At 58.5% G+C, this 113,810-nt stretch carries 105 protein-coding genes, 2 tRNA genes, 1 rRNA gene, 1 other RNA gene, 4 pseudogenes and 1 other annotated feature (2 of these 114 only partly in view); of the genes and pseudogenes, 67 read left to right on the top strand and 46 right to left on the bottom strand.

Annotation, left to right across the window (positions count from 1 at the left end; genetic code table 11):
- From KEM63_RS14870 to KEM63_RS14835, 8 genes are all read right to left on the bottom strand, one after another.
- A protein-coding gene (locus KEM63_RS14870; RefSeq protein ID WP_223652965.1) for a hypothetical protein crosses the window boundary here: on the bottom strand, positions 1 to 318 show its 5' end (the start). The gene continues 432 nt to the left of window position 1, outside the view; the window shows 318 of its 750 coding nt (coding positions 1-318); the start codon lies at positions 316 to 318; its stop codon lies off the left edge, out of view.
- 75 nt (positions 319 to 393) lie between these two features.
- A complete protein-coding gene (locus KEM63_RS14865) occupies positions 394 to 1,122 on the bottom strand; it encodes a tyrosine-protein phosphatase (RefSeq protein WP_223652955.1) in 729 nt (242 codons plus the stop codon).
- Positions 1,123 to 1,157: 35 nt separating this feature from the next.
- A complete protein-coding gene (locus tag KEM63_RS14860) occupies positions 1,158 to 3,383 on the bottom strand; it encodes a GumC family protein (protein WP_223652954.1) in 2,226 nt (741 codons plus the stop codon).
- A 2-nt stretch (positions 3,384 to 3,385) separates the two neighbouring features.
- Positions 3,386 to 3,958: a polysaccharide biosynthesis/export family protein gene (locus KEM63_RS14855; protein ID WP_223652952.1), complete on the bottom strand. Its 573-nt coding sequence runs from the start codon at positions 3,956 to 3,958 to the stop codon at positions 3,386 to 3,388.
- A 120-nt stretch (positions 3,959 to 4,078) separates the two neighbouring features.
- Positions 4,079 to 5,269, bottom strand: a complete 1,191-nt coding sequence (locus KEM63_RS14850; protein ID WP_223652950.1) for an outer membrane beta-barrel protein — start codon at positions 5,267 to 5,269, stop codon at positions 4,079 to 4,081.
- Positions 5,270 to 5,326: 57 nt separating this feature from the next.
- Entirely contained in the window at positions 5,327 to 5,800 is a 474-nt protein-coding gene (locus KEM63_RS14845) for a hypothetical protein (RefSeq protein ID WP_223652948.1), read from the bottom strand.
- Between the two features lie 282 nt (positions 5,801 to 6,082).
- Entirely contained in the window at positions 6,083 to 6,586 is a 504-nt protein-coding gene (rfaH, locus tag KEM63_RS14840; protein WP_223652946.1) for a transcription/translation regulatory transformer protein RfaH, read from the bottom strand.
- 712 nt (positions 6,587 to 7,298) lie between these two features.
- Complete coding sequence (locus tag KEM63_RS14835; protein ID WP_123891035.1) at positions 7,299 to 7,964, bottom strand: hypothetical protein; 666 nt, start codon at positions 7,962 to 7,964, stop codon at positions 7,299 to 7,301.
- A gap of 162 nt (positions 7,965 to 8,126) precedes the next feature.
- Here KEM63_RS14835 and KEM63_RS14830 point away from each other — a divergent pair, with 162 nt between their 5' ends.
- From KEM63_RS14830 to KEM63_RS14820, 3 genes are all read left to right on the top strand, one after another.
- Complete coding sequence (locus KEM63_RS14830) at positions 8,127 to 9,458, top strand: hypothetical protein (protein WP_123891034.1); 1,332 nt, start codon at positions 8,127 to 8,129, stop codon at positions 9,456 to 9,458.
- A 61-nt stretch (positions 9,459 to 9,519) separates the two neighbouring features.
- Positions 9,520 to 9,747 (top strand): helix-turn-helix transcriptional regulator, encoded by a 228-nt coding sequence (locus tag KEM63_RS14825; protein WP_022964269.1) that lies wholly within the window; start codon positions 9,520 to 9,522, stop codon positions 9,745 to 9,747.
- 332 nt (positions 9,748 to 10,079) lie between these two features.
- Positions 10,080 to 11,051, top strand: a complete 972-nt coding sequence (locus KEM63_RS14820; protein WP_123891033.1) for a YagK/YfjJ domain-containing protein — start codon at positions 10,080 to 10,082, stop codon at positions 11,049 to 11,051.
- A 140-nt stretch (positions 11,052 to 11,191) separates the two neighbouring features.
- Here KEM63_RS14820 and umuC read toward each other — a convergent pair whose 3' ends face one another.
- On the bottom strand, positions 11,192 to 12,469 hold the full coding sequence (umuC, locus tag KEM63_RS14815; RefSeq protein ID WP_423747814.1) for a translesion error-prone DNA polymerase V subunit UmuC: 1,278 nt from the start codon (positions 12,467 to 12,469) through the stop codon (positions 11,192 to 11,194).
- Complete coding sequence (locus KEM63_RS14810; RefSeq protein ID WP_372237860.1) at positions 12,466 to 12,906, bottom strand: LexA family protein; 441 nt, start codon at positions 12,904 to 12,906, stop codon at positions 12,466 to 12,468. The genes umuC and KEM63_RS14810 overlap by 4 nt, the downstream gene beginning before the upstream one ends.
- A gap of 353 nt (positions 12,907 to 13,259) precedes the next feature.
- Between KEM63_RS14810 and KEM63_RS14805 the strand changes: the two genes are divergently transcribed.
- Entirely contained in the window at positions 13,260 to 14,090 is an 831-nt protein-coding gene (locus KEM63_RS14805; RefSeq protein ID WP_123891030.1) for a hypothetical protein, read from the top strand.
- A 109-nt stretch (positions 14,091 to 14,199) separates the two neighbouring features.
- A pseudogene (locus KEM63_RS14800) lies at positions 14,200 to 16,440 on the top strand (restriction endonuclease); the annotation flags it as partial.
- A 35-nt stretch (positions 16,441 to 16,475) separates the two neighbouring features.
- Here the strand turns inward: KEM63_RS14800 and KEM63_RS14795 are convergent.
- Positions 16,476 to 17,698 (bottom strand): IS3 family transposase gene (locus KEM63_RS14795; RefSeq protein ID WP_223652936.1). Its coding sequence is split into 2 segments (ribosomal slippage): positions 16,476 to 17,413 and positions 17,413 to 17,698, totalling 1,224 coding nucleotides; the frame shifts between segments, so codons are not numbered across the junction.
- Positions 17,304 to 17,420: a sequence feature (AL1L pseudoknot), on the bottom strand. (Overlaps the previous gene by 117 nt.)
- 47 nt (positions 17,699 to 17,745) lie before the next feature.
- Here KEM63_RS14795 and KEM63_RS14790 point away from each other — a divergent pair.
- From KEM63_RS14790 to KEM63_RS14780, 3 genes and pseudogenes are all read left to right on the top strand, one after another.
- Positions 17,746 to 20,385, top strand: a pseudogene (locus tag KEM63_RS14790) (type ISP restriction/modification enzyme); the annotation flags it as partial.
- A 25-nt stretch (positions 20,386 to 20,410) separates the two neighbouring features.
- The gene (locus KEM63_RS14785) at positions 20,411 to 21,511 is read left to right on the top strand and encodes a hypothetical protein (protein WP_223652934.1); all 1,101 of its coding nucleotides are present in this window, start codon (positions 20,411 to 20,413) and stop codon (positions 21,509 to 21,511) included.
- Between the two features lie 108 nt (positions 21,512 to 21,619).
- Positions 21,620 to 22,003, top strand: a complete 384-nt coding sequence (locus tag KEM63_RS14780) for a DUF2513 domain-containing protein (protein WP_123891027.1) — start codon at positions 21,620 to 21,622, stop codon at positions 22,001 to 22,003.
- A gap of 398 nt (positions 22,004 to 22,401) precedes the next feature.
- On the opposite strand, the gene KEM63_RS14775 is transcribed toward KEM63_RS14780, so the two are convergent.
- Both KEM63_RS14775 and KEM63_RS14770 read right to left on the bottom strand, forming a co-directional pair.
- The gene (locus tag KEM63_RS14775) at positions 22,402 to 22,794 is read right to left on the bottom strand and encodes a hypothetical protein (protein WP_223652932.1); all 393 of its coding nucleotides are present in this window, start codon (positions 22,792 to 22,794) and stop codon (positions 22,402 to 22,404) included.
- A 53-nt stretch (positions 22,795 to 22,847) separates the two neighbouring features.
- Positions 22,848 to 23,294, bottom strand: coding sequence for a hypothetical protein (locus KEM63_RS14770; protein WP_123891026.1), 447 nt, complete (start codon positions 23,292 to 23,294; stop codon positions 22,848 to 22,850).
- 296 nt (positions 23,295 to 23,590) lie between these two features.
- Between KEM63_RS14770 and KEM63_RS14765 the strand changes: the two genes are divergently transcribed.
- On the top strand, positions 23,591 to 23,935 hold the full coding sequence (locus tag KEM63_RS14765; protein ID WP_123891025.1) for a helix-turn-helix domain-containing protein: 345 nt from the start codon (positions 23,591 to 23,593) through the stop codon (positions 23,933 to 23,935).
- A gap of 22 nt (positions 23,936 to 23,957) precedes the next feature.
- On the opposite strand, the gene KEM63_RS14760 is transcribed toward KEM63_RS14765, so the two are convergent.
- From KEM63_RS14760 to KEM63_RS14740, 5 genes are all read right to left on the bottom strand, one after another.
- A complete protein-coding gene (locus KEM63_RS14760; RefSeq protein ID WP_123891024.1) occupies positions 23,958 to 24,284 on the bottom strand; it encodes a hypothetical protein in 327 nt (108 codons plus the stop codon).
- 28 nt (positions 24,285 to 24,312) lie between these two features.
- A complete protein-coding gene (gene radC, locus KEM63_RS14755) occupies positions 24,313 to 24,801 on the bottom strand; it encodes a RadC family protein (protein WP_123891023.1) in 489 nt (162 codons plus the stop codon).
- 17 nt (positions 24,802 to 24,818) lie between these two features.
- Positions 24,819 to 25,766: a recombination directionality factor gene (locus tag KEM63_RS14750; protein WP_220469418.1), complete on the bottom strand. Its 948-nt coding sequence runs from the start codon at positions 25,764 to 25,766 to the stop codon at positions 24,819 to 24,821.
- A gap of 70 nt (positions 25,767 to 25,836) precedes the next feature.
- Complete coding sequence (locus tag KEM63_RS14745; RefSeq protein ID WP_123891022.1) at positions 25,837 to 26,844, bottom strand: YqaJ viral recombinase family nuclease; 1,008 nt, start codon at positions 26,842 to 26,844, stop codon at positions 25,837 to 25,839.
- 102 nt (positions 26,845 to 26,946) lie between these two features.
- Entirely contained in the window at positions 26,947 to 27,915 is a 969-nt protein-coding gene (locus KEM63_RS14740; protein ID WP_022964304.1) for a DUF932 domain-containing protein, read from the bottom strand.
- A gap of 93 nt (positions 27,916 to 28,008) precedes the next feature.
- On the opposite strand from KEM63_RS14740, the gene KEM63_RS14735 reads away from it, so the two are divergent.
- The 3 genes from KEM63_RS14735 to KEM63_RS14725 all read left to right on the top strand — a co-directional run bounded on the left by KEM63_RS14735 (position 28,009) and on the right by KEM63_RS14725 (position 31,149).
- Positions 28,009 to 28,353: a hypothetical protein gene (locus KEM63_RS14735; RefSeq protein ID WP_223652930.1), complete on the top strand. Its 345-nt coding sequence runs from the start codon at positions 28,009 to 28,011 to the stop codon at positions 28,351 to 28,353.
- Positions 28,354 to 28,564: 211 nt separating this feature from the next.
- Positions 28,565 to 30,730, top strand: coding sequence for an ATP-binding protein (locus KEM63_RS14730; RefSeq protein WP_123891020.1), 2,166 nt, complete (start codon positions 28,565 to 28,567; stop codon positions 30,728 to 30,730).
- 86 nt (positions 30,731 to 30,816) lie between these two features.
- Complete coding sequence (locus KEM63_RS14725) at positions 30,817 to 31,149, top strand: hypothetical protein (protein WP_123891019.1); 333 nt, start codon at positions 30,817 to 30,819, stop codon at positions 31,147 to 31,149.
- 393 nt (positions 31,150 to 31,542) lie between these two features.
- Here KEM63_RS14725 and KEM63_RS14720 read toward each other — a convergent pair whose 3' ends face one another.
- Complete coding sequence (locus tag KEM63_RS14720; protein WP_123891018.1) at positions 31,543 to 32,514, bottom strand: chromate resistance protein ChrB domain-containing protein; 972 nt, start codon at positions 32,512 to 32,514, stop codon at positions 31,543 to 31,545.
- Between the two features lie 75 nt (positions 32,515 to 32,589).
- Between KEM63_RS14720 and chrA the strand changes: the two genes are divergently transcribed.
- Positions 32,590 to 33,966: a chromate efflux transporter gene (gene chrA, locus KEM63_RS14715; RefSeq protein WP_123891017.1), complete on the top strand. Its 1,377-nt coding sequence runs from the start codon at positions 32,590 to 32,592 to the stop codon at positions 33,964 to 33,966.
- A 181-nt stretch (positions 33,967 to 34,147) separates the two neighbouring features.
- Here chrA and KEM63_RS14710 read toward each other — a convergent pair whose 3' ends face one another.
- The 3 genes from KEM63_RS14710 to KEM63_RS14700 are packed head-to-tail and all read right to left on the bottom strand — an operon-like array spanning position 34,148 to position 35,748.
- A complete protein-coding gene (locus KEM63_RS14710; protein ID WP_036991748.1) occupies positions 34,148 to 34,600 on the bottom strand; it encodes a YqaA family protein in 453 nt (150 codons plus the stop codon).
- Positions 34,593 to 35,435, bottom strand: a complete 843-nt coding sequence (locus KEM63_RS14705) for a nickel/cobalt efflux transporter (protein ID WP_123891016.1) — start codon at positions 35,433 to 35,435, stop codon at positions 34,593 to 34,595. The genes KEM63_RS14710 and KEM63_RS14705 overlap by 8 nt, the downstream gene beginning before the upstream one ends.
- Before the next feature lie 25 nt (positions 35,436 to 35,460).
- Positions 35,461 to 35,748 (bottom strand): metal-sensing transcriptional repressor, encoded by a 288-nt coding sequence (locus KEM63_RS14700; protein WP_074778900.1) that lies wholly within the window; start codon positions 35,746 to 35,748, stop codon positions 35,461 to 35,463.
- A gap of 587 nt (positions 35,749 to 36,335) precedes the next feature.
- On the opposite strand from KEM63_RS14700, the gene KEM63_RS14695 reads away from it, so the two are divergent.
- The 4 genes from KEM63_RS14695 (at position 36,336) to KEM63_RS14680 (ending at position 39,786) form a co-directional block, all read left to right on the top strand.
- On the top strand, positions 36,336 to 36,983 hold the full coding sequence (locus KEM63_RS14695) for a HupE/UreJ family protein (protein WP_228744805.1): 648 nt from the start codon (positions 36,336 to 36,338) through the stop codon (positions 36,981 to 36,983).
- A 14-nt stretch (positions 36,984 to 36,997) separates the two neighbouring features.
- A complete protein-coding gene (locus KEM63_RS14690; protein WP_036991753.1) occupies positions 36,998 to 37,666 on the top strand; it encodes a hypothetical protein in 669 nt (222 codons plus the stop codon).
- A 703-nt stretch (positions 37,667 to 38,369) separates the two neighbouring features.
- A complete protein-coding gene (locus KEM63_RS14685; protein ID WP_223652929.1) occupies positions 38,370 to 38,849 on the top strand; it encodes a YqhA family protein in 480 nt (159 codons plus the stop codon).
- 100 nt (positions 38,850 to 38,949) lie between these two features.
- Entirely contained in the window at positions 38,950 to 39,786 is an 837-nt protein-coding gene (locus tag KEM63_RS14680) for a TetR/AcrR family transcriptional regulator (RefSeq protein WP_158611310.1), read from the top strand.
- Positions 39,787 to 39,972: 186 nt separating this feature from the next.
- Here KEM63_RS14680 and KEM63_RS14675 read toward each other — a convergent pair whose 3' ends face one another.
- From KEM63_RS14675 to smpB, 3 genes are all read right to left on the bottom strand, one after another.
- On the bottom strand, positions 39,973 to 41,229 hold the full coding sequence (locus KEM63_RS14675) for an integrase domain-containing protein (protein ID WP_123889908.1): 1,257 nt from the start codon (positions 41,227 to 41,229) through the stop codon (positions 39,973 to 39,975).
- A 185-nt stretch (positions 41,230 to 41,414) separates the two neighbouring features.
- Positions 41,415 to 41,801, bottom strand: a transfer-messenger RNA (tmRNA) gene (ssrA, locus tag KEM63_RS14670).
- 178 nt (positions 41,802 to 41,979) lie between these two features.
- Complete coding sequence (smpB, locus tag KEM63_RS14665) at positions 41,980 to 42,462, bottom strand: SsrA-binding protein SmpB (RefSeq protein WP_223652927.1); 483 nt, start codon at positions 42,460 to 42,462, stop codon at positions 41,980 to 41,982.
- 112 nt (positions 42,463 to 42,574) lie between these two features.
- On the opposite strand from smpB, the gene KEM63_RS14660 reads away from it, so the two are divergent.
- Genes KEM63_RS14660 through KEM63_RS14650 form a run of 3 tightly spaced genes read left to right on the top strand, consistent with a single transcriptional unit; the run spans position 42,575 to position 44,730 of the window.
- Positions 42,575 to 43,978 carry a sodium-dependent transporter gene (locus KEM63_RS14660; RefSeq protein WP_223652926.1) on the top strand — a complete coding sequence of 468 codons (1,404 nt, stop codon included), beginning with the start codon at positions 42,575 to 42,577 and terminating at the stop codon, positions 43,976 to 43,978.
- A 4-nt stretch (positions 43,979 to 43,982) separates the two neighbouring features.
- Positions 43,983 to 44,420 (top strand): type II toxin-antitoxin system RatA family toxin, encoded by a 438-nt coding sequence (locus tag KEM63_RS14655; RefSeq protein ID WP_223655893.1) that lies wholly within the window; start codon positions 43,983 to 43,985, stop codon positions 44,418 to 44,420.
- A complete protein-coding gene (locus tag KEM63_RS14650) occupies positions 44,410 to 44,730 on the top strand; it encodes an RnfH family protein (protein ID WP_423747813.1) in 321 nt (106 codons plus the stop codon). The genes KEM63_RS14655 and KEM63_RS14650 overlap by 11 nt, the downstream gene beginning before the upstream one ends.
- 71 nt (positions 44,731 to 44,801) lie before the next feature.
- On the opposite strand, the pseudogene KEM63_RS14645 reads toward KEM63_RS14650, so the two are convergent.
- Positions 44,802 to 45,209: pseudogene (locus KEM63_RS14645) on the bottom strand (outer membrane protein assembly factor BamE); the annotation flags it as partial.
- Between the two features lie 94 nt (positions 45,210 to 45,303).
- Here KEM63_RS14645 and fur point away from each other — a divergent pair.
- On the top strand, positions 45,304 to 45,708 hold the full coding sequence (fur, locus tag KEM63_RS14640; protein WP_223652924.1) for a ferric iron uptake transcriptional regulator: 405 nt from the start codon (positions 45,304 to 45,306) through the stop codon (positions 45,706 to 45,708).
- 106 nt (positions 45,709 to 45,814) lie between these two features.
- Here fur and recN read toward each other — a convergent pair whose 3' ends face one another.
- Entirely contained in the window at positions 45,815 to 47,482 is a 1,668-nt protein-coding gene (gene recN, locus KEM63_RS14635; protein ID WP_223652923.1) for a DNA repair protein RecN, read from the bottom strand.
- Positions 47,483 to 47,670: 188 nt separating this feature from the next.
- Between recN and grpE the strand changes: the two genes are divergently transcribed.
- The 4 genes from grpE to dapB all read left to right on the top strand — a co-directional run bounded on the left by grpE (position 47,671) and on the right by dapB (position 52,319).
- Positions 47,671 to 48,252: a nucleotide exchange factor GrpE gene (gene grpE, locus KEM63_RS14630; RefSeq protein WP_223652922.1), complete on the top strand. Its 582-nt coding sequence runs from the start codon at positions 47,671 to 47,673 to the stop codon at positions 48,250 to 48,252.
- An 86-nt stretch (positions 48,253 to 48,338) separates the two neighbouring features.
- Entirely contained in the window at positions 48,339 to 50,261 is a 1,923-nt protein-coding gene (dnaK, locus tag KEM63_RS14625) for a molecular chaperone DnaK (RefSeq protein ID WP_223652921.1), read from the top strand.
- A 103-nt stretch (positions 50,262 to 50,364) separates the two neighbouring features.
- On the top strand, positions 50,365 to 51,504 hold the full coding sequence (dnaJ, locus tag KEM63_RS14620; RefSeq protein WP_223652919.1) for a molecular chaperone DnaJ: 1,140 nt from the start codon (positions 50,365 to 50,367) through the stop codon (positions 51,502 to 51,504).
- An 11-nt stretch (positions 51,505 to 51,515) separates the two neighbouring features.
- Positions 51,516 to 52,319: a 4-hydroxy-tetrahydrodipicolinate reductase gene (gene dapB, locus KEM63_RS14615; protein WP_223652916.1), complete on the top strand. Its 804-nt coding sequence runs from the start codon at positions 51,516 to 51,518 to the stop codon at positions 52,317 to 52,319.
- 60 nt (positions 52,320 to 52,379) lie between these two features.
- Here dapB and KEM63_RS14610 read toward each other — a convergent pair whose 3' ends face one another.
- Positions 52,380 to 53,141 (bottom strand): hypothetical protein, encoded by a 762-nt coding sequence (locus tag KEM63_RS14610; protein ID WP_223652914.1) that lies wholly within the window; start codon positions 53,139 to 53,141, stop codon positions 52,380 to 52,382.
- 325 nt (positions 53,142 to 53,466) lie between these two features.
- Between KEM63_RS14610 and carA the strand changes: the two genes are divergently transcribed.
- Genes carA through KEM63_RS14590 form a run of 4 tightly spaced genes read left to right on the top strand, consistent with a single transcriptional unit; the run spans position 53,467 to position 58,738 of the window.
- Positions 53,467 to 54,603: a glutamine-hydrolyzing carbamoyl-phosphate synthase small subunit gene (carA, locus tag KEM63_RS14605; RefSeq protein WP_223652912.1), complete on the top strand. Its 1,137-nt coding sequence runs from the start codon at positions 53,467 to 53,469 to the stop codon at positions 54,601 to 54,603.
- A gap of 24 nt (positions 54,604 to 54,627) precedes the next feature.
- The gene (gene carB / locus KEM63_RS14600; RefSeq protein ID WP_223652910.1) at positions 54,628 to 57,843 is read left to right on the top strand and encodes a carbamoyl-phosphate synthase large subunit; all 3,216 of its coding nucleotides are present in this window, start codon (positions 54,628 to 54,630) and stop codon (positions 57,841 to 57,843) included.
- Positions 57,843 to 58,319: a transcription elongation factor GreA gene (greA, locus tag KEM63_RS14595; RefSeq protein ID WP_223652908.1), complete on the top strand. Its 477-nt coding sequence runs from the start codon at positions 57,843 to 57,845 to the stop codon at positions 58,317 to 58,319. Before carB ends, greA begins: the two co-directional genes overlap by 1 nt.
- Positions 58,316 to 58,738 (top strand): DUF4149 domain-containing protein, encoded by a 423-nt coding sequence (locus KEM63_RS14590; protein WP_341481922.1) that lies wholly within the window; start codon positions 58,316 to 58,318, stop codon positions 58,736 to 58,738. Before greA ends, KEM63_RS14590 begins: the two co-directional genes overlap by 4 nt.
- A gap of 21 nt (positions 58,739 to 58,759) precedes the next feature.
- Here the strand turns inward: KEM63_RS14590 and yhbY are convergent, their stop codons facing one another.
- Positions 58,760 to 59,074, bottom strand: a complete 315-nt coding sequence (gene yhbY, locus KEM63_RS14585) for a ribosome assembly RNA-binding protein YhbY (RefSeq protein ID WP_223652906.1) — start codon at positions 59,072 to 59,074, stop codon at positions 58,760 to 58,762.
- Positions 59,075 to 59,153: 79 nt separating this feature from the next.
- Between yhbY and rlmE the strand changes: the two genes are divergently transcribed.
- From rlmE to KEM63_RS14505, 16 genes are all read left to right on the top strand, one after another.
- A complete protein-coding gene (gene rlmE, locus KEM63_RS14580; protein WP_223652904.1) occupies positions 59,154 to 59,774 on the top strand; it encodes a 23S rRNA (uridine(2552)-2'-O)-methyltransferase RlmE in 621 nt (206 codons plus the stop codon).
- A 140-nt stretch (positions 59,775 to 59,914) separates the two neighbouring features.
- Positions 59,915 to 61,861 (top strand): ATP-dependent zinc metalloprotease FtsH, encoded by a 1,947-nt coding sequence (gene ftsH / locus KEM63_RS14575; protein ID WP_223655891.1) that lies wholly within the window; start codon positions 59,915 to 59,917, stop codon positions 61,859 to 61,861.
- 5 nt (positions 61,862 to 61,866) lie between these two features.
- On the top strand, positions 61,867 to 62,718 hold the full coding sequence (folP, locus tag KEM63_RS14570) for a dihydropteroate synthase (protein ID WP_223652902.1): 852 nt from the start codon (positions 61,867 to 61,869) through the stop codon (positions 62,716 to 62,718).
- A 32-nt stretch (positions 62,719 to 62,750) separates the two neighbouring features.
- Complete coding sequence (gene glmM / locus KEM63_RS14565; protein WP_223652900.1) at positions 62,751 to 64,097, top strand: phosphoglucosamine mutase; 1,347 nt, start codon at positions 62,751 to 62,753, stop codon at positions 64,095 to 64,097.
- A gap of 65 nt (positions 64,098 to 64,162) precedes the next feature.
- Positions 64,163 to 64,921 carry a triose-phosphate isomerase gene (gene tpiA / locus KEM63_RS14560; protein ID WP_223652898.1) on the top strand — a complete coding sequence of 253 codons (759 nt, stop codon included), beginning with the start codon at positions 64,163 to 64,165 and terminating at the stop codon, positions 64,919 to 64,921.
- Entirely contained in the window at positions 64,921 to 65,307 is a 387-nt protein-coding gene (secG, locus tag KEM63_RS14555; RefSeq protein WP_223652896.1) for a preprotein translocase subunit SecG, read from the top strand. The genes tpiA and secG overlap by 1 nt, the downstream gene beginning before the upstream one ends.
- 13 nt (positions 65,308 to 65,320) lie before the next feature.
- A tRNA-Leu gene (locus KEM63_RS14550) sits at positions 65,321 to 65,405 on the top strand.
- A 103-nt stretch (positions 65,406 to 65,508) separates the two neighbouring features.
- Positions 65,509 to 65,585, top strand: a tRNA-Met gene (locus KEM63_RS14545).
- Positions 65,586 to 65,700: 115 nt separating this feature from the next.
- Positions 65,701 to 66,156 carry a ribosome maturation factor RimP gene (rimP, locus tag KEM63_RS14540; protein ID WP_223652894.1) on the top strand — a complete coding sequence of 152 codons (456 nt, stop codon included), beginning with the start codon at positions 65,701 to 65,703 and terminating at the stop codon, positions 66,154 to 66,156.
- Positions 66,157 to 66,208: 52 nt separating this feature from the next.
- Positions 66,209 to 67,690 carry a transcription termination factor NusA gene (gene nusA, locus KEM63_RS14535; RefSeq protein WP_223652892.1) on the top strand — a complete coding sequence of 494 codons (1,482 nt, stop codon included), beginning with the start codon at positions 66,209 to 66,211 and terminating at the stop codon, positions 67,688 to 67,690.
- A 60-nt stretch (positions 67,691 to 67,750) separates the two neighbouring features.
- Positions 67,751 to 70,264 carry a translation initiation factor IF-2 gene (gene infB, locus KEM63_RS14530; RefSeq protein WP_223652891.1) on the top strand — a complete coding sequence of 838 codons (2,514 nt, stop codon included), beginning with the start codon at positions 67,751 to 67,753 and terminating at the stop codon, positions 70,262 to 70,264.
- Positions 70,265 to 70,410: 146 nt separating this feature from the next.
- On the top strand, positions 70,411 to 70,797 hold the full coding sequence (rbfA, locus tag KEM63_RS14525; RefSeq protein WP_223652889.1) for a 30S ribosome-binding factor RbfA: 387 nt from the start codon (positions 70,411 to 70,413) through the stop codon (positions 70,795 to 70,797).
- Positions 70,798 to 70,799: 2 nt separating this feature from the next.
- On the top strand, positions 70,800 to 71,720 hold the full coding sequence (gene truB / locus KEM63_RS14520) for a tRNA pseudouridine(55) synthase TruB (protein WP_223652887.1): 921 nt from the start codon (positions 70,800 to 70,802) through the stop codon (positions 71,718 to 71,720).
- Positions 71,721 to 71,843: 123 nt separating this feature from the next.
- Positions 71,844 to 72,113: a 30S ribosomal protein S15 gene (gene rpsO / locus KEM63_RS14515; protein WP_093395250.1), complete on the top strand. Its 270-nt coding sequence runs from the start codon at positions 71,844 to 71,846 to the stop codon at positions 72,111 to 72,113.
- A gap of 89 nt (positions 72,114 to 72,202) precedes the next feature.
- On the top strand, positions 72,203 to 74,311 hold the full coding sequence (gene pnp / locus KEM63_RS14510; protein ID WP_223652885.1) for a polyribonucleotide nucleotidyltransferase: 2,109 nt from the start codon (positions 72,203 to 72,205) through the stop codon (positions 74,309 to 74,311).
- 119 nt (positions 74,312 to 74,430) lie between these two features.
- The gene (locus KEM63_RS14505) at positions 74,431 to 75,114 is read left to right on the top strand and encodes a thiol:disulfide interchange protein DsbA/DsbL (protein WP_223652884.1); all 684 of its coding nucleotides are present in this window, start codon (positions 74,431 to 74,433) and stop codon (positions 75,112 to 75,114) included.
- Between the two features lie 39 nt (positions 75,115 to 75,153).
- On the opposite strand, the gene KEM63_RS14500 is transcribed toward KEM63_RS14505, so the two are convergent.
- Positions 75,154 to 75,744 (bottom strand): hypothetical protein, encoded by a 591-nt coding sequence (locus tag KEM63_RS14500; RefSeq protein WP_223652881.1) that lies wholly within the window; start codon positions 75,742 to 75,744, stop codon positions 75,154 to 75,156.
- Between the two features lie 292 nt (positions 75,745 to 76,036).
- On the opposite strand from KEM63_RS14500, the gene KEM63_RS14495 reads away from it, so the two are divergent.
- The 9 genes from KEM63_RS14495 (at position 76,037) to KEM63_RS14455 (ending at position 82,018) form a co-directional block, all read left to right on the top strand.
- Positions 76,037 to 76,306: a hypothetical protein gene (locus KEM63_RS14495; protein WP_223652879.1), complete on the top strand. Its 270-nt coding sequence runs from the start codon at positions 76,037 to 76,039 to the stop codon at positions 76,304 to 76,306.
- Positions 76,306 to 76,836 carry an RNA 2',3'-cyclic phosphodiesterase gene (gene thpR, locus KEM63_RS14490; protein ID WP_223652877.1) on the top strand — a complete coding sequence of 177 codons (531 nt, stop codon included), beginning with the start codon at positions 76,306 to 76,308 and terminating at the stop codon, positions 76,834 to 76,836. Before KEM63_RS14495 ends, thpR begins: the two co-directional genes overlap by 1 nt.
- A 66-nt stretch (positions 76,837 to 76,902) precedes the next feature.
- Positions 76,903 to 77,439, top strand: a complete 537-nt coding sequence (locus KEM63_RS14485; protein WP_223652875.1) for a DUF421 domain-containing protein — start codon at positions 76,903 to 76,905, stop codon at positions 77,437 to 77,439.
- 120 nt (positions 77,440 to 77,559) lie between these two features.
- A complete protein-coding gene (locus KEM63_RS14480) occupies positions 77,560 to 79,002 on the top strand; it encodes an iron-containing redox enzyme family protein (protein ID WP_223652873.1) in 1,443 nt (480 codons plus the stop codon).
- A 1-nt stretch (position 79,003) separates the two neighbouring features.
- Positions 79,004 to 79,993: a methyltransferase gene (locus KEM63_RS14475; protein ID WP_223652871.1), complete on the top strand. Its 990-nt coding sequence runs from the start codon at positions 79,004 to 79,006 to the stop codon at positions 79,991 to 79,993.
- 69 nt (positions 79,994 to 80,062) lie between these two features.
- On the top strand, positions 80,063 to 80,452 hold the full coding sequence (locus KEM63_RS14470) for a DUF1622 domain-containing protein (RefSeq protein WP_223652869.1): 390 nt from the start codon (positions 80,063 to 80,065) through the stop codon (positions 80,450 to 80,452).
- 27 nt (positions 80,453 to 80,479) lie between these two features.
- Positions 80,480 to 81,136, top strand: coding sequence for an MOSC domain-containing protein (locus KEM63_RS14465; RefSeq protein ID WP_223652868.1), 657 nt, complete (start codon positions 80,480 to 80,482; stop codon positions 81,134 to 81,136).
- Positions 81,137 to 81,184: 48 nt separating this feature from the next.
- Positions 81,185 to 81,601 carry a lysozyme inhibitor LprI family protein gene (locus KEM63_RS14460; protein ID WP_223652867.1) on the top strand — a complete coding sequence of 139 codons (417 nt, stop codon included), beginning with the start codon at positions 81,185 to 81,187 and terminating at the stop codon, positions 81,599 to 81,601.
- A gap of 9 nt (positions 81,602 to 81,610) precedes the next feature.
- Positions 81,611 to 82,018 carry a DUF2784 domain-containing protein gene (locus KEM63_RS14455; protein ID WP_223652866.1) on the top strand — a complete coding sequence of 136 codons (408 nt, stop codon included), beginning with the start codon at positions 81,611 to 81,613 and terminating at the stop codon, positions 82,016 to 82,018.
- A gap of 5 nt (positions 82,019 to 82,023) precedes the next feature.
- Here the strand turns inward: KEM63_RS14455 and KEM63_RS14450 are convergent, their stop codons facing one another.
- The 11 genes and pseudogenes from KEM63_RS14450 to dksA form a co-directional block, all read right to left on the bottom strand.
- A complete protein-coding gene (locus KEM63_RS14450) occupies positions 82,024 to 83,205 on the bottom strand; it encodes an acetyl-CoA C-acetyltransferase (RefSeq protein ID WP_223652865.1) in 1,182 nt (393 codons plus the stop codon).
- A gap of 100 nt (positions 83,206 to 83,305) precedes the next feature.
- Positions 83,306 to 85,246, bottom strand: coding sequence for an acetate--CoA ligase (acs, locus tag KEM63_RS14445; protein WP_223652864.1), 1,941 nt, complete (start codon positions 85,244 to 85,246; stop codon positions 83,306 to 83,308).
- Between the two features lie 199 nt (positions 85,247 to 85,445).
- Positions 85,446 to 86,297: a pantoate--beta-alanine ligase gene (panC, locus tag KEM63_RS14440; protein ID WP_223652860.1), complete on the bottom strand. Its 852-nt coding sequence runs from the start codon at positions 86,295 to 86,297 to the stop codon at positions 85,446 to 85,448.
- A 3-nt stretch (positions 86,298 to 86,300) separates the two neighbouring features.
- Positions 86,301 to 87,095 carry a 3-methyl-2-oxobutanoate hydroxymethyltransferase gene (gene panB / locus KEM63_RS14435; RefSeq protein ID WP_223652859.1) on the bottom strand — a complete coding sequence of 265 codons (795 nt, stop codon included), beginning with the start codon at positions 87,093 to 87,095 and terminating at the stop codon, positions 86,301 to 86,303.
- A gap of 97 nt (positions 87,096 to 87,192) precedes the next feature.
- Positions 87,193 to 87,696, bottom strand: coding sequence for a 2-amino-4-hydroxy-6-hydroxymethyldihydropteridine diphosphokinase (gene folK, locus KEM63_RS14430; protein ID WP_223652858.1), 504 nt, complete (start codon positions 87,694 to 87,696; stop codon positions 87,193 to 87,195).
- Positions 87,696 to 89,072: a polynucleotide adenylyltransferase PcnB gene (locus tag KEM63_RS14425; RefSeq protein ID WP_223652856.1), complete on the bottom strand. Its 1,377-nt coding sequence runs from the start codon at positions 89,070 to 89,072 to the stop codon at positions 87,696 to 87,698. The genes folK and KEM63_RS14425 overlap by 1 nt, the downstream gene beginning before the upstream one ends.
- Before the next feature lie 1,000 nt (positions 89,073 to 90,072).
- Positions 90,073 to 91,249 (bottom strand): annotated as a pseudogene (locus KEM63_RS14420) (sigma-54-dependent transcriptional regulator); the annotation flags it as partial.
- 26 nt (positions 91,250 to 91,275) lie between these two features.
- On the bottom strand, positions 91,276 to 94,218 hold the full coding sequence (locus KEM63_RS14415) for a sensor histidine kinase (RefSeq protein ID WP_223652838.1): 2,943 nt from the start codon (positions 94,216 to 94,218) through the stop codon (positions 91,276 to 91,278).
- Complete coding sequence (locus tag KEM63_RS14410) at positions 94,208 to 94,384, bottom strand: alkaline shock response membrane anchor protein AmaP (RefSeq protein WP_223652836.1); 177 nt, start codon at positions 94,382 to 94,384, stop codon at positions 94,208 to 94,210. The genes KEM63_RS14415 and KEM63_RS14410 overlap by 11 nt, the downstream gene beginning before the upstream one ends.
- A 101-nt stretch (positions 94,385 to 94,485) precedes the next feature.
- Positions 94,486 to 95,373: a tRNA glutamyl-Q(34) synthetase GluQRS gene (gene gluQRS, locus KEM63_RS14405; RefSeq protein ID WP_223652834.1), complete on the bottom strand. Its 888-nt coding sequence runs from the start codon at positions 95,371 to 95,373 to the stop codon at positions 94,486 to 94,488.
- A 61-nt stretch (positions 95,374 to 95,434) separates the two neighbouring features.
- The gene (gene dksA / locus KEM63_RS14400) at positions 95,435 to 95,875 is read right to left on the bottom strand and encodes an RNA polymerase-binding protein DksA (RefSeq protein ID WP_093395194.1); all 441 of its coding nucleotides are present in this window, start codon (positions 95,873 to 95,875) and stop codon (positions 95,435 to 95,437) included.
- Positions 95,876 to 96,099: 224 nt separating this feature from the next.
- Here dksA and KEM63_RS14395 point away from each other — a divergent pair, with 224 nt between their 5' ends.
- Together KEM63_RS14395 and sfsA are read left to right on the top strand one after the other, a co-directional pair.
- A complete protein-coding gene (locus tag KEM63_RS14395; protein WP_223652832.1) occupies positions 96,100 to 97,278 on the top strand; it encodes a pyridoxal phosphate-dependent aminotransferase in 1,179 nt (392 codons plus the stop codon).
- Positions 97,278 to 97,979, top strand: a complete 702-nt coding sequence (gene sfsA / locus KEM63_RS14390; RefSeq protein ID WP_223655890.1) for a DNA/RNA nuclease SfsA — start codon at positions 97,278 to 97,280, stop codon at positions 97,977 to 97,979. Before KEM63_RS14395 ends, sfsA begins: the two co-directional genes overlap by 1 nt.
- A gap of 5 nt (positions 97,980 to 97,984) precedes the next feature.
- On the opposite strand, the gene KEM63_RS14385 is transcribed toward sfsA, so the two are convergent.
- On the bottom strand, positions 97,985 to 98,323 hold the full coding sequence (locus KEM63_RS14385) for a Rieske (2Fe-2S) protein (RefSeq protein ID WP_223652830.1): 339 nt from the start codon (positions 98,321 to 98,323) through the stop codon (positions 97,985 to 97,987).
- A 95-nt stretch (positions 98,324 to 98,418) separates the two neighbouring features.
- Here KEM63_RS14385 and KEM63_RS14380 point away from each other — a divergent pair, with 95 nt between their 5' ends.
- Genes KEM63_RS14380 through KEM63_RS14370 form a run of 3 tightly spaced genes read left to right on the top strand, consistent with a single transcriptional unit; the run spans position 98,419 to position 101,068 of the window.
- Complete coding sequence (locus KEM63_RS14380) at positions 98,419 to 99,453, top strand: FecCD family ABC transporter permease (protein WP_223652828.1); 1,035 nt, start codon at positions 98,419 to 98,421, stop codon at positions 99,451 to 99,453.
- Positions 99,446 to 100,207: a heme ABC transporter ATP-binding protein gene (locus KEM63_RS14375; protein WP_223652826.1), complete on the top strand. Its 762-nt coding sequence runs from the start codon at positions 99,446 to 99,448 to the stop codon at positions 100,205 to 100,207. The genes KEM63_RS14380 and KEM63_RS14375 overlap by 8 nt, the downstream gene beginning before the upstream one ends.
- Before the next feature lie 6 nt (positions 100,208 to 100,213).
- Positions 100,214 to 101,068: a ChaN family lipoprotein gene (locus KEM63_RS14370; protein ID WP_223652824.1), complete on the top strand. Its 855-nt coding sequence runs from the start codon at positions 100,214 to 100,216 to the stop codon at positions 101,066 to 101,068.
- Between the two features lie 160 nt (positions 101,069 to 101,228).
- Here the strand turns inward: KEM63_RS14370 and KEM63_RS14365 are convergent, their stop codons facing one another.
- The 3 genes from KEM63_RS14365 to KEM63_RS14355 form a co-directional block, all read right to left on the bottom strand.
- Complete coding sequence (locus KEM63_RS14365; protein ID WP_223652822.1) at positions 101,229 to 102,026, bottom strand: cyclic nucleotide-binding domain-containing protein; 798 nt, start codon at positions 102,024 to 102,026, stop codon at positions 101,229 to 101,231.
- Between the two features lie 168 nt (positions 102,027 to 102,194).
- On the bottom strand, positions 102,195 to 102,470 hold the full coding sequence (locus tag KEM63_RS14360; RefSeq protein ID WP_223652821.1) for a TfoX/Sxy family protein: 276 nt from the start codon (positions 102,468 to 102,470) through the stop codon (positions 102,195 to 102,197).
- A gap of 175 nt (positions 102,471 to 102,645) precedes the next feature.
- Positions 102,646 to 104,193 carry a bifunctional aminoglycoside phosphotransferase/ATP-binding protein gene (locus KEM63_RS14355; protein ID WP_223652820.1) on the bottom strand — a complete coding sequence of 516 codons (1,548 nt, stop codon included), beginning with the start codon at positions 104,191 to 104,193 and terminating at the stop codon, positions 102,646 to 102,648.
- A 123-nt stretch (positions 104,194 to 104,316) separates the two neighbouring features.
- Here KEM63_RS14355 and mrcB point away from each other — a divergent pair, with 123 nt between their 5' ends.
- The 3 genes from mrcB to KEM63_RS14340 are packed head-to-tail and all read left to right on the top strand — an operon-like array spanning position 104,317 to position 107,661.
- Positions 104,317 to 106,644 carry a penicillin-binding protein 1B gene (gene mrcB, locus KEM63_RS14350; protein ID WP_223652819.1) on the top strand — a complete coding sequence of 776 codons (2,328 nt, stop codon included), beginning with the start codon at positions 104,317 to 104,319 and terminating at the stop codon, positions 106,642 to 106,644.
- A 19-nt stretch (positions 106,645 to 106,663) separates the two neighbouring features.
- Positions 106,664 to 107,332, top strand: coding sequence for a tetratricopeptide repeat protein (locus tag KEM63_RS14345; RefSeq protein WP_223652818.1), 669 nt, complete (start codon positions 106,664 to 106,666; stop codon positions 107,330 to 107,332).
- Complete coding sequence (locus KEM63_RS14340) at positions 107,329 to 107,661, top strand: YqcC family protein (RefSeq protein ID WP_223652817.1); 333 nt, start codon at positions 107,329 to 107,331, stop codon at positions 107,659 to 107,661. The genes KEM63_RS14345 and KEM63_RS14340 overlap by 4 nt, the downstream gene beginning before the upstream one ends.
- A 7-nt stretch (positions 107,662 to 107,668) precedes the next feature.
- Here the strand turns inward: KEM63_RS14340 and KEM63_RS14335 are convergent, their stop codons facing one another.
- A complete protein-coding gene (locus KEM63_RS14335; protein WP_223652816.1) occupies positions 107,669 to 108,106 on the bottom strand; it encodes a DUF4124 domain-containing protein in 438 nt (145 codons plus the stop codon).
- A 434-nt stretch (positions 108,107 to 108,540) separates the two neighbouring features.
- Between KEM63_RS14335 and KEM63_RS14330 the strand changes: the two genes are divergently transcribed.
- From KEM63_RS14330 to KEM63_RS14310, 5 genes are all read left to right on the top strand, one after another.
- A complete protein-coding gene (locus tag KEM63_RS14330) occupies positions 108,541 to 110,265 on the top strand; it encodes an acetolactate synthase 3 large subunit (protein WP_223652815.1) in 1,725 nt (574 codons plus the stop codon).
- Between the two features lies 1 nt (position 110,266).
- Complete coding sequence (ilvN, locus tag KEM63_RS14325; protein ID WP_223652813.1) at positions 110,267 to 110,758, top strand: acetolactate synthase small subunit; 492 nt, start codon at positions 110,267 to 110,269, stop codon at positions 110,756 to 110,758.
- A gap of 49 nt (positions 110,759 to 110,807) precedes the next feature.
- A complete protein-coding gene (gene ilvC, locus KEM63_RS14320) occupies positions 110,808 to 111,824 on the top strand; it encodes a ketol-acid reductoisomerase (protein WP_223652798.1) in 1,017 nt (338 codons plus the stop codon).
- Between the two features lie 126 nt (positions 111,825 to 111,950).
- Positions 111,951 to 112,811: a CDP-diacylglycerol--serine O-phosphatidyltransferase gene (gene pssA, locus KEM63_RS14315; RefSeq protein WP_223652796.1), complete on the top strand. Its 861-nt coding sequence runs from the start codon at positions 111,951 to 111,953 to the stop codon at positions 112,809 to 112,811.
- Between the two features lie 531 nt (positions 112,812 to 113,342).
- Positions 113,343 to 113,810 (top strand): 16S ribosomal RNA (locus tag KEM63_RS14310); it runs 1,069 nt beyond the window's last position.

The raw sequence follows: 113,810 nt of genomic DNA, 5'->3' as shown, positions 1-113,810 counted from the left end.
GACGCGGCCGAGCCGATCGAGATACTCGCCGCTGAGCGCAGGAAAGGTAGAAACCGACCCCTCGGCGCGTTGCAGCAACTGATCCCAGAGATGAGCAGGGGGCAGGTCGGCCTTCTCGCTCCAGGCATTCAGCACGCGTTCGGTCTGGAAGCCGGCCAGGCCGGACTGAATCAGTGGGACGGCGACCGATGCACTGGAAACACCCAGCACCAGGCCGAGCGCGCACGCAACGTGCTGCAGGCGCGATAGCCCCGCTCTCCGACGCGATCGAGTCAGCCTGTGATGAGCTTCAGAATTGGGTACTACAGAAGCAGTCATGGTCTCCGTCCTTGATGGCGCCACCAATACATCAGGTTTGGCGTGACATGCCCGGCCGTCCGCGGTCGGGTAGAGTCAGACAAGTTGGCCATGGACTATTTTCCATGGCGTATCTAGGACAAGATGTTTTGCGCGGCGTTCCCCGACAATCTCACTGGCGATACGCAAACCGTGGCGCATGTCCGGTGGGCGGCGGTTGACGTTGTGCGCATCGCTGGCGATGACATTGACCACGCCTTCCTGCAGCAGAGCATGTGCGAGCTGTTTCACGCGCTCGCCGAACGCCCCTGCGATCGATCCGGCCGTCACCTGCAGCAGGCAACCCTGTTGCAGAAACGGCTTGAGCTTGCCTGGCTGGCGCATCAGGCCCTTGTTACGCTCGGGGTGAGCAAGGACGGGGATGATTCCCTGGTCGAGCAGCCACTGCGTCATGCGCTCGGCGCCGAAGGGCACCTCTGCGTGGGAGAACTCCAGTAGCAGCGCCTTGCGTCCCTCCCAGTCGCCGAGAAAAGGCAGTGTACCGTCGCCCACCGCTGTCATGATCTCCCCGCCGAAGCGAACCTCGGCTGCATAACCGGTACGCAGGGGTATCCTGGCTGCCCGCAACGCACGGGCGAACGCCTCCCAGGCCGTTTTGATGCTGGCGGCGTCGTTGGTGTAGCGTCCTGGATGAATATGGGGTGTACAGATGAGATGGGTGGTGCCGCTGGCGACAGCGATCCGTGCCATGTCCAGCGCTGTCTCCAGGTCTGCCGGGCCGTCATCGACGCCCGGCAACAGGTGACTGTGCAAATCGATCATCATGCGCGTCACCTGTGCCAGCGAAGTTTAAAGTGCGATCAGGCCTTGGCTTCGCTGTAGCCGTAATGGTCGTAGTAACCGCTGTACTCGCCTTTCTTTGCGGCCTTCTTGACGTCAACCTGGTTAAGCACCACACCGACGATCGAGGCACCGCCCTGCAGCAACTGGCCGACACCCTTCTTCGCCATCGAGATCGAAGTGGACTCGGACTTGATCACGTAGATCACCGAATCGGAGTAGGTGGCCATGAGTACTGCGTCGCTCACTGCCTGGGTCGGTGGTGAATCGATGAGGATGTGGTCATAACGGTCCTTGACCCGCTCGAGGAACTTGGCAAAACGCGGCGAGGCAAGCAGTTCCAACGGGTTCGGCGGTACCGCGCCGGCAGTCAGCATGTCGAGCTGGCTGTCGACGGTCTGGATGCAGTCTTCGACCTTGGCCGTCCCTGAAATGAGGTTGGCCAGGCCGGGCGTTCCAACCGGGAAGTCGAAATTGCGGGCCAGCGTCGGGCGACGCAGGTCGGCATCGATCAGCAATACCCGCTGCAGTTGCGACAGGGCGAAGGCCATGTTCGCTGCCACGGAGCTCTTGCCTTCGCCAGGCACCGACGAGGTGACTACGATCACTTTCTGCGGGCGACTCATGTCGGACAACATGACGCTGGTGCGGATGGTCCGGATCGCTTCGCAGAAGCGCAGGTCGTCGCCTCTTTCGAAAAGGTGCGGGACCAGCTTCTCCTGCTTGCGCGCGACCAGCGGGACGATGCCGAGCACAGGCAGGTTGAGATTGCCCTCGACGTCTTCTGTGCTCTTGAACGTGTTGTTGAGAATGTCCGAGATGAGCGCGAAGGCGACGCCGGCGATCAGCGATACGAACGCGGCGATGAGAATCAGCAGCTTGGCATTCGGAGCGGATGGTCGAGCCGGGGGCAGGGCAGTATCCACCACGCGGGCATTGGCGCTATTCAGGTCCTGGGTCGCGGTCGTCTCACGCAGACGTGTCATGAACGTCTCGTAGAGCTGACGGTTGCTGTCCACGTCGCGCTGCAGTTCACGAACGCGGAATTCCTTGCGCGAGATATCCTGAATCTGCTCCTTGTTCGCCTCGAAGGAGTTGCGCAGCGAATTCTCGTTGGCTACGGCAAGCTGATAGTTGCGTTCGATACCGGCGATGACCTGCTCTACCTGACCCTTGAGGCTTGCCGTGGCAGCAGCCAGATCAGAGCGCGCAGCTTCCATGGCAGGGTGACGGCTACCGTAGCGGCGAGACAGCTCTTCAACCTTGGAGCGAGCGCGTGCCTGGTCGGCCTTGAACTGTTGAATCAGCGGGTGGCCCAGCACGGCGGGGATACTTGCGAGGCGTTCCCAGCCCTGGGCCTTGGAGGCCTGAACCTGGCGCCACTGGCTTTCTGCCTCGGCACGCTCGCGCCGGGCATCGATCATGCGGTCACCGGTCAGGGACAGCTCATTGGCACTCACGGTCTGAACACCGTTCACGTCGACCAGTCCTTCCTGCTCGCGGTAGGCTTGCAGGCGGTCTTCGGCCTCCTGCAATGACGCGCGCAATTCGGTCAGACGCTCGTTCATCCAGGTGGTGGCAGACATCGACATTTCCATCTGCGCCTCGAGCTGGCTTTCGATGAAGCTGTCAGCCAGCTCATTGGCCGCCTGTGCCGCAGTCAGCCTGTCCGCCATGGAGACGGTGATTCCGACCAGTTGGCTTTTCCCTTCCACACCCACGCTGACGCGCGACATGAACTGGCGGGTGACGCTGTCCATGATCTGGGCTTCGGTCAGCGCGCCGGACGCCTCGGACAAATCATCACCGAGGAACGTTGCCTTGGCGCGGTTGATCATGCCGCGAATATCGATCAGCGGCTCATCCTGCTGGCGCGGGTCGAACTCGGGGTGTTCGGTCAGGTTGAGCTCGCGCACAACCCGCTCGGCGACGCCCCGGCTGGTCATCAGGCCGAGCTGCGTCTGCATGTATTCATTCACCGTACGGGTGTTGTCATCGACCCTCTGGAAGGCAACCAGCTGATCGCTTTTGGTTTCGATCATCATGGTGGTCTTCGCGGTGAAGATCGGGGTCATCTGCATGACGGCCAGGGTCGCCAGCATCGTAACGACCGCGACCAGGGCAATGATGCTCCATTTGCGCGACCAGAGTGCGTTCCAGATCCGCTTGAGATCGACGTAATCCGGGTCATCGTCGTTGGATGGCATGGGCGGCCAGGTGCGGTCAGGTCGTATGGAGCTGTTCATGCTCAGAAGAATCCTTGGTCAATGGTGATGGTATCGCCTGGCTTGACCAGGGTGCTGAGGCTCGCGCGTTCAGACTCGCGGGCTTCGTCCGAACCGCGGACGATCGTAATGCGACGCGTGGACGCTCGCTCGGTCAAACCGCCGGCCAGCGCGATGGCGCGGTCGAGGGTCAGGCCGGGCTGATAGGGGTAGCCGCCGGGCTGTTTGACTTCGCCGCTGATGTAGAACTCCCGGTAATTGATCACGCTGATCGACACGCGCGGGTCGCGCAGGTAGCCGTTTTTCAGCTCTTCGGTAATTTCCTGCTCGACCTGGCGGGGTGTCTTGCCTGCGGCGTTTACTTCACCGAGGAAGGGGTACGAAAAGGTCCCCGCATCGTTCAGACGAATTTCCTCGAAGCTCAAGTCCGGCTCTCCGTATACGCTGATGCGCAGCACGTCGCCCGAGCTCAGCTCGTAGGATCCCTTTGACACGGCGCCAACCTGCGGCTGCGCAACCTGCTGAGCGCTGACCTGCAGGGCGAGGCCCAGCATCAGAACCAGCGAGAGTGTCTTGAGAATAGGTTGAATCGACATACCTTTTTCTCTCCATTGAAGATGCAATCCCGGGAAGCATTCGCGCTTCCCGGGGGCTTCCGGCCTGTCGGCCTTCAGCCCGCGGGTGGTCTGGGTGTAGTGTCCTGCTTCGCTCGCGCGTTACAGGCTCATGTCCACGGTCAGCATGTAGACATTCCGGTCGTAGCTCGCGATGGCGACGTTGGAGTCGTTCTCGACGAAGCGATAGCCGAGCGTGAAATCGATCCACCGGTCCGGCGAATAGGTCAGGCCAACGCCGTATGCACGGATGTCGTCCTCGCGCTCGGTGGCCTTGTATTCACGGTCGGCCATGCGGTATTCGAGTTCGGAACTGATCCAGGGGTTCCATTCGTGAGTCCAGTTCAGCACCGTGCTTACGTCCTGAACGGTACTCGCACCATCATCCCCTTCGTCAAAAGCACGACGGGACGTCAGATCGAACTTGGAATAGGTACGCGGAGCCCAGACCACGCCCACTTCCCACATCGGGCTGGTGTAGTCGTTGCGGTTGTCACTGTCGAAGTCCTTGCGCTCGGCACCGGCCTTGACCGTACCGGTCGTTTTGGCGGTTGCTTCCCAGGTCGCACCGAGCAGCGCTGCCAGGTTGGTGCTGTCGCGATCTGACGTGCTCTGCTCGTAGCTGTGGTCGGCATGGCGAAGCTCGACCAGCGTGCGCGTACGGGCGCCGAGACGGTGGAACCAGGTGGTTCCGAGCGCCAGGGTGTCGCGATCCTGATCTTCGTTGAAATCGTCACGATAGCGCAGACGCTGGTACTCGGCGCCGAACTCGAGCTGGTTCGGAGCGGTGCGGGCGCCGAAGGTATATCCGGCCCCTGCAACTGCACGGTCGAAACGCTCGTTTTCGAAGCGGCGCTCAAGCAATTCCTCGACCCCGCCATCGTCCGGAATGGTGCGGTCATCGTTGATGGTGTTTTCGATACGGCTGTAGCCCAGGTTCCAGCTCACGCGGTGGCGCGAGGTCAGCTCCATGATGCTCTTCAGACCGAGGATATGGTCGGTGTTGGTTGCATCCGAATCGTCATGGTAGATGTCGGAGCTCACCGTATAGCGCAGTTGGTACCCGGCGTTGCGCGTTTCGGCAGAGAGCAACAGGCTCGGTTCTATGCTGGTGATCCAGGAGGCGCGCTCGTCCCGATCCAGCCCACGGTAGTTGTCGTCATAGCTTTCGCCCACAAGCAGGGTGGGCGTCAGTTCGAATCCGCGCAGGTTGATGCTGCGTGGCTCATCGGCCACAGCGTAGGCGGATACGGAGCTGACAAGTGATGCCGCCAGTAATTTGGAATACTTCATAGTTGCAGAATTCCTTATCGCGTCGATTAGGTTGTTGTAATGCTGACTACGTGGGTATCAGCTGGAACTGGCGGTGGTGCCGCCACCTGTGCCACCGCCGGAGCCGCCGGAAGGCAGGCTGCCGGGACTTCTGGGTGTGGGTGTGTCGCTGGAGGAACCAGCCGCGGTCGGCAGTGAATCGGTCACTGCACTGACGATGAGCTCGGCCTGGTCCGGTGCTGCAGCAATCGCCGCTTCGACGATCGCGTCGACCTGGTCGGGGGCCGCTTGTACCGCCGCCCGGACAATCAAGACGGCCTGGTCGGGCCGGGTCTGAATGGATCGGCCAACCACGTCAGGCGCCGACTGTTCGCAGTCGATGATCTGGTGCTGGATGGTGAGGGTGAGCGCGGAATCATCCGCGGCGTTCTTGATCTGCTGTTCGAGAGACGTCTGGCAGTGGCTCGCGTCGCTGGACGCGGCCTGAACCGTAGTGACGGAAAATGCCGCAAGGGCAAGGCTGAGGGAAGACGCTATCAGTGATTTACGCATGTTCAACTATCTCCTTGTTGAAGCCGGAACCTGCCGAAGCAGTCAGTTGATCTGGAAGGGCAATTGCCCCCATCCGGCACGTCAACCTAGGTTTAGCATTATATTGGTGCAATGGGAAACCCAGCTGCCGAGCCACGCTACCGCCCCGGGTGTGCATCTCCCGAGTCGACGTGAACAGGTTGTGACGCTGTATTCCCCTACTGCACGGTTCTCGAACAAGGCGCTCATTCGCACACTGAAAGGCTTTGATGAAACTGGTATGACTGTTTGCAACATGCATGCCTAAGCCCTGCAGTGAATGAGAGGCACCCGCACCGGTTGCTGCCGGTTCAGTACGTTCAACAACAGCATTACTCGCTCGTCGCCATCCATCGAAACGAATACGGCTTCCAGCTCGGCATACGGACCGATCTGGACATGCACGGTATCGCCCGGGTTGAAAGCCTTGCGCTGATCCAGCTGCTCGCATCGGCGTTGCAGATGCTCGACCAGATCGTCTTCGACTCTGCAGGGGTGCCCGGCGAAGCCGACCACGCGCGTCACGCCGCGCGTGGAGTGCAGGCTGGTCCAGCTGGCAGTGGAAGGCACGCGGATGAACAGGTAACCCGGGAACAGTGGTTGCGAGTGGGCGGTCAATTTTCCGCGCCGGGCAGATTCGACCTGCACGGTCGGATGGAAGCATTCGAATCCCTGACGGCATAGATGCTCGTTGGCACGCGCATCCTGGCGAGGTTTGCATTGCAGCAAATACCAGGCGGCATCGATCAACTCCATCTGATTGTTCATAAGCCCTCCTAGCCATGAGGTACATACCGCCGAACAGGTTTCGCGTGATTGTCTGAAGGTCCGAGCTGAAATATTAGAATGCTATCAACTCGAGACTGCTACGAATCCTAGACCTGTGGCCATGGATAGAGTTCCGTGAATCGCTGTGGACAGAAGATGATCGGAAGGAATTATTTGACCAATTGCTCATTATGGACTTGTACCGCAGCGGGGCATGAACGACGGTCCGGTGACGCCACGGGGTGGCTAAAGGCCAGCAATCTCATGACCTTGACCAGGCTGCCTTCCGATCGTTGCACCTGACCCCAGGCGAGATGCCCTCGCTGCTGGGGAAGCTCGCGGAGGTTATACGAAGCCAGTTCGCGTCCTGTGGTTACCGGTCAGGATGGTTCCGCTTACCCGTCCCTTCTCCGGAAAGCCGGTGTACCGCAGGAAAATCGAATCGCCATCCGAGGGAAATAACGCGATGCCTTCAAACGGAAGCCGTGCGCGATAAATGCGCCGACGGGGCAGGGGAGCTGGTGCGAGAAACAGGGCAAAAAAAAGACGCCCTTGGGCGTCTTTTTGGGTGTTGGTGGGCCGGGGTAATCTGAACAGGGTCATTAATGTACTGATTTTAATAGAATTTGGCGGGTTCAGTTTTCGCTTGGAATACCTTTTGGAATCTGAATCTGTGATTGGCAAGGGGGTGGTGCCTTGTGATGCAGCAATTCTAACCGGGAATTGAACTGAGAACCTTCGTTTGCTTCTTCACATCTCGTTGAATGATACGAAGTTTCTCATTGACCTGTTCATCAAGCTCCTCGATTTCGCCGTCGAATGGCGGTGCGTCACTATCCATTGATGTCTTCCACATCTCTAGCGCGAGAATGTGTGAGCGTAGCTGCTTATGCAGTTCGTCTACCTCTAGGTTCTTTATTTTGAGCTGGTGCTGCAAGCCCAGGTGCTCGTAGGTCCACTGTTCTATTTGTTTTTTGTGCTCGAACATCCATTTTTCTCGAGCTTCTGCCAGGGCTTCAGGGGTATTGATCAGCAATATTGAGACGGTCTCGGATGGGCTTTTTCCAATTTTTCTTGTGAGCTCATCCAGGGCCCTACAGGCTTCTAGGGAGAGGTTGAATCTCTTCTCTTTGTTTTTTTTCTGTGAGCGGCGTTGCCTTAAATTATTCTGTAGACGTGTAATTATTTTGCTGCATTTATTTTTTTGTAGGGCGTTAACCCACGCCTCTACGGTTCTGCGTACATTAGCTTTTTCGGTCAACTGGATGCCTGTATTTTTGATGCAGCTCCGCTCCAGATCGTTCGCTCGCCTTTTCAGGTATTCTGTAGCGTAATAGCACTCATTCTCATCCCTAAGCCACTCAATCTGCTCAGTCACTTACTGCTCCTCGACATGCCGGATACCACTGCTTTTCTAGGGATTTAGTTTCCATTGGTTGCTTTTCCAGTATAGCGTTATACATAACGTTATCCATAATGCTATACATAACTGTTTTTATAAAATACCCTATCTGGAAAGGAGATAAGTGGCGATCTATCCATGCTTGAAAAATTGATAGGAATTAATGCTGAAATTTTAAGCGCAAACGAAAAGCTCGTATTACTTGTTTTTTTTGCAAATTTTGAGAAGCGCTGGACCGGTGCAATGACGCTTGCTTCCCTCGCCGAGCAATTGGGTCTGAGGGCGAGGTTAGTGGCTTCAGCGATGCCTTTGCTACTGGACGCAGGGTTCATAAAAGCGAGAACGTGTTATGGGTCATTTGGTAGGCCGTTGCGTGAATTCGCTGTCAACGAAGTAAAGCTTCGTGCGTTACCCGAAGCCAGAAAGCTTCGTCGGGAAAGCATTATTTCTTCCGGTTTATTCCTTCAGTCCCCCACGATCAAGGCTTCAAGATTGAATTGGTCCCATCAGCTGCAATCGTTAGATGCTGATGAGTACTCATCTGAAAGCGGTGAAGCCGGGTCCTCGATTTCACCTAAGGTTCGGCGAATGATTGAGGGTCGGAAAGGATATTTAGATGCTTCTGATGTATTGCTGCTCGCGTTGCTGCTCGCTGTGTCTGACCAGATGGGAGTGGTAAAGGGATGGAGCTTTAGGCAGATCGCTGCTGCCATTGGGGTGACGCAGCTAGCAGTCAAGGGCCGGCTGAAAAAGCTGGTGAGACATCGGGTTCTTCGTCGTGTGATTCCCGGTGTGGCAGCCCCAATTTTTCAACGTAAACTTGAGAGCGTCATTCTGCTCAATACGAATCACCCGTTATTCTCATCCACTGGACGTAGGGTATCAGCGGTCATCAACCGCCTTATCGGCAGTGAGGCCGAATGGGGTTTTGTGGCTAGCCTTTTGACAGATTCTAGAAGTAATAATCCCCTCTATTACGGTCGGGAGGTGATGCTATTGCGAACCCTTCCTTTTCATGCATTCGAGCAGTTGGAATTCATGTTGCTCGAGCTTGCGAGCAAAGGGTTCGAGTGTGCGTTAGCCGAGGGGAAGATTGATCGTGCTTCACTCGAGGTTGATGCGAAAGCGGATATCGCGCGCGTTATGCGGAGTTATGACGATGGATCACTACGTTCTGACCTAGTCTCGGAGTTGATAGAGGGTCTGGCTTTTCTGGTTTACCTGCTGGTACAGGAGCTGGATGGTCGGATAAGGCCTCTGCTTGCTGAGCTAGGGGCGCGAGATAAGGTCCTAATGCTACCGGGCAATATGACCCAAGGTTATGAGTATATTGGAGTTCTCGTATTTCCAGCTTTAGAGCCTCGAGGTTTCGCGGTTGAAGGCTATGGAGCTTGGGAAGGGGTTGTTCTGAATGAGCAAAAGATTTCACTAACTGCTCTTGAGAAGGCAGGGCTTGCGGCCAAGGTATAGTCTTCCTCGTTTTTTTTTACTACCGCCAGAGATCCTCTGAGCCTTACAGAGGAGCCCGCTCATGAGAATAATCCGTTTGAAAGAAGTAATCGATTCGACCGGCCTGGCACGGTCGACCATCTACAAATATATCTCGGAAGAGACCTTTCCCAAGCCTGTATCCCTAGGGGATCGCTGCGTTGGCTGGGTCGATAGTGAGGTCCACGATTGGATCCTGGCCAGGATCGAGGAACGTGATCTAGCTATGGCAGCTACACGGCCAAGCAACCATTTCAGCGTCGCCAAATAAACTTTACCGCCATGACCTGCTAGGGCTGGTCATGGCAGCTTATGATGCTGCTCAGGAGGGCGGCTCTGATCTCAGCTAACTCTCCCAGTGCTCGGTGCGGAAAATCACTCGACAGGCTTGGCAATGTTGCTCCCCATTGCCCGGCCTGATCGGGAGGTCCTGAGGCAGGTAGGGCTGCATCTATTGATATAGCAATTAACTATCTACTCTAGCTATCCAATAGTCACAGTCACTATCCATTACTACTAACTACCACCAGAGGGAAAGAAGACAAGTAAAAAAAAATACATCACGTACCTGATATGCACCGACAACCTACCAGGTACTGAACCATGAACAACCGCAAGCTAAACATTCATCCCTCCCAATCTGAGATAGCCCTGAAGATCGAATCACTCGTCAAGGCTATAGAACGCAGCGATACACCTGCATTCAGGATCAGGCATAACCGATCTGGCTATGAGCGTCTCGATAACACCAGAATCTCCCGCTACTGCACTCACGTGCAGCAGATGTACAACCTGTTCGATGATCGTGTGCCCTATGACTACAGCGAGCAGTTACAAGCGTTCCGGGTTGCCTGGGAAGAAATCGGTCTTGAACCATCACCTGCTGGTCCTATCTGCCTGAATGACAGGGGTTCATACTGGCTCAGTCATCCAGAAAGCATGAACGTCCTCACTGAGCGGATCCGTGAGTTGACTCGTCAGCGTTGGTATAAGCGCAGGGCCGGGGATCGAGCCTATGAGGCACGCAAGCAGGAGAGGGAAATCACCGCTTACACGGATGCTGTGATGAGTATTTATTCCCGCACTATGGTCATCAGACTGAACCTCTACTACCGCCCTGAAGCTCAGGTCAGGCAGCGAGTCGAGCACGTCTTTAACCATCTAGATGTCTTGATCTCCAAGCACAGCCGCCATCCGATCTTTGAGCGCCTTGTCGGATACATTTATGCAGTGGAGCAGGGAGACCGCAATGACGGGAGGGGTTACCACATCCATGCGGCCTACTTCTTCAATGGCAATCACGTGGGCCGGGATGTCTTGAAGGCGATTGAGATTAGCGAGTTGTGGGAGGCGATCACGCGTGGTCAAGGTTATGCTCACAGCTGTAACCATAACAAGGAGGGGTATGGCAACAAGTGCGGTATTGGCCGGTTCCAGAGGGACAATCAGTCGGTAAGGCCTAATGTCCACGAAGCGATGAAGTACCTGGTAAAGGACGGCCAGCACCTGCGCTTGAGGCCTGTGGGAGCACGTTGCCTGCGTAAGGGCGCGCTGGGGCGTTTTCGTCGGGGGTAATGGAGCCTCAGATGCTGAGCAGTTCACACAACAGGGTAGGTTGCTAAGCTTATGGCTTAGATGGTCAAGGACAAACAGCAGCCTCTGAGTGTCAAGCTAGCTGGTGCAAGGGCACTACGCACTGGCTGTATTCGCTAGATTCAAGCCCGTACGGTCCACAATTGATCCAGCCGAGTGGTGTAGCTAGGACTGAGCAATTGCCGTTGCATACCCCACTCAGGCATTGCAGGGAGACGGGCTGACTTCAGCGTGTTCTTCCCCCAGCGTTGGTTGATCTTATCCATGGTCTGCATCAATCGGTCCGATGTCACGGCCTGGCTAGGGGCAAACAGATCTGGGGTATATTGATCACGTCGGCATAGCCCGAGCAACATGACGGAGGCCTTCGCATAGGCCGGGCCTACCCGGTAAATGCGTTCTAGGCCCTGCACGGCTGTCTGGATGAGTATTCGCGTATCGTCGGTGGGGTAGGGCAAATGGACCTGCATGTGACGTGAGAAGTGCTCCTCGCTTGGGTTGAACAGCCCCGTGCGAATCCCCACCTGGATGACCTTGCAAAGTGACTGTTGTCCTCGAAGCTTTTCAGCGGCACGGGTGGTGTAGCTGGCAACGGCTTGTTGAAGCTCGGCCAGATCGTAAACCCGCTGCCCGAAGGCACGGCTACTGCATATCTCCTGTTTGGGTGGTGCTTCCGCTTCCATGTTCAGGCAGTTGATACCCCTCAGTTCACGGGCTGTTTTCTCCATCACTACACTGAAGCGTTTACGCAGTAGTGCAGGATCGGCATTTGAAAGCTCCCAGGCTGTTTTAATGCTCATGGCTTGCAGGTGCTCATTCATACGACGGCCAACGCCCCATACTTCCGCTACGGGCATGGCCTTGAGTAGCTTGTCTCTGCGTTCTGGATCGCGGATATCCACCACGCCACCGGTCTGGCGCTGCCAGCGCTTGGCGGCTGCATTGGCGAGCTTGGCCAAGGTTTTGGTGCTGGCAATGCCGACACCCACCGGAATGCCTGTTATTTTCAGTACATCAGCACGTAATGAATAGCCGAGCTGATCCAGGGGCTCAGGTAGTCCAGTTAGGTCTGCAAATGCTTCATCGATGGAGTACACCTCAACCATCGGAAGGCGACGTTCCAGGGTAGTCATCACCCGTTCACTCATGTCCCCATACAGCGCATAGTTACTGCTGAAGGCCAAGATGCCTTGGCTTCGCAGGGTGTCCTTGATCTTGAAGTAAGGGTCACCCATTTTAATGAAGGGCTTGGCTTCAGCACTGCGAGCTATCACGCAGCCGTCGTTGTTGCTCAGGACGACAATGGGGGTCTTTGCCAGGTCAGGACGAAATACCCGCTCGCAACTGGCGTAAAAGCTGTTGCAGTCGATCAAGGCAAAGCTTTTCGGCGCCATGCTCATTTCTCGCAGGTCAGGTGCCAGCGGATACTGTTGCGTACAACACCCCAGATCTGAAGCTCATCACCTTCCAGCACATGCAAGGACGCAAATTGCGGATTTTCAGGTTGCAGGATCAATTGCTGACCTCGCCGAATCAAGCGCTTGACGAAAACCTCGCCGTTGACAGCGGCCACGACAATATCACCATGCCCGGCTGTCAGAGCACGGCTGACGACCAAGATATCGCCATCGTGAATGCCAGCGCCGGTCATGCTGTCACCGCGAACGCGAACTAGGTAGGTATGGGGAGCGTGCACATCGAGCAGCTGATCCAGCGAGATCTTCTGCTCCATGTGATCCAGTGCTGGGCTGGGAAAGCCAGCTGAAACAAGGGCGTCGTAGCAACTGACGAGCTGACCGGAAGGCATCACCGTGCCGATAAAGACTGCGTTAGACATGGGAACCTCGGAAGCTGTGTATTTATACAGTAATTGGCTTGAGGCGATCACGCAATCGCTGAAATGTTTCTGGCGATGCAGGTTGTCTTATGAACTGGCAAGATCAAGGCAGGCAGGCCAAGATAATCAGGAAGGGCTGGGCTAGAGCGGGTTTCTTCAATCTCGGCAAAAAAGACCGCTACGGTAATCAAGCCCGCATCGTGCATCGGGGGCAAGCACTTACGTGTCAGTCGTACCGTCGGGGTGTCGTTGCCAGCGCAAGCCAAGGCTGCAGGCATGAATGTCACAGCCAATAGCCAGCATGCTGAATTACCAGGCGCTAACCGGGACAACGCTTTCAGGGAATATCACGTATGAGAAGCGAGCATGATAATGACTGTCTGGTGCTCACCTACAACCTTTCAATGGGCTTGGAAGGCAAGGATGAATCTCCTGATAATCCGCTCTCGAGAGCTACAAAGGGAGTGTTTCACTCCGGCAAACCAAGCCGGCGTATTTGCCAATGTTTTTTTCGCGGACCTGATGAGATGCTGCGATGGTTCGGCGTGTTTGTTCACTCAAGGGGTGAGCGAATACTATTTTTCCCGGGCTATAAAGCTATTGACGATAACGTGCACGTTTTTGGTAATAGCCACTCGAAAGAGTGGAATCAGCCATTCGTTATAGATCACTTGACCTTGGAGCCTGGCCGAAAAACATGGCATTTGACGTCTCCAGAATCTGGTCATATCGGTAAATTAAAAGCAAGGGCGCTGGAAGGATGTACGCACTGGTTTTCAGTGAGCATTGATTCGGCTGAGGTTTTGCGATTAGTTCGCAAAGAAACGCAGGTTTCTGCAGAAGTCTCCGGCTCAGATACTGATCGAAGAGCCAAGATTCTTGAGTCCATGACCAAGCAATCAGTTACTCAGATTTTGCAGCTGAACGGTGAGTATGAACTGATTGCCTCCTCAAGTTTCCTGCATTTCTCTGTACTGATCGGCCCGGCTGGTTTCACTTCGCCACAGAACCAAATTATGGGTTTGCCTTATGGCGGCAAGCTTGCCAGTCAAAGACCAAATAACTGGAATGGCAAAGCGCCAATCAGGATCCACCGGTTTCAGCTATCTAAGGGCATTGAAATTGAAATAGTTGCTAGCCATCATTCGGGCGACCTAAGCATGCCAGTAGTTTTTGGGTGCTGATGTTGGCTTTGAAGCTGCTTAGCGAACCGATCAACGAAGAGGTATCGGCTCATGGTAAAGTCACGCCGATACGCCCAATAGCCGATTAAGGCAGTAAAAAGGATTTCTGATGTCAGCCCTGTCGTCCCTGCTCGATACATACCGCTCCGCCTCAGTCACCGAACGCGAGAAAGGCACTTACTTCGAAGAGCTGATATGCGCCTACCTGCGTAATGAAGCTACCTACCGTGATCTGTACGACAAGGTGTGGATGTATGGCGACTGGGCCAAGGAGCAAGGCCTAGACGGGCGCGATACCGGTATCGATCTGGTGGCACGTACCCAGGGCACCGGCGAGTACCATGCTATTCAATGCAAGCTTTACGCTGAAGACTATCGCGTCCAGAAAAAAGACATCGACAGCTTCTTCACTGCATCAGGCAAGGCTCCGTTCTCACATCGGATCATCGTTACTACGACCAACAACTGGAGTGAGCACGCGGAGGACGCACTCCAGGGGCAGCAGCCACCGGTCAGCAAGATTGATCTGCAAGCTTTGGAAGATAGCCAGATCGATTGGGCAAAATACCAGTCCAATCAAACTGTGGCCCTCAAGGCCAAGAAACAACTGCGAGATCATCAACAAACAGCCTTGAATGCGGTGTCTGTTGGCCTGAAGACCGCAGAGCGCGGCAAGCTAATCATGGCCTGTGGAACAGGCAAAACCTTTACCAGTCTGAAAATTGCTGAACAACAAGCCGGTAAGGGTAAGCGGGTGCTGTTTCTTGTGCCCAGCCTGTCCCTGTTGTCGCAAACCCTGACTGAATGGACGCAGGAAAGTGAAATCCCGCTCCACAGTTTTGCTGTTTGCTCCGATAGCGACGTAGGCAAGAAGCGCAAAGCGGATGAGGACACCGTTCAGGTGTTTACCCATGAATTACGCTACCCAGCGACCACCAAGGCGGATCGGCTGGCTTCTGAAATGCTCAAACGCCACGATGATGAGCACATGAGCGTGGTGTTCTCCACCTACCACTCCATCGACGTGATCAGCCGTGCCCAGCACGAGCATGGTTTGGCAGCTTTTGATCTGGTGATTTGCGACGAAGCACACCGCACCACCGGCGCGACCTTCGGTGAAGATGATGAAAGCACCTTCGTGCGCATTCATGATGCTGATTACATACGCTCGGCCAAGCGGCTGTACATGACGGCTACCCCGCGCATTTATGGTGATGCGGCTAAGGTCAAAGCTGAGTCCGGCGAAGTCGCACTCTGCTCAATGGATGATGAGGCGTTGTACGGCAAAGAGCTGTATGTCATCAACTTCTCGGAGGCCGTTCAGCGCGGATTGCTCACCGACTATAAGGTGCTCGTTCTGACGGTTGAAGAGAGCGTCATCAGTCGTCGCCTTCAGGACTTGCTGAAAGACGAAGACAACCAACTCAAGGTAGACGATGCCGCCAAAATCGTTGGATGTTGGAAAGCATTGGCCAAGCAGGGGCTTCATGAACAGCTGATTGGTGACGCCGAGCCTATGAAGCGTGCCGTGGCCTTCTGCCAAGTCATTTCCCCCAACTACAAAGGCTCCAAGCACAAGGTCAGCTCCATCAACATCGCCAGTATGTTCCAGTCAGTGGTGGAGGCCTATCAGGAGGCCGAAGAGATCGAGGAAGCCTCTCGCTTGATCTGCGAAGCCGCGCACGTTGACGGTGGCATGAACGCCAGCCAGAAGGAAGCCAAGCTCAAATGGCTGAAAGAAGAGCCTCCGGCCAACACCTGCCGCATCCTCAGCAACGTGCGTTGCTTGTCAGAGGGTGTGGACGTGCCAGCGCTGGATGCAGTTTTGTTCCTGACCCCGCGTAACTCTCAGGTGGACGTGGTGCAATCCGTTGGGCGCGTGATGCGTAACGCACCGGGCAAGAAGCGTGGCTATGTGGTGCTGCCGGTTGTTATTCCGGCAGGTATGGAAGCGCATGAAGCGCTTAACGACAATCAGACATATAAAGTCGTCTGGCAGGTTTTGCAGGCGTTGCGCTCGCACGATGATAGCTTCGATGCCATGGTCAATAAGCTGGATCTGATCGGCTCCGACCCGCGCAAGATGGAAGTTATCGCCATCACGGACAAGGCTGATAAAAAGTCAAAGAGCAGCAGTAAGAAAGAGGCAGGTAAAGGCCAGTATGGCATCGGTGAAAAACGCAAAAAATACGATGCCGAGGGCCAGTTGAGCCAGCAGGCCGAGCTGACTTACGAAGTGGGTGAAATCGAAAAGGCGATCTACGCCAAGATCGTCGATAAGTGTGGCAACCGCCATCACTGGGAGGATTGGGCCAATGACATTGCCAAGATCGCCCGCACCCATATTGAATCACACCGGGTTTCGTGGAGGCCATTTCATTTAAGTCAGGCCGCCATAGCCTGACCGTTGTGTTGCTGGTAGAAGTTTGCCTCAGCTTCTGCCGGCGGTATATATCCGATCGAACCCAGTAGGCGCTGGTGGTTGAACCAGTGAACCCATCTCAAGGTGGCGATTTCCACTGCTTCTAGGCTTCGCCAGGATTGCCGGTAAATCAGCTCCGCCTTGTACAAACCGTTGATGGTTTCTGCCAAAGCGTTGTCGTAACTGTCTCCTTTGCTGCCAACAGAGGGCTCTATTCCAGCCTCAGCGAGACGTTCCGTATAACGGATAGAGACGTATTGGCTACCCCTATCGCTATGGTGAACCAGGCCGTCCATTTGGCCTGGCTGACGGGCGTAGAGGGCTTGCTCCAAGGCATCCAGAACGAAATCCGTTTTCATGCTGTTGCTCACACGCCAGCCAACAATTCGCCGAGCAAAGACATCAATAACGAACGCCACGTAGAGCCAGCCCTGCCACGTAGAAACGTAGGTAAAGTCTGAGACCCACAGTTGATTTGGTCGACCAGCATGGAAGTGACGCTGGACCTTGTCGAGCGGGCAAACCGCTTTCTCATCAGGCATCGTGGTACGGATCACATGACCGCGCCGAACGCCCTGTAGACCAAGCCGGCGCATCAACCGTTGCACAGTACATCGGGCGACGTGAATGCCTTCTCGCTTGAGTTGCTTCCACACCTTCACGACGCCGTAGCACTGCATGTTGTCATCCCAGACACGCTGGACTTCATCGCTCAACAGCTCGTCCTGCTTAGCACGTGCGCTTCGTAGCTCGGGTTGGCGCGCTCTGGCTGCATACTGGTAGTAACCAGACGGAGCGATCTGTATCACGCGACAGATCGACTCGACTCCATAACGGTCACGATGCTCATCCACAAAGGCGTTCAGGGTTTGTTGCGGCGGTCGAGCTCCGCCTGGGCAAAATAAGCGCTGGCCAGGCGCAGAATCTCGTTCGCCTTGCGCAACTCTCGATTCTCACGCTCCAGAGCCTTAAGGCGCTCTCGCTCGTCAGTTGTCTGACCGGGTCGTTGGCCGGTATTAGTCTGATGTTTGCGCACCCAGCCATGCAGCGTCTGCGGGACACAGCCAATCTTAGGCGCAATCGATTCGATGGCTGCCCATTCGGAGGGGTAGTCCTTCAGGTTCTCCAGAACCATGCGTACAGCACGTTCACGGACTTCAGGGGAGTAACTATTGGATTTTGTCATGCCTCATTCTCTCAAGAGTTGAGGCCTCCACGAAACCCGGTGTGATTCATATCGACCGCATCCAGGGTATTCTGGAGAACCCGGCCAATGCCCGCGAGAAGGCCGCCTTCAACGCCTTCTCTGCCGAGCTACGCGACGACCTCAACGACAGTATCAGCGACGGCGAGATTGTCGAAATGCTCGCCCAGCATCTGGTAACCAAGCCGGTGTTCGATGCGCTGTTTGAGGAATACAGTTTCGCCAGCCACAACCCAATGTCTAAGGCCATGCAAGGCGTGTTGGATGCGCTCCATGAGCACAGCCTGGGCAAAGAAGCGGATACCCTGGACAAGTTCTACGCCAGCGTGCGTCAACGTGCTGCCGGTATAGACAATGCTCAGGGCAAGCAGAAGATCATCGTCGAGCTGTACGACAAGTTCTTCCGCAATGCCTTCCCCAAGATGACCGAGCGCCTGGGTATCGTTTACACCCCGGTCGAGGTGGTGGATTTCATCCTGCACAGCGTCAACCACCTGCTACAAAAGGAGTTCGGCCAAACCCTGGGCAGCAAGGGCGTTCATATCATCGACCCGTTCACCGGGACCGGCACTTTTATCACCCGCCTGATCCAGTCGGGCCTGATCAAGCCGGAAGAGCTACCGCACAAGTACCAGCACGAGATTCACGCCAACGAGCTAGTGTTGCTGGCCTATTACATTGCAGCCATCAATATCGAAGCGGCTTACCACGGTGAAGTGATCGACGAGTACACGCCGTTTGAAGGCATCTGCCTGACCGACACCTTCCAGATGTATGAAAAGGACGATCTGGTGGATGTGCTGCTGGAGGACAACAGCGCTCGGCGTAAACGGCAGAAGGAGCTTGATATTCGGGTGATTGTAGGTAATCCGCCATATTCAGTGGGCCAGGGGGATGCTAATGCCAACAACGCAAACGTGGCATACCCGAGCCTGGATGAACGCATCCGAACAACCTATGCCGCGCGCTCAGGTGCAAATAACAAGAACGCCCTCTATGACAGCTATATCCGTTCCATTCGCTGGGCCAGTGACCGCATTGGCGATGCTGGCATCATTGGTTTTGTAACCAATGCTGGCTTTGTTGAGGCCAACACCGCAGATGGTTTGCGCAAGTGCCTGGCTGATGAGTTCTCCAGCCTCTATGTGTTCCATCTGCGTGGCAACCAGCGTACCAGTGGCGAAACCTCACGCAAGGAAGGAGGCAAGATTTTCGGTAGCGGCAGTCGTGCTCCGATTGCCATCTCGCTGCTGGTTAAAAATCCTGATGCCCAGGCTCAGGGTCAGATCTATTTCCACGATATTGGCGACTACCTCAGCCGCGAAGATAAGCTGGAGAAGATCGTCAGTTATGCCAGCGTGGCCGGTATTCCAAGCTGGCAACATGTAGTCCCAGACGCGCATGGTGATTGGTTGAAGCAGCGTGATAGCAGCTTTGATCAGTTCATTGTCCTCGGTGACAAGAAAAGCAATGCCCCCAAGATTTTTGACAACTATTCTGGTGGGGTTCAAACCAACAGGGATGCTTGGGTGTTTAACTACTCAAAAGCATCACTTATTCAAAATGTAAGTCGTTTGATCGAAAAATACAGCTCAGAACTGAGACGATTTAATGCTGCTCATTCAGTCTCTGAGCGGCTTACAAGAGAGACTGCGGCTGCAGGCTTTCTGGACAAGGATGCCACCCTGATAAGTTGGTCTCGATCACTTCGAAATGATGCGATCAAGAACAAGCTGCTCAGCTTTAATGCTGCGCCGATCACGGTTTCGACGTATAGACCATTTACGAAGCAATGGATGTATTTCGACAGGCGCTTGAATGAAATGGTCTTGCAAATGCCGAGACTATTCCCAGTTCCATCTGCCCCTAATTTGATAATCACGTTTAAAGAGCGCTGGAATGGTGTTGGCCAGTTTGCGCTGATCACCAACTCTATTTTGGAACAGCAAACAGATGGCGGTGCGCAGTGCTTCCCTCTTTACCTGTACGACGAAACCGCTCAAGCCTCAAAAGACGACCTGTTTGCAGAGAATGCTGAAGAAGGATTGCGCCGCCGCGATGCCATTACAGACGATGGCCTTGCGCATTTTCAAGCGGCTTACCCAGGTGAGCAAATCAGCAAGGAAGACTTGTTCTACTTCATCTACGGCATCCTCCATTCGCCTGACTACCGCGAACGCTTTGCCGATAATCTGAGCAAGGAGCTGCCGCGTATACCAGCGGTAAAGAAAGCCGCCGACTTTTGGGCCTTCAGCAAAGCCGGTCGCGCCCTTGCGGAACTTCACCTAAACTACGAAACCGTCGAGCCGTTCCCACTGACCATCGAGGCCAAGGGCACCCTCACCGATGCCGACTACCGCGTAGAGAAGATGAAGTTCGCCAAGAAAGGCGACAAGAGCACCGTCATCTACAACCCCCGCATTACCCTCAAAGGCATCCCCGAGGCGGCCTGGGGGTATGTGGTCAACGGCAAGGCCGCACTCGACTGGGTCATGGAGCGCCAGTCCGTTCGCACCGACAAAGCCAGCGGCATCGTCAACGACGCCAACGACTGGGCCATCGAAACCATGGGCAACCCCAAGTACCCGCTGGAGCTGTTCCAGCGCGTGGTCACCGTCAGCTTGGAAACCCAGAAGATCGTCAACAGCCTGCCGGCTCTCGATATCTGATACCCAGGAGGCCATGGATAGCGCTATGACAGGTTCGGCTATTCCTCTGGGTGAACGTGACGGCCTCATGCTGCGCGCCTATGAGGTCGAAAACGGCCTGCGTTGTGGCTGTGTGTGCCCTGGTTGCCGTCGTCCTTTGGTGGCAGCCAATCAGGGTGAGAAGCGCCTTCCATATTTCAGGCATGCCGAATTGGAGGGATGTAGCAATGGTCGATCAGAGGGTATTAGACGCGCTGCTGTGCAAGTGATCGCACAGCACCAGCGACTGCTATTGCCATCCTTCACTGAGAGCGTGAGTCAATTTCTAAAGAGCGGCAGAAGTATCGTCAGGGAAGTAGGGTTCGATACTGCATCCATTATCCCTGAAAAGGTAGAAAAGTTCGTCGATATTGATGGTCTTAGAGCCCACGTAAGGTTGACATTGCAAGGCCATAGCCTGATTGTCCGCATCAAATGCTCGGCTCGCCAGGAGCACGAACGAAAACGCCGGCTGCAGGGTATGGAGGTCTCCAGTATTGAGATCGACTTGAACTTGCTCACGGATGCACAGATCAACGATCAGGCGGTATTCACGCATGCCGTTTTGGATGATCCGCATAACCGCGCCTGGATTCGTTCGATGAAGGGTGAGGCTTTGATTAGCCGGGCCCGTGCCGAGCTGAAAACTGAGGCGGCACGCCTGAATACAGAGTGGCAGCAGGCCGAGGATGAACGTATTGCGGCGGCACCCACGGTTGAAGCCCAGCCAGATGTGCAGCAACAGGAGTATTTGGACGCTCTTGTCTTGCACCGTAACGCTCAAGTTGAGTTGGCGCGTTCAACAACGCGCGGCTGCGCGGGTGTCGAGCACACCTGGAAAGAGCGGGAAGCACTGATTGTAGCGACAATGTTTCAAGCCGTGCGAGAGTGGGGCTGTGTAGGTGCTGAGTGTTCAAGCTGCAGGCTAGTGAGCTCTCCTGGTTCGCGCTTCTGTCAGTACTGCGCGTCTGATTCCCAACGTCTGCGGGAGCTTCGGTTTTCTCCTGACCTGGAGCTGACAATCGAGCAGATTAAGCGTTGCTGGGTTACACCGCATGAGTCTTTGCGAGGGGCGCGGTATTTGATTTTCTTGCCAGATGTGAGCTGAAATCACGAAAAATAAAAGCACCCCAACTAACTCAGTAGGCAGTTTTGCCTGTGATGCACACGGCTGGGAGTTAGGGCGTATTTTGGTCTAGGACATGGAGGACTCGTCATGCAAAGAGACATGGACTTGCTGAGGGAAATACTGCTGAAGCTTGAGGGCATGAATCAGCAGGCGAATGCAATTCTGACCTTCAAGGCTGGGGATCTTGGTATTGAGGGTTTCACTGATGATCAGGTGATTTATCACTTTAGGCTATTGGCTGATGAGGGGTATATCGATCAGGGCGGACGTCCGCCATTGAGCGGTCTGATGTTCCGTCAGCTGACATGGAAAGGGCACGACTTTGCTGACTCGGTGAGGGACTCGGAGATCTGGAGGAAAACGCGGGGTGGTGCGCTGGCAGCAGGTGGCTGGACCCTGGATTTGATAAAGGATCTTGCAAAGGGGTATGTACGAAAGAAGCTCAGTGATACCACTGGTATTGAGCTTTAAGAGCCGTGTGGCTTTTATCAGTCCTGAAAATTTACTGGAAAAGCAGCTGGTTAGTTTTCTATTCCGGATGCCAAAAATTGGAGCTGTGTTATATCCGAGGCCAAGAGGCCCCGGATTCACTTGTTACATCTCACTGCATTGCAATCCAGCCATCATGGCCGCTTCCATGAACTCCTGGGTAGGCATACTGCGCCGGCTCATACGCTCTAGAGCTTCTGTTCCATATCGTTCGTTTAGCCTCTCGAACGCACAGCTACAGATCCTCCTGTCCGCGCCCCCTTGCATACATCCAGACACGAACTCGCCCCTGAGCTTGTCCTCAGGGCTTGAGCAGCCAGCCATGAGCAGGCTGATCGCTATTCCTACTGATGCGATTGTAGATTTCATTGTCTGGTCTCCTACATTCTGGAAAGTACTTGGGATACACCGAGTGCAACGCCAATACCGAGACCAATCAACTGAGGTCTGGCAATCCAGAACAGCTTGTTGAATACCAAGCTGAAAAAGCCGCCTGTGGTGAAAAACATCGTTGGCCGTGCGAAGCGACAAATGGCATCGCCAATCATGGCGCCACCCCAACCGACCAAGCTTCCGACTATTACCGCCAGCAGCTTGGCGAAGAAGCCAGCACGAATAACCATGCCAGAGTTGTTAAAGGTGACCATGACGATGGCAAAGACGAATGCTGCAAGGCCCCATCCGATGGCCCTGCCTGAGAGGGAAAAGCCTTCGTCGTTATAATCTTCGTCTTCACTGTGCTGATTGTTGTTGTCGAGATTTTGTTGGTCCATACAGCATGCTCCTGGTTTCTTATTGAGCTTTTTTGGAAGAGATCAGTTGTTCGCTACCAGGCTGACTGGCAGGTATTTGCGGGGTCGCCAAGGGCCGGAAGAACGCCAATGTTGGTGGTTGGCAGTTTGACGGTTTGACCGCCTGCACTGACTTGCAGAGTGCTGGCGTTACGCAGGCTGTCCCAGAAGTTGGGGAAGTCCTCGCCACACAAACGGCAGTAGGTATCGAAGGGGTTGGTGTTGGTATACCCATCGACGATGACATTGAATCCGTCACCTTGTTGTGAGCTATATCGGTTACCTGCGATGGTGGCTGTGGCCCTGACGTATTCACCGTCTTCACTAGGGCAGGCGATGTAGAGTTCGTTTCCTTTGTCATCAGTAACGGTGTACTCCGATGTGCCCATAGCGAAACCGGACCACCACTCGGTGGCAAAAGCGTGATTGTTGGTAATGACAAGCAGAAAGCTAACGATCAGGGCAGTGCGTAATGTGTTCATGGGTTGATCCTTGGTTATTAAAAACATATCCGCTACCAGCTATGAGGCATGCAGCCAGTAGGAATGATCTGTCTAGCGGGTTGTCAGATTTGCAATTGAGATCAAGACAAGGGCAGAGGGTTTCTTACCGGGAGGGTATGAGCTTTGAAGTGTCAATCTGAGTCCCTTCATGTGGTGTCCTTGGATGATGCAGAATTATTTGATATCAAAACGACTTTATAGGTTGATTCTCATCTCGTTAAGTCCTTCATGTCAATCAGTTGATGCCCAACCATTCGAGTTGAATCGGAGGGCGCATGACGAAAAACGTAGAAAACAAGCGAGCGCAAAGTATCGGACGGGCCATTGCCAAGTATCGGGCTGACGCGGGTATGACACAGGAAAGCGTTGCAGCAAGCCTGGGCATTGGCAATGAGGCGGTGTCACGGATGGAGCGTGGCATTGCCACACCCTCAATCCAGCGACTGTATGAGTTGGCAGAATTGTTTGGATGTGAGGCGGTGGATCTGTTGACTACAGGCAGCCATCATGTGGATGACCAGTACCGCCATCTCAAGCAGATGTTGGCGAAGCTGGACGCTAAAGATCGGGAACTGGTGGTGTCACTTTTAGAGCAATTGAGCGCCCGGCTGGCGCGGTAAGCCTGTAACAGGCCCGCGCCTTTTAATCCTCTGAAGCGCCGGTTAGCAAAAAACCGCAGTTCAGGCACAGACTGTCATAGTCACCCAGCCAATGTTTCTCCACGTTGTTTGCAAGCTCGATGCCCTGAGCGACGCCCTCTGCCAGCACTGAATTGGATTGACTCGCTAGCGCAATCAGCTCACCCAGCTGCGCCCAAGGCTCGTGAGCTCCAGGTTTTGAACTCTGCTGCTTAGCAGCAAACTGCCTGAGCAGAGCATCACAGACGCCTGCCATTACAGCCAAGGTGCGAAGGTTCTGCCTGTGCAGAAGGGTTGCAGCGTCACAGATGCAGCATGTGTTGGTTTGCATGATGTCGTTTCTCCTGTGCTGGTGGGGGTTAAATCAGGCCGCGCTCTGCAAAGCTCACTGAGTCCGCGCCGCCAATCACCAGGTGATCGAGTAAACGTACTTCTACTGTGTCCAGGGCTGTTTGCAGACGCTTGGTCAGGGCGACATCCGCCGTGCTGGGCTCGGGTCTGCCACTGGGGTGGTTGTGGGTGAGGATTACCGCAGCAGCATTGGCATTGAGCACGCATTTGATGATTTCCCGTGGGTAGACGCTGGCGCTGTCGATGGTGCCGTAGAACAGGGTTTCAAAGCCCAGCACACCGTGTTGGCTATCCAGCAGGATCAGACCAAAGACTTCTCGTTCCTCATGGGCCAGTGTTGCCATCAGGTAGTTCTTCACGTGTTCCGGGCTGGTCAGGTAGTTGCTGCGTTTGAAGCGGGCTTCAAGAATGCTTTGCGCCCAACTCAGGACATCTTTTTCCGACAAAGGGATGCCGGCAGGCGGCGCAATGGCCGCCTGTTTGGCTGATTTCTGCATGTTTAACTCCAGAGTGTTTAAGGTTGGTTGCTAGGTGCCACTGGTTGATCCTGCAGGCTGTGGGTGCGCTGCAGGATCAGGTCGTGCAAAGTGGGTTTGTCACGTTTTGGTTTGCGGCTGCTGTAACTCGAAATAGCCGTTGTCTGTGGCGTAGAGGTGACTGTGGCTTCAGGGTAGAACTCCTCCAGGACCTGCTCGGCTTCCTCATCACTGTCCTCAAAGGCGCCATTGAGCAGGCCATCTCGCGCTGCAGCATCCAGCGCAGCCTGGTCAAAGCCTGCATCACGTCGGGCACGCTCCAGGATGTTGGCTTGGGCAAGGGCTTCCTCCATGGACAGACCCGTTCGCACAATCAGATCCACGTAGTAGATCGGTGTGCCATGGCTCTGCCGGGTGGATTTACCGCGCAGTCGGATCTCCAATGGCAAACACGCCAGGCGATCACCCGAGAGCGCCTGCAGGTAACTGAGCCTGGCCGACAGCGTTCGAATGCTGTTGAAGCCCGTAGTCCTGAATACAAAGCTCCCCAGCAGATCATCATCACCAATGGCCACGTTAAGCCGGCCATAGGGTTTGCAGTTGCCACCCTTGGCTAAAGGACAGCCATCCGGGCTGGGGCAGGGCAGTGATTGCAGCCCTTCACTGGTAGAGCGTTTACAGGTCTCTCCATTGCCCACACACAGCGGTCGGCCACTGGTACGGTCAAAGAGGCAGTATTCAGCTCTGAAATTTAGATCAGGATCGTTGAACAGTAACCGCACCGGAATACTGCGGATCTTGCCGCCTTGATCCTTGCGCAGATGCTCATCCAGTGGGTGCAGAACCCAGCCATCTCGAGTCTGTACCTGGGAGGTGATGGTGAATTGATCGTCTTTTTCCGGCAGACGCATGCCGTTCTTCTCGACAACCTTGCCGATTGAGATGCGCCCGAGCACGGGCGGCGTAATAGCCAGACCTTTGATCATGGGAATGCTCCTAGGGAATAACGAAAAAGGGCAGGTCGCTGAGTGAGCGGACTGCCCTGGTTGGGGTGGATCAATTGACCAGAAATCGCCTGCTGCCAGGCTTGCTGATCTGGTATTGGGTTTTCAGGTCAGGGTGCGCCTTGAACAGGGCCTCCATATCCACGGCGGTGCCATCCTTGGCTTTCTTCCAGGTGATCGAACCATCGGCAAACACGGCTTTACTGGCTGCCCCCATGGATTCTTGCAGGCGCTGCTTGAGAACAGATTCTCGAGTGTTCAGGTCAGAGAGTGACTGACGTACCTGCTTGAGCTCGGTATAAGTCTCGTTCAGGGACTGATCCTGAGAGAGGTCAATAACCACACCGGTGTCTTCCGGGTAGAGCAGACGCAGTGCCATGTCAGCGGACTCAGAGCCATCGGCTGGTGGCGGTGTGTCGGTTTCAACGTAATGCCAGAACTGACGTTCAAGCTCGATCAGGTGCTGGATCAAGACCTCATCCCGCTCTATCCGGTACACCTCAAGCTGTTGACCGCCGAGCAGCACAGCTACATCAGCCGCCTGCTTGCCGGTGACAGCCAGTTGGTGCATGACCTGCACCTCAACATACTTGGGCACACCGTCACGCCATAGCCTGGCGCCATTTATACCGGCAGTCTTACATTCCAGGATTTGCACTTCAGCACTGCCAACCACCTCACGGTCTATATTGGCGAGCATCCAGGGGATCTCGGGGTGTTGCAGCACCGCATTAACCTTGCGGACCTTGTTCCCTGTGCGTCGGTGGTACTGGGAAGCGACCACAGGTTCCAGCACCACACCCCAAAATACTGGAGTGCTGTCATCGTCCTGGTTGGGTTTGGCCAGGCCCTGGTCGCGGTTGGTTTTCTCCAGCCACAGCTCAAGTTGTGACTTGTAGGGGTTCAGGCCAATGGCTGCCGAGGAGTCAGAGCTGCCGATACCGCGTTTGCGTACATCGAGCCAATCTTCACGGTTCAGATCCTTGGTGCTGACCAGGCGCAGGACGCCACGCCCAGGCTTATTCGCCAGAGGGGAAGGGGTAGAGTGGGTTGTGTTCATGATGTCTCCAGACGCAAAAAAGCCCGGTCAGCGGTGGCTGCCGGGCTTATGTCGTTAAGGGTGATTTAGGTGGTGTTTGGTGAGATAGTCCAGAGCCGTGAATCAAGCGACCAGGGCCATGGCTTGATCCAGGGCTTTTTGCTTCAAGCTGGCGCCTTGGCCGAACCAGGCTGAGTCCAGACGGTGATCAACGCTGCGGGCACGTTTGTCGTGGTCTACGTATTCGGTTACGGCATTCAGCAAGCCCCAGGCGGTGTTATGCGCCGACTCCAGCTGAGAGCCACGCCCTTTGCCAGCAAACAGATCCTGTACCTTCTGCAGAGCTCTATGCTGGTTAAGTTCACGGCGATCATCGACATCCTGATCGGCATCGCAGATGACTTGCAGGAAATAGCCAAGCGCCTCACCTGAGTTGACCTTGCGTTGGCTGAGGGTTTTCATGCGATACATAAAGTCATCCCACTGCGCTACCGAAACACCCAGCTGCCGCTTGACGGCCTGAGCATCAAACTCAGTGCTATGGGGCACACGGATCGACTGCGCTGAACCATCCAGTGCGATGGCCAGGGTGTTGTTGCAAACCACCCGTACTGTCGTCGGCGTGGCCACGGTCGCCAGGCTTCCATCACAGGAGGTAGCCAGCAGCAGGTAGCCATTGACCAAGTCGTTGCCCTTTAGCACCGAGGCTTGCCCCGTCCGTGCCAAGGCCCAGAACTTGCGACCGCCTTTTAGCACGCCTGCAGTTTCCAGCTCGAAGCCTGCGTATTCGGTCAGATCGCGATAGAACTCAATCACATCGAACGGCTGGACTACTTTGTAGCGCTGCGAGACCACTGACAGAGGAGCCTTTGTGTCTGACCGGTAGAGCACCTTCTGATCTGGAAAGGTGTGAATGCTGCCAAGGTGCGCTGCTGAATCCGACAGAAAGCGCACCGGGGACTCCTCGATGTGCCAGTTCATCCCGGCCTCATGCTGCCATACCTCCAGCGGCTGATGACGGGAGAGCTTGTTACCCAGGCCATGCCAGGGTGTTGAACCAACGAAAGCCATATTTTCAATTTGATGTGCCATGGTGAAATCTCCATAACGGCATAAACCGCCTGTGCCAATTAGCCCAGGCGGCAAAATGAGATAAGAAAGGGAGGGGTGAGCGGACGCTCAGAAATGCGCGTGACAGTCTTGGCAGCGGTGTTGATACAGCAGCTGGTCATCTACCAGCTTGCCCAGGCGCAGGCCAGCAATGCAGCCAGCAAAGGCACCGGTAATGGCGCCAAGTACGGCACCAGCACCTACACCGCCAGGGCCAGCAATGACGCCAACCTGCATGCCGATACGGGTACCGGCCAAGGCACCAGTTGCCGTAGACGTTGCAGCACCGGTCATGCCACCAGCAACAGTGCCAACATAACCGCCAATGCGTTTACCGTAATTACAGAAAACCACCCGCTGCGAACCGCAGCGTGGACAGGATCGAGACATAGTAAAAACCTCATGAGACAGGCCAGTTGAGCGGACTGGCTGTGGTAGGCTCATGGGGGTTATGTAGGATTGAAAAAAGTTTGAATGGAAAATGCTAAGGCAGTGTTTATGTCGTGGGCTTGGAGGGTGGCTTTCGGCCAAGAGCGCTCATCAAGTGTCTTTCAAGACAGGGTCGACTCAAGTAGAGCGCAGGAGTCCGACCAGCAAAACACGCAATAGATTACAACGAAGGGAATCAGACATGAAAACATTAAATATTGACCTGGAAAACTGCTACGGCATCAAGAGCCTGCAAACCAAATTCGACTTTTCCAAAGCTAAGGCGTGCGCCGTCTATGCGCCGAACGGTTCTATGAAGTCTTCACTCGCACAAACTTTCCAGGATGTTGCAGACGGTACTGCCTCCAAGGACCGGATCTTCACGACGCGCGTTTGTAGACGCGAAATCACGGATGAGGCCGGCGCGGACCTGCCCAAGGAGAGCGTGCTCGTCGTTCGTCCGTATGACGAGGTTCTTGGGCATTCCGCGAAGACATCAACGCTGCTGGTCAATCCTCTTCTACGCAAAGAATACGAAGCGCTATATGCCGATATCGAGGCGGCAAAGGAGGCCTTGCTGAAAGCTCTGAAGGTTCAATCGGGCTCCAAGAAGGACATTGAAAAGGAGCTGTCGATTACCTTCACAGCACGCGCCGATCAGTTCTATGTTGCGCTGAACCGCATTAGGGACGAAGTTTCCGAGATGCCAGACTCCCCACTCGCAACAGTTTCGTACGACGTGATCTTCGACGACAAGGTGCTTGCCCTTCTCGGTACCGATGAAGCGAATACTGCCATTCAGGACTACATCCAAAAGTACAACGAGCTGTTGGCCGCATCGACTTACTTCAGGAAGGGAACATTTAACTACTACAACGCAGAAACAGTCGCAAAGCAGCTAGCGGACAACGGATTCTTTGATGCGAAGCATTCCGTTACCTTGAACGCTGACACCAAGTTGGAAATAACCAGCCAGAAGGAACTAGAAGAGCTGGTCGCCAAAGAGAAGGACGCTATCTCCAATGACAAGGACCTGAAGAATAAGTTTGCGAAGCTCGACAAGCTCCTCCAGAAGAACGTCACGGTAAGAGACTTTGAAGCATACCTGCTGAATCATGAGGAGTTGCTGGTCCGACTTGGGAACATACCAGCCTTCAAAGAAGATGTCTGGAAGTCTTACCTGAAGGAGCACTTCGAGCTATTTCAGGATTTGCTGAACAAGTACCACGCAGCGCAGGCCAGACGCAAAGAGATCGAAGGGCAGGCTGAGAAGGAGCGCACCCAATGGGAAGAGGTCATTGATATCTTCAACGATCGATTTTTCGTACCGTTCAAGCTGGATGCAACTAACCGACTGGCTGTCATCCTCGGTCAGGAACCGATGCTAAGCCTCGACTTCACATTTGAGGATGCCGACGATATGGCCGTCGTTGACCGCAATGCACTTATGCAAGCGCTTAGCACGGGGGAAAAGAAGGCTTTCTACGTGCTGAACATACTTTTCGAAATCGAAGTCCGAAAGAAGGCAAAACAGGAAACGCTCATTATCGTCGATGATATTGCGGATTCGTTCGACTATAAGAACAAGTACGCAATCATTCAGTATTTGATGGACATTGCCGAAGATTCCCACTTCAAGCAGATAATCCTCACCCACAACTTCGACTTTTACCGGACTGTTCAGAGCCGGTTTGTCCGGTACCCGGACTGTTTCATGGCGTCGAAGACCGCAACGGGATTAGTGCTTGAGCAGGCTGCGGGCATTCAGAATGTCTTTATTAAAGACTGGAAACCAAAATTCGCTACCGAGCCGAAGAAAAAGATTGCCTGCATCCCCTTCATGCGCAATCTCATTGAGTACACAAAGGATGCTGCCGACCCTGATTTTGTCACGCTAACGTCGCTGCTGCACTGGAAGCCTGACTCCAGTCAAATTACCATTTCAGACCTGGATGTGATCTTCAACAGGCTGTTCGGCAAAAACGTTGCTTCGGCAGAAGGCGCAAAACCTGTTATGGACCTCATCATGCACGAAGCCGGCGAATGCCTGAACGCTGCAGAGGGGATTAACTTCGAGAACAAGATCGTGCTAGCCGTGTCGATCCGACTCACCGCCGAACGCTTCATGGTGAAACGTATTAACAATGCGGCCTTTGTCGCAGGTATCGACGCAAACCAAACGCCTAAACTGTTAAAGAAGTTCCGGGAGCTGTTCGGCACAGAGCTGAAGGCGATCAAAGTCCTACAGCGCGTAACTTTGATGACTCCGGAGAACATTCATCTAAACTCTTTCATGTACGAGCCAATCTTGGACATGTCTGATGAACATCTGCGGAGGCTGTATGGCGATGTTATCGCACTGGGCTAAAACTGAACCACCTCAAGCTTGATGTGCAGTTCGTCTTGCTGTTTTTGTAGGGAGCGGCCGCAAAATTCATTGATGAAGGAGGCGCAATGCCCAACCCACTAAAAGTTCTCGACCACAGCTTTAAATCACAAATGGAAGCAGAACAATTTTTCTACGGCATTCGGGATAAGTATTTGGCCATTGGGGGTGATATAAAAGACTCTGCGGATTTCGACCTGCTATGCGAACTTTACGTCAAATACTGCGAGTACACCGATTGGCCCCTACCAGCGTCGCCAATTGCATTTTATACGCGAAACATCTCGCGTGGAGTTGGACCCAAGGGCGGGACGACGCAGGGCTTCGTCGTCAAATTTAACAACGGGAGCGAGCAGGAGTTTTCCGCAAAGAGAGCCATCAGAGCGTTAGCAAGCCGGTAAAGCTTTGATCCTGAGGTCGGTGGGGGCGCGCGACACATTGAGGGTACTTTATTGGCCGATTCAAGCCTGTTGCGACAGACGACTTTCGGCCAAGAGCAGCCCTCCGAGTATCAATACGGTGGTCTGCCCCGATTATCTCTGTCTTTATATCTGCTCGGAAACTCTTGAAGGAAGCAAGAAAGGTATGCGACTACACAAATGGCTGCAAAACAACAGACTCACGGGGCTGGAGTTATTTTTGCTAGGGGGCTGCCATGGAAAGTAGAGAGCAGCTGTGTGAGCAAGCCCTCATTCGCATTCTCGATAGTCTCTATTCCGATGGGGATCAACAGCTAAGTTCATTTATAGTTACTATGCCAGGGAGGCCGGTAACGCATTTTGTCTGCGCGACGCTCATTCCCGGTACGGGTCTCCTGTCAAATACGCCTGATAAAGGTCGTCAAACAGCATGTTGGTATGTTGCAGGAGCGCATCATCATCATCATCACAACGTTCCTTGGCCCCGAGCAGCATGAGTTTTAACCCTACTGCCTCTGGAACGGGGGGGCCTCCCACATCCAGGTAGTGAACTAGCTCCCCAATCTTGCTTAAACCCAGTTGAGTCTCAAGACTGAAACTCCTCAGCAGCACTTCAAAGGTGACCTTGTCATCAACATGGGTGAAGTTGGCTCCATCAAAATCATACCCTAGCGCATCTGGCGGGCACTGGTTTGGGTGTTCCAGCCACACGAAGCGAGCCTCGGGATCAATAAAGCGCTGGATCAACCAAGCCGATGCTAGCCGATCCACCCAGGGGCGGCGCCGCGTGGCCCAGCATCTTCCGATAAATGCAGAGCGATCAAGCAGTGGGATCTCGGCCTGGTTCGGCTGCGGCTCGTCAGGCACAAAGCAACGATTAAAGACGTTCTCCGCATCTGCCATGGCTGTGACGGCGTGCTCACTTTCTGCGCGTGGAAAGAAATCGATCTCCATAATGCTTTGCAAACGTCTCTGTAGCTGGGTCAATTGACGCTGTGCTTCTCGCTCCTCCAACTGAGGGCATGCCTGCTGCCAGTCAACCACCGCTGTTCTTAAGGCTTGAAAATCTGCCGCTCGATCAAAGAGCGAAGGCAAATCATCAATGCCATCTATGGCTGACTCCTCTAACTCAATCAGCAGCGCGTCACCTCCCAGCATCTTGATTTCGCTGGCCTGCTGCTCCAGGGCCTCTCTGCGGGAGGAGCTGGCAGGCAGCAAGTAAACGCCATCTCTGAGTACCGCCACACCTAAGCTACGAAGAGCGCGCCAAATCCTCATGCGAGGCGTTCCCGCCCGCCCGCTGAGGCGCATGATCAATATTAACCAGTGTTGCATGTGATCAGCCATAACGCCCTCTCGTTGTATTCATTACAATAACGTTATACATTCTACAAAAATCCCGCCATTATTAAAGAGTGCGCCATGCCCCCAAACATTGAATCGTCCCATCAGGTACCGTTTCGTGAGGCCGTCAGGGTCTGGTTACGAATTGCATTATTGAGCTTCGGCGGCCCAGCCGGTCAAATAGCAGTGATGCACCGCATCCTTGTCGAAGAAAAAAAATGGATTGGCGAGCGCCGTTTTCTCCACGCGCTCAACTACTGCATGATGCTACCGGGGCCAGAAGCGCAGCAGTTGGCTATTTATATCGGCTGGCTAATGCATCGCACCAAAGGTGGCTTGGTCGCGGGCAGTCTCTTCGTGCTACCGGGTTTTATCGCCATTCTAGCACTGAGCTATCTGTATGCAGTCCTGGGCAATGTTGGAGCTGTTGAAGGGCTCTTCTTTGGCTTGAAAGCGGCGGTACTGGCAGTGGTGCTTAACGCAGTTGTACGTATAGGCAAGCGAGCTCTGAAGAATTGGATAATGCTTGGCATCGCCTCTGCGGCTTTTGTCGCCATCTTCCTTTTTAAGGTGGGGTTTCCACTCATTATTTTAACCGCAGCTCTTCTAGGTTATTGGGGCGGGAAGCGCGGCATGACTGCCTTTGAAGTGAGCGGTGGCCATGGAAGTGCTGACGAGTCAGTTCTTAGCGACCGAGACTCCATACTCGGGGAAGGACTCCCTGCACATGCAAACCCCAATCGCCAGTGGTCGCTACGCATGTCAGCCACCCTACTGCTGTTGTGGTTAACGCCGGTCGTGCTCCTGTTGGCAATGTTTGGTAGCGAGAATGTATTCAGCCAGATTGCTCTCTTTTTCAGCAAGATGGCGGTGGTGACCTTTGGGGGTGCATACGCGGTGTTGGGATACATAACCCAAGAGGCGGTGCAAAATTATGGATGGTTGGCACCGGGCGAAATGCTCGATGGCCTCGGCATGGCGGAGACGACCCCGGGCCCGTTAATTCAAGTGGTGCAGTTTGTCGGGTTCATGGGTGCTTATCGCGAGGCCACAGGCCTTGATCCCTTGGTAGCAGCGACGCTGGCTGCGCTGCTGACGACCTGGGTTACTTTCGTTCCTTGTTTCCTTTGGATATTTTTAGGGGCTCCGTATGTGGAGCGTCTACGCGATAATCGCGCACTGAGCTCCGCGCTGTCAGCCATTACCGCTGCGGTAGTCGGGGTTATCCTGAACTTAGCAATCTGGTTTGGGTTTCACGTTATTTTCGCTGAAGTAGGCGAATGGCGCTTTATGGGAGCGCGTGTGTTAACGCCAAACCTAGAATCCCTGGATGTACTGTCGTTGCTACTGGCTGTAGGCGCCATGGTCGCGATTTTTCATTTCAAAGTCGGCATGATCAAAGTGCTGGCAGGGTGTGCGATTCTTGGTGTTTTAGCTTCTCTTGTGGTTTTTTAGCCAGCGGTCGCGCTATTGACGTCAGATGCAGATGAACATTAACTCCAGGTCAGATTCCATGCAGAAGAAAACTAAGACCGCCAAGTCATTACGCAGTTTGAGAACGACGACTGAATATGGCCGCGCCTTTAGTTCGTCGACGTTCAAGGCTTAAGCTCGGCTGTCAAAAGCCCCCTTGAGCTCAAATAAACCATCCTAGCGTGACGGCTGCCAGCAGCAGGTAGCGGGCAGTCTTGGCCAGTGTGACGATCAACAGAAAGCTCCAGAAAGGTTCGCGCATAACGCCGGCGACCACGGTCAGTGGGTCGCCAATAATTGGCACCCAACTGAGCAGTAACGACCAGCGGCCAAAACGATGGTAAGCCTGCTGGGCTTTTTCCAGTTTGCGCTCGCTGACTGGAAACCAGCGTTTTTGTCGATAGCGCTCTATAGAGCGGCCCAGCAACCAGTTGACGGCGGAGCCAAGCACATTGCCAGTGGTTGCGACCGTCAATAATGCCCAGGCAGCGTAACGGTCTGTCAGCAACAGCCCGACCAGCACCGCTTCTGACTGCATCGGCAGTAGCGTGGCGGCACCGAATGCCGCAAGGAAAAGTCCAAGATAGCCGGAAAGCTCCAGCCACGCGTCAGGCATTGAGCCCGGTCCAGCCGTGAATGCCGATATATATACCCACCCCGATAATCAGTACGCTGGAAAAATAAGGGGCGCGGCGTGCCACCGTGCTGAGCCAAGGCCAACGATTGGATGCCTGCCGTGCGCCGATGGCGGCAGCGGCGCCGACGGTGACCAGCGTGATTGCCAAACCAATACTGAAGCACAACACCAGTACCGCTCCCAGCGTGACTTCCTTCACCTGCAGACAGAGCAGCAACACAGTAATCGCCGCCGGACAGGGGATCAAACCCCCAGTCAGCCCGAACAGAATGATCTGGCCGGTGCTGACATTGCCATTGCTGAAACGCGTGCGAATATCCTGGGCATGCGCTCGTTCGTGGGCATCCTGATAACCTTCCAGCGACAGCTCAAGCCCTCCAGCTTTGACATGATCATGATCATGGTTATGGGCATGTTCATGTTCATGGTGATGCTGATGTGCACTAGCCGCCTCGAGCTGCCATGTTTGCTCGCCCTGCCAGGTGCGCCCCAGCATCCACAGGGCGATGAGAATAATGATGGCGGCGCTGGCAAGCTGGAAGTAGGGCTCGGTAGTGTCAGCGTCGAGATTCTGCCCCAGATACATGCCAAACATGGCCACTAACCAGACCACCGCCGTGTGAGAAAGCGTCGCTGCGAAACCAAGCAGAACGGCCTGTTTTACTGTGCCGCGAATCGCCACGATAAACGCCGCCATCATGGTTTTGGAGTGTCCAGGCTCCAGGCCGTGCAGAGCGCCTAATAAAATGGCGGTGGGAAAATACAACCACGCCTGGGAGGCCCCCTGCTGCAGTAGTTCGGCGAAACTCGACATGGAAGAAACCCTGCTGGGAAAAGTCTTAGAGGTATTTGGTGATTTGCTTGAAATCTTCCAGTGGTGCACGTTCACCCCCGGAAAGCGCCTCTACCGTGTGCTCCAGACAGTGGTCAATATGGTCCTGAATAAGTGTTCGCTTGGCTTGGCAGACTGCCTTTTCTACCGCGTGCAACTGTTGTGCAATATCGACACAGGGGCGGCTGCTTTCAATCATGGTGATGATGCTACGTAGGTGACCCTCTGCCCGCTTCAATCTTTTGACGATATCGCCATGGCTTGAGTGCTGGTGCCCCTCTGCGTTTTCGCTCATGTATTGAGTCTCATGTCGGGATGGATTATGCTCGCATCCTATCCCCCTGGAGGGGATACGGTCAATCCGTCGAATCAGCAAGACTCACGAGCCCCAGGCACCGGACCCTCTAGATATGCCCAGCAAGCCCATCAGCACCAAGGTGATATTTGCCCTCGCTCTCGTCATATTGATGGCATGGGTCGGGCATAGCTCGGCATTAGTGAATGGCGCCAGCCCGCCCGCTCACGCGCATTCGCACGGTAACGACGCTCCCACCTGCACAATCTGTGCGGATCACTTCCATTCATCGCTGACTGCCGATCACGTGCACGAAACGCCGCACCTGAATATGCCTCTGGGCCTAAGCGCTCAATCGAAGAGTGCGGCGCTTCTGCGTGACGCCGGCAGTTTTGTGCCTGCGGCACCGATCTTTTTAGTCAAGCGGCCTCCCCGTCCTGATCTGGTGTGCTGACAACGCCGCCTCGCGACTTTTAACCACCGTCATTCAGGACTAAATAATGCATTCTTTTCCAGGAAGCGATTCGGGCAGATTCCCTGTAGGCTCGAATCGCCCGCTATTACTGTTTTTACTGTTCACCGCGCTGATGTTTATAGGTATGCCTGACGCATTTGCCCACGCTGTCGCCGAAGGCGACAAGGGCTACATTCAGGAAATCACTGGCGTGAACCTCATAGCCTTCATGTACCTCGGGGCCAAGCACATGGTCACCGGCTATGATCATCTGCTGTTTCTGCTGGGGGTGATTTTCTTCCTCTACCGCATGCAGCATATCGCTATTTATGTAAGCCTGTTTGCTGTTGGACACTCGCTCACCATGCTGCTGGGCGTGTACTTCAATATCGGTATCAACAGCTACATCATTGACGCGATCATCGGCCTTTCTGTGGTGTACAAGGCGCTGGATAACCTGGGCGCTTACCAACGCTGGTTTGGCTTTCAACCCAACACCAAAGCCGCCACCTTGATCTTTGGTTTGTTTCACGGCTTTGGCCTGTCGTCGAAGATTATCGAATACGACATCTCACCGGATGGGCTGGTCCCAAACCTGTTTGCGTTCAACGTCGGCGTGGAAATGGGCCAGCTAATTGCTTTGGCCATGATCCTGATTGCAATGAACTTCTGGCGTAAGACTGACGGCTTCTTCCGTCATGCCTACACCGCCAACGTAGCCATGATGGGCGCGGGATTTCTGCTTATTGGCTATCAGCTCACTGGCTACTTTATTGCTTGATTCTGGAGACATTTATGTACAACACCGATATGCCCTCACGCGCTGAACTACCCAGTAGCGCAAAACTGATTCGCTCTACCATCATCTCCGCCATCGTTGCATTGGTGCTTCTGGTGACCGTCGTCATGCCAGCCGAATACGCGATTGACCCGACGGGTGTAGGCCGTTTGTTGGGTTTGACTGAGATGGGCGAGATCAAACAGCAACTTGCCGATGAAGCCGCTGCTGATGAAGCCGCGCAGTTGACGGCGGTGCCTTCCGCTGCTGAAGAGCTCTCACCAGAGCCGACGGCCCCGGTTCAACAGACAGTTGCTGACCCTGAGCCACAGGCAGAGCCAATTGTCGCAACGCCTGCTCCAGCGCAGCCGGAATGGCAGGATGAGGTCCGCGTAGTGCTGACCCCTGGCGAAGGCACTGAGTACAAGCTGACTATGGAACAAGGTGCGATTGCCAGCTTTCATTGGGTATCAGAAGGCGGCCCCGTCAACTTCGACACCCACGGTGATGGCGGTGGCCAGTCTATCTCTTATGAGAAGGGCCGTGGCGTTACGGAGGATGAAGGCGATTTGACGGCCGCGTTCACGGGGAACCATGGCTGGTTTTTCCGTAACCGGAATAATGAGGATGTCACGTTGGTGCTTCGCACTCGTGGCAACTACGGTGAGTTAAAGCGGGCGATGTGAAGCGGAAGACCTGATTAGGTGCCGTCACGCCCAGGCCAGTCTCGAATTGAGGCTGGCTTGGTGTGGGGACCATAAACGTGTGCTTCTGGTAGATATTGAAACCTTCCTTCACACCTCTTGGACTGTTGTCCGCTTTTGGCCGATACCTGCCTGTTGTGACGGGCGGCTATCGGCCAGAAGCGGCTACAAATTGCCATCAAACTGTTGGCAATCAACAGTAGAAAAAGCATTATGGAAGCAACTGCTCACGCGCAGTCCCATTTTCGGCTGCATGAATGCCTTGCTTATTTGACACAAGCATTCATTCCTCCCACCTATGGCGACCTGCTGTGAAGCCCGGAATTATGCCGCATTCGGATTTAATGGACTTATATCGCGTTCGATATAACGTCGTAGTAGAAGGGAGCGAAAGATTCATAACACACTGATCTACAAGAGAAGAATCATTATTTCGAGCGAAATGTTAGGCTGCGAGTTAGTCACGCATGCGGTCTAATCACTGTTAGTGGCTTTTCTCCAGGTCATGTCAGGGTCACGAACGTTTGAAGTAATCCAGCAGTAATCCGACAGCTCCAGTGTTCGGCTAACGCCGTAGAAAGCACAATCTAGAGGTTGATTAACGAGATAGTAGATGGTCCGGTGAAACCGACTAAGAGAAAATTGTGAGTCTGTAACTGACGTTGTGACGCGGCCCGGAGAAATTATGATCGAGAAAGTTTTCAGAAGTAGTCGGTTTATGGTGTGGGTGGCAGTCGTTATCTGTGCGGTGTCATCTTTGCTCTTGTATGGTGCCTCGGTTAACATAACCTGGAATACCGCACTGGATGTAGTACGTGATATACCTGTCTCTGCTGACGACGGCAAGAGCCTCGCGGTTCGCCTCCTGAAGCTGTTGGATCTCCTGCTGATCGCTATTACTTTTCAGATCATGGCGGTTAGCCTGTATCGTCTGTTCATCCGTCCGGTGTCTGATGATGACAGAGAATCCCAAAACCCTCTGGGCATTAAGAGCTTCCATGATTTGAAGATAACAGTAAGCCAAGTGGCTGCTGTGATACTGGTGGTTCTGTTCCTTGAGCAGGCGGTAGAGATTGGCGCTACGATCGCTACGTTATACTTTGGTGCTGCCATCGGTATCATTATTTTGGCCTCGGTATTCGCGTGGAAGAATATGAAAGACTGATGCACAGCACGCGGTTAGACGTCACCTGCTGGTTGCCTGAACTAGAGAGGCAACCACTCCGCAGAGAATGTAGGCGGCCAACGCTTCATGGGAGCCTGCTTTGGGCAAGAGCCAACGTCACGGGCGTCTGCCACTAACCAATCCAAGCATAGCGACACCATTTCGGTTGCGGCTTCGCCTTCACTACAAAGCTGCGCGTGTTGGCGGCGTTATGCGCATCCATAGAGAGGGTACTCTTATTATTGAAATCAGGAAGGCAGAAAAAGCGGACGTTCCTGCGATACTCGACCTTGTTCGAGGAAAAGCGGAATTCGATGGGTGTTTGAATTCGCTTCAATCTACGGAAGCTGACATTGAGGAAGCTTTCTTCTCCGAACAACCCAAGGCGTTTGCGCTCTTGGCCATGAAGTCAGGCGAGGCCGTGGGTATCGCGACGTTCAGAACAGTAGTTGCCGAAGCCAAGGCTAGTCATGGTTCGGTTGCGTACTACTTCGGTACGCGCGAAGAGTTGATCCGGGAAGCGATGGTGTTGGTCGCGAACCGTAATATCGAAGCGCTGGCCGGTGTGCTCGAACAATTCGAATCTGTTCCAGGCGATCCGCAATCGCTTGCCGAGATCATTGCACGCCACTCCACCCAGCAGATGATCGAAGATCGCAGTATGGGGATCACTATCATCGAATTACACCTAGCCGCCGCTCGCTACCCGGAACTACGGCCGGTTCTGCGCGACTGGGGGAGGGCCTACGCGCGGATTATTCACCGCATCCTGGCCAATCTCGGATCCTCCGACCCCAATGCCGACGCGGCCCTACTCACCAATACAATCAATGGCCATGTTATCGGTCAATTAGCGCTACAACGAAAGGATTTCGAGTCCACGGTTCTGCGTCCGGCAATACTCAGGTTGCTGACAGCGATCGCCGGCTCCACTTGAATCCCAGCGCAGAGACGTGGCGCCAACAAGTCTATCCGCACGAACGCAGATCCTTCCTGCATACCTCACTGCAGTGTTCCAGCTTTGCATTTACTCGATAAGCAGTTCGAGAATGGGGTCGAGTGGAATAGTTCAGCGGAGAAGATCATGATTAATGGCCGCTTCTGGCCGAAAGCAGCCATTTCTTTATCGAATGGGTACAACCTTTCTCGCATTTTCTGGGTTAACAGATGCGACAGAAAGGCTTCCAGTGGCGGCCTGATCAATATGCTTGCTCCACCACTCCATCATTGGCCGGCGACGTTCAATGTAGTCAGCACGGTTGTAGGCGCTTCTGACTTCGTTTTTGTCTACGTGCGCCAGGGCTACTTCAATCAGTTCAGGGTCAAATCCATGCTCATTGAGAACGGTGCTAGCAATAGAGCGCATGCCGTGACTGACCAGTCGGCCAGCAAAGCCCATGCGCTTAAGGGCCATGTTAGCGGTCTGGCTGTTGCAATGGGTACGCGGATTTCGATCCGCAGGGAAAACGAACTCCCTGTGTCCACTATAAGGCTTAACAGCTTCAAGGATTGCCAATCCATGATCAGTCAATGGCACTATATGTGGGCGGCGCTTTTTCATTCGTTCAGCAGGGATGGTCCAGATTTGCTTTTCGAAGTCGATATCGGCCCATCGCGTTGTGGCTGCTTCAACGGGTCTGGTCATTGTGTGTAGTTGCCATTCGATCAAGGCGCGGGTAGTACGTTTGATGCTGGCATTGGAGATGGCGATCATAAGCTCAGGAAGCTCGTCAGGACTTAAGGATGCCATGTTCTGTTTCTTAGGCTTTTTGAAGACGGCTCTTATGCCGCTGAGTGGATTGGCGAGTACAAGGCCTGAATTGACTGCATAGGTCATGATTTCGTTCAGCCGCTGAGAAAGGCGCTTCACTGTTTCCAAACTGCCTTTAGCTTCAATGGGGCGAAGAAGCTCGATGACTTTCGGCGCTGTAATGCTAGATACCTGGGTATCTCCAAGATCCGGGAAGACATGCAGCGTCAGTGACCGCCAAATGTCTTCGGCATAGGCTGGTGTGACGTCTGTTTTCTTCAGATCAAACCAGGCTTCGGCAACTTTTCTCAAGGTGTGCTCGCTGGCAGCTTTTTGCTGCTGGCGGGTGTTATCTCGCTGTTCCTTAGGATCGGTTCCCTGAGAAATCAGCTGTCTTGCATCGATGGTGAGCTTGCGAGCCTGTGAGAGTGTGATTTCGGGATAGGTTCCAAGTCCCATGTTGAGACGCTTTTTGGTCACCGGGTGGTAGTAGTTGAAATTCCAGAGCTTAGAGCCATTGCTTCTCACTCGCATTTGAAGGCCGTCGCCATCACCTAAGACGTAATCCGTCTTTGCGGGGACGGCATTCTTCACCTTGGCTTCGGTGAGACGTATGGCTTTGCCTGACATTTTGGTATTCCAGCGGCGTCTTTGGTATTCCAAAAATACCATGTGAATGCTTGGAATACCATTTGGAATACCAGAAGTGCTGGCTGCTGGTGGACGTCTATGGACGCTAATGGAGCGTAAGTTATTGATTTGCATATGCATCAGGCACAAAAAAAGACGTCCGGGGACGTCTTTAGATGTATATTTGGTGGAGCCGGGGGGATTTGAACCCCCGTCCGCCAGTCCGCCACTATCAGTTCTACATGCTTAGCCATCTCTACTGAGTTAACTCCGCGCCGCCCGAGTGGCAGGGTGCTTGGAGCGAGTTGTGTGATGTTTAACCGCGTCGTCCACAACGTACTAAGCGGCGATTCTGTTCTATATGACAATCATTTCGAGTTTACAGACATCCTCTAATGATTGCTGGAGCCGAAGCTACCAGAAGTGCGACTAGGCTGCTTACGCAGCTAGTTGGGCACCGTAATTGTCATCATTGGCAATTATAGGTTTTGCAACAGTGGATTTACGAGTTCTGTCACCAACTCGGCATGCCCTTCAAGCTTTGTAACCGTCGTCGAATCCTAATCGGCCCCAAAACCATCGTGCTGTACCACGGCGACCAGTATAGCGAATACTCGGTGTGGCACCTAGTGGTGGTTAAAAAATACCCCGCAGCACGGGGTATACAAAGCAGCTTAAAGCCTCAATCGAATGGGCAGGAGTAGATTCCCATTCACTTATTTGGACAGCCTTGGACGAGGGAGTTCCCGATCAGCGGTTGGCTTCGCGAACGATGCGCTGCTTTTCCCTGTCCCAGTCGCGGTTCTTTTCCGTATCTCGCTTGTCGAAATCCTTCTTGCCGCGTACCAGTGCTATCTCGCATTTGACCAGGTGATTCTTCCAGTACAGCGCGAGTGGCACGCAGCTGAAACCCTTTTGTTCAACTGCGGCAATCAGCTTTTCCAGTTCTCGCGCCTTGAGCAACAGTTTACGCGTGCGCGTCGGGTCGGCAATCACATGGGTGCTGGCCGTTTTCAGCGGCGTAATATGGCCGCCCAGAAGGAACGCCTCGCCGTTCTTGAGGAGAATGTAGCTGTCTGTCAGCTGGGCTTTCCCCTCGCGCAGGCTCTTTACTTCCCAGCCGGTCAGGGCGATTCCCGCTTCAAAGCGAGTTTCGATGAAATACTCGTGTTTGGCCTTCTTGTTCAGCGCGATCGTGCCGCTGTTGGCCTGCTGATTCTTTGGTTTGCTCATGGCGGCGTATTATAGGGGGCGTCCGCCGGTTCCGCTATCGCCGTGGCAATGCCCCTTGAGGCGCCCGGCCAAAGACGGGAGAATGCCGGGCTTTTGCGAGAGTCGAGCCGCCATGGCAGATCAGAAACAGTCGATTCACGGAGTCTGGGCGAGTCGCTGGGTATTCATCCTGGCGGCGACGGGGTCCGCGGTCGGTCTGGGAAATATCTGGAAATTTCCCTACATGGCCGGGGTGTATGGCGGCGGCGCGTTCGTGGCGGTGTATCTGCTGTGCATCGCGCTGGTCGGCGCACCAATCATGCTCGCCGAGACCGTGCTGGGCCGCCGTGGGCGGCAGAGCCCGATCAATTCGCTTCGCAGCCTCGCGTATACGGCGAAGGCCTCGCCTCGCTGGGCCTGGGCTGCTGTCATGGGCATGATCGCGGCATTACTGATTCTCTCGTTCTATAGCGTGGTAGCGGGCTGGGCCCTGGACTACATAATAGGCATGGGTCAGGGCAGCTTCACCGGCATCAGCGGCGAAGGGGCGGCGACCCGTTTTGCGACGCTGACAGACGACCCCTGGCGGCTCGCCGGCTGGCACAGCCTGTTCATGCTGGTCACAGCGATTATCATTGCTCGCGGCGTGGTGGCGGGGCTGGAGAAGGCACTGCGTATCATGATGCCGATGCTCTTCGTGCTGCTGGTCGCGCTGTTCGGATACAGCCTGTCGACCGGTCACTTCATGGAGGGGGTACGGTTTCTGTTCCACTTCGATCTTGCCGAGGTGCCTGCGGGAATTCTTGCCGCAATGGGGCATGCGTTCTTCACGCTGAGCGTCGGGGTCGGGTCGATCATGGTATTCGGCGCTTACATGCCGCGCGAGTCATCCATTGCCGGTACGGTGATGACGGTCGCTCTGCTGGATACGCTGGTAGCGCTAACCGCTGGCCTCGCGCTGTTTCCTGTCGTGTTCGCCGCCGGGCTGGAGCCGAGTGCCGGCCCTGGGCTCATGTTCGTGACGCTGCCTATCGCGTTCGGCAATATCGCCATGGGGCAGGTTTTCGGATTGCTGTTCTTCATGCTGGTAGCCGTTGCCGCCTGGAGTTCCGCCATCTCGATGCTTGAACCGGCCGTGGCCTACGGAGTAGAACGCTCTGGTCGATCCCGTGTAGCCGTTACCGCGGCAATAGCTATCCTGTGCTGGCTGGTGGGGATGGGGACGGTGTTATCGTTCAACGTTCTGGCAGAAGCCCGTTTCATGGTTGCTGACGAGTCTGGCTGGCGGCTTTTCGCCTGGACTGATGCCGGTGGAAAAACCTTCTTCGAAAGCATCGACTACCTGACCAGCCGAATTCTGCTCCCGCTGGGTGGATTGGCTTTCTGTCTGTTTGCGGGCTGGGTGCTGAGCCGCGATGCGTTGCGTGAAGAGCTTTCATTGCAGCATCCGCAGCTGTTTCCGGTGCTACTCTGCCTGCTACGCTACGTGGCGCCCGCAGGTGTCGCCATTGTTTTCGTAACCGAACTGTTCAAGTGAAATCATCATGACGCATATCCAACGCTCGGCATTGCTGCCGTACACTGCAGAGCAGATGTATGACCTGGTCAACCGGGTCGAGCAGTACCCCGAGTTCCTTCCCTGGTGCTCGGAAACCCAGGTTCTTGAGGAAAGCGACGCGTTCATGCGCGCACGTCTCACGGTCGCAAAGGCAGGCTTGAAGCAATCATTTACAACGCGCAACACGCTCGTTGCCGGCCGTCAGATCAACATGCGACTGGAGGACGGCCCCTTCAGCGATCTGCAGGGCACCTGGGACTTCCAGCCACTCAGTGCCCAGGCGTGCAAGATCATTCTTGATCTGCAGTTCGAATATTCCGGTCCGATCATCCGCGCGACGCTCGGGCCGCTGTTCAATCATGCCGCCAACACACTGGTGGATGCGTTCTCGCAGCGCGCCAAGGAGCTGTATGGTGGCTGATCACTCAATCGCAGTGGAAGTAGCGTACGCGCTGCCACAGAAGCAGAAGATCATCAGTCTGGTGGTGCCTGAAGGTACCAGTGTTCTGGAGGCGGTGCGTCTTTCGAGGATATGGGAGCACTTTCCCGAGATTGATATCGATGCCAGCGCTATGGGCATATTCGGCAAGGCCGTACCCAAGCCTGGCGAGCGAACGATCAATGCCGGGGAGCGGGTGGAGATATATCGGCCACTAATCGCCGATCCGAAGGAAGTGCGCAAGCAACGTGCGGCAGCCAAGGCCAGAGCAGGAAAGGATACTGCCGAATGAACTGCAGCGGCCGAGGCCGCTGCAGCAGGATGAGGTTACTCGCCCGTGCCGAGCGGGGCGCCGAGATCGACGGGGTAGCTTTGCGGAGCGTTGTCCTCGGTCGGCTCATCCCGTCGCTCACCCATGATCGCTTCGTCGCGGCTGGTGCCCGGCACGAAATCACCGGCCAGGCGCGCAAGCCGATCATTTTCAAACCACAGGGTGATGCGCTCCTGCTGGCGCGGCTCATGACCGGCACGCAGGCTATACAGATAATCCCAGCGGTCGGGAGCGAATGTATCCTGAATCAGCGGGGTACCCATGATGAAGCGGACCTGTCGGGTGGTCATTCCCGGGCGTAGCTGGTCGACCATGTCCTGGGTAACGACATTGCCCTGCTGAACATCAATCCTGTAGACGCCGGGAAAGCCGCAGCCAGCCAGCGTGGCGGTGGCGAGACACAGGAGGATACAGAGGATTCGGTTCAGACTGTTTGGCATCGCGTGGTAACATCCACTATCGTGAATTGGCTGAATGGCCCTGAATCATACCCGACAGATCCAGCCCTGCGAAGCGCTGAACGAGAAACTAGCAATGGTAGAGAATCAAGAACTTAGAAAGGCCGGTCTGAAGGTGACGTTACCACGCGTCAAGATCCTGCAGATGCTGGACAGTTCCGAAGACCGTCACATGAGCGCCGAAGACGTCTACAAGGCGCTGATGGAAGCAGGCGAAGATGTTGGACTGGCGACCGTGTACCGGGTTCTTACCCAGTTCGAGTCCGCAGGCCTGGTGGTGCGGCATAATTTTGATGGCGGCCATGCGGTGTTCGAGCTGGCAGACGGCGACCATCATGACCACATGGTGTGTCTGGACAGCGGCGAGGTGATCGAGTTTTTCGATCCCGAGATCGAACGACGTCAGCGTGAAATCGTCAAGGAGCACGGCTACGAGCTCGTCGACCACAACCTCGTGCTTTACGTCAAACGCAAAAGCTGAGCCCTCGAACACCAGGGCACGTCTCGCCGGCGTGCTGGCTCACTGGTTCACCACACGATTTGAAATAGTGCGCGCCGTATCGCCCATGACGCGGCGCGGGCTGCCATCAGGTTGCGGATATCAGCTTGCGCGCGTGAGCAAGCGACTCCTCCGTCAGGTCTATACCGCCGAGCATCCTGGCTACTTCCTGGACCCGACCGGCTTCATCCAGCTGATCGATCCGGGTGCGCGTCGAAGTCTTGCTTTGCTCCTTGCGCACGAACAGATGCTGGTGCCCCTGCGCTGCAACCTGCGGCAGGTGCGTGACGGTCAACACCTGTCCACGCGCCCCCAGCTGGCGCAATAATCGGCCCACGATCTCTGCAGTCGGCCCGCCTATACCCACGTCCACCTCGTCGAATACCAAGGTCGGTACGCGAGATGTCTGAGCAGTGACCACCTGAATCCCCAGGCTGATACGCGACAGTTCGCCGCCTGAAGCCACCTTGGCAAGCGGCTTGGCTGGCTGCCCGGGGTTGGCGCTGACCAGAAACTCCACCGTCTCCAAGCCGGTGGGCGCGTAGCTTTCAGGTTTGTTCGAGGTGAGCTGCACGCTTACCGCTCCGCCGGGCATGCCCAGCTGTTGAACCTCTCCGGTGACCGCTGCAGCCAGCCGGACTGCGGCTTTCTGGCGCTGTTCCGACAATTGTGCTGCGAGCTCGCGGTAGTGCTTTTGATAGGCTTCCAGTTCTTCTGCGAGCTTTTCTGCGTCTGCACCCTGCTGTTGCAGGTTTTCCAGTTCGTCGATCAGCCGTTGCTGAAGCGCCGGCAGCTCATCAGGATTGATGCGGTGCTTGCGGGCCAGATCGTATATGACGCCGAGACGCTCCTCGATCTGCTGCTGCCGCTCGGGGTCCGCTTCAAAATGGTCCAGGTAGCGGGTGAGTTCTCCGACGGCTTCTTCGACCTGAATCTGCGCGCTGGCCAGCAGGCTGTTGGCCTCATCCAGATTGCGGTTGTGCGTGTTCAGGTTGCCGAGTCGCTGCAGGCTTGCGGTGAGCGCCTGCAGTACGCTACCGCTGTCGTTTTCGCTGCAGAGGTTGATGACCTGCTGGCAGGAGTGGGTTATGTGCTCGGCATTGGCCAGCTGGCGCTGGTCGTCTTCCAGCTGTTCGAGCTCGCCGTCTTGCAGGCTCAGGTTATCCAGTTCTTCAAGCTGGTACGTCAGCAGCTGTACTCTGGAGGTAAATTCCTCTCCTTCCTGGCTGGCCTGGTGCAGCGCCTGCTCAGTCTGGCGGCAGCGTTGCGCCGCGAGCTGCACCTGGCGGGCCAGTTCGCCCGCACCAGCGAACGCGTCGAGCATCCGCCGCTGCGTATCGGGCTTGAGCAGCGATTGATGTTCATGCTGACTATGGATGTCGATCAGCATTTCACCCAGCGCCTTAAGATCCTGTTGCGGGCAGGGGCTGCCATTGATGTAGCCCCGCGAACGACCTTCAGCGGTAACCACGCGACGCAGGATCACCTGGTCATCACTGGACAGGTCGCGCTCCTCCAGCCACTGGCGCGCCTCGGGGATATCGGAAATGTCGAAGGTGGCCAGAAGGTCGGCCTTGTCAGCACCGGGGCGCACTGCGCCGCTGTCTGCGCGATCGCCCAGCGTAAGGGCGAGAGCGTCCAGCATGATGGATTTCCCGGCGCCGGTTTCTCCGGTCACCGCCGTCATGCCGCCGCCCAGCTCGAGTTCGAGGTGGTCGACAATCGCATAATTGTTTACCGCGAGATGCACAAGCATGACAGGCCCTCGATGACGTTGGTCTGGTTATTTATACAGTACTCGGTTCGAGCAGTTCAAGTGCTCCCGATCGGCTCGGTCAGCCCTTGAAGCTGCACGGAACGACCCCATATACAGGAGCACTGCAGCCTTCGGGCTGAACCCGACGTGGTGTTAAAAGCCTTTACTCGATTTGACAGGAGATTTGCATGGCGGACGAACAGAAACAGGAGCTGAACGATCAGGAGCCGGTACTCAACCCGGAACAGAACAATACTCCTGCCGATGACCTGGCCGCTCGCGTGTCCGCGCTGGAAGAACAACTGGCGACCGCGCAGGATCAGGCTCTGCGCGCTGCAGCAGACGTACAGAATGCGCGCCGCCGAGCGGAGCAGGAAATCGAAAAGGCGCACAAGTTCGGCCTGGAGCGCTTCGCCACCGAGCTGTTGCCGCTGCTCGACAGCCTTGAGCGCGGCATGGAGTTGTCCGATGCCAATGACCCGGCGATCAAGCCGATGCGCGAAGGCATGGAGCTGACGCTGAAAATGTTCACCGACACGCTGGCGCGATTCCAGATCGTTGCCGTCGACCCCCATGGCGAGCCCTTCGATCCTGAGTTGCATCAGGCAATGGCTATGGAAGAGCGCGACAACGTCGAGCCGAATACCGTCATTCGCGTGTTCCAGAAGGGTTATACGCTCAGTGGCCGCCTGCTGCGTCCGGCGATGGTCGTGGTCAGCACGCCCGCCAGCGACCGACCGGAATCGCCTTCGATCGACGAGAAGGCTTGAAATCGATCCGGTCGACCCAATCTAGGGTTCATCGACAGTTAACTTGGTCGCCGACGTGCGCGGCCAGCAGATTCGGAGATATATAGATGGGCAAGATTATCGGTATTGACCTGGGGACTACCAACTCCTGCGTCGCTATCATGGAAAACGGCACGGCAAAGGTGATCGAGAACGCTGAAGGCGCTCGCACTACTCCGTCCATCGTCGCTTACACCAAAGACGGCGAGACGCTGGTCGGCCAGTCGGCCAAGCGTCAGTCGGTGACCAATCCGCAGAACACCCTCAACGCGGTCAAGCGTCTGATCGGTCGCCGGTTCGAGGAAGATGTCGTCCAGAAGGACATCAAGCTCGTGCCTTACAAGATCATCAAGGCTGACAACGGTGACGCCTGGGTTGAAGTCAAGGGCGAGAAGATGGCGCCGCCGCAGGTCTCTGCGGAAGTGCTGAAGAAGATGAAGAAAACCGCTGAAGATTACCTTGGCGAGCCAGTCACCGAAGCGGTCATCACTGTCCCGGCGTATTTCAACGACAGCCAGCGTCAGGCGACCAAGGATGCCGGGCGTATCGCTGGTCTCGACGTCAAGCGCATCATCAACGAGCCGACGGCGGCCGCCCTGGCCTATGGCATGGACAAGTCGCGTGGCGACTCGACCATCGTCGTGTATGACCTTGGCGGCGGTACCTTCGACGTGTCGGTGATCGAGATTGCCGAGGTCGATGGAGAGCATCAGTTCGAAGTACTGGCCACCAACGGCGATACCTTCCTCGGCGGGGAAGACTTTGACATGCGCCTGATCGACTATCTGGCGGATGAGTTCAAAAAGGAAAATGGCGTCGACCTGCATAACGATCCGCTAGCATTGCAGCGTCTGAAGGAAGCGGCCGAGAAGGCCAAGATCGAGTTGTCTTCGAGCAACCAGACCGATGTGAACCTGCCGTACATCACCGCAGATGCCTCCGGTCCGAAACACCTGAACGTCAAGGTGACCCGCGCCAAGCTGGAGTCTCTGGTAGAGGAGCTGGTGAAGCGCAGTATTGAGCCGTGCCGTGTAGCGATGAAGGATGCAGGTCTCGACGTATCCGAGATCGATGAGGTCATTCTGGTCGGTGGGCAGACGCGTATGCCGCTGGTGCAGCGCACCGTCGCCGAGTTTTTCGGCAAGGAGCCACGCAAGGACGTTAATCCGGACGAAGCCGTTGCCGTGGGTGCTGCCATTCAGGGCGCGGTGCTGGCCGGTGACGTGAAGGATGTGCTGCTTCTGGATGTGACGCCGCTGTCGCTGGGTATCGAAACCATGGGCGGTGTGATGACCACGCTGATCGAGAAGAACACCACTATCCCGACCAAGAAGTCTCAGGTGTTCTCCACGGCCGACGATAACCAGACTGCAGTGACCATTCACGTGCTGCAGGGCGAGCGCAAGCAGGCCGGGCAGAACAAGTCGCTGGGCCGTTTCGATCTGGCCGACATTCCGCCGGCGCCGCGCGGCGTGCCGCAGATCGAAGTGAGCTTCGATATCGATGCCAACGGTATCCTCAACGTATCGGCCAAGGACAAGGCGACCGGCAAGCAGCAGTCGATCGTGATCAAGGCGTCTTCTGGTCTGTCCGACGATGAAATCGAGAAGATGGTGCGTGATGCCGAAGCGAACGCGGAGGAAGACCGTCGTTTCGAAGAGCTGGTAACCACCCGCAACCAGGGCGACCAGCTGGTGCACGCCACGCGCAAGACGCTCAAGGAAGCGGGCGACAAGGCAACCGACGCAGAGAAGAGCGCGATCGAATCCGCTCTGGCGGACCTCGAGCAGGCGATCAAGGGCGATGACAAGGCTGAGATCGAAGCGAAGATCAACGCACTGTCCGAGGCATCCGGTCCGCTCGTGCAGAAGATGTATGCCGAGCAGGCGCAGGCCGCCCAGGGCGCAGAGGCTGGTGGCGACGCTGGTCAGGACGGCGCTGATGATGTGGTCGACGCCGAGTTCGAAGAGGTCAAGGACAACAAGAAGTAAGTCCTTGGGAGTGGGCGGCGGCAGTTGACTGCAGGCGACGCGGGAGCTAATCCCGCGTCGTCGTTTGTGCCCCGAGCCCCCAAAAGCGAAGGAAATCGAGACGATGGCCAAGCGTGATTATTATGAAGTGCTGGGCGTGGAGCGCGGCGCAAGCGATGCCGAGCTGAAGAAAGCCTACCGGCGCCTGGCGATGAAATTTCATCCGGACCGCAATCCGGACGATAAGGAAGCGGAAGACAAGTTCAAGGAGGCCAACGAGGCCTACGAAGTGCTGACCGACCCGAACAAGCGGGCTGCCTATGATCAGTACGGGCATGCTGGCGTCGATCCGAACATGGGGGCGGGTGGTGCAGGCGGTTTCGGCGGGGCGAATTTCTCGGACATCTTCGGCGATGTATTCGGCGACATCTTCGGCGGCGCCGGGGGTGGGCGCGGGCGTTCGAGTGTCCAGCGCGGCAGCGATCTGCGGTATACGCTCGAGCTCGATCTGGAAGAAGCTGTCCGTGGCACCTCGGTCACCATCCGGGTGCCTACCCTGGTGTCGTGCAAGACCTGCGACGGCAGTGGCGCAAAGAAGGGTACTGCGCCGGTCACCTGCACCACGTGCGGTGGTCATGGTCAGGTGCGCATGCAGCAGGGGTTTTTCTCCGTACAGCAGACCTGTCCTCGATGTCACGGCACGGGCAAGATGATTGCCGACCCGTGCAATGACTGTCATGGTCATGGTCGTGTAGAAGAACAGAAGACGTTGTCGGTGAAAGTGCCGGCGGGCGTTGATACCGGCGACCGCATTCGCCTGGCTGGCGAAGGCGAAGCCGGGGTGAATGGCGGACCCTCCGGTGATCTTTATGTCGTGGTGTCGGTGCGCGAGCACAAGATATTCCAGCGCGATGGCAAGAACCTTTACTGTGAAGTGCCGATCAGTTTCGCCGATGCTGCGCTGGGAGGCGAGCTGGAGGTGCCGACCCTCGATGGCCGGGTTAAGCTGAAGATTCCGGAGGGCGCCCAGACCGGGAAGCTGTTCCGGCTTCGTGGAAAAGGGGTCACGCCGGTGCGCGGTGGCTCCGCCGGGGACTTGCTCTGCCGTGTGGTTGTCGAGACGCCGGTTAACCTGACCAAGCGTCAGCGCGAGCTGCTTGAAGAGTTGCGCGAGACGCTCGAAGTGGAAGGCAGCAACCAGTCGCCCCGGGCCAAGAGCTGGTTCGAAGGGGTGAAGAACTTCTTCGAGGACATGAAATTTTGACCGGGGCAGACATGAGAAGGATCGCCGTAATCGGTGCAGCCGGACGCATGGGCAAGACGCTGATCGAAGCCGTCAGTCAGGCCGAGGGCGCGGTGTTGGCCGCTGCCATCGAGCGCCCGGAAAGCTCCCTGCTGGGGGCTGATGCAGGGGAGCTCGCCGGCGTCGGTCGCCTGGGCATCCCTGTCACCGACAGTGTCGAGGATGCCGTCGAGCAGTTCGACGTGCTCATCGACTTCACTCATCCGACTACCACACTGGTCAATCTGGCCGTCTGCCGCGAGGCCGGGAAGGCTCTGGTCATCGGAACAACCGGATTCACCGAGGCGCAGAAGCAGCTCATTGCCGAGGCGGCTCGAGACATTCCCATCGTGTTTGCGCCGAACTTCAGCATCGGTGTGAATCTGTGCCTCAAGTTGCTCGACATGGCCGCTCGGGTAATGGGCGATGATGCTGATATCGAAGTTATTGAAGCGCATCATCGACACAAGGTCGACGCGCCGTCCGGTACCGCGCTGCGCATGGGCGAAGTGGTCGCCGATGCGCTGGGGCGTGATCTGAATCAGGTTGCGGTCTATGGGCGCGAAGGCCAGACGGGTGCGCGCGATCGTCAGACCATCGGTTTTGCGACGGTTCGCGCTGGAGACGTGGTGGGTGACCACACGGTGCTTTTCGCTACTGAGGGTGAGCGGGTAGAGATCACTCACAAGGCATCCAGCCGGATGACCTTCGCGCGCGGCGCGGTCCGTTCGGCATTGTGGTTGGCAGACCGTGAGCGCGGGCTCTACGACATGCAGGATGTATTGGCGCTGAGATAGAAGCGGGATGTAAAAAAGCCGGCGACGCGCTCTTCGCGTCGCCGGCTTTTTTGTGGGCGATCAGCTGGCGCCGAGAACCTGCTCGCGGGCCAGGTTGTCGAGCGTCTCGGTGTTGCGCAGCAGATAGAAGGCGGCGATGGTCGGAACCCAGTCCGATGCATAGTTCAGCAGTCGTGGCTGGATGAAGCTGTATTGCTTGTCCAGCTGGTTGAAGGTGCCGCCCAGATCGGGGAACAGGCTACGCAGCTGTGCCGAGCGGCTGACGATGCGGTCGTTCATTGCGGCGAAGACGCCATCGCCTGTCTCAACGAAATACACGCCTACCGAGCTGAACATGTTGTTTTGATACAGCAGCAGGATCTGATGGGTTTCAAGGCTCTGCTGGTGAAGCGCCAGGAGCTTTTCCGGGGCCTCGGTCGACAGCTCCAGGTAGAGCTGAGCGGCGATCTTGTCCATCCGTCCGTGGGCCTGCATGATCTGGTTCACTGTCGCAAGGCTGTAATGGGCCTCTTCGCCCGTCATGCCTTCCAGCTGGCGGATCAGCCTGACGAACTCGTCGTAGGCATATTCCAGCTCCATCGGGCTGCCAGCCTGGCGCAGCAGCGTGTTCATGCTGGCCAGCGCGCTGTTGTAAGCTTCCCGATTGCCGGGTTCGCGTACCCGTTCAAAGAGGTTGTTGTCGATCAGCATGTAGGTCGCCGCGACATAGCCTTCGCTGCGAAATTCGTGGAGGTTCTGAAGCCGCTGCAGGTCTGCCTGGGCGAAGGGTGCCGCCATGCACAGCAATGCGAGCACGAGGAAGCGGTTCAAGTGCATTCTCATGGTGATGTCCCTAACTACATTGTTGTTGTTGTTCTGCCACTGCGGAAAGTCGACCGCGCCGCAGCTGCAATCCTTTTCAATGTCGGTTTTATCACAGTTCCTGCACACTTTGAAATACGACCAAGCGCTCAAACTGCGGTCTTCTATCGGATTTCCGCGCGACTCACAGTGGATATTTACGGGTCTAGCCGGTAGACTACCGCGCTAATCTTTCCACCAGCGCATTTGACAATGCCTTGAAGCGGGATGAAGTGTCTCAAGCACCTCATTCCCGCTTTTGTGCAGCCCGCGTTTAGCCAAGCGTGTCAGCCTTTCGGAGGTTTTCTTGTCCAAGCCAGCCATTCTCGCCCTCGCCGACGGTAGCATCTTCCGCGGCGAGGCCATCGGCGCCGACGGTCACACCGTCGGTGAGGTCGTCTTCAATACGGCCATGACCGGTTATCAGGAGATCCTGACCGATCCTTCCTACGCTCGTCAGATCGTAACGCTGACCTATCCGCACATCGGCAACACCGGTACCACCGAAGACGATGCCGAGTCATGGAAGGTCTGGGCAGCCGGTCTGGTCATTCGTGATCTGCCGCTCGTTGCCAGTAACTGGCGCAAGCAGCAGACGCTGTCGGAGTACCTCAAGGCCAATGGCACGGTCGCCATCGCCGGTATTGATACCCGTCGGCTGACGCGCATTCTGCGCGAGAAGGGTGCGCAGAATGGCTGCATTCTTGCGGGTGAAGACGCCACCGAAGAACGCGCCTTGCAATTGGCCCGCGAGTTCCCCGGGCTCAAGGGAATGGATCTGGCGAAGGAGGTCAGCGTCAAGGATCGCTACGAGTGGCGTTCCAGTGTCTGGTGTCTCGAGACCAATCGCCACGATGAGATTGCCGCCGAGAATCTGCCCTACCACGTGGTGACCTTCGACTACGGCATCAAGTACAACATCCTGCGCATGCTCGTCGCGCGCGGCTGCCGGGTGACCGTCCTGCCGGCGCAGTCGACTGCCAGTGAAGCGCTCGAACTCAACCCGGATGGCGTTCTGCTCGCCAACGGTCCTGGCGATCCGGAGCCATGCGACTACGCGATCCGCGCCATTCGCGAGCTGCTGGAAACCGACAAGCCGATCTTCGGCATCTGCCTGGGCCACCAGCTCCTCGCTCTGGCTGCAGGCGCACGTACGGTGAAGATGCCCAGCGGGCACCATGGTGCCAACCATCCGGTACAGGACATGAAAACCGGACAGGTGATGATCACCAGTCAGAACCACGGCTTCGCGGTGGAGGAGGCGACCCTGCCTTCGAACGTGCGGGCAACGCACAAGTCGCTATTCGATGGCACCCTCCAGGGCATCGAGCTGATCGACAAGCCTGCGTTCAGCTTCCAGGGTCATCCTGAAGCCAGCCCGGGTCCGCACGATGTCGCCCCGCTGTTCGATCGTTTCATCGACGCCATGGCCAAGCGCCGCTGAGCCACCAAGGATTCCAAGACGACTATGCCAAAACGTACAGACATTCAAAGCATTCTGATCCTCGGTGCCGGCCCTATCGTCATTGGCCAGGCATGCGAGTTCGACTATTCCGGAGCTCAGGCCTGCAAAGCGCTCAAGGAAGAGGGTTTCCGTGTCATCCTGGTCAATTCGAACCCGGCGACCATCATGACAGACCCGTCGATGGCCGACGCCACCTACATCGAGCCGATCAAGTGGCAGACGGTCGCCAAGATCATCGAGAAGGAACGTCCGGATGCGGTACTGCCGACGATGGGTGGCCAGACCGCGCTGAACTGTGCGCTGGATCTGGAGCGCCATGGTGTGCTCGCCAAGTATGATGTCGAGATGATCGGCGCCAACGCCGACACCATCGACAAGGCCGAAGACCGCTCGCGTTTCGACAAGGCCATGAAGTCGATCGGGCTGGAGTGCCCGCGCTCCGGCATCGCCCATGACATGAGCGAAGCCTATGGCGTGCTCGACCAGGTCGGCTTCCCGTGCATCATTCGTCCATCGTTCACAATGGGCGGCACGGGCGGCGGTATTGCCTACAACCGCGAGGAGTTCGAGGAAATCTGCGCCCGGGGTCTGGATCTTTCTCCGACCAAGGAGCTGCTGATCGACGAATCGCTGATTGGTTGGAAGGAATACGAGATGGAGGTGGTCCGCGATCGCAAGGACAACTGCATCATCGTCTGCGCGATCGAGAATTTCGATCCCATGGGTGTGCATACCGGTGACTCGATCACCGTGGCTCCGGCGCAGACCCTGACCGACAAGGAATACCAGATCATGCGGAACGCCTCGCTGGCGGTCCTGCGTGAGATCGGCGTTGAAACCGGTGGTTCCAACGTCCAGTTCGGCATCAATCCGGTCGACGGCCGCATGGTGGTCATCGAGATGAACCCCCGCGTGTCGCGTTCATCTGCCCTGGCGTCCAAGGCTACCGGTTTCCCGATTGCCAAGATCGCCGCCAAGCTGGCGGTCGGCTACTCGCTGGACGAGTTGTCCAACGACATCACCGGTGGGCGCACCCCGGCCTCGTTCGAGCCGGCGATCGACTACGTCGTGACCAAGATCCCGCGTTTCGCCTTCGAGAAATTCCCCAATGCCGATGCCCGTCTGACCACCCAGATGAAGTCGGTGGGCGAAGTCATGGCGATCGGCAGAACCTTCCAGGAGTCGCTGCACAAGGCCCTGCGCGGACTGGAGGTCGGCGCCTGCGGTTTCGACTCCCGCGTCGAGCTCGACGCCAGCGACGCGATGACCACGCTGACCCGTGAGCTCACCGTACCGGGCGCCGACCGGATCTGGTATATCGGCGATGCATTCCGCGCTGGCATGAGCATGGAGCAGATTTTCGACCTGACCCGTATCGATCCGTGGTTCCTGGTGCAGATCGAAGACATCATCAAGGATGAGCAGCGGGTCAAGACCCTCAGCCTCAGCGATATCGACTACGACTTGATGTACCGCCTCAAGCGCAAGGGCTTCTCGGACGCTCGTCTGGCGCATCTGCTCGCAGTCAGCGAAAAGAGCCTGCGCCGTTACCGGCACAAGCTCAACGTGCTGCCGGTGTACAAGCGCGTGGACACTTGCTCTGCAGAATTTTCTACCGACACGGCGTACATGTACTCGACCTACGAGGAAGAGTGCGAGGCCAGTCCGAGCGGCCGTGACAAGATCATGGTGCTCGGCGGCGGTCCGAACCGGATCGGTCAGGGCATCGAGTTCGACTACTGCTGCGTCCATGCCGCACTGGCAATGCGTGAAGACGGTTACGAGACCATCATGGTCAACTGCAACCCGGAAACCGTATCCACTGACTACGACACCTCCGACCGCTTGTATTTCGAGCCGGTTACGTTGGAAGACGTGCTGGAAATCGTGCGGGTCGAACAGCCCAAGGGCGTCATCGTACAGTACGGCGGTCAGACTCCGCTGAAGCTGGCGCGCGCCCTGGAGGAAGCGGGCGTGCCAATCATTGGTACCAGTCCCGAGGCGATCGACCGCGCGGAAGATCGTGAGCGCTTCCAGCAGATGGTCGAGCGACTGAATCTGATCCAGCCGGCCAATGCCACGGTGCGCAGCGAAGACGAGGCCGTACGTGCGGCCAACAAGATCGGGTATCCGCTGGTCGTGCGTCCGTCCTATGTTCTGGGCGGCCGGGCAATGGAGATCGTTTATCAGGAAGACGAGCTCAAACGCTACCTGCGCGATGCGGTGAAGGTATCGAACGACAGTCCGGTATTGCTCGACCACTTCCTCAATTGCGCGATCGAGGTGGATATCGACGCCGTATCCGATGGCAAGACCGTTGTGATCGGGGCGATCATGCAACACATCGAACAGGCTGGGGTGCACTCCGGCGACTCGGCCTGTTCGCTGCCGCCCTATTCGCTGCCGGCGGCAATCCAGGACGAAATCCGTGAGCAGGTGCGCAAGATGGCACTCGAGCTCGGCGTGGTCGGCCTGATGAACGTACAGATGGCCGTGCAGGGTGAGACGATCTACGTGATTGAAGTGAACCCGCGCGCCTCGCGTACCGTGCCGTTCGTGTCGAAATGCATCGGCCAGTCGCTGGCCAAGATTGCGGCGCGGGTCATGGCCGGCAAGACGCTGGAAGAAGTCGGCTTTACTGCCGAGGTGCTCCCTCCGTATTTCAGCGTCAAGGAAGCGGTATTCCCGTTCGCCAAGTTCCCGGGTGTGGATCCGATCCTTGGGCCGGAAATGAAATCTACCGGTGAGGTCATGGGTGTCGGCGACAGCTTCGCCGAGGCGTTCGCCAAATCACAGGTGGGTGCAGGGGAAGTGTTGCCCAGCGGGGGGTATGCTTTCCTCAGCGTTCGCGAAGATGACAAGCCGTTCGTCGCTGACGTGGCACGCGACCTGATCGAATTGGGCTTCGAGGTGGTGGCTACCAGTGGCACCGCTCGGGTGATCGAGGCGGCGGGCCTCAAGGTTCGGCGCGTGAACAAGGTCACCGAAGGGCGTCCGCACATCGTCGATATGATCAAGAACGATGAAGTACGGTTGGTGATCAACACCACTGAAGGCCGTCAGTCGATTGCCGACTCCTATTCGATTCGTCGCAATGCGCTGCAGCACAAGGTCTACTCGACCACCACGCTCGCTGGTGGTCAGGCCATCTGCATGGCACTGAAATTCGGTCCTGAACGGACGGTGCGCCGCCTTCAGGATCTGCACGCAGGAATCTGATGATGAAATATCCAATGACCAGGCAGGGCGCCCAGGCGCTCGAAGACGAGCTCAAGCATCTGAAGACGGTCATGCGGCCGCAGATTACCCAGGCGATCGCCGAAGCCCGTGAGCTAGGCGATCTCAAGGAGAACGCCGAGTACCACGCGGCCCGTGAGCAGCAGGGCATGGTCGAGGCGCGCATTCGCGACATCGAGGGGCGTCTGGGTAACGCTCAGGTAATTGATGTCACAGCTATTCCGCACACCGGCAAGGTGATCTTCGGTACCACCGTCGAGATCGCCAATGTCGATACCGACGAATCGGTTGTCTACCAGATCGTGGGTGAGGATGAAGCGGATATCAAGGTCGGCAAGATCAACGTTACATCCCCGATCGCTCGCGCTCTGATCGGCAAGGAAGAGGGTGATGTTGTGGCAGTCCACACGCCCAGTGGCGTGGTGGAATACGAAGTTGTCGAGGTTCGGCATCTGTGACGGCTTCTGCCCCGCTGCCTGCGGTACGTAGCGGCCGGGTAGCCTGGCAGCTGGCCCAGACGTTGTGGGTCGGCGGGGCCTGGATGCTGCATTTTGTGCTGCTGCCCGCGCTGGAGCGTTTCGGCCTGGCACCGTTTCTGGTAGAGGAAATAGGCGCCTTCATGCGTCCCCTGGTGGCAAGCTTCGCAGCCATATGTGCGCTGCTTCAGGGGATCATCTGTTGGAGCGCGCTGGGATCCGGTTGGTGGCGGGATACGCGGGGTCAGGTATTGGGGCTTGTTCTGGCGTCGGCAGCTGCACATCTAGCGGCCGGTTGGTGGTTCCAAGCGGAATACTGGGCGATGTTCAGCTTCCTGCTGCTGTGTTTTGCTGGCCTTGTACTGGTTCTGCAGCCGCGTCCGGATGAAACCGCCCGGTAGGTCGGGCGGTTCGGATGGCGATCAGAAATCCTTGTAACGGACCAGATTTGACAGGTTGGGATTGGCCTTCTTGTTGCGGCGCAGCAGGATTGCCATCTTGCCGATCACCTGCACCAGCTCGGCACCGCTCTGCGCGCAGATCTCATCGATCAGCGCCTGTTTGGTCTCACGGTCAGCCACGCTCAGCCGGATCTTGATCAGTTCGTGGTCGTTGAGCGCGCGTTCAATCTCGGCCAGCACGCCTTCGCTGGTTCCCTGTTCACTGACCAGCACCACTGGTTTGAGGTGATGGCCAATACGTTTGTAGGCTTTCTTCTGTTCGGAGCTGAGCGCCATAATGGTTGTATGCGTTCCCGTTCGATGGAGTGATCGCACTAGTTTAACCGGCGGCAAGGTCCGCTGCACGAGGTAATCCGTGGCTCGATCCAAGACCAGCAAAGGCTGGCTGAAAGAACATTTCGACGATCCCTACGTCAAGCAGGCACAGAAGGACGGGTATCGTTCGCGTGCCAGCTACAAACTGCTGGAAATTCAGGAAAAGGACCGTTTGCTGCGGCCGGGAATGACCGTGCTGGATCTTGGTGCTGCGCCCGGCGGGTGGTCGCAGGTTGCCAGTCGCCTGATCGGTGAAAAGGGCAGAATCATCGCCTCTGACATTCTTCCTATGGACAGCATTGCCGACGTCACCTTCATTCAGGGTGATTTCACCGAAGACGCCGTGTTCGAGTCGATCCTGGCAGCGATCGACGGTCAGCCTGTCGACCTTGTAATTTCGGATATGGCCCCCAACATGAGTGGTACGCCTGCGATAGATCAGCCCCGAGCCATGTACCTGTGTGAGCTGGCGCTGGACATGGCGGCCCGAACACTACGGCCTGGCGGGGATCTGCTGATCAAGGTGTTCCATGGCGAAGGCTTCGACGAGTATTTCCGTCAGATGCGCGATCAGTTCGACAAGTTGATGACGCGCAAACCGGGTGCATCACGGGACCGATCGCGCGAGACGTATCTTCTGGCACGCGGGTTCAAGGGTTAGAGCGGCGACACAGGGCGTTACACAGGCGAATCTGCCGCCCGGGTGGAAACTCGTGTAAGGTAGAACGTGTCATATCTCTATGATTTCAGTCAGGCTCAGTCGTCCAGGCGGCCAAGCAAGAGGGTAGCAATTTGAACGACATGGCGAAGAACCTCATTCTGTGGTTGATCATTGCCGCCGTGCTGGTCACGGTCATGAACAACTTCAGCAGTCCCGCTGAGCCCAATACTCTCAACTACACCCAGTTCCTTGAACTGGTCGAGGATCGTCAGGTTGAGCGCGTCACGGTGGACGGCTTCGAGATCACTGGCAAGCGTCGCGACGGTACCAATTTCACCACGATCCGCCCTGCAATCCAGGATAGCGGCCTGATCGGCGATCTTCTCGACAATGAAGTGATCATCGAAGGCAAGCAGCCCGAGCAGCAGAGCATCTGGACGCAGTTGCTGATAGCCAGCTTCCCGATACTGATCATCATCGCCATTTTCATGTTCTTCATGCGTCAGATGCAGGGCGGCGGCGGTGGCCGTGGCGGTCCGATGAGTTTCGGCAAAAGCAAGGCCCGCATGCTGTCTGAAGATCAGGTCAAAACCACTTTCGGCGATGTGGCAGGTTGCGACGAGGCCAAGGAGGAAGTCAGCGAACTGGTCGACTTCCTGCGCGATCCCGGCAAGTTTCAGCGCCTGGGTGGTCATATTCCCCGTGGTGTACTGATGGTGGGTCAGCCCGGTACCGGTAAGACCTTGCTCGCCAAGGCCGTTGCGGGCGAGGCCAAGGTTCCGTTCTTCACCATCTCCGGCTCTGACTTCGTGGAAATGTTCGTCGGTGTCGGTGCAAGCCGTGTCCGCGACATGTTTGATCAGGCGAAGAAGCACGCGCCCTGCATTATCTTCATCGATGAGATCGATGCGGTCGGGCGTCATCGTGGCGCCGGTATGGGCGGCGGTCATGACGAGCGTGAACAGACTCTGAACCAGTTGCTTGTCGAAATGGACGGCTTCGAAGCGAACGATGGCATCATCGTTATCGCAGCAACCAACCGTCCGGATGTGCTTGATCCGGCCCTGCTGCGTCCGGGTCGCTTCGATCGTCAGGTTGTGGTCGGCCTGCCGGATATCCGTGGTCGGGAACAGATCCTCAAGGTGCACATGCGCAAGGTGCCGTTGGGTGACGATGTGGTGCCTGGCAATATCGCTCGCGGGACGCCTGGCTTCTCCGGTGCAGATCTGGCGAACCTCGTCAATGAGGCGTCATTGTTTGCTGCCCGCGCCGGCAAGCGCCTTGTCGAGATGAACGAATTCGAGATGGCCAAGGACAAGATCATGATGGGCGCCGAGCGCAAATCCATGGTCATGTCGGACAAGGAGAAGCTCAATACGGCCTATCACGAGTCGGGGCATGCGATCGTCGGTCGGCTCGTGCCCGAGCACGACCCGGTCTACAAGGTGTCGATCATCCCGCGCGGCCGTGCGCTGGGTGTCACCATGTTCCTCCCCGAGGAGGATCGCTACAGCTTGTCCAAGCGTGCGCTGAACAGTCAGATCTGTTCGCTGTTCGGAGGCCGTATCGCCGAAGAGATGACGCTGGGATTCGAGGGTGTAACGACCGGCGCGTCGAACGACATCCAGCGGGCGACTCAGCTTGCGCGGAACATGGTGACCAAGTGGGGTCTGTCCGAAAAGCTCGGTCCGCTGATGTATGGCGAAGATGAGAATGAGGGCTACCTGGGTCGCGCTGGCGGCGGCCAGAATGGCAACATATCCGGCGAAACGGCGAAGATGATTGACCAGGAAGTGCGCAGCATCATCGATGACTGCTACGCCACCGCGCGTCGGCTGCTGGAAGAAAACCGTGACAAGCTCGATCTGATGGCCGAGGCGTTGATGAAGTATGAAACCATCGACACCGAGCAGATCAATGACATCATGTCCGGCAGGCCGCCTCGCGAGCCGAAGGGATGGAGCGGCGACGACCGGCAGGGTCCGAGCGCGCCGGTGGAGTCGGAGGATCCTGCTGACGAGCCGCGGCCAGGCCGCGATAAGCCCTCGGACGGTGGCGTCATCGGCGGGCCAGCCGGAGAGCACTGATACAAATGCAGTCCCGCCTAGCAAGCTCCCGGTTGCCGTGTGGCAGTCGGGAGCTTGATCTTTCCAGAGCCCATGTCATGGGCATCCTCAACGTTACCCCTGATTCGTTCTCCGATGGCGGCCGTTATGGTCGGCTTGACGAGGCGCTAAAGCATGCCGAGCGCATGTGTCTTGCGGGTGCAACCATGGTCGACGTGGGCGGCGAGTCGACGCGTCCTGGCGCTGCGGCTGTCTCGGTACAGGAGGAACTCGACCGGGTCGTGCCGGTGGTCGAAGCCGTCGCAAGCCGTCTGGACGTTGTCATATCGGTCGATACCAGTACCGCGCAGGTGATGACCGAGGCCGCGGCGGTCGGCGCCGGATTCATCAACGACGTTCGGGCGCTGCGCCGATCCGGTGCGCTCCTCGCTGCCGCAGACTCCGGTCTGCCTGTGTGTCTAATGCACATGCAGGGCGAACCCGAGACAATGCAGCAGGCGCCCGTTTACGCTTCGGTACTCGATGAAGTCAGCGCGTTCCTCGCGTCTCGGGTAGTGGCGTGCGAAACGGCAGGTATTGACCGTTCTCGCATCGTACTCGACCCGGGCTTCGGTTTCGGTAAATCCCTCGATCACAATCTGCAGCTGTTCGCCGAGCTGGAGAGGCTGCAGCCTGCGGGATTACCGATTCTCGTGGGCGTGTCACGCAAGAGCATGATTGGCCAGGTCCTGGACCGTCCAGTGAACGAGCGTCTGTACGGTAGCGTCGCCCTGGCAGCGCTGGCCGTTGCCAAAGGGGCTAGAATTATTCGCGTGCACGATGTCGCCGAAACGGTCGATGCGGTGCGCATGATCGAAGCGGTGCTGTCCGCCCGCTAAAACACCACAGCAACACATTACAGGACAGCGAAATGGAAAAGCGCTATTTCGGTACCGACGGCATACGAGGCCGCGTCGGCCAATATCCTATTACACCCGACTTCATGCTCAAGCTCGGCTGGGCCGTGGGCATGGCATTCAAACGGCACGGCCAGTGCCGGGTACTGATCGGCAAGGACACGCGGATTTCGGGTTACATGTTCGAGTCGGCACTGGAGGCAGGCCTCTCGGCCGCCGGAGCCCAGGTGCAGCTGCTCGGTCCGATGCCCACTCCTGCCATTGCCTATCTCACGCGAACCTTTCAGGCTGACGCCGGCATCGTGATCAGTGCATCGCACAACCCCTACTACGATAACGGCATCAAGTTCTTTTCGGTCGATGGCAGCAAGCTCCCGGACGACCTTGAGCTCGAGATCGAGCGGCTGGTCGAGGCGCAGATGGAGTTGGTCGGCTCCGACGAGCTGGGCAAGGTTGCCCGGGTCGAGGACGCATCGGGCCGTTACATCGAATACTGCAAGAGCAGTGTGCCGACCAGCACGCGCTTCCGTGAATTCCGGCTGGTGCTCGACTGCGCGCACGGCGCGACCTACAAGGTTGCGCCAAACGTGTTCCGCGAACTCGGTGCAGAGGTCGATGTCATAGGCGCGCAGCCGGACGGGCTGAATATCAACGCCGAGGTGGGGTCGACCGATCTGCGCGCGCTCAGCCAGCGGGTGGTGGAGACGGGTGCGGATATGGGTATCGCCTTTGACGGGGATGGTGATCGGGTGATGATGGTCGACAGCAGGGGTAATGAAGTCGACGGTGATGAGCTGGTGTACATCATTGCACGTGACATGCATGAGCGCGGTCTGCTCAACGGCGGTGTGGTGGGTACGCTGATGAGCAACCTTGGTCTGGAGCTGGGTCTACGGGAACTGGATGTGCCCTTCGTACGCGCCAAGGTCGGCGACCGCTACGTGATGTCGGAGCTGCGGGAGCGGGGCTGGCTGCTCGGCGGTGAATCCTCCGGACACATCCTCTGTCTGAACCATACCTCGACAGGAGATGGAATCATCGCGGCGCTCCAGATACTCAAGGCGCTTCAGCGTTCAGGGCTTCGCCTTGACGAGGCTTGCGAGCGGATGCGCAAGTGCCCGCAGAAGTTGATCAATGTGCGCTATCAGAAGGGCGCTCAGTCGCCTCTGACCGATCCGCAACTGCAGCAGGCCGTTGCCGAAACCGAAGCGCGTCTGGGGGAAACCGGCCGGGTGCTGTTGCGTCTTTCAGGTACCGAGCCGCTGATCCGTGTCATGGTCGAAGGTCAGGACGCCGAGCAGGTTCGAAACGAGGCCGAGGGGTTGGCTGAACAGGTGCGACGGCTGTTTGCGGCGCCCTGAAAAAGTCGTTGTTTCACTTGGGCAACTTGGTTAACATTGGCGCCCGCTTGGGCTGAGAGGTAGGCATGCGACGTTCGCTGGTCGCGGGAAACTGGAAAATGCACGGGACGCGCCACTCGGTGGAGTCCCTGCTCGCTGGTCTTAACCAGCAGGATTGGCCGGAACATGTCGATCTGATGATCGCTCCTCCAGCACTGTTCATCCAGCAATGCCGCGAGGCGTTGGAACGTTCGCCGATTCGACTTGCCGGTCAGAGTTGCGCTGCACAGGCCGAGCCTGGCGCGTTGACCGGTGAAATATCGCCCGCTCAGCTGCGTGATGCCGGGTGTGAATACGTCCTTGTTGGCCATTCGGAGCGTCGTAGCCTGTTTGGCGAAACTGACGAACAGGTTCGCCAGAAGTTCGCCGCCGCATTGGCATGCGGGCTACGCCCGGTGCTCTGTGTTGGGGAGACCCGTGAGCAGCGTGACGCTGGTGAGACGGCCGAGGTGGTAGGCCGCCAGCTGCAGATCGTTCTGGACGCGTTCGGTGTCGGTGGTCTGGCTCAAGGTGTCGTTGCGTATGAGCCGGTATGGGCCATCGGTACAGGTCTGACCGCTTCGCCCGAGCAGGCGCAGGAAGTTCATGGTATGATCCGCGCCCGATTGGCGATGCTCGATGATGAGCAGGCCCAGTGCGTACAGATTGTGTATGGCGGCAGTGTAAAGGCCGATAACGCCGAGGCGCTGTTTGCCATGCCGGATATCGATGGGGGGCTGGTCGGTGGAGCTTCTCTCAATGCAGATGATTTTGGCGCGATCGCTCGCGCCGCAGGACGAGTGTAATGATTGAAACCGTAGTCGTTGTAGTGCACCTGTTGGTGGCGATTGCTCTGGTCGGCCTGGTGCTGATGCAGCAGGGCAAGGGTGCCGACGCTGGCGCATCCTTCGGCTCCGGTGCGTCTGGCACGGTATTTGGCAGTCAGGGTTCGGCTACTTTTCTTAGCCGCTTGACAGCCGTGCTGGCGACTGTATTCTTTCTGACTTCGTTGGGTCTGGCCTATTATGCCAGCCACCAGGCGAACCAGATTCGTGATGCCGGTCTTCCCGATCCGGCCCTGCGAAGCGCACCGGCAGCGCCTGTCGCACCGGTGGTCAGCGAAGATATACCTGTTCTTGAAGAGCAGGTTCCTCAGGCCCCTGCGACGGATGATGTTCCTGCCGTCGAGTAAGCCTCACAGTTTTGCGGAAGTGGTGGAATTGGTAGACACGCTATCTTGAGGGGGTAGTGCCTCCGGGTGTATGGGTTCGAGTCCCATCTTCCGCACCAATCAGACAGGGCCTGCCTCGTGCAGGCCCTGCTTGTTTTCAGGGTCAGGTATGCCGGTTGTCTTGTTCGACAGCGGGGCGTATAATTCTTGCCCTAGATTCGACGCGGGGTGGAGCAGTCTGGTAGCTCGTCGGGCTCATAACCCGAAGGTCGTAGGTTCAAATCCTGCCCCCGCAACCAGTCAAGGCCCCTTTTCAGGGGCTTTTTGTTAGCTGTCTGGACTCCTTTTGGAGTGGCCAGAACCAGGATGGGCTTTAGGCCCATTTTTTATTCATGCGATGAAAGGACGGTGAATTTGTCCGGCAAAGTATCCGAGTTGGAGGCCTTGTTGGCCCCGATTGTCGAGGCTTTGGGCTATCGTTGTTGGGGTATCGAATATCTGTCCCAGGGACGCCATACGTTGCTACGTGTGTATATCGATCATCCCGAAGGTGTCAGCGTCGAGGCCTGCGCCGCGGTCAGCCGCCAGGCTAGTGCCGTGCTTGATGTGGAAGATCCGATTTCGGGCGACTACACCCTTGAGGTTTCCTCACCGGGTATGGATCGGCCGTTGTTCACGCTTGAGCAGTTCGCCGAAAGTATCGGCGAGCAGGCCAAGATCAGATTGCGCGTCCCCTATGAAGGGCGGCGGAATTTTCAGGGTGTCATACGCGGTGTAGAAGGCGACGAAGTCGTATTGCAGGTAGAGGATCATGAGTACCTCCTGCCCATCGACTCGATCGACAAGAGCAATATCATCCCGCGGTTTTGAGCATAGTTCGGGCTCCAGTGGCCCCAATGGATGGCGTTAGGCGAGGCATACGATGAGCAAAGAAGTGCTGCTGGTTGTGGAATCCGTTTCCAATGAGAAAGGCGTACCACCCGGGGTGATATTCGAAGCCCTGGAACTGGCGTTGGCTACGGCCACCAAGAAGCGCTACGAAGACGAGGTCGACGTTCGTGTGGTGATCAACCGCAGCACCGGCGCCTACGACACCTTCCGCCGCTGGACCGTGGTGCGCGACGAGGACTTCGAAGAGCCTGACATGCAGTTGACGCTCGACCAGGCGCAAGCTCGTGATGAATCTCTGAACTACGGCGATGTGATCGAAGAGAAGATCGACTCGGTCGAATTCGGCCGTATCGCTGCGCAGATCGCCAAGCAGGTTATCGTGCAGAAGGTGCGCGAAGCAGAGCGTGCCCAGGTCGTCGATGCCTACCGCGACCGTCTTGGCGAAATCATCAGCGGTACCGTGAAGAAGGTCACCCGCGACAGCGTCATCGTCGATCTCGGCAACAACGCTGAAGCGGTATTGCCGCGTGAAGAAATGATCCCGCGCGAGACATTCCGTACCGGCACGCGTATCCGTGCGTTGCTCAAGGATATCCGCACGGAGAATCGCGGTCCGCAACTGGTGTTGTCGCGTAGCTGTCCGGAAATGATCATCGAGTTGTTCCGCATTGAAGTGCCGGAAATCGCCGAAGAGTTGATCGAGGTGATGGGTGCGGCCCGTGATCCAGGCTCGCGAGCGAAGATCGCCGTGCGCTCGAAGGACAAGCGTATCGACCCGCAAGGTGCCTGCATCGGCATGCGCGGCTCGCGCGTTCAGGCCGTATCCGGGGAGCTCGGCGGTGAGCGCGTCGATATCGTGCTGTGGGACGACAATCTCGCTCAGTTCGTTATCAATGCGATGGCGCCGGCCGAGGTTGCATCAATCATTCTCGATGAAGACACCCATACGATCGACATCGCCGTTGCCGAGGACAATCTGGCCCAGGCTATCGGGCGTAGCGGGCAGAACGTGCGCCTCGCCAGCCAGTTGACCGGCTGGACGCTGAATGTGATGACCGAAGAAGCTATTCGCGAGAAGCAGGAAGCGGAAACCGGCGACATCCTGCGTAACTTCGTCGAAGAGCTGGATGTCGACGAAGAGCTGGCACAGATGCTGGTCGAGGAGGGCTTCACCTCGCTCGAAGAAATCGCCTATGTGCCGATGGAAGAGATGCTGGACATCGACGGCTTTGACGAGGACATCGTCAACGAGCTGCGGGCCCGGGCGAAGGACCGCCTTCTGACCAGGGCGATCGCCAACGAGGAGAAGCTCGAGCAGGCCCAGCCTGCCGAAGATCTGCTTGGTATGGAAGGAATGGACCGTGCGTTGGCCTTTCAACTTGCCGCCAAGGGTGTGGTGACGATGGAAGACCTGGCTGAACAGTCGGTCGACGACCTGCTGGAAATCGAAGGTATGGACGAAGCGCGTGCCGGCGAGCTGATCATGGCCGCTCGGGCGCCCTGGTTTGAATAACCGGTCGGCGAGCACTACCACGCTGCGGAAACGCACGGACCCGACTGAGGAGAGAAGTTAATGGCGGAAGTGACGGTCAAAGAATTGGCTCAGGTAGTAGGCACTCCGGTTGAGCGCCTGCTGCAGCAGATGCAGGAAGCCGGATTGAAGCAAACCAGCCCGGACCAGCAGGTCTCGGATGACGAGAAGCAGGCGCTGCTGGCTTACCTCAAGAGCGCGCATGGCGACGCTGGCGGCGAGCCGCGCAAGATTACCCTCAAGCGCAAGACCATGAGCACGCTCAAGGTCGCAGGGAGCAAGACGGTAAATGTTGAGGTGCGGAAGAAGCGCACCTACGTCAAGCGTGACCCTGCAGACGCGGAAGCGGAGCGGCAGAGGGAGCAGGAAGAATTGCGTCTGGCCGAAGAGGCCCGCGTTGCGGCCGAAAGCGAGGCCCGGCGTCAGGCCGAGGAAGCGGCGCGTCAGGCAGAAGAAGCCGAGCGCCAGGCTGCCGAGCAGGCGGCTGTCGCCTCAGCTGAACCTGCAGCGCCTGCTGCGGTCACTCCTGAGCCGGCGATCATTCCCGAGCCGGTTGTAGCGCCTGCGCCGCCACCGTCTGAGCATCCGAAGAAAAAAGAAGAACATCGTCGCAAGCCGACCCGTGCGGAAGATGAGGACGAACGTAATCGTCGTCGTGCCGGCGGCGGAAAGGACAAGGGCCGTAGCGCGCCTCGCGTCACTGAAGATGACGAGAGCATGGCGCGCCGTCGCGGCGGTGGTGGAAAGCTCAAGGCGCACAAGAAACGTAACCAGCACGGCTTCGAGAAGCCGACAGGACCGATAGTGCGAGAAGTAGTCATTGGTGAGACGATCACGGTTGCCGAACTGGCCCAGAAGATGTCGGTAAAAGCTGCCGAGGTCATCAAGTACATGTTCAAGAACGGCAACATGGTGACCATCAACCAGGTGCTCGACCAGGACACCGCGACCATCGTTGCCGAGGATATGGGCCACAAGGTCAAGCAGGTTCGTGAAAGCGCAGTCGAAGATGCGCTGGTCGAGTCCATGCAGCACGAAGGGGAAGAAGTCAGCCGGGCGCCGGTTGTGACCGTGATGGGCCACGTCGACCACGGTAAGACCTCGCTGCTGGATTATATCCGTCGAGCCAAGGTGGCGGCTGGCGAAGCAGGCGGCATTACCCAGCATATCGGTGCCTATCACGTAGAAACCGACCGCGGCATGGTCACGTTCCTCGACACGCCCGGCCACGCGGCGTTTACCGCCATGCGTGCCCGGGGTGCCAAGGCGACTGACATCGTGATCCTGGTGGTCGCGGCTGACGACGGCGTCATGCCGCAGACCGAAGAAGCGGTGCAGCATGCCAAGGCTGCCGGCGTCCCGCTGGTCGTTGCCGTGAACAAGATCGACAAGGAAGATGCGGACCCGGATCGTATCAAGAACGATCTGGCTGCACGTGACGTGATCCCGGAAGAGTGGGGCGGCGACACCATCTTCGTTCATGTCTCGGCCAAGGTCGGTACCGGCATCGACGAGCTGCTCGAAGCGGTTCTGCTTCAGGCAGAGGTTCTCGAGCTCAAGGCGCAGCCATCTGCGCCGGGCCGTGGTGTGGTCGTCGAGTCGCGTCTGGACAAGGGCCGTGGTCCAGTTGCCACCGTGCTCGTGCAGAACGGAACGCTGAGCCAGGGCGACATCGTGCTGGCCGGCGTCAACTATGGCCGGGTCCGCGCCATGTATGACGAGAACGGCGTACAGATCAAGCAGGCCGGGCCATCCATTCCGGTTGAAATCCTTGGCCTGGATGGCACCCCGGACGCCGGTGACGAGCTGACCGTTGTGCCTGACGAGAAGAAGGCGCGTGAAATCGCCCTGTTCCGTCAGGGCAAGTTCCGCGAGATCAAGCTGGCTCGTCAGCAGTCGGCGAAGCTCGAAAACATGTTCGACAACATGGGCCAGGGCGAGAAGAAGACGCTCAACATCGTCATCAAGGCCGATGTGCGTGGTTCGCTGGAGGCGTTGCAGGGTTCGCTGTCCGAGCTGGGCAACGACGAAGTTCAGGTCAAGATCGTTTCCGGCGGTGTCGGTGGTATCACCGAGACCGATGCGAACCTGGCGCTGGCGTCCAATGCGGTCCTCTTCGGCTTCAACGTTCGTGCTGACGCCACCGCGCGCAAGATCGTCGAGAATGAAGGCCTCGATCTGCGCTACTACAGCGTGATCTACGAGATCATCGACGACGTCAAGAAAGCGCTGTCCGGCATGCTCGGCAGCGACGTTCGCGAGCAGATTCTGGGCGTGGCTGAAGTGCGCGACGTGTTCCGCTCACCCAAGTTCGGCGCTGTCGCTGGTTGTATGGTCATCGAGGGGGTCGTCTATCGAAACCGACCGATCCGCGTACTCCGCGAAGACGTGGTGATCTACGAAGGCGAACTCGAGTCGCTGCGTCGCTTCAAGGATGATGTAGGCGAAGTGCGTAACGGCATGGAATGCGGTATCGGCGTGAAGAACTACAACGATGTTCGGGTCGGTGACCGGATCGAGGTGTTCGAGCGCGTTCAGGTAGCGCGTACGCTCTAGATCCAGCTGGAAGCGCCAAGCGAGAAGCGACAAGCGGTCCGAGAGGGCCGTTTGTCGTCTGTTGAGCCCCATGCCGGTGCATCGGCCCCAGGTCGGCTCGAATATTCAATGGGCTTGCAGGTTGTAGCCTGCAGCTAGAGGTACATATGGCGAAAGAATACAGTCGTACCCAGCGCGTTGCGGATCAGATGCAGCGCGAGCTGGCCCTGCTGATCCAGCGCGAAGTGCGCGATCCGCGCCTGGGTATGATCACCGTGACCGCTGTGGATGCGAGCCGCGATCTGGCCCATGCCAAGGTGTTTTTCACCCTGCTCGGCAATGACTCCGACGAGGATGTCGCGCTCAATCGCGAGATTCTCAATGAAGCTGGCGGGTTCCTGCGTATGCAGCTGGGGCGCGTGATGAAGCTGCGCAGCATCCCGCAATTGCATTTTCACTACGACGAAAGTATCCGTCGTGGCGTTCATCTGTCTTCGCTGATCGATCGGGCTGTCGCCGAGGATCGTGAGCATCAGAAAGACGACAAGGAGTGACAGTGGCGGGTTCGCGTAGCAAGCGGCGGGATATCAGCGGGGTGCTGATCTTCGACAAGCCACTGGGCATGAGTTCGAATGCGGCGTTGCAGAAGGTGCGCTGGCTGTTCAATGCCAGCAAGGGTGGCCATACCGGCAGCCTGGACCCTCTGGCCAGCGGCGTACTGCCCCTGTGTCTTGGAGAGGCGACCAAGTTCTCCCAGTTCCTGCTCGATGCAGACAAGGTGTATGTGACTGAAGCACGCCTGGGCATGACGACGACGACCGGCGATGCAGAGGGTGATGTTCTGACGACCAGCCCGGTTTCGGTAACCGAAGCGGAGGTCCTACAGGTGCTACCACGCTTCACCGGCGACATCGAGCAGATTCCGCCGATGTACTCCGCGCTCAAGCATGAAGGGCAGCCGCTGTACAAGCTGGCGCGGGCGGGGGAGGTAGTGGAGCGCAAGGCGCGATCTGTTACCATACAGCGCTTGAAAATGCTGGGCCTGCAGGGCGACCGGCTGCAGCTTGAGGTGCACTGCAGCAAGGGTACGTACATCCGTACGCTGGTCGAGGACATCGGCTCGGCCTTGGGCTGCGGAGCGCATGTGTCACAGTTGCGCCGCACCGAGGCCGGCCCATTCGATCTGACCCGCTCGGTCACGCTCGAATCGCTTGAAGCGATGCATGCCGAGGGGGGCGCCGAGGCTCTCGATCAGCTGTTGCTGCCTAGCGACAGCGGACTGGGCGACTGGCCTGTCGTCAGGCTGACGGAACAGACCGCGTATTATCTGAATCATGGTCAGGCTGTCCGCGTACCGGGTAGCCCGGCGTTTGGCATGGTGCGGTTGTACGATCAGAATGATGTGTTCATCGGTATCGGCGAGATGACCGATGATGCCCGCGTCGCGCCCCGGCGTCTGATGCGATTCGAGCCCTGATCGGGGCTCGACGAAGTTGACCCGTTCGGGTCACAACGAGGGTGGCTGTCAACAGGCACGGTCATACCTCGATTTAAAACACGGGATTTCGCTCCCGGCCTGTTACCTCAGAGGAAAGCTGTCATGGCACTGAGCGTCGAAGATAAAGCTGCAATCGTAAACGAGTACAAGCGTGGGGAAGGTGACACCGGTTCTCCGGAAGTCCAGGTAGCTCTGTTGACCGCAAACATCAACAAGCTGCAGGGTCACTTCAAGGACAACAAGAAGGATCACCATTCCCGTCGCGGTCTGATTCGCATGGTCAACCAGCGCCGCAAGCTGCTGGACTACCTGAAGTCGAAGGACCTTGCTCGTTACAGCAGCTTGATCAGCAGTCTGGGTCTGCGTCGCTAAGCGACCGCCCCCTTTGGACATGTCCGGGCCGATACCCGGACATGCCCAGGATTCCGCCCGAAGGCAAGACAAGAGAAGAGAGAAGACAAGTGAAACCTGTAATCAAGCAATTCAAGCTGGGTAACAGCACGATTACCCTGGAAACCGGTCGCATCGCCCGTCAGGCCACCGGTGCCGTACTGGTCAGCATCGATGACGCCGTCAGCGTACTGTGCACTGTGGTCGGCGCGAAGAACGCCGACGCCGGACGCGACTTCTTCCCGCTGTCTGTTCACTACATCGAAAAAACCTACGCCGCCGGCCGCATCCCCGGCGGTTTTTTCAAGCGTGAAGGCCGCCCGACCGAGAAGGAAACCCTAACCTCGCGTCTGATCGACCGTCCGATCCGTCCGTTGTTCGCTGAAGGCTTCATGAACGAAGTGCAGGTTGTCTGCACCGTCGTCTCGACCGACAAGACCACTGATCCCGATATCGCAGCGCTGCTCGGTACCTCGGCGGCGCTGGCTATCTCCGGTCTGCCGTTCAACGGACCGATCGCCGGAGCCCGGGTCGGCTTCGACCAGAACAATGGCTACATGCTCAACCCCAATTACGAGCAGTTGAAGGCTTCGCGCCTGGACATGATCGTCGCCGGCACCGAAGAAGCCGTGTTGATGGTCGAGTCCGAAGCGCAGGAACTGACCGAGGACCAGATGCTCGGCGCCGTGCTGTTCGCCCACATGGAATTCCAGCCAGCCATCGAGGCTATCAAGGAACTGGCCGCGGAAGCCGGCAAACCCGCATGGGACTGGCAGGCAGCACCTGAAAACACCAGCCTGCTCGATGCTATCCGCAGCGGCTTCGGCTCCGGCATTTCCGATGCCTATACCATCACCGACAAGCAGGCTCGTTACACCCGTCTGGGCGAGCTGCGTGATCAGGCGATCGCTCAACTGTCCGGTGACGAGGAAGGCAAGCCGTCCAAGGGCGAGGTCAAGGACGCTTTTGGCGAGATCGAGTACCGTACGGTTCGCGAGAGCATCGTCAACGGTAATCCGCGTATCGACGGGCGCGACACCAAGACCGTGCGCCCACTGAATATCGAAGTCGGTGTGCTCAACCGCACCCATGGTTCCGCACTGTTCACCCGCGGCGAGACTCAGGCGCTGGTCGTCACCACGCTGGGTACCGCACGTGATGCGCAGCTGCTCGACACGCTGGAAGGCGAGCGCAAGGACCCCTTCATGTTCCACTACAACTTCCCTCCCTATTCGGTGGGTGAAGCGGGTCGCATGGGTGGTACCGGTCGCCGTGAAATCGGCCATGGTCGTCTGGCGCGTCGCGGTATCGCTGCCGTCATGCCCGACATGGACCAGTTCCCCTACAGCATCCGTGTGGTCTCCGAGATTACCGAGTCCAACGGCTCGAGCTCCATGGCTTCGGTCTGCGGTGCCTCGCTGGCTCTGATGGATGCCGGCGTGCCGCTCAAGGCTCCGGTGGCTGGTATCGCCATGGGTCTGGTCAAGGAAGGCGAGAAGTTCGCCGTTCTGACCGACATCCTCGGTGACGAAGATCACCTGGGCGATATGGACTTCAAGGTGGCTGGTACCGAGAAGGGTGTCACCGCGCTGCAGATGGACATCAAGATCAACGGTATCACCGAAGAGATCATGGAAATCGCGCTGCACCAGGCGCATGACGCCCGTCTGCACATCCTCAAGCAGATGAACGAAGTACTGCCGGAATCGCGCAAGGAGCTGTCCTCCAACGCGCCGACCATGATCAGCATGAAGATCGACGCCGAGAAGATTCGTGACGTTATCGGCAAGGGTGGCGCAACCATCCGCGGGATCTGCGAAGAGACCGGTGCGTCGATCGACATTACTGATGACGGCACAGTGAAGATCTTCGCTGCCAGCAAGGACGCTGCCAATGCTGCCAAGGCACGGGTAGACGGTATCACCGCTGAAGCCGAGATTGGCAAGATCTACACCGGCAAGGTTGAGCGTATTGTCGATTTCGGCGCGTTCGTCAGCATCCTGCCGGGCAAGGACGGCCTCGTTCACATCTCGCAGATCGCAAACCAGCGTATCGAGAAGGTGACCGACGTCCTGCAGGAAGGCCAGGAAGTTCGCGTGCTGGTGCTCGACGTGGACAACCGTGGCCGTATCAAGCTGTCGATGAAGGACGTTGAAGCAGCCGAAATCAGCGGCGTCTGATCACTGGCTGAAAAGAGAGCCCCGGTCTATCCGGGGCTTTTTTATGCCCGGCGTACCCATGGCGCTTGGCGCGCTGGGCCAAACAGGGCAGCATGGGTGCACAGAACAGGAGACCAAGCATGATCAATCAATCTGAATCGTTCCGCTGCAGCGGCTGGCTGAAAGGAGCAGGTCGCACGCTCGCCGTGGTTGCACTCGGGATCAGCGCCGGCGCCTGGGCGGCAGACCCCATCGAGGAAGGCGTGGATTATCAGGTGATCCAGTCAGGCGACGGCGTAACGACCGAAGGTGTGGTGCGCGTGGAGGAGTTTTTTGCCTACGGCTGCCCGCACTGTCACCATCTTGAAGAGCCGCTGGAGGCCTGGGTCGAGAAGGCTGGCGACACCGTAGCGTTGATCCGGTATCCGTTGCCGTTCAGTGAGAACAGCGTGGCTCCGACTACGGCGTTCTACGCTGCGCAGCAGGTGCTGGAAGCGGAAGGCAATGCGGCCACGTTGGCGAAGATTCACGGTCCCGTATTTCATGCTATTCACGAGGAACGTCGCCTGTTCGCCAACGCCGAGGAAGTACGACAGTTCTATGCCGAGCAGGGTGTAGAGGTGTCCGCGGAGTCGTTTGCCCGGGTACATGGGCAATCGGCCGAGGCGCTGGCTCGCAAGGCCTATAAAACGTTCCAGACCACACAGGCTCGAGGCGTACCGACGCTGGTCATTGACGGCCGTTATGTGGTCGGTGGAAAGGGGCCGGAACGGACCGTCGAAATTGTCGACGCACTGGTGGCGAAGGTGAAGGCGGAGAACTGAGCCAGCGCGGCGCCTCGAAGCGCCGCTTCGCTGCCTAATTTACCGTGGGAGGACCGACACTACCTTGCGTGGGTCGAAGTCTTCCCAGCTTCCGTTTCGGATAGTTCCGTCGGCCTGTTCCAGCTCGATTGCGCCGTGAGTGCGCAAGGTGCGAACCACTTTCTCGAACTCGTCCTCCGGGACGGTGCTGCCGAGGTCTACAGCGACATGTATACCCGCTTTGCGCTCGGTCACGTCACCGTCATGGACCTCGGCGTGCTCCTCAACGACCTCGTCTGCTTCCGAGTCGGTGTCTGTCGACCGCATGGCGCCCATCAGCGAGCCGGTGTAAGCGCCGATTCCGGCGCCTATCGGGACGCCCAGCGGGCCGGCAACCGGCGTGGCAGCGATGCCCGCTACCGCGCCGACTACCGCACCGATCCCACCACCTGCCAACGCGCCTTTGCCGGAATCTCGTGAGCCCGGTGAAGCCGCTTCGTCCCCGCCGATCGGATAGATGTCATGCTGCCCATCCGGGTTGACATAAAAATGAGTCATCCGATCTTCAGGAAACCCCGCATCGCGTAATGATGCAATAGCTTCCAGGGCGTGCTCCTGGTCTGGCATTAGCGCCGCTATGATGGTGCTCATGAGATCACCTCCGAACATGGTTCTGCAGCAGTGATTGTTCTGCTTTCGACCCTGCTCGGTCGCTTTCATTCCACGAACAGGGCCGGCACGCCGCACAATCCGTGCTCCTCGCTGCTCAAGCCGCCCGGCATGGCCCGGATTGTCCCCACCTTCGATGATCGCGCAGCGCTGTCCTAGAGCCATCGGGCACGACGCGGTCATCTCGCCATGCAGCCCCTCCATTCACCTTCTAGACTTGCAAGAGAATGTTTAAACGTTGTCTCAGCCTTCGAATCGATTAAAGGGGTATGCAATGCCGGAGTATTACATTTGCTGCAGCGATGCCACCAAGCGCGACTGCCACGAGCATGTACGCATCAGGCTGGATATCGTCGATCTTACTGAGGAGCAGATCGATGCGATCGAACAGGGTCAGGCGTTCCCGGTGTCGAAAGCACAGGTAGAGGCGAGCGATCTGGAGCTCGATGGTGAGCAGCAACGATCCCTGGAGGCGCAGGGCTGGGTGTCCTGGCATGTGGACATCGAAGCGGTGTGCGACCCCTGTGCTACCGAAGCCGATTGATGCGTCGTCTGTTCATCGGTATCGAGCTGCCGGACGCTCTGAAAATCGCGGTCCGGGAGGCGTGCGCCGGCTACCCGGCGTCCCGCTGGCAGCAGAGCTCCCAGCTGCACCTCACGCTTCGGTTCCTCGGTCAGGTTCCTGATCACCATGCGGCGACCCTGGACGCCGTGCTTCAGACCATCGAAGCAGAACGCTTTGAGCTGGCCATCGCCGGGGTCGGGTGTTTTGGCAGCGTCCAGGATCCGAGAGTACTTTGGGCCGGCGTGGCCCCCACCGCTCCGTTGGAAACGCTGCATCGTCAGGTCGATGACGCCCTGCCGCTTGGGCTGGCTTCGGATGGGCGGGAATTTCGGCCCCATGTAACGCTGGCCCGCCTTCGCCCCCAGGGCGTGCCGGCGGACGACTGGTTGCGTCGTTACGCCGATCTCTGCTCGGCTCCCTCAGTCATTACCGAGTTCGCCTTGATATCCAGCGTCGCTACTGCGGAGGGTTCGCAGTACACGGTCATCGGTCGCTATCCGCTTGCCTGAACCGGTGCACTGGATCTGGTCCTCCAGCGCCGTGTGCGCGTCCGTTTCATAAAAAGGAGATGCTGCATGTTCTTCGAGTCATGGGAGGGGGTAATTCGTACCCTTACAGTCGGGCCGCTGGCCTACCTGAGTCTGCTTCTGCTTTTGCGCGTGTCGGGCAAGCGAACGTTGTCCAAGCTCAATGCGTTCGACCTTATCGTCACCGTGGCGCTGGGCTCCACTTTGGCAACCGTGCTGCTTTCCAAGGACGTTCCGCTGGTCGAGGGCGCCGCCGGCTTCGCTGTGCTGATTGTCGCTCAGTACGTGATCACAGCCCTGTCGGTCCGTTTTGCATGGGTGCGGCGTATCGTCAAGTCTGAGCCCCGGCTGCTCTACTATCGCGGAGGCTGGCTGGACGATGCCCTGCGGCGTGAGCGAGTTACTCAGAAGGAGGTGCTGGCAGTCGCGCGGTCGAGTGGCTTCGCCGACCTCAGGGAGGTAGACGCAGTCATCCTGGAAACCGACGGCAGTCTGAACGTACTTGGCAAGGTTGAAGCGGTAGGGCTGTCCACGCTGTATGACGTCAAGGGGCATCCAGATGAAGCCGGACACCCACTCGCCTAACGCTCGCTTCGTCAGATAGACGGAATTTTCCCCGCTCAGGGCTATCTCACGTAGGCGCTGATGAGCTCCACACCCGGCTCATCGTCAACCGGGCTTAACGCCCTGGATTCGGGAGTGCCGATGTCTAGCCTTTATTCCATACCCGGCGATCAGCAACTGGTCCCGCATGATTGTGCGAGCGGTACCGTGCGCTCGCTGTATCGATCGATGCTGGAGACGCCTGATCATCCGGAACACAAGAACGAAGCGCGCGAGTTCCTCAACCAGCAACTGCAGCGCGCCGCGCACCTGACGGACGATATGCCATCGGATCCGGCCGCTTTGCTGGGCTGGATGGAAAGTCGCGCGCAACGGGTCGGCGAACAGTATGCCGATTACCTGGAGCAGCGCAAGGCCGGCCACCCACGGCGTTTTTTCAGCTGCCGTTCACACGCCCTATGGTTCCTTCAGCAGGTCGCACCGACCAAGCTGGTCGACGGCGCCTGGCTGTATGGAGTTTTACAGCACTGGCAGGACAGCCGCTTTCATCCGCTACTGCGCACCTACCTCGAAGAGCTGGGCGACGGCGATCCGGCTCAGAATCACGTGGTCCTGTACCGGAAGCTGCTGGCCACTACCGGTTGCGAGCCGTTGCCTGATCTGGCTGACGAACTCCATGTGCAGGGTGCCGTGCAGCTGGCGCTCGGGTACCACGCCGACGAGTTTCTTCCCGAGCTCATCGGATACAACCTGGGTTACGAGCAGCTCCCGCTCCATCTGCTGATCAGCGCGTTCGAGCTCAATGAGCTGGATATCGATCCGTACTACTTCACGCTGCATGTAACCATCGACAATGGCAGTACCGGCCATGCGCGCAAGGCCGTTCAGTCGGTGCTCGATGGCATACCGGTCGCGGGTGACAGCGAGGTGTTCCTCGAGCGTGTCAACAATGGCTACAAGCTGAACGACGTCGGCCTGGGCTCTGCAGCGATCATCGAGAGCTTCGACCTTGATCAGGAGCTGATCGACATGCTCGAACGCAAGCGTGTATTCGGTCAGCACATGCACTCCGATTACTGCAGGATCGAAGGGCGAACGGTGAACCAGTGGCTGTCGGAGCCAGGTCTGGCCAGACAGTTCCTCGCAGCCTTGCAGAATCGCCACTGGATCAAGCGAGGCGAGGATCCGCGCGCGAGTCGTTTCTGGAATCTTGTTGACGGTCCGGACGCGCTGATGTTCGGCGTGTTCAGCCCCTTCGAGAAGCAGCTGCTTCATGACTGGATCGCCGACGGCTGGTTCGGCGAGCCGAGCAGTCGGCCGGCCAGCGGTGCAAAGCCCGCGCCCTTCCGCCCGGCACGGCGCAAACGCGGTGGAAGCAGTGCGGCCAGCTCGCCCCCGGACCCGGTCACCAGCGTCGGAACCGAACCAGATCCGGACGTGTCGCAGTTGCAGGCAGAGTTGTCCCTGCTGACTCCCGCCGAGCGCGTGCAGCGGCTCATGGATCTCATGTCACCGGGCACTCATGCGACCCCGGCAGGGCTGTACGCCACGCGCCTGTTCGCAGAAATGATAGATCGAGGATGAGATGACCACTTCCGAAGGACTTGCCGGTTTGCCAACGTTCGATGCACCTGGGGACAAGGGACCTTCCAACGCCGACCAGGCGCTTGTCGAGTTGGGGCGGTATCTTTCCAGTGCAGGCTATCAGCACGTAGCCATCACGCCGCTCAGCCACGCGCACAACAACCAGCGATCCGGCAACGGCACGGCGCGCGATCTGCGGGATATCTTCGGCTGGAGCCGGCCGTTTCGGCGGGAAATGGTGACGCCCTTCGAGTTCGAACTGATGCAGTCGGCGGAAATTCTGACTGCTCACGGTGAGCTGTGGCGTAGCAGGGTACGCTGGTCAACGCTGGGGACGCTGCTCTGCGCCCATTCGGCGTATCCAACGGACGCTGCGGAAGCTGTGTTTTTCGGCCCTGACACCTACCGCTTCGCGCAGGTCATCGAGCGCCACCTGGAGCGCCATGCTGGTACGGTGCGCCGCGCGGTCGACATCGGCTGCGGCTCGGGGGCCGGGGCACTGCTGATTGGGCAGGCCTGCCCCGCAGCGGAAGTAGTTGCGCTCGACATCAATCGTCAGGCGCTGCGCCTGACCGGGGTCAATGCCGCGCTCGCCGGACTGGAGAATGTCGTGCCCGCGTACAGCAACCTGTTGCAGGACGTCGAGGGCGATTTCGACCTGATAGTTGCCAACCCACCCTACATGCTCGATCCGCAACAGCGCGCCTATCGTCATGGCGGTGGGAGGCTGGGCGCGGGCCTTTCACTGAAAATAGTGGACGCCGCGCTCAACCGGCTCGCGCCTGGTGGTACGTTGCTGCTCTACACCGGGGTTGCGATGGTCAATGGCCGGGACCCTTTTCTGCAGGCGCTGCAGCAACGACTGTCCAGCCTGCCCTGCGCCTGGCGTTATCGTGAGCTTGACCCTGATGTATTCGGCGAGGAATTGCTCAAGCCCGTTTACAGCGAAGTCGAACGCATCGCAGCCGTCGCCCTGACACTTCACGCCTGAATACCGTGCGGGCCGGCGTGCCCGCACATCGCAGCGGCTTATCCGCGCATTCACCCGACTGGAGGAGGAATGGAGTACATCCACCCATTCGCGAACTGGAGCGCAGGCATCCTGGCAGCCATCGGTATCGCGCTCATCCTGTTCATGGCCTTGTACTCGCTGTTCGCTGCATGCAAGCACCTCATTCGTCACGATGCGGACACGGCCGAGGTCTTCAACGAAGTGCGGCAGCGACTTGGGCGTGGCATATTGCTGGGCCTGGAATTTCTCATAGCTGCCGATATCATGTTGACCGTGGCCGTCGAGCTATCTTTCGAGACGGTCGGCATGCTCGTCGTCATCGTTCTGATCAGGAGTTACCTTAGCTTCACTCTCGAGGTCGAACTCACCGGCAAATGGCCGTGGGAGAAGAGACGCGAAGCAGAACAGCGCCCGTCCGACGAAGTCGGTCAACAATGACAATTCGACCGCAGGAACGCTTCCCCGATGGACAATGCGCCACCAGTACTGGTATCGATCAACGCTGCCACGTCACGCCGCCTCAGGGTGGGTCGACGGCTCGTCAACACCGGGCACTTCAAGGAACCGGTCAATGTTCCGACGCTGATCGCTGCAGTGGGCATACCCGGCGATTACATAGGCAACGCCAGGCTCCATGGCGGACTCGACCAGGCCATCTACCTCTACAGCATGGAGGACGTAGCCTGGTGGGAGCGGTTGCTTCGACAACGGTTGTCCCCTGGGTTTTTCGGGGAGAATCTGTCGATCAGTCACTGGTGGCCGAAACCACGCATCGGTGACAGGGTCGCCGTAGGCGATGTGCTGCTTGAGATCACATCGCCGCGTACACCTTGTGCCACGCTGGATGCAAGAGTGGGAATGCCCGGCTTTCTGCGCACCTTCATCAAGGCCGAGCGCTGCGGAGCCTATGCCAGGGTGCTGCGCCCCGGGACCATCCGGCCTGGTGATGACATCGTCATATCTCCGGCTCCCGAAGCATGGCCCACCGTGGCCGAAGTGTTCCGTTACTGGCACGGGCTAGGCACCGACGAGCGTCTGTTGCGACGCATGCTTCAGGCTCCGCTGGCAGAGCGCATCCGTGAGCGGGTGTTGAGACGTCTGGCCGAATTCTCGCCGGTCTGACTGCGCGGCTGATAGCATAAGGGCCTGCAATCGAATCGGGGAAACCACATGGAACATCGTTGGCTGGCGCTTGGCGCCGTGCTGCTTTCAAGTACCGCCGTTGCGGCACCGTGCGACGACCTCGAAGAGACCGTTGAGCGCAATGCCTGTCTGCATCAGGAAGTGGCCAAAGCCGAGGACGAACTGGACCGCTATCTGGAAGCGAGTCGCCGCCAGATAGCCGACTCGACTGACGCCGTGGTCTCGATGGAGGCGGCCCATGGAGCCTGGCTGCGTTATCGCGACAGTCACTGTCTGGCGGTCTACGATCTCTGGGGCGACGGTAGCCTGCGTGGCGCGCAACTGGCGGCATGTCTGCTTGAACATACGCAGCGCCGCACCCATGACATCTGGAGTGTCTATCTGGCGCCCCAGGACAAGCCCGAGGGCATTCTGCCCGAGCCGGCGCGTTCGGACACCCGCTGACAATCCGCCATGAACCTTTACCAGGGGCTTGCCGATCTGGTGCTCACCGTCCATGTGCTGGTGGTGGCGTTTGTCGTGCTCGGCCTGATGATGGTGGTACTCGGCAACATGCTTGGCTGGCGCTGGGTAAACAGTCCGCTATTCAGACTGGCGCACCTGGCTGTCATTGCCATCGTGGTAGCGGAAGCCTGGCTGGGCATTGTCTGTCCGCTGACGACACTCGAACGGTGGTTGCGCGTCAGGGCCGGAATTGACGGGCACGACGGAGGGTTTATCGAATACTGGCTGCAACGGCTACTGTATTACCAGGCGCCGGACTGGGTCTTCACGCTGGTCTATACCGTGTTCGGATCGCTGGTGCTGGCCAGCTGGTGGCTGTTTCCGCCGCGCTGGGGGCGGCGGAAACGCGGACCTTGATCTGATCAGTTGCGTTCCAGCGCCAGTGCGACCCCCTGCCCGCCGCCGATGCACAAGGTTGCCAGACCTTTCTTGGCGTCGCGACGGATCATCTCGTGCAGGAGGGTAACCAGCACGCGGCATCCCGACGCGCCGATTGGGTGCCCCAGCGCAATGGCGCCGCCGTTGACGTTCACCCGGTCCATATCCCATTTGAGTTCGTGGGCTACCGCCAACGCCTGGGCGGCAAAGGCTTCGTTGGCCTCGATGAGATCGAGGTCCGCTACTTGCCAGCCCGCCCGCTCAAGACAACGCAGGGTAGCGGATACCGGGCCGATCCCCATGATCGCCGGATCCACGCCCGCATTGGCCGCGCCCGCTATCCTGGCCAGCACCGGCAATCCAAGGTGGGCTGCCTTCTCGGCGCTCATGAGCATGACGCCAGCAGCGCCGTCATTGATGCTGGATGCATTGCCTGCAGTCACGCTGCCGTCCTTCTTGAAGGCCGGACGCAATTTCGCCAGCGACTCGCCGGTCGTCTCGGCACGCGGTCCTTCGTCGGTGATAACGCTTAGCGGATCGCCCTTTCGCTGTGGAACCAGCACGGGGGTGATTTCAGCATCAAAGCGCCCGGCCTGTTGCGCGGCTACCGCCTTGCGCTGTGAATTCGCCGCAAAGGCATCCTGCTCCTCGCGGGTGATGCCGTACTTGTCGACCAGGTTCTCGGCGGTGATACCCATGTGATAGCCGTTGAAGGCATCCCAGAGTCCGTCGTGCAACATGGTATCGAGCAGCTGGCCGTGCCCCATGCGCAAACCGGTTCGGGACTGGGGCAGCACATGCGGAGCGAGGCTCATCGACTCCTGCCCGCCAGCGATGATGATGTCGGCGTCGCCGCTGCGAATGGCCTGCGCGCCCAGTTGCAGAGCCTTGAGGCCCGAACCGCAGACCTTACTCACCACCATCGACGGGACGCTGTATGGCAGGCCAGCCAATACGGCAGCCTGGCGCGCAGGATTCTGTCCGGCGCCGGCGGTCAGCACCTGTCCCAGCATCACTTCGTCAACACTGGCTGGATCAATGCCGGTCTTTTCGAGCAGCGCGCGGATGACCGTGGCACCCAGTTCGTGGGCCGGCAGGGTGGCAAACTGGCCGCCAAAACTGCCGATAGCGGTGCGTGTGGCAGCGACGATAACGACGTCTCGCATGAACTGCTCCTCATGTCTCATTCGAAAGACAAACAAGGATAGAGGTAGCCGTCATGCAGGACAACCGATGACGCGCCGAGCGGCGCGCCATGGTGCGCGCTCAGCCGCGATTCTGGCGGTTGGCAATCAGTTCCTCGACGACAGCGGGATCGGCCAGTGTCGAGGTGTCGCCCAGCGAGTCCAGCTCGTCGCAGGCGATCTTGCGCAGGATGCGCCGCATGATCTTGCCCGAGCGGGTCTTTGGCAGGCCAGGTGTCCACTGGATGAAATCCGGCTTGGCGAAGGCACCCACCTGCTCGGCAACGAAGGCCTTGAGCTCCTTGACCAGATCATCGCTGGGCGTCACGCCACGCATCGGCATGACATAGGCATAGATGCACTGGCCCTTGATGTCGTGCGGGCAGCCAACGACTGCTGCTTCCGCGACGGCGTCATGCAGCACCAGAGCACTTTCCACCTCGGCGGTTCCGATGCGGTGCCCGGAAACGTTGAGCACGTCGTCCACCCGACCCGTGATCCAGTAGTAGCCATCCTCGTCGCGGCGTGCGCCGTCGCCGGTGAAGTAGACGCCCTTGTAGGTGGCGAAGTAGGTATCGATCAGGCGCTGATGATCACCGTAAACCGTGCGAATCTGGCTCGGCCACGAGCGCTTGATTACCAGATTGCCGCTGGCTGCACCATGCAGTTCGTTACCCTCGGGATCGTACAATGCCGGCTCGACGCCAAAGAAGGGCCGGGTCGCAGAGCCCGGCTTAAGGTCGGTTGCCCCCGGCAGCGGGGAAATCATGATCGCGCCGGTCTCGGTTTGCCACCAGGTGTCCACAATGGGACAGCGGGTTTCGCCGACCACGTGGTAATACCATTCCCACGCCTCCGGGTTGATCGGCTCGCCCACGCTGCCCAGCAGGCGCAGGCTCTCACGAGAGGTACTGGTAACCGGTTCGTTGCCTTGCGCCATCAGCGCGCGGATTGCGGTTGGCGCGGTATAGAAGATATTCACCTTGTGCTTGTCGACCACCTGCCAGCAGCGCGAAGCGTCGGGGTAGGTCGGCACGCCTTCGAAGATCAGCGTCGTCGCACCATTGCACAGCGGTCCGTAGACAATGTAGGAATGGCCGGTGATCCAGCCCACATCCGCAGTACACCAGTAGACCTCGCCCTCCTGATAATCGAAGACGTAGTGATGGGTCATCGCAGAACCTAGGAGGTAGCCTGCGGTGGTATGCAGCACGCCCTTGGGTTTGCCGGTGGAGCCTGATGTGTAAAGGATGAACAGCGGGTCTTCGCTGTCCATCGGCTCGGGCGGACAATGCGCTTCGACCTGGTCGCAGGCCTCGTGATACCAGATGTCCCGGTCGGCGTTCCACGCGATGTCGGCGCCGGTACGGCGAACGGTGAGCACCGTGTGCACGTTGGGGCACTCCTGCAGTGCCTTTTCCACGTTGGCTTTCAGTGGAACGCGCTTGCCGCCGCGAACCCCTTCATCTGCGGTGATCACCGCCTGGCAGTCGGCATCGTTGATGCGGTCGCGCAGGGCATCAGGCGAGAAGCCACCGAAGACCACCGAGTGCACCGCGCCGATTCGGGCGCAGGCGAGCATGGCGTAGGCGGCTTCGGGAATCATTGGCATGTACAGACAGACGCGATCGCCTTTCTTGACACCGCGCTGCTTGAGCACGTTGGCCAGCCGGCACACCTTCTCATGCAGTTCGCGGTAGGTGATGTGCTTGTCCAGATCGGGTTCGTCACCCTCCCAGATGATCGCTGGCTGGTCGCCTCGCGTCTCGAGATGACGATCGATGCAGTTGACGCTGACGTTCAGCTTGCCGTCGATGAACCAGGCAGCCTGACCCTTGGAGAGATCGCTCTCATGTACCCTGGACCAAGGCTTGTCCCAGGTCAGAAAACGCTTGGCCTGGTCCGCCCAGAAGGTATCGGGCTGATCGATCGATTGACGGTAAAGCTTCTCGTAGCCTGCCTCGTCGACATGAGTGCGGCTGCGCGCGGCGTCCGTAACCTTGTGGTTCTCGATCTTGTACATGGATGGCCCTCTTTGTTATTGGTCGAAGCAGGCCCTAACAGTGTAGGTGAGCAGCGCTGAGCTGGCGTAAAACGGACCTGCGGGATGCCCTAAGCGTTGATCATCAGCGCGGGTCTGACAACCCTTCTTTGGTCTGATATGGCCCGCCGACAGGCAGAGGAGGAGAGGTGTGGCAGCAGGGTAAACCTGCTGCGAGAGGTCAGGTGAGATCGAAGCAGAGGTTGTCGATGAGGCGAGTCTTGCCCAGAAAGGCGGCCGCCAGAACGACCATGTGCCGGGTATCAGCATCGACCGGCTGCAGCGAGCGGGCATCACGCAAATCGAGGTAGTCGGGACGCATGCCGCACTGCAGCAGGGTATCGCGAGCCCGGGCGATGACCGCTGAATAGTCCCGCTCGCCTGCCTGAATGTCCGCGGCGACGCGACGGAGCGTCTGGTATAGCTGCGGCGCGATCTGTCGCTCGGTATCGCTCAGGTAGCCATTCCGTGAAGACAGGGCGAGACCGTCTTCGGCTCGCACGGTCGCCTCGCCCATGATCTGGATCGGCAGGCACAGGTCTTGAGCCATCTTGCGAATGACCGCCAGCTGCTGGTAATCCTTCTGCCCGAAGATCGCCAGATCCGGCTGGACGATATTGAACAGTTTGGAGACCACGGTCGACACGCCGTTGAAATGGCCCGGACGGCTGGCGCCACACAGCCCTTCCGAGACGACCGGAACGCTGACCAGGGTGTGTCCCTGCATGCCTTCGGGATACATCTCGTTGACGCTGGGCGCAAACACCAGATGGGCTCCGGCCTCGAGCAGCTTCGCCTGGTCGTCGGCCAACGTCCGCGGATAACTGTCAAGATCCTCGTTGGGGCCGAACTGCAACGGATTGACGAAGATGGTCACGACCACGTAATCGGTACGTTGAAGGGCCTTCTCGACCAGGGCGATATGCCCGGCATGCAGATTGCCCATGGTCGGGACCAGACCAATCCGCTTGCCATCTTCACGGGCACGGCCAACAGCTGCGCGGAGCTGCGCAATGGTATGCAGGGTATTCATCGCTCAGAACTCGTGTTCGGCCGAAGGGAATTCGACGCGCTTGACCGCTTCAACGTAAGCGCGCACGGCTGACTGGACATCAGGCTGGCCAACCATGAAATTCTTGACGAAGCGCGGCAGGCGCCCGCTGATGGACAGTCCGAGCAGATCATGGACCACCAGCACCTGGCCGTCCGTGCCACTCCCCGCACCGATACCGATTACCGGTACCTGCACCGAGCGTGACAGCTCGGCGCCCAATTCGCTGGGCACACATTCGAGCAACAGCATGGCAGCGCCAGCCGCCTCCAGCTTCTTCGCGCTGTCCAGCAAGGCCTGAGCCTGAGACTCCTCGCGTCCCTGGACCTTGTAGCCGCCCAGGACATTCACCGCCTGTGGCGTGAGTCCCAGATGCGCGCAGACCGGAATACCGTTGCGGGTGAGGGTCGTAACGGTGTCGGCCAGCCAGTCGCCGCCTTCGAGCTTCACCATATGGGCACCGGCCTGCATCAGTGCCGCGCCACTCGTTATCGCCTGTTCGAGGGTCGCATAGCTCATGAATGGCAGGTCGGCCATGATCAAAGCGCCGTGGTTGCCACGCTTCACCGCCCGAGTGTGATAGACCATGTCGTCGACGGTGACGGGCAGCGTACTGTCGTGGCCCTGCAGCACCATACCCAGTGAATCGCCAATGAGGATCACCTCAACGCCCGCCTCGCACTCCAGATGAGCGAATGTAGCGTCGTAGGCGGTCAGACAGACGATCTTCTCGCCGCTCTGCTTGAGCTTGTTCAGTGTGGTCAGGGTTACATCAGGCATGGCAGCTTCCAATGGTTGCACAAGGGGCGGTCTTGCCGTGACAAGCCGCCTCGCAGAACGTCAGTTGGTTGTTTGGACTGCAACCGGGGATCATGATTCAGCCTCGCAACACGGTGCGGTCAAGCCGCTGCAGACCGGCTGACGGGCAGCGGTCGAGCAGGGTGCCGAGCGGCGTGCCGTCGGGCATGGCCAGTTCGGGCGCCAGCTCCGCGAGAGGATACAGCACGAAGGCGCGCCGGTGCATGTCATAGTGAGGTATCGTCAGCCGCGCCGAGTCGAGTGTCAGGTTGCCGAACAGCAGTATGTCCAGGTCCAGCGACCGGGGGCCCCAGCGCTCGTCCTTGCGAACGCGGCCCTGCGTCAACTCTATCGACTGCAACAGGTCGAGCAGCGGCTCGGGTTCAAGTCGCGTTTCCAGCATCGCCACTGCGTTCAGATAGTCTGGTTGATCAGACGGTCCAAGCGGCGGACTGCGGTACAGGCTGGAGCGGGCGAGCAATGTGCTGTCCGGTAGCTGCGCAAGAGCGTCGAGCGCCTTGTCGAGCTGCCGCTCGGGGTCGGACAGATTGCTGCCCAGCCCGATGAAACACCAGACCGGCATCACTCGGCCTGGGAACGCGGTTTGCGACGCCCACGGGAGCGGGGGCGCTTCGCATTTCCCGTCTTGTCGCCGCTCAGCTCGCGCACCATCTTGCGTCGCTGTTCTTCGCTCGCATCCTGATACAGCGTCCACCACCGGCCCAGACCATCGGTTTGCTCTCCGGCAGTCTCTCGTAACAGCAGGAAATCATAGGCTGCACGAAAACGCGGATGCTCGAGCATCTGATCCGCCCGACGACCAGAGCGTCGCTCCAGGCGTGGCTGCAGGTCCCAGATCTCGCGCAGGGGAATGCTGAAACGCTTGGGAATCGCGGTGTGACGGCACTGCTCGGCGAGCAGTTCGTGCGCGGCCTGCTGTTGAGCCGGGATGGTCGGGATGCCGCTTTCCTCGAGTTCGGCAACGCGCTGCGGCACCGCCGGCCAGAGCAGCGCCGCAAACAGGAAGGCGGGGGTGACCGGACGGCCTTCGTTGACCCGCTCATCGGTATTGCGCAAAGCCTGGCGTATCAGCTTGAGCGTGTACTCGGGGTTCGCTTCGATTGCTTCATCGGTGTCGGGAAAAAGCGGACCGAACAGATCATGTTTCAGCATCAGATCGAAGGTCTGCTCGCCCTGGCCACTCATCAGCAATTTGAGTACTTCGTCAAACAGGCGCGCTGCAGGGATATCGTGCAGCAGATCGGCCATCTCGGCGATCGGTGCGGCGCTGTGCGGCTCTATCTCGAAGTCCAGCTTGGCGGCAAAACGCACCGCCCGCAGCATGCGCACCGGATCTTCCAGGTAACGCTGCACCGGGTCACCGATCAGGCGCACCTGCCTGTTGCGGATATCATGCAGGCCGTTGGCGAAATCGTGAATCTGCCCACTGCTGACGTTGTAGTAGAGTGCGTTGATGGTGAAGTCGCGCCGCTGCGCGTCATCTTCGAGCGTCCCGTATACGTTGTCGCGCAACAACCGCCCTGATTCGCTCTGTCTGGAGTGCTCACTGACGGGAGAGTCGTCGCCATCATCGGTGTGATTCGCCCTGAACGTGGCCACTTCGATGATTTCCCGCCCGAAGTGCACGTGAACCAGTTTGAAGCGTCGGCCGATAAGCCGGGCATTACGAAACGTCGCGCGGACTTCCTCCGGCGTAGCACTGGTCGCCACGTCGAAATCCTTCGGGGTGAGGTCGAGCAGCAGATCCCGGACGCACCCACCCACGGCGAATGCCTCGAAGCCGGCTTGCTGCAGGCGCTCGACCACGTTCACGGCATTCCGGCTGAGCCGCTCACGGCGAAGCGTGTGCTGACTGGCCGGGATGATGGCGGGCGTGGTTCGACGGTGGGCAGCACGCCCAAAGGGATAGGGAATTTTCTGTAGTAGCTTTCGAATCATAGAAGCAGGTGTTCCACCGGCAGCTCCCGTCATATCCACGGGATACAGGGCCATGGCGAGTCTGGCAGTTCACTGTGCGGAGATAGGCGCGGAGACGCTGCGATCAACAAGCTGTCTCAAACAGTGCTGCCTGTATTAAAGGCGACCATTCTAGCCTGAACGCGCGGAAAATTGTAATAAGGGAGGGGGAAAGCTCAAGGGGAGTAGCGACTCCCCCTAATGGCGATGTTTTTTTATTGTTATTGTCTGTCGAGCTATTGTTGTTTTTAGGCAAGGCGACAGCGTCGCCTGTATAAGCCCATCCCGGGCTACCAAAAACAAACGGATTGCTTTGGAAGCTTAGACATCAGGCAGTACTTTAAGCTCGGACGCGTCGGGTTGCTCTGGCAACTTTTATTCTTAGCGTGTCCGCGAACATTTCTGTTCGACTGTCGATCCCATTCTCCAAAAAAATCAGTTTGCTGCGCTTGCACGGTTTTATTTTTGTTGTCTGTGAAGCCGATATTATTTTTGTTATTCGTTTCTGGTTTTTATTGTTGTTGTGCCAGATATAAAGCATTTGCCGTGCCACAATTGAAAAAGCGTTTCTTTTCAATGGCTTGTCTAAAACAGGGTGGGGCGTAAGGCTGGTGTGGGGTGTGATTCGTTACCGTATGCCCCGCTCAAGTGTTACGCCTCGCTTGGTGGGGGTAACAGTTTGTATCGAGCGAGGCGGTAACAGCGGTAACAGATACAGGTTTCACCTGACGCGAGGCTCAGGAATTGGCGGTCTTCTTGCGCGGAATGCCCAGCCGCTGGCGTCGCTCCCAGAGGCACTTGCGGCTGATTCCGAGCTTGTTGGCCAGCTCGGTCTCGGTCATGTGTTCCTGATGCTCGAGGACGAAATGCTGGAAGTAATCTTCGAGCGACAGGTCTTCGGTGGGCTCCTGGGTGTCGCTGTCCGGATGCCGCATGGTCTCCAGGGCATTGGCGGCTTCAGAAGCGCGCTCGTATTCGGCATCCACGTCGATCCCCAGCAGGTCGGTGGATATTTCCGACTCGTCGCACAGGATCGCTGCGCGCTCCACCGCGTTCTCCAGCTCACGGACATTACCCGGCCACGGATAGCGGCGGATGGCAGCGGCGGCCTCGCGGTTGAAATGCAGATCATCGATATTCATGTTCTTGCCGGCGCGCTTGAGCAGTGCTTCGGCAATCAGCATGACGTCTTCGCCCCGCTCACGCAGGGGCGGCAGGCGCAGTTCGATGACGTTCAGCCGGTAATACAAGTCTTCGCGAAACAGCCCCTGTCGCGCGAGCGTCTTGAGATCGCGGTGCGTAGCAGCCACCAGACGCACGTCAACGCGATGCGATTGCACCGAGCCGACTCGCCGGATTTCGCCTTCCTGCAAAACCCGCAGCAGTCGGGCCTGGGCCTCCAGCGGCAGTTCGCCGATTTCGTCGAGAAACAGGGTCCCGCCATCTGCCGCCTCTACCAGACCGGTGCGCCCCGCCGTGGCACCGGTAAACGCGCCCTTCTCGTGACCGAACAGCTCCGACTCGATCAGCGTTTCCGGGATAGCGGCGCAATTGACCGAAATCAGCGGCGCTTTGGTCCGCCGTGAGTTCTGGTGCAGGGCCCGGGCGACGAGTTCCTTGCCCGTACCCGATTCGCCCTGGATCAGCACCGTGGAATCGGTGGGGGCCACCTTGTTGATACGCTTGAACAGTGTCTGCATCGAGGGACTGGAGCCGATGATGCCCATGTCGGAGCCGGTGGCTGGCTGACCCGGCTGCGCGGTCTCCGCTTTGCTGACGGGGGCTGCAGGCGTCTGGCTGCGACGCTGGCTGTGATCCTGAATGATGCGCGCGACGGCCTGGAGCATCTCCTCGTGATCGAAGGGCTTGGCAATGTAGTCGACTGCGCCAAGCTTCATCGAGTCGACGGCCGAGCGCAGGCTGGCGTAGCTGGTCATGATCAGCACCGGTGTATCCGGCGCCTTGCGGATCAGTTCCGTTCCGGGCTCGCCGGGAAGGCGCAGATCGCTGACGATGAGGTCGAAGTCCTCCAATGCAAATCGTTCGACGGCTTCATGCACCGAGCCTGCCTCGCTCACCTGGTAGTGGTGGCGCTCCAGCAGCCGACGGAGAGCCGAGCGGATGATGGCTTCGTCTTCAACGACCAGAATGTGTGACATAGATACCTCGTGCGGCGACGACCGGTTCAGGTCAGAGTGCCGTTACCTAATACGCTGTAGCGGGGAAGGGTGATAGTGAAGCGTGTTCCCCGCATGGTTGCCTGATCGACCGGGCTATCTACGGTGATCTGCCCATAATGCTCTTCGATAATCGAGTAAACCAGTGCCAATCCGAGCCCGGTACCTGTCCCTGGCTCCTTGGTGGTAAAGAAGGGCTCGAACAGACGGTCCATGATGTCGCGGTCGATGCCGCTGCCCTGATCTTCGACCAGCAGCAGTACCCTGTGCTCGTCTACCTGGCTCGATACGGTGATGGTGTCGCCATCGCGACTGGCGTCCCGGGCATTACCCAGCAGGTTTATCAGGACCTGCACCAGTCGCTGGCTATCGCCTGCCGCCAGGTGCTCGGGGTTGCACAGGTTAACATACCTGACCTCCGGTCCCTGTCGATTGAGTGACAGCAGGTGTATGGCTTCGCCGGCGCAGGCTTGCAGATCGACTTCCTCGTTGGCATTGGCATGACGACTGCCGACATGCGCGAAATTGACCATCGACTGAACGATCCGCGACACGCGCCGTGTCTGTTCGAGCACCTGCTCGGCCATTTCACGCGCCTCCGGTTGATCCGATTCTTCTCGCAGGTTCTGCGCCAGGCAGGCGATTCCGGTAATAGGATTACCGATCTCATGCGCGACGCCGGCCGCCAGGCGGCCGATCGATGCGAGTCGTTCGGAGTGAATCAGCTCATCTTCCAGCATCTGCGTTTCGGTCTGGTCTTCGATCAGCAGAACCAGGCCGCTTCCGACATTGCCGGGTTCGTCGATGGCCGCCTTGTGCAGATTGAGCCAGTGCGTGCGACCGTCGATCACCAGCTTCTGCTTGTGCAAGTGCGCAGACTGGTCCTCGACGAAGCGCTCCAGCAGTTCATTCCAGGGTTCCGGCAGGTTTGCCAGCCGTGAGCCGATCACGCTGTCCGCGACGATGCCGGTCAGCGACTGCATGGCGCGGTTCCACATAAGCACTTCGTTGTCCTTGGCCAGCGAGCAGACGCCCATGGGCAGGTCCTGCAACGTCTGGCGATGGTAGCGCCGCAGTGCGTCGAGTTCGGCAGCCAGACCGGTCAGCCGGGAGTGATAATCCTCCAGCCGGTTCTCGATAAAGTGGATGTCCTGGGTGACGTAACCGTCCCGGGCAAGCTTGAAGGGCAGGAAGGTCTCGATGATTTCCTGCGCCACGGCCGGGCCCATCAATCCGGAGAGGTTGGCCTCCAGCCGGTCGCGCAGCCTGCGCAGGGCATAAGGCCGGCGTTCGTCGAAGGGCAGTTTGAGATCGCGCAGCGCCTGTTCCACCTCCTGCTGGGCAGTCTTGTTGCCCAGTGGCTTGGCCAACTGCTGGGCGAATTCCTGCGGGGAGTTGGCGACCAGCTCCATGCGCTGGGTGCGGCTGACGTTGTCTACCGAACAGGCTTCTGCGGCGCCGCGCTCTTCGCTGGAGCGTTGGGTGAACAGCGAAACCAGCGTGAGCACGATGATGTTGGCAGCAAGCGAGGCGATCGCCGCCACGTGCCAGGTATCCTGATCGAAGCTCAGTGAGATGCCGAACAGCTGCAGGCTGCTGGTTTCAGTGACCAGAGGCAGTAATAGCGTCACGGCCCAGACGGTCATGCCGGCGATCAGTCCGCCGATGAAGCCGCGTCGGTTTGCCTGTGGCCAGTACAGCACCGACAGCGCACCGGGAAGAAACTGCACCGTGGCGACGAAAGACGCAATTCCCAGATTGGCCAGATCCTGGTTGGCACCGAGCAGGCGGTAAAAGCCGTAGCTGGCGAGGATGATCGCCGCAATCAGGCTACGCCGGGTCCAGCGCAGCCAGCGGTAGATATTGTTGTCTGCGCTTGGCTGGTAGACCGGCAGCACCAGATGGTTGAGGACCATTCCGGACAACGCCAGCGTGACCACGATGATCAGTCCGCTTGCGGCAGACAGGCCGCCCACGTAGGCCAGCAGCGTCAGCCAGGGGGCCCCGGCGGCTACCCCCAGGCCCAGCGTGAAATACTCGGGATTGGTCGAGACGTTCAGGTGCAAGCCTGCCCACATGATCGGTGGCACGGCCAGACTCATCAGCAGCAGGAACAGCGGCAGACCCCAGCTCGCCGTCGCCATCGCCCGCGGGTTGAGGTTCTCGGTGAAGGCCATGTGGTACATGTGCGGCATGACGATCGCGGCGGCGAAGAAAACCAGAAGAAGCGTACGCCATGGGCCTTCCTGCAGAGGCGTATGCAAGGTGCGCAGCGCTTGCTGGTTGTTGCTCAGCCACAGCTCCAGACTCGCAGGGCCGTCAAACACGCCATACAGCGCATACAGCCCGATGGCACCAATGGCGATCAGCTTGACCAGCGACTCGAAGGCGATGGCGATGACCAGCCCCTCATGCTTCTCGCGCGTGGATATGTGACGTGCACCGAACAGGATGGCAAACAGGATGATCAGGATGCAGAAGCCGAATGCGATGGAATGCTGAGTGGGATCGCGCGTGAGGATCTGTACCGAGTCGGCGACTGCCTGGATCTGCAAGGCCAGCAACGGCAGCACGCCGATCAGCATGAACAGCGTAGTCAGCGTGCCGGCCCAGGTGCTGCGAAAGCGGAATGCGAACAGATCGGCCAGCGAGGAAAGCTGGTAGGTACGGGTTATTCGCAGGATCGGATTGAGCAGCACAGGTGCCAGCAGGAACGCACCGCAGATACCCAGGTAGTAGGTCAGAAAGCCGTAGCCGTACTGATAGGCCAGGCCCACGGTACCGTAGAACGCCCACGCGCTGGCATAGACGCCCAGCGACAGGGTGTACACCGCCGGGTGGCGTAGCAGTGCCTGCGGCAGCATGCCGCGTTCGGTAACCCAGGCGACCCCGAACAGGGCAAGCAGATAAATGATGCTGGTGGTGACCAACAGGCCGAGATCAAAGCTCATCGGCGTCCCGTGGGCTGTGCAGCAGCATGCCGGCGATGATCAGGATGAGCCAGAGTACGTAGGGCCGGTACCAGGCTCCCTGCGGTTCGATCCACCAATCCATGATCGCCGGAGAGAACAGGTAGATGCCGATGACCAGTAGCAGTACCAGTCGGTAGATATACATGGCGGTTCCGTATCGTTTGGAAGCGGTATGACGAAGCCGGCGTGGCGACGCGATCCGCCTGCGGTGGCTCGATGGTAATCAGGCGCGCCGGGATTGCCAAGCTAGACACTGCTCTCGAGTAGATGCGGCTTCGGCGGGATGGATTCCACGCGCCAGTGCTTCACCGCCCATGCAAGCAGTTCCCGAACACCGGCGCCGCGCAGGCGCGCTGGCGGCGACTGGCGCAAGGCTGCCAGCGCGCGCCACAACGTTGCAGCGGCCAGGCTCGGTTCGAGCGGCGCGGAACCCAGCCGCTTGCTGAGCTTTTCACCGTCCGGGCGCATGATCAGGGGCACGTGAAGATACCTGGGAGCAGGTTGCTGAAAAAGGTGATACAGCCACAGCTGTCTGGGTGTTGAGTCCAGCAGATCTGCGCCGCGAACCACGTCGGTGACGCCCTGGTGGATATCGTCAGCGACCACGGCGAGCTGATAGGCGATCACCCCGTCGCGCCTGCGCACGGCAATATCGCCCACCTCGGATTCGAGCGCCTGCTCCATCGGTCCCTGCAGGCGGTCGACAAAGCCCATTACGGTGTTCGGCACGCGCACCCGCACGGCGCGATCAGCGGCAGAAGTCAGACCGCGCGTGCGGCAGGTGCCCGGATACACCCCCCCATAGGCTGCGATCTGCTGACGCGAACAGTCGCAATAATACGCTTTGCCATTCGCCAGCCACTGTGCCAGAACGGTTTCGTACAGTTCGATGCGTTGGCTTTGATAGACGATGTCGCCGTCCCATTCCAGGCCATAACATTCGAGCGTGCGCAGGATATGGTCGGTGGCACCGCTCACCACCCGTGGCTGATCCAGATCTTCAACCCGGACCAGCCAGCTTCCATGGTGATGACGTGCGTCGAGATAGCTTGCCAGTGCAGCGACGAGGGAACCGAAGTGCAGATGACCGCTGGGGGTAGGAGCGAAACGTCCGACGTAAGGCTGGGCATGCATGGCAGCTTGGCCTCGACAGGGGAGGGCGGCGAGTCAGCCTCGCCGCTGCGGGCAGGGGCGATCAGCCGCCGATCTGCCGTTCCTTGATTTCAGCCAGGGTCTTGCAGTCGATGCACAGTGTCGCGGTCGGACGCGCCTCGAGACGGCGGATGCCGATTTCGACCCCGCACGAGTCACAGAAGCCGTAATCGTCCTCTTCGATGCGCTGCAGTGTCTGATCAATCTTCTTGATCAGCTTGCGCTCGCGATCGCGGGCACGCAGTTCGAGACTGAATTCTTCTTCCTGGCTGGCGCGGTCGGCCGGGTCGGGGAAGTTGGCGGCTTCGTCCTGCATGTGGTGCACGGTACGGTCGACCTCTTCCATCAACTCCTTCTTCCAGTTGTTGAGGATGTTGGCGAAGTGCTCGAGCTGACGCTCGTTCATGTACTCTTCACCTTTCTGCTCCTTGTAGGGAACAAAGCCGCGCAGCATTGAACTTTTTTCTTTGGCATTGCTGGGCATAGAACCGCCTCACTATGTGCTCATCATCCTTTGCCAGGCGCCACCGCATCTGACCTTGGGCATGCGGCCCGGTGGCCCGCAAGCCGGCAAAACTACCAGAACCTTTATCGCTGCGCTACTGTTTGCCGCCAGAACCACCGGCACGGCAGGCATGGGGTGTGAATTTGGCACGTCAAGCCTGACCAGCCGGTATGATTTGCAGTTTTCTGCGACCGGGAGTCGACATGCAGCAATATCAGTGGGCGGCTCGCGCCCGTGATATCGAGCCGTTTCACGTCATGGCCGTGCTTGCCAGAGCGAGGGCGCTCGAAGCGCAGGGTCACGACGTGATTCACATGGAGATTGGCGAGCCGGACTTCATCACGCCCGAACCGATCATCCGGGCCGGGCAGGCAGCCCTGGCCGCTGGCAGGACGGGTTACACCCCTGCGCTCGGGCTGCCAGCTCTGCGTGAGGCCATCGCCGCCTGGTATGCGCGCCAGTACGGAGTGAACCTGAACCCTTCCCGGGTCGTCGTCACGCCGGGTGGTTCGGCGGCGCTCTTGCTGGTCAGCGCGCTGCTGGTCGATCCTGGCAAGCGCGTGATGATGGCTGACCCCGGCTACCCTTGCAATCGACACTTCCTGCGCCTGGTCGAGGGCGCGGCGGAGCTGGTGCCGGTCGGGGCGCAGACGCAGTATCAGCTGACCCCGGCTCTGGTCGACGCGCATTGGCGTGCCGACTGCGTTGCGGTGATGGCCGCCTCGCCTGCGAACCCAACCGGTACGCTGCTCGACAGACAGCAACTGGCCGGTCTGGCAGCAGCAACGCGCCGCAAGGGCGGGCACTTCATCGTCGACGAGATCTACCACGGGCTGACCTACGGGTGTCGGGCATCCTCGGTACTCGAAGTCGATCCGGATGCCTTCGTGCTCAACAGTTTCTCGAAGTACTTCGGCATGACCGGGTGGCGACTCGGCTGGCTGATAGCCCCGGAGGCGGCCGTACCGGATCTCGAGCGCCTGGCGCAGAATCTCTACATCTGCGCCCCGCACATGGCCCAGGTCGCCGCGCTTGCCGCATTCGAAGAGCAGACGCTTGCCCTGTGCGAAGCCCGGCGCGAAGCGTTCGGTCAGCGGCGCGATTTTCTTCTCCCGGCCTTGCGTGACCTGGGGCTGGAGATTCCGGTGACGCCACAGGGTGCCTTCTATCTATACGCAGATACCAGCCGGCTCGGCGGTGACAGCGCGCAACTCTGCCGGCACCTGATCGAGACCGAGCACGTCGCTGTCACCCCCGGTCTGGACTTTGGCCACCACCGGTCCGACCAGCATGTCCGCTTCGCCTATACCACTTCGCTGGACAACCTCGAGCGGGCGGTTTCTCGGCTGCACAAGGGCCTCGAGTCATGGCAGGCATGCTGATTCCCTTCGACGTTCCGCTGGAGCGCGGGACGCTGGTCAGGCGCTACAAGCGCTTCTTTGCCGATGTCGTGCTTGACGATGGCCGTGAGGTCACCGTGCACTGTCCCAACACCGGGTCCATGTTGCGGTGTGGCGAGCCCGGCAGCCCGGTCTGGGTCGCCTTGCAGGACCGGCCGGGGCGCAAGCTTCCGGGTACCTGGGAGCTGGTGCAGACACCCGACGGGGCATTGGCTTGCGTGCACAGTGCGCGGGCCAACAAGGTCGTGGCTGCCTCGCTGCGCGCCGGTCTGATCACCCCGCTGAGCGGCTACGCCAGCCAACGCGCCGAGGTCTGCCTGAGTCCCGGAAAGAGTCGCTTCGATTTCCTGTTGAGCGATCCGGGTGAATGTGTCGTTGAAGTGAAGAGCGTGACCCTCGGTCTGGGGGCCGGGCAGGGCGCGTTTCCGGATGCCGTCAGCACGCGAGGGCAGAAGCACCTGCTGGAACTGATTGAAGTCGCCGCGGCGGGCCGGCGCGCCTGCATGCTGTTCTGCGTGATGCACAGCGGTATCGCCGAGGTTGCGCCCGCCGACCACATCGATCCGGTCTATGGTCGTGTTTTACGCCAGGCGGCGGCCAATGGTGTCGAGGTGATCGCATGGTCGGTGTGGCCAACGCCGGCCGGGCTGCAGGTCCGCGGTCAGCTACCGGTGGCCCTGTGAACGGGTCAGACCAGCCAGACCTGGCCGTCCTGAACGCGGCTCTCGCGTCTGGCAAGCCGCTCGCCGGCGCAGGGTCCGCTGACGCATTCGCCGGTATCGGGCAGGAACAGCGCGCCGTGTGTGGCGCACTGAATCAGCCGGCCGGAGCTGTCGAGAAACTGGTCGGGCACCCACTCCAGGGGAATCCCTCGGTGTGGACAGCGGTTGACGAAGACCTGGACGTCCGCACCCTGGCGCACGGCAAACAGTTGTTCGCCGGCGTGAGTCAGGCCGCGGCTGCCCGGGTCGGGAATATCCTCGAGTCGGCACAGGGCAACAGGTTGAGTATCAGCAGTGGTTGGCATGCGCGAATTATCCGCTGGCGCTCGGTGCTTTGCCAGCCTGTGACGCACAGCAGGGCCGGCGCTGGCCTGGCGTCCTGTTTTCAGCAGAATGCACCATGAGTCGCTATCTGCTGTTTTCGCTGCTCGCCGCAGCCCTGCTGCTGGCATGTCTGTTATCGCTGGCCATCGGCGCCGTGGCCATCGCGCCGGCTGACGTGTTGCGCGTGTTGTGGCCGTGGGCTGAGGTGACGGGCGTTGCACCCGGCGAGCAGTTAATCGTCGAACAGATACGGCTGCCCCGGGCGCTGATGGGAGCGATGACCGGGGCGACGCTCGCCCTTACGGGTGCTGCGATGCAAGGGCTGTTTCGTAATCCGCTAGCGGATCCGGGATTGATCGGTGTCTCGGGCGGTGCAGCGCTGGGTGCGGCGCTCGCCATTGTTTTCGGAGTCGGGCTGGCAGAGCTCCTGCCCCGTGTATTGTCACCGTACCTCACGGTATCCGGTGCTTTCGTTGGCGGCGTGGTCAGCACCATCGTCGTCTATCGCCTGGGTCAGGCGCTGCAGGGTGGGGCCATGTCCAGCATGCTGCTGGCTGGGGTGGCGATCACCACGTTGAGTGGTGCGCTCATCGGGCTGCTCGGCTATCTGGCCGACAGCAGCATGCTGCGCACCCTGACCTTCTGGAACATGGGGACACTGGCTCACGCGAGTTACGAACGGGTGATCATGCTGGCGCTGTGCTGCGCACTGGTGTGGTGGCGCCTGCCGCGCCGCGCCCGGGAGCTGAACGCGTTGCTGCTCGGCGAATCGGAGGCGCATCACCTGGGACTCGATGTTGCGCGGCTGAAACTCGAACTCATCATTCTCACCGCGCTGGGTGTGGCTGCCAGTGTTGCGGCTGCCGGCCTAATCGGCTTCGTCGGACTCATGGTGCCGCATCTCGCGCGGCTCATGGTCGGGCCGGATCATCGCCCGCTGTTGCCCGCTTCGATGCTACTCGGCGCCACGCTGATGCTGCTCGCTGACATCGCTGCCCGGCTGCTGATGGCGCCTGCGGAGCTACCGATCGGCATCCTCACCGCCGCTCTGGGCGCGCCGTTTTTTCTTGTTCTGCTATACCGTATGCGCACGGGGGTGACGCATGCTTGAGCTGGTCGGCGTGGCCTGCTCCCGCGGGCCTCAACGGGTGTTGTCCGATCTCTCCTTCACCCTCGCAAGCGGGGAGGTGATCGCAGTGCTCGGGGTCAACGGCTCCGGGAAAAGTACCTTGCTGGCGACGCTGGCAGGGGAGCTCCGGCCGGGTAAAGGCGAGCTTCGTTTTCACGGTGACGTTCTCTCGCAGATCGAGCCGACTGCGCGGGCGCAGCGGATGGCCGTGCTCCCTCAGACCTCCACACTGGCATTCGGCTTTCGCGCGGGGGAGGTCGTCGCCCTAGGGCGGTTGCCCCACCGCAGCGGCCTGGCCGCTGACAATCAGGCCGTGGCCGAGGCACTGGCCCAGGCGGATGCAACGCATCTGGCGATGCGCAACTATCTGCACCTGTCAGGCGGCGAGCGACAGCGCGTTCACCTCGCGCGGGTGCTGGCGCAGGTGTGGAATGTGCCGCAACCATGCTTGTTGATGGACGAGCCGACAGCAGCGCTGGACATCGCTCATCAGCATCTGGCACTGGCCGCAGCCCGCAATGTGGCGCAGCGAGGCGGCGCGGCTCTGGTCACGCTGCATGATCTGAACCTGGCGGCCCGCTATGCTGACCGGGTGCTACTGCTGAGCAATGGCCGCATGGCGGCGCTGGGTACGCCGTGGGAGGTGTTGCAGGCCGAGCGCATCGAGCAGATATTCGGCGTTCGCGCACAGGTGCAGCAACACCCGGCTGAAGACCGCCCCTTGATCATCATGTGAGGCCTCATGAGACGACTGATCTGCGCAGTAGTGTCCTGTTCAGTGTTCGCCGTACTCGCCGCCGATTTGCCACAGTGGTCCGCTCCCGAGGAGCGCGATCACCTGCAGCTTGGTCAGGCACTGGATACCGCCGCAGGGGAATGGATCGACGCGCATGCGCTGGCGGATCGCCTGGCCGGCGAACCTTACGTGCTGATCGGCGAGAAACACGACAACCCTGATCATCACGCGCTGCAGCTCTGGTTGCTCGAGCAACTGCATGCCCAGCGCCCGCAGGGATCGCTGCTGCTGGAAATGCTGGTGCCTGCGCAGCAGGAGGGGTTGGACGCCGCCCGGCAGCTTCCCGAGCTGTCTTCGCAAGCGCTCCAGACGCGCCTGAATTGGAACGCTGGATGGCCGTGGGCGCTTTACGGTGATCTGGTCCAATGGGGGCTGCGCGAACCGAAACAGCTGATACCCGCCAATCTGGACCGAGACGAAATCAGTCGACTATATCGTGGCGCGGTGCCGCCCATGCCCGAATACGATGCCGAGCAGCGCGGCTATCTCGAGCAGACCATCATCGACGCCCATTGCGGGAAGCTGCCCGCCAGCCAAATTCCCGCCATGCTCGCGATTCAGTACGCCCGAGACCGGCGCATGGCCGAAACGCTGTCTGGTGCGGCGACGCCTGCGCTGCTGATCGCCGGGAGTTTTCATGCGCGTAAGGATGTGGGCTTGCCGCTGCACTGGCCGAAGGAGCCGCGTCCGGTGGTGGTCATGCTGGTGGAGGCCGGCGCTGAACTGCCTTCTGCCGAACAGGCCGATTACCTATGGCTGACGCCAGCGATGCCGGCGACGGACTACTGCGAAAGCTGGTAGACGCCCAAAAAAATGGCCCGCTCAGGGAGCGGGCCTAATCCGTGATTAGCCTGATGAGGAGATAACCGCTTGCCTCGCGACAATCCGTTATCTAAGCCATCTCGCGATGACTTGTGGTAATAGTAATCGTTATCATTTGCATGTCAAGGCGATCGACGGATTATTTTTGCGCGAGCTGTTTGTAATGCGTCAGTTCCTTGTTCATCAGATCAATGCGGCGGGCCATACTTTCGATGAGGCTGTGGGCGATGCGTGGGTTACTCTGCATCAGCGCCAGGAACTGATCCTTGGGTATCATCATTACCGTAGTCGGACTGCTGGCAATAACCGTGGCAGAGCGTTTCTCGCGGGTGAACAGCGCCATGGCTCCGAAAATCTCATCCTTCTGGACGTCGCCGACCTTGATCCCCTCGACGAACGCCTCGGCATGGCCTTCGGTGATGATGAACACATGATCGGCCTCATCGCCCTGGCGAATCAGCTCGGCACCGGGAGCAAAGTGCTGGAACCCGGTGACAGGACGGATTTCGGCAGGCTTGTTGTGCGCCAACGCATCGGACATCAGCGCCGCCTGGCCGAGAATGTACTGAGTGAATTGCTCCTGACGCTGGCTGCTGGCGTGAATGTGCTTGAAAAGCGCTTCCCGATCGTAGGGAATGAGTTCCAGTGGCTCGTCACTGGTATACACGCATGGCGCGGTGTTCAACCCCTGGCGAAGCCCGATCAGATCGCCCTCCTGCATGTAAAACAGCGGTTTGCCTTCGATCAGCGCATGCAGCAGACCGGTCTTGAGCAGGTAGAGACGGTTGGCGCCGATGGTGGCATAAAGATCATCGACCGACTCCAGATGCAGCGGCTCGTCGCACGGTTCGAGGCCATCGAGCAGTTGCTCGGGGATACGCTGCAGTGTGCTGATCAGTTTTTCCGCATAAAGGGGCTGGTCACCTAAAAGGTACATGTCCTGAATTCCTTTTGAATTGTCCTGGTTCACCCGAGTGCAATGCCCGCTCCGAGCGGGTTGCAGGGAGGCCTCGGCGACATGCATACAATACTGCAGTGCAGCAGCTTCCCGCCAACGGAAAATGTACCGCTTGCCTTTGCCCCGCGATGAGTGTGAGCCGTGTCACTATCCGCTGCGGGCGAGCTGCTCCTGACTGTGCAACTGTTGCAGCAGCTCCGCCTTGTATACCGGATCAAGATCATTCCAGTGGACATTCTGCAGGGCGCCGGCAATCGCGAACATCAGCGACTTCGACGCGCGGAAACCGCGCGCGCGCACGGCGCAATAAGCGCCCACAGGACCACGGCGCTGCAGCTCCGCACGGCTGTGAATGCCGGTTGCGTGCAGCCATTGCACTGAGGTCTTGCCGAGATTCCGAAGTTCGAGCAGTTCATCGCTCATGGACACCTCGCTGGCGAGGGGTCTGTGGCAGCGGCACGCTGAGTCCGCGCCGACATGACAGGACGCCGGCGCGTCGGCCGGCCGATCATAATCTGAGGCATGGTTCGGGCTTCTTTTTATTGGTTCCCGTAGCCAGTGTAGTTCGCGGCGACGTTTCCGTACAGTCGCCGCGGAATCAGAGCTTCTGGCGTAACTGCAGCAACAGCTGCTCGACACTTTCCGGCTGATCCGTGCGCACCTCCAGCGTGAAGGGCCTCTCCTGCTCGGTGAAGGGCTCGAAGGCGTCATGCTGCATTCGCGCGACGTCGACATCGGCATCCGATGGGTCTTCGGCCTGCGCCTGCCGAGCCTTGATCCAGCCTTCGATCGTTTCCAGCGGCGCCTTGCAATGCACCATCAGACAAGGCGCGCCCTGCAGTTCGATGCATTCGCGCATGGCCTGGCGCTGCGCGCTCTTGAGATGCGTCGCATCAATGATGGCCGGGTAGCCCGAGGCCAGGATGCTGGCAGCCAGCGCCCCCAGACGGGCGTAGGTCTGGGCGGTCGCCTCGGCCGAATACAGGCCGGTGGTCGCCGCGTTTGTCGTCGTGTCGGTGAGCAGCCGTTTGCGCTCGATGTCGGAGCGCACCCGAATGGCGCCGAAGTCCTCGACCAGTTTCCCGGACAACGTGCTCTTGCCGGAACCGGAAATCCCCACCGTCAGCAGCCCGAAGCGCATCGGTATGGCGGTATAGCTTTCCGCAAGACGCGCATAGCCGCGATAGCGCTCCATCGTCTGCTGGCGCTCGGCCTCGGTGACACCCGGTTGAGTCAGGCGCAGCAATGCGACTTTGGCTCGCACCATGGCGCGGTACGCTTTGTAGTAGTTCAGTACGCAAAGCCCCGAGTAGTCTCCGGTCTGCTCGAGATACGCGTTGACGAAGCGCTGCGAGAGACCAGGCAGGCTGCGATCTTCCAGATCCATGGCCATGAACGCGACATCGCTCATCACGTCGATCCAGCGAAAGGCTTCGTTGAATTCGATGCAGTCGAACAGGGTCACCGCGCCATCGACCAGGGTAACGTTGTCGAGATAGATGTCACCATGGCACTCGCGCACGAATCCATTGGATTTGCGCTGTGCCAGTTGGGGAATCAGCCGCTCGAATGTAGTATGCGCCCACAGTTCGAGTTGCTTGAGCTGGTCGAGATCGTCAGCGTCGGCAAGCAGTGGACGAATCTGGTCGAAATTCTGCGCAACCGGAGCATGGATCTGCTCGGGCTCACCCCACTGGGAGTCGAGCGGGGCACGGTCAATCCCGCGGTGGAATGTCGCCAGACGGTTCGCCAGACTGTCGATGTGCTGCGGTTCGAGGGTGCCGGCGCGCTGCATGTTGCCGAGCAGATCCTCCTGCCGAAACTGTCGGGTCTTGACCAGATACTCGATCACCGGGCCATCGCCGTCGAGGCGTGGAGCCGACTCGCTGCCGCGGACTGGAATCACGCCCAGGTAGAGTTCCGGCGCCAGGCGACGATTGAGGCGAACCTCCTCGTCGCAGAAATGAGCGCGACGCTCGAGCGTCGAGTAGTCGATGAATCCGAAGTCGACCGGCTTCTTGATCTTGTAGACGAAGTCTCCGGTCAGCAGTACCCAGGAGATGTGGGTTTCCATCACAGTGAATCCTGTCACCGGGTGATCGTACAGCGCGGGGTCTTGCAGTGCGTTCAACAGGGTCTGGCTCACGGTGTATCCTTGCTTGGGCTGGCAATCCGGGCATTATGAAGCCTGGCAGCCGTCAGGCCAACCTCGACCCCGGCGCCGGTCATGCTGCCTGCGGGCAAAACGTCAGGAATTATGTAGGACATTATGGGAAAGAAACGCAGGTCACGTGCCGCTCGCAAGTCCGGCTTTTGGCGACGCTCTTCAGGTTGGCTGATCAAATTGGGCCTTGTTGCCCTGGTATTGTTCGCCGGGTTGGTCATTTATCTCGATGCGGTGGTGCAGGAGAAATTCTCCGGCAAGCGCTGGGCAGTACCCGCCAAGGTGTTCGCGCGTCCGCTGGAGTTGTATGCCGGCCAATCCCTTAGCCGAGAAGACTTCGTCACCGAGTTGAAGGCGCTTGGCTATCGTTCAGTCAGCAGTGTGCGTGCGCCCGGGCAGATGGCCGTTGGCAGTGGCCGGGTGGACGTTCATACCCGCGGCTTCCACTTTTACGAAGGCGCCGAGCCTGCTCGCTATCTCAACGTTCGTTTCAACGGCCGGAAGATTGCATCGCTGGAAGGCAGCGGCGACCCGGTCATGGCACGTCTGGAGCCGCTGATGATCGGCGGCATCTACCCGTCCCACAACGAAGACCGAATTCTTGTCAGGCTGGATCAGGCGCCTCCGTATCTGGTCGAGGCGCTGGTCGCGGTGGAAGACCGCGAGTTCTTCCAGCATTTCGGCGTCTCGCCCAAGGGCATCGCCCGGGCCGCTTACGTCAACCTCACGGCCGGTAACGTCGTTCAGGGTGGCAGCACGCTGACTCAGCAGCTGGTCAAGAATTTCTATCTGACCAACGAGCGCAGCCTGGTGCGCAAGGGCCGTGAAGCAATCATGGCCGTCCTGCTGGAAATTCACTATCCCAAGGAAGAGATTCTCGAGGCGTACCTCAACGAAGTGTTCCTGGGGCAGGATGGCAATCGCGCGGTCCACGGGTTTGGTCTGGCCAGCCAGTATTACTTCGGTCAGCCGTTGCAGGAGCTGGAACTGCACCAGGTCGCTCTGCTTGTCGGGATGGTCAAGGGGCCTTCGCTGTACAACCCGCGACGTCATCCCGAGCGGGCCAAGACACGTCGTGACCTGGTGATCCAGATGCTCGCCGAGCAGGGCATGGTCAGCACCGAGCACGCCGAGCAGGCTCAGGCTCGCCCTCTGGATGTCGCTGCCCGCGGAACCATGGCCAACACCAGCTATCCCGCGTTCATGGACCTGATCAAGCGGCAGTTGCGCGACGATTATCGCGACGAGGATCTGACCAGCGAGGGCCTGCGCGTATTCACCAGCTTCGATCCGTTGCTGCAGCGCAAGGCTGAAGAATCGGTCGTCGGTACGCTCAAGCGCATCGCACCGCCGGCGGATGACGTCCCGCTGGAAGGGGCGATGGTGGTCACCAGCTCGCAAACCGGTGAGGTTCTTGCCCTGGTCGGCGGCAGCAATCCCCGCTTCACCGGCTTCAACCGCGCCCTGGATGCATCGAGGCCCATTGGATCGCTGGTGAAGCCGGCCATCTATCTGGCGGCACTGGAGCAGCCGGCGAAGTATTCCCTGATCACGCCGATCGACGACTCGCCGATCACGCTGGATGCCGAGCCGGGGGTGAAATGGACGCCGCAGAACTACGATCGGCAGAGTCATGGCCTGGTGCCGCTGCACGAGGCGCTCAGCCGTTCCTACAATCAGGCCGCGGTTCGCCTGGGTGTGGAGGTCGGTGTCCCCAAAGTCCTGCAGACCATCGAACGGATGGGCGTGCAGCATGGGTGGCCGGCGTATCCGGCAATGCTGCTGGGGTCGGGAGCGATGACACCGCTGCAGGTCACCGACATGTATCAGACATTGGCGAACGGTGGTTTCAGTACGCGCTTGAGGGCCATTCGCAACGTATTGGCAACCGATGGCGAACCGTTGAAACGATATCCGTTCGAAGTACAACAGCGCTTCGATTCCGCCTCGATTTACCTGATCCGGGAAGCGATGATGCGGGTCATGACCGAAGGGACCGGGCGGTCGGCGTATAATCAGATCCCCTCTGATATCCGCGTGGCCGGGAAGACCGGCACGACCAACAATCTGCGTGACAGCTGGTTCGCCGGTTTTTCCGACGATCTGCTGGCGGTGGCGTGGATAGGCCGCGACGATAACGGTCAAACGCGTCTTACCGGAGCGACCGGTGCGCTGCAGGTCTGGTCGACATTCATGGGGCAGGCGCATCCGCAGTCCCTGTCAGCGGCGCCTCCCGATGGCATCGAGATCGCCTGGGTGGATCCGCTCACCGGACAGGGGAGTGATCCCAGCTGCGACGGCAGTGTGCAGATTGCATTTCGAGCGGGCTATGCTCCGTTGCCGGGGCCAGGCTGCCGGTCGCTGATCGACACCGAGGCTGTGAAAGAGGGCGCCAACCGCGTGATGGATACCATTCGCGGCTGGCTGCAGTGACTTTATGAGGGCGTTAAACATGGATTGCAGACAACTTGCCGTGCTGGCTGGATTGATGATGACGCTGGCTGGCTGTGCAGGCACCGGCGGCTCGGTACCGGTTACCGATGCCGGCCGCGCGGTCTCCAACGAAGAGTTGCGAGCTGGTGCAGGACGCGCCGGGCAGCAGCAACCGCGTTCGGCGCCCTCGCAGCCGACCGACAGCGGCGTGGTGGTGATGATTCCGGACGACGCGGGCGGCTCCCGGGCGATCGAGTCATATCCGCTCGATTCGCAGCCGCCGCTGCGCGAAAGTGATGCGCCCCGGTCGGATGGCGCACGGCAGACCGCGCCCAGTTCCGGTGGCCTGCAGGCAGACGAGCAGCTGGACGGGCCAGTCCTCGCTCTTCTGACTACCGCGCGGGAGCAGGAGGGTCGTGGCGATCTGGGCAGTGCCTCGGCGAGCCTCGAGCGGGCGATGCGTATCGCCCCGCGTGAACCGCAGGTGCTTTATCGTCTGGCTCAGGTGCGATTGTCACAGGGCGACGCGGCGCAGGCGGAGCAGCTAGCGCAGCGCGGCTTGAGCTATGCGGCAGGGCGCTCGACGCTGCAGGCCGGCTTGTGGGAGCTGATAGCGCAGGCCCGTGAGAAGCAGGGCAACGCCGCTGGAGCGGCCGAAGCACGTCAGCGCGCTCGGGTTTCTTCGTGATCGGCAGCGCCTGGCATGACCTGGCCGACGCGGTGCTGGCGCTGGAAATGGAGCTGCGGGAGCTGTCAATGTGGCGCAGCGAGCGTCCGACGCCCGAGGCGCTGTCCAGCCACGCGCCGTTCTGTGTCGACACGCTGACCTTCGATCAGTGGCTACAGTGGATTTTCATTCCCCGCATGGTCGATATCATCGAGCAGGGTGAAGGAATGCCAGGCGCCTGCAATATAAGACCAATGGGCGAAGAAGCCTTCGCCCATCTGGGCCAGCAGCATATGCGGCTTATCGAGGTGCTCGGCGATATCGACCGGCTGGCCACGCGACTGGTTTGACGGGAGCTCAGTTGTTCACGCAGTGGGTCGCCAGGTTCTGCTTCGCCTCGGCGATCATCGACTGGCGTTCATCTTCTCCGATCCGCTCTACTTCGCCCGCTTCGTTCTTGCGGCTCAGGCGCGGATTCTCGCTCAGCGTCTTGAGATTTTCCCGCAACCTGTCGCAGTTCGCCTGCCGGACCGCTTCCTGTTCCTGCTTGCTCTTCGCCTTGTCTCCGTCAGGCTCGACGGCTTCGGCCGGCTTGACCGGTGCGGGCTGCTGGCTGCGAACGGGGGAGCCCAGATTGGGGGCGGCACGTATATCAACTTTCTGAAAGGGCCTGTCGGCAGGCGGTTGCTGGCCAAACTGCCTGCCGCCTCGGTCGTCGGTCCACTGGTACATTGTTTCGGCCGTGGCCTGCGAAGCTGCCAAGGCCAGTGCGAATGCAAGGGTCAATCTGTACATGCTGTTCCCATCCCTGTTGCGGGCTTCCGAAGTCGGTAGTGTGGCTACTATATCCAAACGGCCGGTGCTCGGTATATGCCGCTGCAGGGGCTGTAGAGCCAGTCATGCTTTTGTCTAACCCGCTTGACTTGTACGGTCCGAGTGTAAACAATTCGGGGTTCACAAAAGCCCGCTGTTGTCGGAGCCCACACGGCTTCCGGGACGGCCAGCTTTGTTGCTCACTCCAGGAGGCGAGACCCCGCCCACTCCTGGCCAGGCACCCGCACGCGCTACCTCGCGCTGGGTGAGGCAGGTTCCGGTAACCCGTGGAACCGAGCCTCCGATGCACGTAGTCAAGCTGATGCATGGCAACCACCGTTGCCAATGCTCTGCCGAGCAGTAAACAGGTACTCTGCTGCCCGCCGCGCGGGTGGCATGCTAGAGGTGATTCTAAAGTGGAGCTTTTATCCGGCGCTGAGATGGTCGTCCGCTCATTGCGTGACGAAGGGGTTAAATATATCTACGGGTATCCGGGCGGTGCCCTTCTGCATATCTACGACGCAATTTTTCGTCAGGATGACGTCGTACATATTCTGGTGCGTCATGAGCAGGCCGCTGCCCATATGGCTGACGGCTATGCGCGCGCGTCGGGCAAGGCGGGCGTGGTACTGGTGACATCCGGTCCGGGTGCGACCAATACGGTCACCGGCATCGCCACGGCGTACATGGACTCCATCCCGATGGTCGTCATTTCCGGCCAGGTTCCGAGCACTGCCGTCGGCACCGATGCGTTCCAGGAGACCGACATGGTCGGTGTTTCGCGTCCGATCGTGAAGCACAGCTTTATCATCAAGGACCCGCGCGAGATTCCGGAAGTCATCAAGAAGGCTTTCTATATCGCCGAGACCGGTCGCCCCGGTCCAGTGGTCATCGATATCCCCAAGGACATGACCAATCCGGCAGAGAAGTTCGAGTACAGCTATCCGAAGAAGGTCAAGCTGCGCTCGTATAACCCTGCAGTCCGCGGTCACTCCGGGCAGATCCGCAAGGCGCTGGACCTGATCGCCGAGGCCAAGCGGCCGATCATCTACGCCGGCGGTGGGGTCATCCTGGGCAAGGCTGCCACTCAGCTTACCGAGCTGGGGCGTGAGCTGGGTGTGCCGGTTACCAACACACTGATGGGTCTTGGTGGGTTTCCGGGTACCGACCCGCAGTATGTCGGCTGGTTGGGCATGCACGGCAGTTACGTATCCAACGTCTCCATGCACCATAGCGATGTGATCCTGGCCGTCGGCGCCCGTTTCGACGACCGCGTGATCAACGGCGCGAGCAAGTTCTGTCCGAACGCCAAGATCATTCATATCGACATCGATCCGGCGTCAATCTCCAAGACCATCCGCGCGGATGTGCCGATCGTCGGGCCCGTCGACAGCGTGCTTATGGAAATGCTGGCCACCTGCCGCGAGTTCAATCTGCGCCCGTCCAGGGAAGCGTTGAGTGGCTGGTGGAAGCAGATCGACGAATGGCGTGGCAGTCGCGGACTGTTCCCCTATGACAAGGGCGACGGCTCGATCATCAAGCCGCAGTCGGTTATCGAGACCCTGTACGAAGTGACACGGGGCGATGCCTACGTGACCTCGGACGTGGGTCAGCATCAGATGTTCGCCGCGCAGTATTACCCGTTTGACAAGCCTAACCGCTGGATCAACTCGGGCGGACTGGGCACGATGGGCTTCGGTTTGCCCGCTGCCATGGGCGTCCAGCTGCATTACCCTGACGCGCAAGTCGCCTGTGTCACCGGGGAGGGCAGTATCCAGATGAACATCCAGGAGCTGTCTACCTGTCTGCAGTATGATCTGCCTGTGAAAATCATCTGCCTGAACAACCAGGCGCTCGGGATGGTTCGGCAATGGCAGGACATGCAATACAACAGCCGCTACTCGCATTCGTACATGGAATCGCTGCCTGATTTCATTCAGCTCGCCGACGCCTACGGGCACGTCGGCATGCGGGTAGAGAAGGTCGCGGATCTCAAGCCGGCGATGGAGGAAGCCTTCGCCAATCGCAAGCGCCTGGTGTTCATGGACATCCGCGTCGACGAGAGCGAGCACGTCTATCCGATGCATATCAAGGACGGCTCGATGCGCGACATGTGGCTGAGCAAGACGGAGCGCACCTGACATGAGACACATCATTTCCGTACTTCTGGAAAACGAGCCGGGTGCTCTTTCACGCGTGGTGGGACTGTTTTCCCAGCGCAACTACAACATCGAGACGCTGACCGTAGCGCCGACCGAAGATCCGACGCTGTCGCGACTGACGTTGACCACCATCGGTCAGGACGAGGTCATCGAACAGATCACCAAGAATCTCAACAAGCTGATCGAGGTGGTCAAGCTGGTGAATCTGTCCGAGGGCGCGCACATCGAGCGCGAGCTGATGCTGGTGAAGATCAAGGCCACGGGCGCCCAGCGCGCCGAGGTCAAGCGCACCACCGATATCTTCCGCGGGCAGATCGTCGACGTGACCAGCAGCGTGTACACCGTCCAGCTCGCGGGCACGTCCGACAAGCTCGACAGCTTCATCGAGGCAGTCGGCCCGACTACAGTGCTTGAGGTTGTTCGTACCGGGGTTTCAGGCATCGCGCGCGGCGAGAAGGTCCTGAGTATTTAACTTTGCCAGCACGGGTCCGGATGGGCCCGCTTAGTAACAGGGGAATTACATGCACGTTTATTACGACAAAGATTGCGACCTGAGCCTCATCCAGAGCAAGAAAGTGGCAATCATCGGTTACGGCTCCCAGGGTCACGCCCATGCCTGCAACCTCAAGGATTCCGGCGTTGACGTAACCGTGGGCCTGCGCCCGGGCTCGTCTTCCGTCGCCAAGGCAGAAAATCACGGTCTCAAGGTCAGCGATGTACCGTCTGCGGTTGCCGCTGCAGACGTGGTCATGATCCTGACTCCCGATGAGTTTCAGTCGCAGCTGTACCGTGACGAGATCGAGCCGAACCTGAAGCAGGGTGCAACGCTGGCGTTCGCCCACGGTTTCGCCATTCACTACAATCAGATCGTGCCACGCAAGGACCTTGACGTGATCATGATCGCGCCGAAGGCGCCGGGCCACACTGTTCGCTCCGAGTTCGTCAAGGGTGGCGGCATTCCGGATCTGGTCGCAATCTTCCAGGACGCTTCGGGCAATGCCAAGAACCTGGCCCTGTCGTACGCATCAGGCGTGGGTGGCGGCCGTACCGGTATCATCGAAACTACCTTCAAGGACGAGACCGAAACCGATCTGTTCGGCGAGCAGGCCGTGCTGTGTGGTGGCGCCGTAGAGCTGGTCAAGGCGGGCTTTGAAACGCTGGTTGAAGCCGGTTATGCACCGGAGATGGCCTACTTCGAGTGTCTGCACGAACTGAAGCTGATCGTCGACCTGATGTACGAGGGCGGCATCGCCAACATGAACTACTCGATTTCGAACAACGCCGAGTACGGCGAGTACGTTACCGGTCCGGAAGTGATCAATGACGAGTCGCGCGCAGCCATGCGCAATGCGCTCAAGCGCATCCAGAGCGGCGAGTACGCGAAGATGTTCATCGCTGAAGGCGCGCACAACTATCCGTCGATGACCGCTGCGCGCCGCAACAATGCCGCGCATCCCATCGAGCAGGTAGGTGAGAAGCTGCGTGGCATGATGCCGTGGATTTCCGCGAACAAGATCGTCGACAAGTCGAAGAACTGATCGGAAATCGGTGGTGAGAAAACGCGGCTTCGGTCGCGTTTTTTTATGTCCGTCCGGGCCGCCTCGCTGGCGTAAATGCCTTTGAATTGCCACACTGTTCGTTCCGGTAACACGAAAGGTCCGAACATGAGTGACAAGCTAGAGCGCGAACAGAAGGTTCAGTCAGACGAAATTCCCAGCCTGCTGCCGATCGATGAGCATATCGAAGAAGAGGCCGGTCCGGATGGGCGGAAGGTGCGCCACAAGGGGATCTACCTGCTGCCGAACCTGTTCACGACTGCGGCACTGTTCTCGGGATTTTACGCCATTGTCAGTGCAATGGACGGGAATTTCGCCAATGCTTCGATCGCGATCTTCGTCGCCATGGTGCTCGATGGTCTGGACGGGCGGGTGGCGCGGTTAACCAATACGCAGAGCGCGTTTGGTGCCGAATATGATTCGCTGTCGGACATGGTCGCGTTCGGCGTTGCCCCGGCACTGGTTGCGTTCACCTGGGCGCTAGCCGACATGGGCAAGGCCGGCTGGGTATTCGCATTCATATACGTCGCCGGCGCAGCCTTGCGTCTCGCGCGCTTCAACACCCACATTGGCAGCGAAGACAAGCGTTATTTCACCGGGTTGGCCAGTCCATCGGCGGCAGGTCTGGTTGCCGGCATGGTCTGGGCGCTGTCCGACTTCGGCATCGATGGGGGGGATATTTCTCTGCTGGTCGGGATTCTTACGGCGCTCGGTGGGTTGCTGATGGTCAGCAACGTTCGCTATTACAGCTTCAAGGACCTGGACGTGAAAGGCCGCGTGCCCTTCTTTGTCATCCTGCTGGTCGTGCTGGTGTTCGCGGTAATCTCTACCGATCCTTCGCGGATCCTCTGGTTCATCTTTATCGTTTATAGCCTGTCCGGCCCGGTCCAGGCGGTGTGGCGCTTGCGCAAGCGGGAGGAAACCCCTGTCGTGGAAAAAGATGCGAGCAGCATCGATAAAAACCCTTGACGGCATCTCTCTGGGGCCTATAATGCGCGTCTCCCTGGTCGGGGTGCTTTGCATAAAGCGCTTTACAATCAATAAGTTAGCGATAATTTAGAGGTTGACAGGCTGGGGAGAAGGCGTAGAATGCGCCGCTCTGTGAAGGCTGGCGGTAACGGACTTTGCGGGTTGATGGGGTGACTCATCAAAGGTTTTCGGAAGGTGTTGACAGCGGTGAGAGCTGCTGTAGAATGCGCCTCCCTGACACGGAGAAGCGAGAGCTTGCCGGGTCGGCCAAGCGAGTAGTGAGGCGGTAAAAAACTTCACGAAAAAGCTTGACGGAATAGAAGGTTAGCGTAGAATGCGCGGCCTTGGTTAAGCGGAAACGCGAACCGAATCGCTCTTTAACAAGATGAATCAAGTAATTCGTGTGGGTGCTTGCTGGGCACGATTGATGATCGCAAGATTATCAGCCAAGCAAGTAACTCTTGTGAATTCATGAGTTTTTAGCTAAGGCTGAGCCAAGTTTAGGGTTTTCTCAAAACCCGATCAGTATTAAAACTGAAGAGTTTGATCATGGCTCAGATTGAACGCTGGCGGCAGGCCTAACACATGCAAGTCGAGCGGTAGAGGGGAGCTTGCTTCCCTTGAGAGCGGCGGACGGGTGAGTAATACCTGGGAATCTGCCTGGTAGTGGGGGATAACGTTCCGAAAGGAACGCTAATACCGCATACGTCCTACGGGAGAAAGCAGGGGATCTTCGGACCTTGCGCTATCAGATGAGCCCAGGTCGGATTAGCTAGTAGGTGAGGTAAAGGCTCACCTAGGCGACGATCCGTAACTGGTCTGAGAGGATGATCAGTCACACTGGAACTGAGACACGGTCCAGACTCCTACGGGAGGCAGCAGTGGGGAATATTGGACAATGGGCGCAAGCCTGATCCAGCCATGCCGCGTGTGTGAAGAAGGTCTTCGGATTGTAAAGCACTTTAAGTTGGGAGGAAGGGTTGTAGATTAATACTCTGC

The organism is Halopseudomonas nanhaiensis (assembly GCF_020025155.1).
GTDB classification, from domain to species: domain Bacteria; phylum Pseudomonadota; class Gammaproteobacteria; order Pseudomonadales; family Pseudomonadaceae; genus Halopseudomonas; species Halopseudomonas nanhaiensis.
This window is presented reverse-complemented; position numbering and strand designations above follow the sequence as displayed.

Coding starts and splice junctions, on each gene's coding strand:
- KEM63_RS14865 (WP_223652955.1), bottom strand. CDS start 1,122: ATGATGATCGATTTGCACAGTCACCTGTTGCCGGGCGTCGATGACGGC.
- KEM63_RS14860 (WP_223652954.1), bottom strand. CDS start 3,383: ATGAACAGCTCCATACGACCTGACCGCACCTGGCCGCCCATGCCATCC.
- KEM63_RS14855 (WP_223652952.1), bottom strand. CDS start 3,958: ATGTCGATTCAACCTATTCTCAAGACACTCTCGCTGGTTCTGATGCTG.
- KEM63_RS14850 (WP_223652950.1), bottom strand. CDS start 5,269: ATGAAGTATTCCAAATTACTGGCGGCATCACTTGTCAGCTCCGTATCC.
- KEM63_RS14845 (WP_223652948.1), bottom strand. CDS start 5,800: ATGCGTAAATCACTGATAGCGTCTTCCCTCAGCCTTGCCCTTGCGGCA.
- rfaH (WP_223652946.1), bottom strand. CDS start 6,586: ATGAACAATCAGATGGAGTTGATCGATGCCGCCTGGTATTTGCTGCAA.
- KEM63_RS14830 (WP_123891034.1), top strand. CDS start 8,127: ATGCTTGAAAAATTGATAGGAATTAATGCTGAAATTTTAAGCGCAAAC.
- KEM63_RS14825 (WP_022964269.1), top strand. CDS start 9,520: ATGAGAATAATCCGTTTGAAAGAAGTAATCGATTCGACCGGCCTGGCA.
- KEM63_RS14820 (WP_123891033.1), top strand. CDS start 10,080: ATGAACAACCGCAAGCTAAACATTCATCCCTCCCAATCTGAGATAGCC.
- umuC (WP_423747814.1), bottom strand. CDS start 12,469: ATGAGCATGGCGCCGAAAAGCTTTGCCTTGATCGACTGCAACAGCTTT.
- KEM63_RS14810 (WP_372237860.1), bottom strand. CDS start 12,906: ATGTCTAACGCAGTCTTTATCGGCACGGTGATGCCTTCCGGTCAGCTC.
- KEM63_RS14805 (WP_123891030.1), top strand. CDS start 13,260: ATGAGAAGCGAGCATGATAATGACTGTCTGGTGCTCACCTACAACCTT.
- KEM63_RS14785 (WP_223652934.1), top strand. CDS start 20,411: ATGACAGGTTCGGCTATTCCTCTGGGTGAACGTGACGGCCTCATGCTG.
- KEM63_RS14780 (WP_123891027.1), top strand. CDS start 21,620: ATGCAAAGAGACATGGACTTGCTGAGGGAAATACTGCTGAAGCTTGAG.
- KEM63_RS14775 (WP_223652932.1), bottom strand. CDS start 22,794: ATGGACCAACAAAATCTCGACAACAACAATCAGCACAGTGAAGACGAA.
- KEM63_RS14770 (WP_123891026.1), bottom strand. CDS start 23,294: ATGAACACATTACGCACTGCCCTGATCGTTAGCTTTCTGCTTGTCATT.
- KEM63_RS14765 (WP_123891025.1), top strand. CDS start 23,591: ATGACGAAAAACGTAGAAAACAAGCGAGCGCAAAGTATCGGACGGGCC.
- KEM63_RS14760 (WP_123891024.1), bottom strand. CDS start 24,284: ATGCAAACCAACACATGCTGCATCTGTGACGCTGCAACCCTTCTGCAC.
- radC (WP_123891023.1), bottom strand. CDS start 24,801: ATGCAGAAATCAGCCAAACAGGCGGCCATTGCGCCGCCTGCCGGCATC.
- KEM63_RS14750 (WP_220469418.1), bottom strand. CDS start 25,766: ATGATCAAAGGTCTGGCTATTACGCCGCCCGTGCTCGGGCGCATCTCA.
- KEM63_RS14745 (WP_123891022.1), bottom strand. CDS start 26,844: ATGAACACAACCCACTCTACCCCTTCCCCTCTGGCGAATAAGCCTGGG.
- KEM63_RS14740 (WP_022964304.1), bottom strand. CDS start 27,915: ATGGCACATCAAATTGAAAATATGGCTTTCGTTGGTTCAACACCCTGG.
- KEM63_RS14735 (WP_223652930.1), top strand. CDS start 28,009: ATGCGCGTGACAGTCTTGGCAGCGGTGTTGATACAGCAGCTGGTCATC.
- KEM63_RS14730 (WP_123891020.1), top strand. CDS start 28,565: ATGAAAACATTAAATATTGACCTGGAAAACTGCTACGGCATCAAGAGC.
- KEM63_RS14725 (WP_123891019.1), top strand. CDS start 30,817: ATGCCCAACCCACTAAAAGTTCTCGACCACAGCTTTAAATCACAAATG.
- KEM63_RS14720 (WP_123891018.1), bottom strand. CDS start 32,514: ATGGCTGATCACATGCAACACTGGTTAATATTGATCATGCGCCTCAGC.
- chrA (WP_123891017.1), top strand. CDS start 32,590: ATGCCCCCAAACATTGAATCGTCCCATCAGGTACCGTTTCGTGAGGCC.
- KEM63_RS14710 (WP_036991748.1), bottom strand. CDS start 34,600: ATGCCTGACGCGTGGCTGGAGCTTTCCGGCTATCTTGGACTTTTCCTT.
- KEM63_RS14705 (WP_123891016.1), bottom strand. CDS start 35,435: ATGTCGAGTTTCGCCGAACTACTGCAGCAGGGGGCCTCCCAGGCGTGG.
- KEM63_RS14700 (WP_074778900.1), bottom strand. CDS start 35,748: ATGAGCGAAAACGCAGAGGGGCACCAGCACTCAAGCCATGGCGATATC.
- KEM63_RS14695 (WP_228744805.1), top strand. CDS start 36,336: ATGTTTATAGGTATGCCTGACGCATTTGCCCACGCTGTCGCCGAAGGC.
- KEM63_RS14690 (WP_036991753.1), top strand. CDS start 36,998: ATGTACAACACCGATATGCCCTCACGCGCTGAACTACCCAGTAGCGCA.
- KEM63_RS14685 (WP_223652929.1), top strand. CDS start 38,370: ATGATCGAGAAAGTTTTCAGAAGTAGTCGGTTTATGGTGTGGGTGGCA.
- KEM63_RS14675 (WP_123889908.1), bottom strand. CDS start 41,229: ATGTCAGGCAAAGCCATACGTCTCACCGAAGCCAAGGTGAAGAATGCC.
- smpB (WP_223652927.1), bottom strand. CDS start 42,462: ATGAGCAAACCAAAGAATCAGCAGGCCAACAGCGGCACGATCGCGCTG.
- KEM63_RS14660 (WP_223652926.1), top strand. CDS start 42,575: ATGGCAGATCAGAAACAGTCGATTCACGGAGTCTGGGCGAGTCGCTGG.
- KEM63_RS14650 (WP_423747813.1), top strand. CDS start 44,410: ATGGTGGCTGATCACTCAATCGCAGTGGAAGTAGCGTACGCGCTGCCA.
- fur (WP_223652924.1), top strand. CDS start 45,304: ATGGTAGAGAATCAAGAACTTAGAAAGGCCGGTCTGAAGGTGACGTTA.
- recN (WP_223652923.1), bottom strand. CDS start 47,482: ATGCTTGTGCATCTCGCGGTAAACAATTATGCGATTGTCGACCACCTC.
- grpE (WP_223652922.1), top strand. CDS start 47,671: ATGGCGGACGAACAGAAACAGGAGCTGAACGATCAGGAGCCGGTACTC.
- dnaK (WP_223652921.1), top strand. CDS start 48,339: ATGGGCAAGATTATCGGTATTGACCTGGGGACTACCAACTCCTGCGTC.
- dnaJ (WP_223652919.1), top strand. CDS start 50,365: ATGGCCAAGCGTGATTATTATGAAGTGCTGGGCGTGGAGCGCGGCGCA.
- dapB (WP_223652916.1), top strand. CDS start 51,516: ATGAGAAGGATCGCCGTAATCGGTGCAGCCGGACGCATGGGCAAGACG.
- KEM63_RS14610 (WP_223652914.1), bottom strand. CDS start 53,141: ATGAGAATGCACTTGAACCGCTTCCTCGTGCTCGCATTGCTGTGCATG.
- carB (WP_223652910.1), top strand. CDS start 54,628: ATGCCAAAACGTACAGACATTCAAAGCATTCTGATCCTCGGTGCCGGC.
- greA (WP_223652908.1), top strand. CDS start 57,843: ATGATGAAATATCCAATGACCAGGCAGGGCGCCCAGGCGCTCGAAGAC.
- yhbY (WP_223652906.1), bottom strand. CDS start 59,074: ATGGCGCTCAGCTCCGAACAGAAGAAAGCCTACAAACGTATTGGCCAT.
- ftsH (WP_223655891.1), top strand. CDS start 59,915: ATGGCGAAGAACCTCATTCTGTGGTTGATCATTGCCGCCGTGCTGGTC.
- folP (WP_223652902.1), top strand. CDS start 61,867: ATGCAGTCCCGCCTAGCAAGCTCCCGGTTGCCGTGTGGCAGTCGGGAG.
- glmM (WP_223652900.1), top strand. CDS start 62,751: ATGGAAAAGCGCTATTTCGGTACCGACGGCATACGAGGCCGCGTCGGC.
- tpiA (WP_223652898.1), top strand. CDS start 64,163: ATGCGACGTTCGCTGGTCGCGGGAAACTGGAAAATGCACGGGACGCGC.
- secG (WP_223652896.1), top strand. CDS start 64,921: ATGATTGAAACCGTAGTCGTTGTAGTGCACCTGTTGGTGGCGATTGCT.
- nusA (WP_223652892.1), top strand. CDS start 66,209: ATGAGCAAAGAAGTGCTGCTGGTTGTGGAATCCGTTTCCAATGAGAAA.
- infB (WP_223652891.1), top strand. CDS start 67,751: ATGGCGGAAGTGACGGTCAAAGAATTGGCTCAGGTAGTAGGCACTCCG.
- rbfA (WP_223652889.1), top strand. CDS start 70,411: ATGGCGAAAGAATACAGTCGTACCCAGCGCGTTGCGGATCAGATGCAG.
- rpsO (WP_093395250.1), top strand. CDS start 71,844: ATGGCACTGAGCGTCGAAGATAAAGCTGCAATCGTAAACGAGTACAAG.
- KEM63_RS14505 (WP_223652884.1), top strand. CDS start 74,431: ATGATCAATCAATCTGAATCGTTCCGCTGCAGCGGCTGGCTGAAAGGA.
- KEM63_RS14500 (WP_223652881.1), bottom strand. CDS start 75,744: ATGAGCACCATCATAGCGGCGCTAATGCCAGACCAGGAGCACGCCCTG.
- KEM63_RS14495 (WP_223652879.1), top strand. CDS start 76,037: ATGCCGGAGTATTACATTTGCTGCAGCGATGCCACCAAGCGCGACTGC.
- thpR (WP_223652877.1), top strand. CDS start 76,306: ATGCGTCGTCTGTTCATCGGTATCGAGCTGCCGGACGCTCTGAAAATC.
- KEM63_RS14485 (WP_223652875.1), top strand. CDS start 76,903: ATGTTCTTCGAGTCATGGGAGGGGGTAATTCGTACCCTTACAGTCGGG.
- KEM63_RS14480 (WP_223652873.1), top strand. CDS start 77,560: ATGTCTAGCCTTTATTCCATACCCGGCGATCAGCAACTGGTCCCGCAT.
- KEM63_RS14475 (WP_223652871.1), top strand. CDS start 79,004: ATGACCACTTCCGAAGGACTTGCCGGTTTGCCAACGTTCGATGCACCT.
- KEM63_RS14470 (WP_223652869.1), top strand. CDS start 80,063: ATGGAGTACATCCACCCATTCGCGAACTGGAGCGCAGGCATCCTGGCA.
- KEM63_RS14465 (WP_223652868.1), top strand. CDS start 80,480: ATGGACAATGCGCCACCAGTACTGGTATCGATCAACGCTGCCACGTCA.
- KEM63_RS14460 (WP_223652867.1), top strand. CDS start 81,185: ATGGAACATCGTTGGCTGGCGCTTGGCGCCGTGCTGCTTTCAAGTACC.
- KEM63_RS14455 (WP_223652866.1), top strand. CDS start 81,611: ATGAACCTTTACCAGGGGCTTGCCGATCTGGTGCTCACCGTCCATGTG.
- KEM63_RS14450 (WP_223652865.1), bottom strand. CDS start 83,205: ATGCGAGACGTCGTTATCGTCGCTGCCACACGCACCGCTATCGGCAGT.
- acs (WP_223652864.1), bottom strand. CDS start 85,246: ATGTACAAGATCGAGAACCACAAGGTTACGGACGCCGCGCGCAGCCGC.
- panC (WP_223652860.1), bottom strand. CDS start 86,297: ATGAATACCCTGCATACCATTGCGCAGCTCCGCGCAGCTGTTGGCCGT.
- panB (WP_223652859.1), bottom strand. CDS start 87,095: ATGCCTGATGTAACCCTGACCACACTGAACAAGCTCAAGCAGAGCGGC.
- folK (WP_223652858.1), bottom strand. CDS start 87,696: ATGCCGGTCTGGTGTTTCATCGGGCTGGGCAGCAATCTGTCCGACCCC.
- KEM63_RS14425 (WP_223652856.1), bottom strand. CDS start 89,072: ATGATTCGAAAGCTACTACAGAAAATTCCCTATCCCTTTGGGCGTGCT.
- KEM63_RS14415 (WP_223652838.1), bottom strand. CDS start 94,218: ATGAGCTTTGATCTCGGCCTGTTGGTCACCACCAGCATCATTTATCTG.
- KEM63_RS14410 (WP_223652836.1), bottom strand. CDS start 94,384: ATGTATATCTACCGACTGGTACTGCTACTGGTCATCGGCATCTACCTG.
- gluQRS (WP_223652834.1), bottom strand. CDS start 95,373: ATGCATGCCCAGCCTTACGTCGGACGTTTCGCTCCTACCCCCAGCGGT.
- dksA (WP_093395194.1), bottom strand. CDS start 95,875: ATGCCCAGCAATGCCAAAGAAAAAAGTTCAATGCTGCGCGGCTTTGTT.
- KEM63_RS14395 (WP_223652832.1), top strand. CDS start 96,100: ATGCAGCAATATCAGTGGGCGGCTCGCGCCCGTGATATCGAGCCGTTT.
- KEM63_RS14385 (WP_223652830.1), bottom strand. CDS start 98,323: ATGCCAACCACTGCTGATACTCAACCTGTTGCCCTGTGCCGACTCGAG.
- KEM63_RS14380 (WP_223652828.1), top strand. CDS start 98,419: ATGAGTCGCTATCTGCTGTTTTCGCTGCTCGCCGCAGCCCTGCTGCTG.
- KEM63_RS14375 (WP_223652826.1), top strand. CDS start 99,446: ATGCTTGAGCTGGTCGGCGTGGCCTGCTCCCGCGGGCCTCAACGGGTG.
- KEM63_RS14370 (WP_223652824.1), top strand. CDS start 100,214: ATGAGACGACTGATCTGCGCAGTAGTGTCCTGTTCAGTGTTCGCCGTA.
- KEM63_RS14365 (WP_223652822.1), bottom strand. CDS start 102,026: ATGTACCTTTTAGGTGACCAGCCCCTTTATGCGGAAAAACTGATCAGC.
- KEM63_RS14360 (WP_223652821.1), bottom strand. CDS start 102,470: ATGAGCGATGAACTGCTCGAACTTCGGAATCTCGGCAAGACCTCAGTG.
- mrcB (WP_223652819.1), top strand. CDS start 104,317: ATGGGAAAGAAACGCAGGTCACGTGCCGCTCGCAAGTCCGGCTTTTGG.
- KEM63_RS14345 (WP_223652818.1), top strand. CDS start 106,664: ATGGATTGCAGACAACTTGCCGTGCTGGCTGGATTGATGATGACGCTG.
- KEM63_RS14335 (WP_223652816.1), bottom strand. CDS start 108,106: ATGTACAGATTGACCCTTGCATTCGCACTGGCCTTGGCAGCTTCGCAG.
- ilvN (WP_223652813.1), top strand. CDS start 110,267: ATGAGACACATCATTTCCGTACTTCTGGAAAACGAGCCGGGTGCTCTT.
- ilvC (WP_223652798.1), top strand. CDS start 110,808: ATGCACGTTTATTACGACAAAGATTGCGACCTGAGCCTCATCCAGAGC.
- pssA (WP_223652796.1), top strand. CDS start 111,951: ATGAGTGACAAGCTAGAGCGCGAACAGAAGGTTCAGTCAGACGAAATT.